Annotated in this window: 112 protein-coding genes and 1 tRNA gene (2 of these 113 cut by a window edge); 80 read left to right on the top strand and 33 right to left on the bottom strand. The window is 39.5% G+C overall.

Annotation, left to right across the window (positions count from 1 at the left end):
* On the top strand, nt 1-333 hold the 3' end of the coding sequence (gene glmS, locus DIZ80_05860; protein RDH84988.1) for a glutamine--fructose-6-phosphate transaminase (isomerizing). Its footprint begins 1,497 nt before the window's first position; 333 of the gene's 1,830 nt are visible here — the last part of the coding sequence; its start codon lies off the left edge, out of view; it ends in the stop codon at nt 331-333.
* A gap of 646 nt (nt 334-979) precedes the next feature.
* On the opposite strand, the gene DIZ80_05855 is transcribed toward glmS, so the two are convergent.
* The 3 genes from DIZ80_05855 to DIZ80_05845 are packed head-to-tail and all read right to left on the bottom strand — an operon-like array spanning nt 980 to nt 3,743.
* Complete coding sequence (locus tag DIZ80_05855; GenBank protein ID RDH84987.1) at nt 980-1,453, bottom strand: activity regulator of membrane protease YbbK; 474 nt, start codon at nt 1,451-1,453, stop codon at nt 980-982.
* A 2-nt stretch (nt 1,454-1,455) separates the two neighbouring features.
* Nucleotides 1,456-2,409 (bottom strand): paraslipin, encoded by a 954-nt coding sequence (locus DIZ80_05850; GenBank protein RDH84986.1) that lies wholly within the window; start codon nt 2,407-2,409, stop codon nt 1,456-1,458.
* A 56-nt stretch (nt 2,410-2,465) separates the two neighbouring features.
* Complete coding sequence (locus DIZ80_05845; protein ID RDH84985.1) at nt 2,466-3,743, bottom strand: adenosylmethionine--8-amino-7-oxononanoate transaminase; 1,278 nt, start codon at nt 3,741-3,743, stop codon at nt 2,466-2,468.
* A gap of 160 nt (nt 3,744-3,903) precedes the next feature.
* Here DIZ80_05845 and DIZ80_05840 point away from each other — a divergent pair, with 160 nt between their 5' ends.
* The 3 genes from DIZ80_05840 (at nt 3,904) to DIZ80_05830 (ending at nt 6,109) form a co-directional block, all read left to right on the top strand.
* Entirely contained in the window at nt 3,904-4,638 is a 735-nt protein-coding gene (locus DIZ80_05840; protein ID RDH84984.1) for a hypothetical protein, read from the top strand.
* Between the two features lie 82 nt (nt 4,639-4,720).
* Complete coding sequence (locus tag DIZ80_05835) at nt 4,721-5,275, top strand: hypothetical protein (GenBank protein ID RDH84983.1); 555 nt, start codon at nt 4,721-4,723, stop codon at nt 5,273-5,275.
* 21 nt (nt 5,276-5,296) lie between these two features.
* Nucleotides 5,297-6,109 (top strand): hypothetical protein, encoded by an 813-nt coding sequence (locus tag DIZ80_05830; GenBank protein RDH84982.1) that lies wholly within the window; start codon nt 5,297-5,299, stop codon nt 6,107-6,109.
* A 226-nt stretch (nt 6,110-6,335) separates the two neighbouring features.
* On the opposite strand, the gene DIZ80_05825 is transcribed toward DIZ80_05830, so the two are convergent.
* Both DIZ80_05825 and DIZ80_05820 read right to left on the bottom strand, forming a co-directional pair.
* Entirely contained in the window at nt 6,336-7,058 is a 723-nt protein-coding gene (locus tag DIZ80_05825) for a hypothetical protein (GenBank protein ID RDH84981.1), read from the bottom strand.
* A 113-nt stretch (nt 7,059-7,171) separates the two neighbouring features.
* The gene (locus DIZ80_05820) at nt 7,172-7,540 is read right to left on the bottom strand and encodes a hypothetical protein (protein ID RDH84980.1); all 369 of its coding nucleotides are present in this window, start codon (nt 7,538-7,540) and stop codon (nt 7,172-7,174) included.
* Nucleotides 7,541-7,793: 253 nt separating this feature from the next.
* Here DIZ80_05820 and DIZ80_05815 point away from each other — a divergent pair, with 253 nt between their 5' ends.
* The 3 genes from DIZ80_05815 to DIZ80_05805 all read left to right on the top strand — a co-directional run bounded on the left by DIZ80_05815 (nt 7,794) and on the right by DIZ80_05805 (nt 10,822).
* Nucleotides 7,794-8,717: a D-hexose-6-phosphate mutarotase gene (locus DIZ80_05815; GenBank protein ID RDH84979.1), complete on the top strand. Its 924-nt coding sequence runs from the start codon at nt 7,794-7,796 to the stop codon at nt 8,715-8,717.
* A 162-nt stretch (nt 8,718-8,879) separates the two neighbouring features.
* Nucleotides 8,880-10,280: a sodium:dicarboxylate symporter gene (locus DIZ80_05810; GenBank protein ID RDH84978.1), complete on the top strand. Its 1,401-nt coding sequence runs from the start codon at nt 8,880-8,882 to the stop codon at nt 10,278-10,280.
* Nucleotides 10,281-10,525: 245 nt separating this feature from the next.
* Nucleotides 10,526-10,822, top strand: a complete 297-nt coding sequence (locus DIZ80_05805; protein RDH85050.1) for a spore coat protein — start codon at nt 10,526-10,528, stop codon at nt 10,820-10,822.
* 40 nt (nt 10,823-10,862) lie between these two features.
* Here DIZ80_05805 and DIZ80_05800 read toward each other — a convergent pair whose 3' ends face one another.
* The 3 genes from DIZ80_05800 to DIZ80_05790 form a co-directional block, all read right to left on the bottom strand.
* Nucleotides 10,863-12,236 (bottom strand): ATP-dependent RNA helicase DbpA, encoded by a 1,374-nt coding sequence (locus DIZ80_05800; GenBank protein RDH84977.1) that lies wholly within the window; start codon nt 12,234-12,236, stop codon nt 10,863-10,865.
* Nucleotides 12,237-12,394: 158 nt separating this feature from the next.
* A complete protein-coding gene (locus DIZ80_05795) occupies nt 12,395-14,002 on the bottom strand; it encodes an ABC-F family ATPase (GenBank protein RDH84976.1) in 1,608 nt (535 codons plus the stop codon).
* Nucleotides 14,003-14,077: 75 nt separating this feature from the next.
* Nucleotides 14,078-15,358, bottom strand: coding sequence for an ATP-dependent RNA helicase RhlE (locus DIZ80_05790; GenBank protein ID RDH84975.1), 1,281 nt, complete (start codon nt 15,356-15,358; stop codon nt 14,078-14,080).
* A gap of 238 nt (nt 15,359-15,596) precedes the next feature.
* Between DIZ80_05790 and DIZ80_05785 the strand changes: the two genes are divergently transcribed.
* Nucleotides 15,597-16,124, top strand: a complete 528-nt coding sequence (locus DIZ80_05785) for a disulfide bond formation protein B (protein ID RDH84974.1) — start codon at nt 15,597-15,599, stop codon at nt 16,122-16,124.
* Between the two features lie 5 nt (nt 16,125-16,129).
* Here DIZ80_05785 and DIZ80_05780 read toward each other — a convergent pair whose 3' ends face one another.
* Nucleotides 16,130-16,384, bottom strand: a complete 255-nt coding sequence (locus DIZ80_05780) for a TIGR02647 family protein (protein RDH84973.1) — start codon at nt 16,382-16,384, stop codon at nt 16,130-16,132.
* A 97-nt stretch (nt 16,385-16,481) separates the two neighbouring features.
* Here DIZ80_05780 and DIZ80_05775 point away from each other — a divergent pair, with 97 nt between their 5' ends.
* The 3 genes from DIZ80_05775 to DIZ80_05765 all read left to right on the top strand — a co-directional run bounded on the left by DIZ80_05775 (nt 16,482) and on the right by DIZ80_05765 (nt 18,390).
* A complete protein-coding gene (locus DIZ80_05775) occupies nt 16,482-17,294 on the top strand; it encodes a hypothetical protein (protein RDH84972.1) in 813 nt (270 codons plus the stop codon).
* Between the two features lie 79 nt (nt 17,295-17,373).
* Nucleotides 17,374-17,958: a hypothetical protein gene (locus tag DIZ80_05770; protein RDH84971.1), complete on the top strand. Its 585-nt coding sequence runs from the start codon at nt 17,374-17,376 to the stop codon at nt 17,956-17,958.
* Between the two features lie 15 nt (nt 17,959-17,973).
* On the top strand, nt 17,974-18,390 hold the full coding sequence (locus DIZ80_05765; GenBank protein RDH84970.1) for an aminoacyl-tRNA hydrolase: 417 nt from the start codon (nt 17,974-17,976) through the stop codon (nt 18,388-18,390).
* Between the two features lie 97 nt (nt 18,391-18,487).
* Here the strand turns inward: DIZ80_05765 and DIZ80_05760 are convergent, their stop codons facing one another.
* The 4 genes from DIZ80_05760 to DIZ80_05745 all read right to left on the bottom strand — a co-directional run bounded on the left by DIZ80_05760 (nt 18,488) and on the right by DIZ80_05745 (nt 21,024).
* Entirely contained in the window at nt 18,488-18,961 is a 474-nt protein-coding gene (locus DIZ80_05760) for a nuclease (protein ID RDH84969.1), read from the bottom strand.
* A gap of 248 nt (nt 18,962-19,209) precedes the next feature.
* The gene (locus tag DIZ80_05755) at nt 19,210-19,536 is read right to left on the bottom strand and encodes a conjugal transfer protein TraR (protein ID RDH84968.1); all 327 of its coding nucleotides are present in this window, start codon (nt 19,534-19,536) and stop codon (nt 19,210-19,212) included.
* A gap of 15 nt (nt 19,537-19,551) precedes the next feature.
* On the bottom strand, nt 19,552-19,791 hold the full coding sequence (locus tag DIZ80_05750) for a GTP-binding protein (protein RDH84967.1): 240 nt from the start codon (nt 19,789-19,791) through the stop codon (nt 19,552-19,554).
* 90 nt (nt 19,792-19,881) lie between these two features.
* Nucleotides 19,882-21,024 carry an acyl-CoA desaturase gene (locus tag DIZ80_05745; GenBank protein ID RDH84966.1) on the bottom strand — a complete coding sequence of 381 codons (1,143 nt, stop codon included), beginning with the start codon at nt 21,022-21,024 and terminating at the stop codon, nt 19,882-19,884.
* A gap of 189 nt (nt 21,025-21,213) precedes the next feature.
* Here DIZ80_05745 and DIZ80_05740 point away from each other — a divergent pair, with 189 nt between their 5' ends.
* From DIZ80_05740 to DIZ80_05710, 7 genes are all read left to right on the top strand, one after another.
* Complete coding sequence (locus tag DIZ80_05740; protein RDH84965.1) at nt 21,214-21,816, top strand: HTH-type transcriptional repressor FabR; 603 nt, start codon at nt 21,214-21,216, stop codon at nt 21,814-21,816.
* Between the two features lie 136 nt (nt 21,817-21,952).
* Nucleotides 21,953-23,311 (top strand): tRNA (N6-isopentenyl adenosine(37)-C2)-methylthiotransferase MiaB, encoded by a 1,359-nt coding sequence (locus DIZ80_05735; protein RDH84964.1) that lies wholly within the window; start codon nt 21,953-21,955, stop codon nt 23,309-23,311.
* Nucleotides 23,312-23,342: 31 nt separating this feature from the next.
* Entirely contained in the window at nt 23,343-24,347 is a 1,005-nt protein-coding gene (locus DIZ80_05730; protein RDH84963.1) for a phosphate starvation-inducible protein PhoH, read from the top strand.
* Complete coding sequence (locus DIZ80_05725) at nt 24,347-24,868, top strand: rRNA maturation RNase YbeY (GenBank protein RDH84962.1); 522 nt, start codon at nt 24,347-24,349, stop codon at nt 24,866-24,868. Before DIZ80_05730 ends, DIZ80_05725 begins: the two co-directional genes overlap by 1 nt.
* Nucleotides 24,865-25,716: a magnesium/cobalt efflux protein gene (locus DIZ80_05720; protein ID RDH84961.1), complete on the top strand. Its 852-nt coding sequence runs from the start codon at nt 24,865-24,867 to the stop codon at nt 25,714-25,716. Before DIZ80_05725 ends, DIZ80_05720 begins: the two co-directional genes overlap by 4 nt.
* 82 nt (nt 25,717-25,798) lie before the next feature.
* The gene (locus DIZ80_05715; GenBank protein ID RDH84960.1) at nt 25,799-27,292 is read left to right on the top strand and encodes an apolipoprotein N-acyltransferase; all 1,494 of its coding nucleotides are present in this window, start codon (nt 25,799-25,801) and stop codon (nt 27,290-27,292) included.
* A gap of 54 nt (nt 27,293-27,346) precedes the next feature.
* A complete protein-coding gene (locus DIZ80_05710; GenBank protein ID RDH84959.1) occupies nt 27,347-28,414 on the top strand; it encodes a metal-dependent hydrolase in 1,068 nt (355 codons plus the stop codon).
* A gap of 77 nt (nt 28,415-28,491) precedes the next feature.
* Here the strand turns inward: DIZ80_05710 and DIZ80_05705 are convergent, their stop codons facing one another.
* On the bottom strand, nt 28,492-29,514 hold the full coding sequence (locus DIZ80_05705; protein ID RDH84958.1) for a cytochrome-c peroxidase: 1,023 nt from the start codon (nt 29,512-29,514) through the stop codon (nt 28,492-28,494).
* Nucleotides 29,515-29,722: 208 nt separating this feature from the next.
* Here DIZ80_05705 and DIZ80_05700 point away from each other — a divergent pair, with 208 nt between their 5' ends.
* Together DIZ80_05700 and DIZ80_05695 are read left to right on the top strand one after the other, a co-directional pair.
* Nucleotides 29,723-30,349, top strand: coding sequence for a hypothetical protein (locus tag DIZ80_05700; GenBank protein RDH84957.1), 627 nt, complete (start codon nt 29,723-29,725; stop codon nt 30,347-30,349).
* Nucleotides 30,350-30,414: 65 nt separating this feature from the next.
* A complete protein-coding gene (locus DIZ80_05695) occupies nt 30,415-30,963 on the top strand; it encodes a hypothetical protein (protein RDH84956.1) in 549 nt (182 codons plus the stop codon).
* Nucleotides 30,964-31,073: 110 nt separating this feature from the next.
* Here the strand turns inward: DIZ80_05695 and DIZ80_05690 are convergent, their stop codons facing one another.
* The gene (locus tag DIZ80_05690; protein RDH84955.1) at nt 31,074-31,610 is read right to left on the bottom strand and encodes a hypothetical protein; all 537 of its coding nucleotides are present in this window, start codon (nt 31,608-31,610) and stop codon (nt 31,074-31,076) included.
* A gap of 125 nt (nt 31,611-31,735) precedes the next feature.
* Here DIZ80_05690 and DIZ80_05685 point away from each other — a divergent pair, with 125 nt between their 5' ends.
* From DIZ80_05685 to DIZ80_05595, 19 genes are all read left to right on the top strand, one after another.
* A complete protein-coding gene (locus DIZ80_05685) occupies nt 31,736-34,189 on the top strand; it encodes a leucine--tRNA ligase (protein RDH84954.1) in 2,454 nt (817 codons plus the stop codon).
* On the top strand, nt 34,189-34,740 hold the full coding sequence (locus DIZ80_05680; GenBank protein RDH84953.1) for a hypothetical protein: 552 nt from the start codon (nt 34,189-34,191) through the stop codon (nt 34,738-34,740). Before DIZ80_05685 ends, DIZ80_05680 begins: the two co-directional genes overlap by 1 nt.
* 5 nt (nt 34,741-34,745) lie before the next feature.
* The gene (locus DIZ80_05675) at nt 34,746-35,738 is read left to right on the top strand and encodes a DNA polymerase III subunit delta (GenBank protein ID RDH84952.1); all 993 of its coding nucleotides are present in this window, start codon (nt 34,746-34,748) and stop codon (nt 35,736-35,738) included.
* A 51-nt stretch (nt 35,739-35,789) separates the two neighbouring features.
* Nucleotides 35,790-36,782 (top strand): adenosine kinase, encoded by a 993-nt coding sequence (locus tag DIZ80_05670; GenBank protein ID RDH84951.1) that lies wholly within the window; start codon nt 35,790-35,792, stop codon nt 36,780-36,782.
* A 71-nt stretch (nt 36,783-36,853) separates the two neighbouring features.
* Nucleotides 36,854-37,219: a hypothetical protein gene (locus DIZ80_05665; protein ID RDH84950.1), complete on the top strand. Its 366-nt coding sequence runs from the start codon at nt 36,854-36,856 to the stop codon at nt 37,217-37,219.
* A gap of 176 nt (nt 37,220-37,395) precedes the next feature.
* On the top strand, nt 37,396-37,692 hold the full coding sequence (locus DIZ80_05660) for a hypothetical protein (protein RDH84949.1): 297 nt from the start codon (nt 37,396-37,398) through the stop codon (nt 37,690-37,692).
* A gap of 99 nt (nt 37,693-37,791) precedes the next feature.
* Complete coding sequence (locus tag DIZ80_05655; GenBank protein ID RDH84948.1) at nt 37,792-40,290, top strand: hypothetical protein; 2,499 nt, start codon at nt 37,792-37,794, stop codon at nt 40,288-40,290.
* A 155-nt stretch (nt 40,291-40,445) separates the two neighbouring features.
* Nucleotides 40,446-41,207 carry a hypothetical protein gene (locus tag DIZ80_05650; GenBank protein RDH84947.1) on the top strand — a complete coding sequence of 254 codons (762 nt, stop codon included), beginning with the start codon at nt 40,446-40,448 and terminating at the stop codon, nt 41,205-41,207.
* A gap of 234 nt (nt 41,208-41,441) precedes the next feature.
* Nucleotides 41,442-42,677 (top strand): glutamate-5-semialdehyde dehydrogenase, encoded by a 1,236-nt coding sequence (locus DIZ80_05645; protein ID RDH85049.1) that lies wholly within the window; start codon nt 41,442-41,444, stop codon nt 42,675-42,677.
* Nucleotides 42,678-42,926: 249 nt separating this feature from the next.
* Nucleotides 42,927-43,556 carry a nicotinic acid mononucleotide adenylyltransferase gene (locus DIZ80_05640; GenBank protein ID RDH84946.1) on the top strand — a complete coding sequence of 210 codons (630 nt, stop codon included), beginning with the start codon at nt 42,927-42,929 and terminating at the stop codon, nt 43,554-43,556.
* Nucleotides 43,546-43,917, top strand: coding sequence for a ribosome silencing factor (gene rsfS / locus DIZ80_05635; GenBank protein RDH84945.1), 372 nt, complete (start codon nt 43,546-43,548; stop codon nt 43,915-43,917). The genes DIZ80_05640 and rsfS overlap by 11 nt, the downstream gene beginning before the upstream one ends.
* A 7-nt stretch (nt 43,918-43,924) precedes the next feature.
* Nucleotides 43,925-44,395: a 23S rRNA (pseudouridine(1915)-N(3))-methyltransferase RlmH gene (locus DIZ80_05630; protein RDH84944.1), complete on the top strand. Its 471-nt coding sequence runs from the start codon at nt 43,925-43,927 to the stop codon at nt 44,393-44,395.
* A 46-nt stretch (nt 44,396-44,441) separates the two neighbouring features.
* Nucleotides 44,442-45,038, top strand: a complete 597-nt coding sequence (locus tag DIZ80_05625) for a septum formation inhibitor Maf (GenBank protein RDH84943.1) — start codon at nt 44,442-44,444, stop codon at nt 45,036-45,038.
* A 77-nt stretch (nt 45,039-45,115) separates the two neighbouring features.
* Nucleotides 45,116-46,567, top strand: a complete 1,452-nt coding sequence (locus DIZ80_05620; protein RDH84942.1) for a ribonuclease G — start codon at nt 45,116-45,118, stop codon at nt 46,565-46,567.
* Nucleotides 46,568-46,587: 20 nt separating this feature from the next.
* The gene (locus DIZ80_05615; GenBank protein RDH84941.1) at nt 46,588-50,328 is read left to right on the top strand and encodes a hypothetical protein; all 3,741 of its coding nucleotides are present in this window, start codon (nt 46,588-46,590) and stop codon (nt 50,326-50,328) included.
* Nucleotides 50,318-50,668, top strand: a complete 351-nt coding sequence (locus DIZ80_05610) for a hypothetical protein (GenBank protein ID RDH84940.1) — start codon at nt 50,318-50,320, stop codon at nt 50,666-50,668. Before DIZ80_05615 ends, DIZ80_05610 begins: the two co-directional genes overlap by 11 nt.
* A gap of 7 nt (nt 50,669-50,675) precedes the next feature.
* Entirely contained in the window at nt 50,676-51,500 is an 825-nt protein-coding gene (locus DIZ80_05605) for an acyltransferase (protein ID RDH84939.1), read from the top strand.
* 392 nt (nt 51,501-51,892) lie between these two features.
* The gene (locus tag DIZ80_05600) at nt 51,893-52,882 is read left to right on the top strand and encodes a hypothetical protein (GenBank protein ID RDH84938.1); all 990 of its coding nucleotides are present in this window, start codon (nt 51,893-51,895) and stop codon (nt 52,880-52,882) included.
* Entirely contained in the window at nt 52,872-55,169 is a 2,298-nt protein-coding gene (locus tag DIZ80_05595) for a hypothetical protein (protein ID RDH84937.1), read from the top strand. The genes DIZ80_05600 and DIZ80_05595 overlap by 11 nt, the downstream gene beginning before the upstream one ends.
* A gap of 185 nt (nt 55,170-55,354) precedes the next feature.
* Here the strand turns inward: DIZ80_05595 and DIZ80_05590 are convergent, their stop codons facing one another.
* The gene (locus DIZ80_05590) at nt 55,355-56,203 is read right to left on the bottom strand and encodes a short-chain dehydrogenase (GenBank protein RDH84936.1); all 849 of its coding nucleotides are present in this window, start codon (nt 56,201-56,203) and stop codon (nt 55,355-55,357) included.
* Nucleotides 56,204-56,347: 144 nt separating this feature from the next.
* Between DIZ80_05590 and DIZ80_05585 the strand changes: the two genes are divergently transcribed.
* The 18 genes from DIZ80_05585 to DIZ80_05500 all read left to right on the top strand — a co-directional run bounded on the left by DIZ80_05585 (nt 56,348) and on the right by DIZ80_05500 (nt 70,808).
* Nucleotides 56,348-58,123, top strand: a complete 1,776-nt coding sequence (locus DIZ80_05585) for an aspartate--tRNA ligase (GenBank protein RDH84935.1) — start codon at nt 56,348-56,350, stop codon at nt 58,121-58,123.
* Between the two features lie 194 nt (nt 58,124-58,317).
* A complete protein-coding gene (locus DIZ80_05580) occupies nt 58,318-59,412 on the top strand; it encodes a quinolinate synthase (GenBank protein ID RDH84934.1) in 1,095 nt (364 codons plus the stop codon).
* A gap of 254 nt (nt 59,413-59,666) precedes the next feature.
* A complete protein-coding gene (locus tag DIZ80_05575) occupies nt 59,667-60,278 on the top strand; it encodes an acetyltransferase/hydrolase (protein RDH84933.1) in 612 nt (203 codons plus the stop codon).
* Nucleotides 60,279-60,302: 24 nt separating this feature from the next.
* On the top strand, nt 60,303-61,004 hold the full coding sequence (locus tag DIZ80_05570) for a hypothetical protein (protein RDH84932.1): 702 nt from the start codon (nt 60,303-60,305) through the stop codon (nt 61,002-61,004).
* Between the two features lie 11 nt (nt 61,005-61,015).
* Complete coding sequence (locus DIZ80_05565; protein ID RDH85048.1) at nt 61,016-61,558, top strand: crossover junction endodeoxyribonuclease RuvC; 543 nt, start codon at nt 61,016-61,018, stop codon at nt 61,556-61,558.
* Between the two features lie 19 nt (nt 61,559-61,577).
* On the top strand, nt 61,578-62,189 hold the full coding sequence (locus DIZ80_05560; protein ID RDH84931.1) for a Holliday junction branch migration protein RuvA: 612 nt from the start codon (nt 61,578-61,580) through the stop codon (nt 62,187-62,189).
* Between the two features lie 3 nt (nt 62,190-62,192).
* The gene (locus tag DIZ80_05555) at nt 62,193-63,227 is read left to right on the top strand and encodes a Holliday junction branch migration DNA helicase RuvB (protein RDH84930.1); all 1,035 of its coding nucleotides are present in this window, start codon (nt 62,193-62,195) and stop codon (nt 63,225-63,227) included.
* A 116-nt stretch (nt 63,228-63,343) separates the two neighbouring features.
* Nucleotides 63,344-63,751: a tol-pal system-associated acyl-CoA thioesterase gene (ybgC, locus tag DIZ80_05550; protein ID RDH84929.1), complete on the top strand. Its 408-nt coding sequence runs from the start codon at nt 63,344-63,346 to the stop codon at nt 63,749-63,751.
* Nucleotides 63,741-64,475, top strand: coding sequence for a protein TolQ (tolQ, locus tag DIZ80_05545; GenBank protein ID RDH84928.1), 735 nt, complete (start codon nt 63,741-63,743; stop codon nt 64,473-64,475). The genes ybgC and tolQ overlap by 11 nt, the downstream gene beginning before the upstream one ends.
* 2 nt (nt 64,476-64,477) lie before the next feature.
* Nucleotides 64,478-64,897, top strand: coding sequence for a protein TolR (tolR, locus tag DIZ80_05540; protein RDH84927.1), 420 nt, complete (start codon nt 64,478-64,480; stop codon nt 64,895-64,897).
* Nucleotide 64,898: 1 nt separating this feature from the next.
* The gene (tolA, locus tag DIZ80_05535; protein RDH84926.1) at nt 64,899-65,825 is read left to right on the top strand and encodes a cell envelope integrity protein TolA; all 927 of its coding nucleotides are present in this window, start codon (nt 64,899-64,901) and stop codon (nt 65,823-65,825) included.
* Nucleotides 65,822-67,120 (top strand): Tol-Pal system protein TolB, encoded by a 1,299-nt coding sequence (locus tag DIZ80_05530; protein ID RDH84925.1) that lies wholly within the window; start codon nt 65,822-65,824, stop codon nt 67,118-67,120. The genes tolA and DIZ80_05530 overlap by 4 nt, the downstream gene beginning before the upstream one ends.
* 74 nt (nt 67,121-67,194) lie before the next feature.
* Nucleotides 67,195-67,770 (top strand): peptidoglycan-associated lipoprotein Pal, encoded by a 576-nt coding sequence (gene pal / locus DIZ80_05525; GenBank protein RDH84924.1) that lies wholly within the window; start codon nt 67,195-67,197, stop codon nt 67,768-67,770.
* Nucleotides 67,771-67,936: 166 nt separating this feature from the next.
* On the top strand, nt 67,937-68,770 hold the full coding sequence (gene ygbF, locus DIZ80_05520) for a tol-pal system protein YbgF (GenBank protein RDH84923.1): 834 nt from the start codon (nt 67,937-67,939) through the stop codon (nt 68,768-68,770).
* Between the two features lie 29 nt (nt 68,771-68,799).
* Nucleotides 68,800-69,465, top strand: coding sequence for a 7-carboxy-7-deazaguanine synthase QueE (locus DIZ80_05515; GenBank protein ID RDH84922.1), 666 nt, complete (start codon nt 68,800-68,802; stop codon nt 69,463-69,465).
* Nucleotides 69,466-69,472: 7 nt separating this feature from the next.
* Nucleotides 69,473-70,162: a 7-cyano-7-deazaguanine synthase QueC gene (gene queC, locus DIZ80_05510; protein RDH84921.1), complete on the top strand. Its 690-nt coding sequence runs from the start codon at nt 69,473-69,475 to the stop codon at nt 70,160-70,162.
* A 111-nt stretch (nt 70,163-70,273) separates the two neighbouring features.
* Nucleotides 70,274-70,349, top strand: a tRNA-Lys gene (locus DIZ80_05505).
* A 255-nt stretch (nt 70,350-70,604) separates the two neighbouring features.
* Complete coding sequence (locus DIZ80_05500) at nt 70,605-70,808, top strand: hypothetical protein (protein ID RDH84920.1); 204 nt, start codon at nt 70,605-70,607, stop codon at nt 70,806-70,808.
* 258 nt (nt 70,809-71,066) lie between these two features.
* Here DIZ80_05500 and soxA read toward each other — a convergent pair whose 3' ends face one another.
* The 6 genes from soxA to DIZ80_05470 form a co-directional block, all read right to left on the bottom strand.
* Nucleotides 71,067-71,924, bottom strand: a complete 858-nt coding sequence (gene soxA / locus DIZ80_05495; GenBank protein RDH84919.1) for a sulfur oxidation c-type cytochrome SoxA — start codon at nt 71,922-71,924, stop codon at nt 71,067-71,069.
* Nucleotides 71,925-71,982: 58 nt separating this feature from the next.
* Nucleotides 71,983-72,297: a thiosulfate oxidation carrier complex protein SoxZ gene (gene soxZ / locus DIZ80_05490; GenBank protein ID RDH84918.1), complete on the bottom strand. Its 315-nt coding sequence runs from the start codon at nt 72,295-72,297 to the stop codon at nt 71,983-71,985.
* 32 nt (nt 72,298-72,329) lie between these two features.
* Nucleotides 72,330-72,800, bottom strand: coding sequence for a thiosulfate oxidation carrier protein SoxY (soxY, locus tag DIZ80_05485; GenBank protein RDH84917.1), 471 nt, complete (start codon nt 72,798-72,800; stop codon nt 72,330-72,332).
* A 17-nt stretch (nt 72,801-72,817) separates the two neighbouring features.
* The gene (gene soxX, locus DIZ80_05480; protein ID RDH84916.1) at nt 72,818-73,204 is read right to left on the bottom strand and encodes a sulfur oxidation c-type cytochrome SoxX; all 387 of its coding nucleotides are present in this window, start codon (nt 73,202-73,204) and stop codon (nt 72,818-72,820) included.
* A 261-nt stretch (nt 73,205-73,465) separates the two neighbouring features.
* Nucleotides 73,466-74,899, bottom strand: a complete 1,434-nt coding sequence (locus DIZ80_05475) for a hypothetical protein (GenBank protein ID RDH84915.1) — start codon at nt 74,897-74,899, stop codon at nt 73,466-73,468.
* Between the two features lie 205 nt (nt 74,900-75,104).
* Nucleotides 75,105-75,617 (bottom strand): peroxiredoxin family protein, encoded by a 513-nt coding sequence (locus DIZ80_05470; protein ID RDH84914.1) that lies wholly within the window; start codon nt 75,615-75,617, stop codon nt 75,105-75,107.
* 452 nt (nt 75,618-76,069) lie between these two features.
* Between DIZ80_05470 and DIZ80_05465 the strand changes: the two genes are divergently transcribed.
* The 13 genes from DIZ80_05465 (at nt 76,070) to DIZ80_05405 (ending at nt 91,770) form a co-directional block, all read left to right on the top strand.
* Nucleotides 76,070-76,390, top strand: a complete 321-nt coding sequence (locus tag DIZ80_05465; GenBank protein RDH84913.1) for a sulfurtransferase — start codon at nt 76,070-76,072, stop codon at nt 76,388-76,390.
* A 406-nt stretch (nt 76,391-76,796) separates the two neighbouring features.
* The gene (locus DIZ80_05460) at nt 76,797-78,179 is read left to right on the top strand and encodes a hypothetical protein (GenBank protein ID RDH84912.1); all 1,383 of its coding nucleotides are present in this window, start codon (nt 76,797-76,799) and stop codon (nt 78,177-78,179) included.
* A gap of 244 nt (nt 78,180-78,423) precedes the next feature.
* Nucleotides 78,424-79,350, top strand: a complete 927-nt coding sequence (locus tag DIZ80_05455) for a hypothetical protein (protein RDH84911.1) — start codon at nt 78,424-78,426, stop codon at nt 79,348-79,350.
* A 335-nt stretch (nt 79,351-79,685) separates the two neighbouring features.
* The gene (locus tag DIZ80_05450; protein RDH84910.1) at nt 79,686-81,377 is read left to right on the top strand and encodes an acetolactate synthase 3 large subunit; all 1,692 of its coding nucleotides are present in this window, start codon (nt 79,686-79,688) and stop codon (nt 81,375-81,377) included.
* Between the two features lie 17 nt (nt 81,378-81,394).
* A complete protein-coding gene (locus tag DIZ80_05445) occupies nt 81,395-81,889 on the top strand; it encodes an acetolactate synthase small subunit (protein RDH85047.1) in 495 nt (164 codons plus the stop codon).
* 36 nt (nt 81,890-81,925) lie between these two features.
* Complete coding sequence (locus DIZ80_05440) at nt 81,926-82,948, top strand: ketol-acid reductoisomerase (protein RDH84909.1); 1,023 nt, start codon at nt 81,926-81,928, stop codon at nt 82,946-82,948.
* A 265-nt stretch (nt 82,949-83,213) separates the two neighbouring features.
* Nucleotides 83,214-83,978, top strand: a complete 765-nt coding sequence (gene pssA, locus DIZ80_05435) for a CDP-diacylglycerol--serine O-phosphatidyltransferase (protein ID RDH84908.1) — start codon at nt 83,214-83,216, stop codon at nt 83,976-83,978.
* Nucleotides 83,979-84,310: 332 nt separating this feature from the next.
* Nucleotides 84,311-85,864: a 2-isopropylmalate synthase gene (locus DIZ80_05430; protein RDH84907.1), complete on the top strand. Its 1,554-nt coding sequence runs from the start codon at nt 84,311-84,313 to the stop codon at nt 85,862-85,864.
* A 104-nt stretch (nt 85,865-85,968) separates the two neighbouring features.
* Nucleotides 85,969-86,793: a hypothetical protein gene (locus DIZ80_05425; protein RDH84906.1), complete on the top strand. Its 825-nt coding sequence runs from the start codon at nt 85,969-85,971 to the stop codon at nt 86,791-86,793.
* A gap of 209 nt (nt 86,794-87,002) precedes the next feature.
* A complete protein-coding gene (gene rimI, locus DIZ80_05420) occupies nt 87,003-87,443 on the top strand; it encodes a ribosomal-protein-alanine N-acetyltransferase (GenBank protein RDH85046.1) in 441 nt (146 codons plus the stop codon).
* The gene (locus DIZ80_05415; GenBank protein ID RDH84905.1) at nt 87,443-88,543 is read left to right on the top strand and encodes a hypothetical protein; all 1,101 of its coding nucleotides are present in this window, start codon (nt 87,443-87,445) and stop codon (nt 88,541-88,543) included. The genes rimI and DIZ80_05415 overlap by 1 nt, the downstream gene beginning before the upstream one ends.
* Nucleotides 88,544-88,691: 148 nt before the next feature.
* Nucleotides 88,692-89,990, top strand: a complete 1,299-nt coding sequence (locus DIZ80_05410) for an aromatic hydrocarbon degradation protein (GenBank protein ID RDH84904.1) — start codon at nt 88,692-88,694, stop codon at nt 89,988-89,990.
* Nucleotides 89,991-90,174: 184 nt separating this feature from the next.
* A complete protein-coding gene (locus tag DIZ80_05405; protein ID RDH84903.1) occupies nt 90,175-91,770 on the top strand; it encodes a peptide chain release factor 3 in 1,596 nt (531 codons plus the stop codon).
* 121 nt (nt 91,771-91,891) lie between these two features.
* On the opposite strand, the gene DIZ80_05400 is transcribed toward DIZ80_05405, so the two are convergent.
* Nucleotides 91,892-92,515, bottom strand: coding sequence for a hypothetical protein (locus DIZ80_05400; protein ID RDH84902.1), 624 nt, complete (start codon nt 92,513-92,515; stop codon nt 91,892-91,894).
* 500 nt (nt 92,516-93,015) lie between these two features.
* Between DIZ80_05400 and DIZ80_05395 the strand changes: the two genes are divergently transcribed.
* From DIZ80_05395 to DIZ80_05380, 4 genes are all read left to right on the top strand, one after another.
* Nucleotides 93,016-94,203, top strand: coding sequence for a hypothetical protein (locus DIZ80_05395; protein ID RDH84901.1), 1,188 nt, complete (start codon nt 93,016-93,018; stop codon nt 94,201-94,203).
* 73 nt (nt 94,204-94,276) lie between these two features.
* Nucleotides 94,277-95,509, top strand: a complete 1,233-nt coding sequence (locus tag DIZ80_05390; GenBank protein ID RDH84900.1) for an MFS transporter — start codon at nt 94,277-94,279, stop codon at nt 95,507-95,509.
* A 26-nt stretch (nt 95,510-95,535) separates the two neighbouring features.
* Entirely contained in the window at nt 95,536-96,282 is a 747-nt protein-coding gene (locus tag DIZ80_05385) for a hypothetical protein (GenBank protein ID RDH84899.1), read from the top strand.
* Nucleotides 96,272-98,968 carry a hypothetical protein gene (locus tag DIZ80_05380; GenBank protein ID RDH84898.1) on the top strand — a complete coding sequence of 899 codons (2,697 nt, stop codon included), beginning with the start codon at nt 96,272-96,274 and terminating at the stop codon, nt 98,966-98,968. The genes DIZ80_05385 and DIZ80_05380 overlap by 11 nt, the downstream gene beginning before the upstream one ends.
* Nucleotides 98,969-99,062: 94 nt before the next feature.
* Here the strand turns inward: DIZ80_05380 and DIZ80_05375 are convergent, their stop codons facing one another.
* The 6 genes from DIZ80_05375 to DIZ80_05350 form a co-directional block, all read right to left on the bottom strand.
* Complete coding sequence (locus DIZ80_05375) at nt 99,063-99,617, bottom strand: hypothetical protein (protein RDH84897.1); 555 nt, start codon at nt 99,615-99,617, stop codon at nt 99,063-99,065.
* 64 nt (nt 99,618-99,681) lie between these two features.
* Nucleotides 99,682-102,453, bottom strand: coding sequence for a valine--tRNA ligase (locus DIZ80_05370; protein ID RDH84896.1), 2,772 nt, complete (start codon nt 102,451-102,453; stop codon nt 99,682-99,684).
* Nucleotides 102,454-102,711: 258 nt separating this feature from the next.
* A complete protein-coding gene (locus DIZ80_05365; GenBank protein RDH84895.1) occupies nt 102,712-103,245 on the bottom strand; it encodes a hypothetical protein in 534 nt (177 codons plus the stop codon).
* A gap of 128 nt (nt 103,246-103,373) precedes the next feature.
* On the bottom strand, nt 103,374-103,772 hold the full coding sequence (locus DIZ80_05360; GenBank protein RDH84894.1) for a hypothetical protein: 399 nt from the start codon (nt 103,770-103,772) through the stop codon (nt 103,374-103,376).
* Entirely contained in the window at nt 103,765-104,211 is a 447-nt protein-coding gene (locus DIZ80_05355; GenBank protein RDH84893.1) for a hypothetical protein, read from the bottom strand. Before DIZ80_05355 ends, DIZ80_05360 begins: the two co-directional genes overlap by 8 nt.
* On the bottom strand, nt 104,208-105,707 hold the full coding sequence (locus DIZ80_05350) for a leucyl aminopeptidase (GenBank protein RDH84892.1): 1,500 nt from the start codon (nt 105,705-105,707) through the stop codon (nt 104,208-104,210). Before DIZ80_05350 ends, DIZ80_05355 begins: the two co-directional genes overlap by 4 nt.
* Before the next feature lie 309 nt (nt 105,708-106,016).
* On the opposite strand from DIZ80_05350, the gene lptF reads away from it, so the two are divergent.
* Complete coding sequence (lptF, locus tag DIZ80_05345; protein RDH84891.1) at nt 106,017-107,165, top strand: LPS export ABC transporter permease LptF; 1,149 nt, start codon at nt 106,017-106,019, stop codon at nt 107,163-107,165.
* The gene (gene lptG / locus DIZ80_05340) at nt 107,162-108,226 is read left to right on the top strand and encodes an LPS export ABC transporter permease LptG (GenBank protein ID RDH84890.1); all 1,065 of its coding nucleotides are present in this window, start codon (nt 107,162-107,164) and stop codon (nt 108,224-108,226) included. Before lptF ends, lptG begins: the two co-directional genes overlap by 4 nt.
* Nucleotides 108,227-108,287: 61 nt before the next feature.
* Here lptG and DIZ80_05335 read toward each other — a convergent pair whose 3' ends face one another.
* On the bottom strand, nt 108,288-108,755 hold the full coding sequence (locus DIZ80_05335; protein ID RDH84889.1) for an RDD family protein: 468 nt from the start codon (nt 108,753-108,755) through the stop codon (nt 108,288-108,290).
* A 160-nt stretch (nt 108,756-108,915) separates the two neighbouring features.
* Between DIZ80_05335 and DIZ80_05330 the strand changes: the two genes are divergently transcribed.
* Nucleotides 108,916-110,043 (top strand): hypothetical protein, encoded by a 1,128-nt coding sequence (locus DIZ80_05330; protein RDH84888.1) that lies wholly within the window; start codon nt 108,916-108,918, stop codon nt 110,041-110,043.
* A gap of 313 nt (nt 110,044-110,356) precedes the next feature.
* Nucleotides 110,357-110,860: a hypothetical protein gene (locus tag DIZ80_05325; protein RDH84887.1), complete on the top strand. Its 504-nt coding sequence runs from the start codon at nt 110,357-110,359 to the stop codon at nt 110,858-110,860.
* A gap of 114 nt (nt 110,861-110,974) precedes the next feature.
* Here DIZ80_05325 and DIZ80_05320 read toward each other — a convergent pair whose 3' ends face one another.
* The 3 genes from DIZ80_05320 to mobA all read right to left on the bottom strand — a co-directional run bounded on the left by DIZ80_05320 (nt 110,975) and on the right by mobA (nt 113,438).
* Complete coding sequence (locus DIZ80_05320; protein RDH84886.1) at nt 110,975-112,231, bottom strand: molybdopterin molybdotransferase; 1,257 nt, start codon at nt 112,229-112,231, stop codon at nt 110,975-110,977.
* Nucleotides 112,232-112,296: 65 nt separating this feature from the next.
* Nucleotides 112,297-112,845 (bottom strand): molybdopterin-guanine dinucleotide biosynthesis protein B, encoded by a 549-nt coding sequence (mobB, locus tag DIZ80_05315; protein ID RDH84885.1) that lies wholly within the window; start codon nt 112,843-112,845, stop codon nt 112,297-112,299.
* Complete coding sequence (gene mobA / locus DIZ80_05310) at nt 112,845-113,438, bottom strand: molybdenum cofactor guanylyltransferase (protein ID RDH84884.1); 594 nt, start codon at nt 113,436-113,438, stop codon at nt 112,845-112,847. The genes mobB and mobA overlap by 1 nt, the downstream gene beginning before the upstream one ends.
* Nucleotides 113,439-113,725: 287 nt before the next feature.
* Here mobA and xerD point away from each other — a divergent pair, with 287 nt between their 5' ends.
* The gene (gene xerD, locus DIZ80_05305) at nt 113,726-114,646 is read left to right on the top strand and encodes a site-specific tyrosine recombinase XerD (protein ID RDH84883.1); all 921 of its coding nucleotides are present in this window, start codon (nt 113,726-113,728) and stop codon (nt 114,644-114,646) included.
* Nucleotides 114,647-114,706: 60 nt separating this feature from the next.
* Nucleotides 114,707-115,343, top strand: partial view of a disulfide bond formation protein DsbC gene (locus DIZ80_05300; protein RDH84882.1) — the 5' portion only. It continues 185 nt past the right edge of the window; the window shows 637 of its 822 coding nt (coding positions 1-637); the start codon lies at nt 114,707-114,709; its stop codon lies off the right edge, out of view.

The following is a 115,343-nucleotide window of genomic DNA, read 5'->3' as shown; positions in this document are numbered from 1 at the left end:
GGTGAATTAAAACATGGGCCACTGGCGTTGGTTGATCCTGAAATGCCAATTATTGCTGTAGCACCAAAAGATGGTATGGAAGATAAATTGAAATCAAATCTGATGGAAGTTATTGCCCGTAGTGGAGAGGTTTATCTGTTCGCAGACGAAAGACTTGATATGAGTGATATGGGTGATATGTGTCATGTAATGACGGTGCCAGCAGTGGAGCCGGAAGTTGCACCTATTTTGTACGCAATACCCATGCAATTATTTTCTTATTATGTTGCTGTGCGTAAGGGTACCGACGTGGATCAACCAAGAAATCTGGCTAAATCGGTTACTGTTGAGTAATTGTAATGAGGTTGTTACCGTGGTCTTCGAAACAAATATAGTCCAAAATCAATAAATGAAATACCACTATCGGCACGTATAGTTGCGGCAGCAGATGTGTTTGATGCGTTAACATCAAAAAGGCCCTATAAAGATGCCTGGTCTATTGAAAAGGCCCTGCTGGTCATGAGAGAAGACTCTGGTAAGCACTTTGACCCACATGTCATTAATGCACTCGAAGAGGCTATGCCAAGAGTAATGGATGTATATAACGAGCATAAACACACCTGAATCATCTGTTATCTCTGTAGTTAGTTATTATTGCTAATAACCCTGCGTAATTTAGGTTGAATCTATATTAGGAATCAATTAAATTTCACGCGCCGTAAGGCACCCCCCCCCAATATTATAAATAGAGAGAGATTTAATATGTTAGATGCAACTGCAATTCTGGCGATTTTTGGCGTGATTGGTTCAGTGATGGTATTTGGTGTTCTTGGTTTTAGAATCACCCGATTAATGAAGAGCTGTAACTCTGAAGAGTTATAAAATTGTTTATTGGATGGGAAGTGTGAAATTCATTCAGTAATATACCAGCTATACAAATGTCGTTATCCCCGCATACTTCTAGCGGGGATCCAGTGACTTTTAAATACAGGCTTTCGACTTAAACAGGCTTTACCCGAAATTTTCCAACATCGACAGAACAAACAGTGACTCTTGTTGCGGCGCTGATTTCTTCCACCCCCGCATCTTTATGAATTTCAACTTTCCAGTTAATACCCGAGTACTGAACACTGCCAGGTGTTAGTAAATTTATGTCCTGCTGTAACACAAATTCATACCCCACCAGGTCGCTGCTATTATCTTTTTCGGGTACATCTGCGTTCTGCATTTTCTTTAATGGTTTCCATAGTAAAAATGTAATGATAGCGGCACAAATTGCACTGCTTGCGATACCAATTTGCCATGTTTCATTGAGTAAACCCGCCAGCATTAACAGACCGGTAATAATGGCGCCAATGCCACCAAATAATAAAATACCCGTTACAAGCCCCGTGCTCACCTCAATGACTAACATTAAAAAGCCAAGCATAATCCAGAACTCAGCCTGATGGGTGTAGATGTACTCAGCAATCATAATTATGACTCGGTTGATTTTTTATTTAATGTATTAATAATCGTCATGGCTTCCGCCACAATACTCGAAGCGTTTGTCTGATTTTCTGGCAATAATACAACAGACGATTCTTTCGCAATCGCCTGTTTAGCTTCTATCGCCTGTGCTGCAAGATCAAGCTGAATTGCTTTCTGGCCTTCATGGGTATCTGCAACTTTACCAATTGTTTCAATGGCTTTGGCTTTCGCATCAGCAACCGCAATAATTGCCTGTGCTTCACCTTCAGCTCGTAAAATCTGTTCAGCTCGATCTGCTTCGGCGTTTAATACAGCAGAGCGTTTCTGACCTTCAGCAACATTAATGGCAGACTGGCGCTCACCTTCCGACTCTAAAATAGACGCTCGTTTATCACGCTCGGCTTTCATCTGGCGTTCCATGGCTTCTAACACGGAGCGAGGTGGCTCAATGTCTTTAATTTCATAACGTAAAACCTGCACACCCCAGGGTTCAGCAGCCATATTGATGCTATTAACAATATTAATATTTAAGCTATCTCGTTCTTCAAAGGTTTTATCCAGATCAATTTTACCAATTTCAGAACGCATGGTGGTTTGTGCTAACTGGGTAACAGCATAAGCGTAATGGTCTACACCGTAAGAAGCCTTGTAAGGGTCGAGAACTTTTAAATAAAGCACACCATCTACAATCAGTGAAATATTATCTTTAGTGATTGCACCCTGGCTGGGTACATCAGCTGCCTGCTCTTTTAATGAGCGGTCGTAAGAAACTTTATCAATAAAAGGAATCATAAAGTTCAAACCCGCTTCCATGGTCTGATTGTATTTACCAAATCGTTCAACAATGAAAGCCCTGTTTTGAGGAACAAACTGAATTGATTTTTTTAGTAAAATAAAAATAAGGATAGCCAGGCCAACCCAGAAATTTAAAATTAAACCTAATATATCTTCAATAATCATTCGAAATTTTCCTTATTCATTATAAATAAATGTCAGTTTTAATAACTTTTTTCTTTTTATTTCAGTACTTCAAAAATGGTATTACACAGTTTTTCTATATCTCGTTTCTCGATAATAAACGGTGGCATCAAATAGACCAGTTTACCAAATGGCCTGATCCAGACACCTTTATTAACAAATGCAGTTTGAATTGTTTTCATATCTACAGGCTGATTACATTCAACCACAGCAATGGCCCCTAGTACACGCACTTCTTTAACTTTGTCGAGTGAGATGCATTTTTCCAGGGAGGCTGATAACCATGATTCAATTTGATTTATTTTATTCTGCCAGTCAGTCTGTTGCAAAAGTTTAATGCTGGCATTGGCGACCGAGCAGGCTAGCGGGTTAGCCATAAAAGTCGGGCCATGCATAAAAACGCCTGGCTCACCATTAGATATGGTTTGAGCAACTTGGGTGCTGGTAAGTGTTGCAGCAAGTGTCATGTACCCACCGGTGAGTGCTTTACCAATACACATTATATCAGGCTGTATCTGGCTAAACTCGCAGGCAAACAGTTTGCCGGTGCGCCCAAAGCCGGTCGCTATTTCATCAAATATCAGCAGTATATTAAATTCATCACAAAGTGCCCGTGCTTTATTAAGGTAGTCAGATGAATAAAAACGCATACCACCGGCACCCTGCACAACGGGTTCAACAATAAAGGCAGCTAATTGTGAGTGATTTTTTTCAAGAGCCGTTCTTAATACTTCTATATCGGTATCATTACATTCTTCACCAAATGGGCTTGACGGTGAATCAATAAAAATTTGCTTCATTAATGACTGGTTAAATAAACTATGCATACCGGTAACCGGGTCACAGACTGACATAGCGCCAAAGGTATCACCATGATAACCACCACGAATAGTTAGAAACTTATGTTTGTCTGGCATGTGTTTGTCGTGCCAGTATTGAATTGCCATTTTCATAGCAACCTCAACCGAAACAGATCCTGAGTCGCTAAAAAAAACAGAGCTGAGTGAGTCAGGTGTTATATCAATCAGTGTGTTTGCCAGTTCAACCGCTGGTGGGTGCGTCAGGCCACCAAACATTACATGGCTCATGTTTTTCAACTGTTTCTCTACAGCCTGATTTAGTTCAGGGTGGTTATAACCGTGAATAGCGCTCCACCAGGAAGACATACCATCAATTAGTTCTTTACCATCTGCAAGTTTCAGGCGTACACCAGTGGCAGATACCACTGGAAACACAGGCAAATCACTACCCAGTGCTGAATATGGATGCCATATAGTTTGCCTGTCCTGCTGAATTAACTGCGAGTATAAGTCCATATTACTTAATGTTGTTCCGGGTGGTATTTAAACAGATTATTACCTTACCTTATGCTTATGGTAAGGTCGAGATAGCATGGTGAATTTGTCACCTTCAAATGACGATTTATTATTAAGCAGGGCAGTAATAGCTGGCATGATTAATTAACGATGTGTATCAATGAATAAAGAGTTATATCGTACAGAAGATGAATACGGCCCGATTATTGTGCTGGAACAGGGTGATAAAAGAACATTAAGTTTTGGTTCTGATTTGCAACAAACCAGTCTGCTGATGCACAAACCTCAATATCTGGTACATGAGTACACCCAGATCATGCTATTAGGCCTGGTTTTTACTGATATAAGGCAGATTACTATTTTAGGTCTTGGTGGAGGTGGGCTTGCGCATTGTTTGAATTATTATTATCCACAAATTGTTACACGGGTGGTTGAAATAAGGCAGTCAGTAATTGATATTGCCTATCAATGGTTTAACTTACCACAGAAGGCAAATTTAAAAGTATATAATCGTGATGCCCGTGAGTATATAAAACGAGTCAAAGCGCAAAGTATCGATTTGCTGTTAAGTGATTTATATGAAGCTCAGGGGATGAATGAGTTACAGGCACAAACTGAATTCATAGAGCAGAGTAATAAAGCATTATCTGATAGTGGCTGGATGGTTATTAATTTTCATCAAATGCCGGATAAAAATTCAGCGGTTATGAAAACAATATATCAAAATTTTTCTGACGTAAGAGTCTGTGATGTGTTTATAGGTAACTGGATTCTGTTTTGCGGAAAAAAAGAATCTGCTTTCGATAAAAATGAAATAAACGAACGCGTTAGAAAATTAGCCAAAAAGCTTGGTTTACCTTTAATGTATTATTTCAAAAATTTACGAAAAATATAAAATAAATAGAGCCTAATTTGCAGGTGATCCTTCAGGTTCACATAAAACAGAAATATAAAAAATAACAGGTAGTAGAATAAAAATGCATAGCTTTAAAATAATAACCATCTTCATTGCGATCATATCAGCAGTGTCCTGCACAAAAAAAACAGCAAACTTTGTTGAATTTTCACCCGTAAAAGAATCAGAGTCGGTACTGTATATCTATCGCCCGTATTCCATGTCAAATATAGTGATAACACCGGATGTTTTAATTGATGGGAAAAAACAGGCTGAAATAGAAAATAATAAATATATATATCTAAATTTACCGCAGGGTGAACATAATATCGAATTAGACCTGACTGAGCGATACGCAGGGCAACAGTCATTGATATTAAATATAGAAGAAGGGAAAGTCATCTACCTGAGAGTGAATACCTCAATGAAGTTTCAGATGAATAAACCTTATGATCGCAGTTTTAGTATTGAAGAGATTAATAAAGAAACAGCTCGCTTGGAAATTCAAGATACAGTCTATGCAGGAAAAAAATCCAAAAAGAAAAAAGAAAATAAAGTGGGTGACTCTGAAAAACAGGAAGAAGTAAAAGAAGATCAGTTTTCAATAGATAAAACCAGGAATCCGTTCGGGAAATAACCAATATTTACAGGAAAAATAATGCCAGACCAAGATAAAAAGAAAATGATACAACAGGGTTTTGATACGGTAGCAGAAGGTTACGATCACTCTTCATTGGCCTTTTTTCCTCAAACTGCAAAAAGCATGATGGATTTTCTGGCTTTGCAGCCGGATCATAAGTTGCTTGATGTCTGTACAGGTACCGGCGTAGTTGCTCTGGCTGCAGCTGAGTTACTGACCGAAGGCAGGGTTACGGGTATTGATCTTTCAAGCGGGATGCTACAACAGGCTAAAAATAAAGCCGCGGATAAAGAACTAAATAACATTGAATTTAAACAGATGGATTTAGATGAGCTGGAATTTTCTAAAGAAAGCTTTGATGTTGCCTGTAGTAGTTTTGGTCTGTTTTTCCTGGAAGATATGACCCGTGCTTTACAAAATATAACTTCGGTTGTTAAACCCGGTGGAAAAATTTCTATTAGCACTTTTACCGGTGAAGCCTTTTCTCCTATGTCTGACCTTTTTTTAGAGTGTTATGAATCATTTGGGAAAGAAGTGCCCGCCTTATCCTGGAAACGTTTATCTACAAAAGAATTAATCAACGCACAGTTTGATGCGGTAGGTATAAGTAATGTCACTGTGCATCATGTGCCCCTGGGTTATCATATGACCGATTCTCAGATGTGGTGGGACGTGGTGTGGAATGCCGGTTATCGTGCATTGTTAAATCAGTTAACTGAAGAGCAGAAAGTTGAATTTAAGCAAAAACACATGGCTCAAATTAATCAGCTAATAGGAAAGAATGGTGTCTGGTTTAACACTGAAGTATTAATAGCTGTAGCCGAGAAATAAAAAAGGGCCATCACAAAGTGATTGCCCTTTAGTACCATGAGAAGGTGGGTGACCAGCCCCAGCTAGCCACCCTAGCAGCGCATGACTTCTGCTAAACCGATAGAATTATCTTTTATCATTTCTATCGTAATTGCAGAGTATTTACTAAACAATCACGCCTTTTTTCTGGTCAGAACACTTACCGTTTACCAGTAAGTGTTCTGACCAGTTCTCCTAGAGAAAGTTCCTAGCTTCTAGTAGTGCGAGCCTGATTCATTTCTTTAATGAACTTCTGACGACGCTCTTCCATCATCTTCATTACTTCAGCACGGTGTGCTTCCATAACTTCTACCATTGGGTCTTGCTTAGCTGCAGGCTGTTGAAAAGATGCAGTCTGGATCTCTTGCGCTTTACGTGCAGATTCCATCATTGCCTGACGTTGTTTGTCAGATTTTTCAAATGATGCCTTCATCATTTCTCTTTGCTTTTGCAGGTTTTTTGTAACCGTTTCACGCTGCTGGTTTCTCATTTCCTGAAAAGTAGGCTGCTTTTGCATTGCAAAGTTATTAACTGGTGCAGGTGTTGCAACTGAAGTGAATGACTGTTCAATTGTTTCAACAGGTGTTACTGCTGCTGTTTCAATTGCAATTTCTTCTTCAGTTAGCAAGTTAGCTGTGTCTATTTCGCTAACTTCCATCTCAGCAGTGTCAGTAATTACTGATGATTCTTCGTCGCTGTCTATAGCAGCCATAATGTCATCAGAGTTATTTGACCAGATTGAACCAAGAATAAGGGCAGCAACACCAACAAACATTGCCATTGCGCCAACTCTCAGGTACACACCTTTATCGTTTGCTGTTTTCTCTTCTGTTACTTCGGCTGTATCTGTAGTTTCTACTTCTGTTTCTGTTGCAATTTTTGCTTCTTCTTCAGTTGTTACAACGTCTTTCTTTTCTGTTTTTTTTGTCATGACTTTTGCCTCTAAAAAGATTTTAACAAAAAAGAGCCGGACACTTATGTGACCAGCTCTCTCTTTAGCTAAGTGCCTTTAATTTAAACTAAAGGACATATTTCATAATATGATTACTTAGCAGGAGTAGCTGGTGCAACAGGAGCAGCAGGTGCTACAGGAGCATAACCGTAAGGAGCATAACCGTTGTAACCGTTATAGCCATTTTGACCACGGTACTGGTTTTGACCGTTATATGCATTAGAACCGTTGCCATAACCCTGACCATTGCCACGTGCATTAGCATTCATGTTGAAGCCGAAGTTGCCATCGCCCATCATGTCGCCCATGCCGTTACCGAAACCGTTGTTGTTCATGTTGTTCATGCCGTTATAACCGTTGTTGTTATAACCATTGTTATTGAAAGGACCCCACCATGCGCTAGCAGTAGAAGTAACAACAGTAAGTGCTGCGATAGCAGCTAATTTAGTTAAAGTTTTCATATTTCATTTCCTAATTTGTTTAAGCATTAATATTCATGCGCTTGTGACCTTAATTGGCCAGTGAGATAACTATATAAGATAACCATTATATTAGCAATATGTTATATATTCCGTTGGTCGGTTTCTGATCAGATGGCCAGGAAGGGCGTTTTATGGTCTTTGAAAGGCTTTTGGGGGGGTGTTGTGCATTATGTGTATAACGTCAGGGCGGCTGTAGTGTTATATTCTATGGCATTAAAACCGGGTTAAATTAATGAATGCACTATATATAGAAGAATTAAATCAGCGATTTGGTCAGTCTGATGATAAAGGTCAGATTCGTTTTAAAATGGGCAAGGGTGATATCCCTGTAGTAGAAATAGAGAATGAGCAGGCCAGCGCGTTAATTAGTTGTCAGGGCGCGCATGTCTTAAGCTGGAGGCCTGATGGGCAGGAGGAGGTTATCTGGGTGTCCAGAGAGGCCCGGTATGCCAAAGGGCAATCTGTTCGGGGAGGTATCCCCATATGCTGGCCCTGGTTTGGGGCTCATTCAGAGAATACATCTTTTCCAGCACACGGTTTTGCCCGTACTGTTTTATGGGAAATTACTGAAGCCTGTCAATTAGACAGTGGGGAAACTCAGATCAGCTTTATTCTGAATACGAGTCAGCTGGATGACACTACCCGGAAAACCTGGCCAGAATCAACAAGCGCTTTATATGTGCTGACAATAGGACACTCTTTGAAACTTGAGCTGATAACACAGAATAACGGTGTTAAAGCTATCTGCGTTGGAGAAGCATTACATACCTATTTTAATGTGGGTGATGTGAGTAAGACATCTGTTACGGGCCTGCATGGAAAAGACTATCTGGATAAACCCGATGGTTTTAAGCGTAAAAAACAGAGCGGTGATATTGGTATTGATGCAGAAGTAGATCGTGTTTACCTGAATACGACAGACGAACTTTCGATCACAGGCCCGCAGAGAAAAATAGTTATTTCAAAACAGGGGAGTCATTCAACCATTGTATGGAATCCCTGGAAACAAGTTGCTGAAAAAATGGGTGACCTGGGTGAAGGGGGGTATTTAAATATGCTTTGTGTTGAATCGGGTAACGCGGCGGATGATGTTGTTACGATAAAGCCGGGTGAGAGTCATACCTTGCAGGTGGTATATAGAGTTGAAAATAATTAACTATTAAAGTTATTTTTATCTTATCTATTTTCGTGCAAAGGTTTCTACAGACACTGGATCTGCGACACAAGCATTCGTGGATGATGAAATTTATCTTCTGGCTTAACTGATAGAATGTCGCACTATCTTAAAATTATGTAACAAAAATTAGAAATTAAAAATATGAATAAAATGAATGTTAAATCGGTAGCATTATTTGCCGGTCCAATAAGTGCACTGCTTATATATTTTTTAATCGTTAATAATATGACACCGCATGGTGGTATTGATACTACAGCACTTGCTATTACCGCAGCCGTTGCAATTATCTGTGTGGTCTGGTGGGTGTTTGAGCCTGTGCCCATTCCTGTTACTTCGTTACTGCCGCTAGCCGTGTTTCAAATTTCCGGCGTTTTAACAAAGAATGAAATTGGTCAGTCATACGGAAGCCCGTTAATTTTATTATTACTGGGTGGCTTTATATTATCCAAGTCGATGGAAAAAAGTGGTGCGCATCGTCGGCTTGCTCTGTTTATGGTTAATTTATTTGGTAATAGAAGTAGCAAACAGCTGGTGCTGGGTTTTATGGTAACGGCAGCTGCTTTAAGTATGTGGATTTCAAATACGGCAACGACATTAATGTTATTGCCAGTTGCACTTGCGGTTGCTAATCAGGCAAAAGATAAAGAACTGGTTGTGCCTTTAATGTTGAGTATTGCATTTGCTGCCAGTATAGGTGGTATTGGAACACCTATTGGTACGCCTCCAAATCTTGTATTTATGCAGGTATATGAGCAGGCGTTTAATAAAAATATTGGATTCATAGAGTGGATGAGCTGGGCGATGCCTATTGTGTTGGTGATGATTCCAGTGACCTGGTTATGGTTAACAAGAAAACTGACTTATACCGGTGGTTTTGACATGCCCGCTGTGGGTAACTGGAGTGTGACTGAAAAAAGGGTGATGATAATTTTTTTAATAACAGCGCTTGCCTGGATTACAAGAAAAGAACCATTTGGTGGTTGGAGTCACTGGCTGGGTTTTCCGTCAGCGAATGATGCATCGGTTGCATTACTGGCGGTTATTTTAATGTTTGTTGTACCGGATGGAAAAGGTAAGCAGTTATTAGACTGGAAAACGGCTGAATCTATTCCCTGGGGTGTGCTGTTATTGTTTGGAGGTGGTATTACTTTAGCTAAGGCGTTTGGCGTGTCTGGCTTAAGTGATGTATTAGCTGAAAATTTGTCGACACTGTCTACTTTACCTGTCTGGTTAATGATATTTGCAATTTGTCTCGGGGTAACCTTTTTAACAGAAACAACGAGTAATACGGCTAGTACGGTATTGTTAATGCCGGTATTGGCAGCAACGGCTCTAGGATCGGATATTGATCCAAAATTATTAATGATTCCTGCGGCGATAAGCGCCAGTTGTGCTTTTATGATGCCAGTTGCTACGGCACCTAATAGTATTGTTTACGCCAGTGGTTTTTTTACAACAAAAAAAATGGCTGGTGAAGGCATTGTCTTGAATGTAACTGGCGCGCTTGTGATTTCTGTATTGTGTTATTTGATATTGGCGTAACTATTAACTATATATTGCTTATAACTGATGCTTTATGGCTCGACCGTAATCGGTTTGAAAATAAAAGATGACATAGGTCAATACTTAAAGCGTGATCTATTCTAGTATCAATGGTAAGTAAAAATTTGATTAGTGGGGCGGTGTTCCCTGATGTTTAAATACAATAAATGAAAACAAGGAGTCAGAATATGAAAAAAATACAAAAAATTCTAGCGGTATCAGCTGTAGCTACAGCTGCCGTGTTTATGCTTTCGCCAGCTAATGCGTTCTGGAGTCCGTTTAATTTTTCAAATGGGCCTGGTTGGGGAGGTTACCCCGGTGGTTATAACAGTCCGTGGGGTGGCGGTTATCCCGGCGGTTATAGTCCATGGGGTGGATATCCCGCATACGGAGGTTATCCCGGTGGTTTGAGTCGTTATCCTGGTTACGGTGGAGCTTATCCTGCGTATGGTGGCGGTGGATATCCGGGTTATGGTTATGGAGGTTACCCTGCTTATGGCGCACCTTATGGTGGTGGCCCAATGCTGGTTCCTGCAAACTAGATATAAAAAAGCGAAGAGGTATATCCTCTTCGCTTTTTTATTAAATTTTTCTTACTCTATATTTACGACCCTTAATTTTTCCTTCTGAAAGAATCTGTAATGCCTGTTTAGCAACGGCCTGTTCAACGGCAACATATGCCACAATATCAAAAATATCTATTTTACCAATGTGCTTGCCCGGTAGTTTTGTATTTTTAGTTAAGGCGCCTAATATATCACCTGCGCGAACTTTATTTTTACGTCCGGCATTAATACACAGCGTGCTCATCAGTGGTTTTATTTTAGTGTTTTGCTTAGGTTTTAAAGTTGAAGTGCTTTCAATTTTTACCGGTCTTTTCTGGTAATCTTCTATGGCGTTTACTTTGGGGGCTTCCGATGCTGTAAACAAACTTAATGCAAGTCCTTCATTACCTGCACGTCCCGTACGGCCAATTCGATGAATATGAATTTCCGGGTCGGGTGATAGCTCGAAATTTATAACCGCGCGTAAATCTTTAATATCCAGACCACGTGCGGCAACATCGGTGGCAATCAAAATTGAGCTGCTTTTATTTGCAAACTGCACCAGTTTTTGGTCACGATCTTTCTGGTCAAGGTCACCATGTAGAGCAACTGCATGAAACCCCTGACTCCAGAGTTCTTCAGCAAGGTCTTTGCACTGCTGTTTTCTGTTACAGAAAATTACGCTGGATTCGGGTTGATAGTGTTGTAGCAATGAAATTAATGTGCTGGTTCTTGCCTGTCTATCAATCTCATAAAAAAACTGCTTTATATTTGAATCGTCATGAATAGTTTCAACACGAATTTCTACAGGATTTTTTTGTATTGACTGACTTATCTTTTTTATCTGGTCGGGGAATGTGGCAGAAAATAATAAAGTTTGTCGTTGTTCAGGGGTTTTATTGATGATGAGTTTGATGTCATCGGAAAATCCCATATCTAACATGCGGTCTGCTTCATCAAGAACCAGAGAGGTTAAGTTATCCAGTTTCAATGTGCCTTTCTGACAATGTTTTAAAACACGACCAGGTGTTCCTACAACAATATGTGGATGATGTTCCAGTGAGGCATATTGTGGAACTATAGGTGTTCCACCACATAAGGTTGTAATTTTTGTGTTTGGAATAGGGCGAGCAAGTTTGCGCATTTCCTTACTGACCTGGTCGGCAAGTTCACGCGTAGGGCAAAGAATTAACGACTGAGTAAGATAACTTTTAGAATCAAGTTGATTCAGTAAGCCGATGCCAAATGCTGCGGTTTTTCCACTACCGGTTTTTGCCTGTGCCCGTACATCTTTTTCCTCTAATACCAGAGGAATACTTTTTTGTTGTATCGGTGTCATCTCTTTGTAACCGAGAGAATCAAGATTGGTTAAGAAGTCTTTTGACAGGTTTAGAGATGAGAAAGATTTCATGGGTGTTCCGATAATATTTAAGAAGTGTCATTGCCGAATGCCTGTGTCGGGAATATAATGACATTGTTATGCCTGAGGACGCTGGGTCCCCGACACAGGCATTCGGGGACGACAGTTTAAATGGTGTTAAAAAACACCGTGTCCAGATTGTTTACAGATTAAGCACGCTTCTTGACTTTACTTGTATCCTGGCTAGCAAGATAATCTTCATAAGTACCACGGAAATCGATAATGCCGTCTTCCGTTATTTCAAGAATTCGTGTCGCTAATGATGAAACAAACTCACGGTCATGGCTGACAAATACCAGTGTTCCAGGGTAGTTTTCCAGTGCCAGATTAAGAGACTCAATTGACTCCATGTCCATGTGGTTGGTTGGCTCGTCTAATAAAAGAATATTATCACGCTGTAGCATCAACTTACCAAACAGCATACGACCCTGTTCACCACCAGATAAAACTTTTACTGATTTATCAATGTCGTCCTGAGAAAATAATAAACGACCTAGCGTGCCACGAATAACCTGTTCGTCATCTTTTTCCTGGCCCCATTCACTCATCCAGTCGATCAGCGTTTTGTCTTTTTCAAAATCAGCTGAGTGGTCCTGTGCGTAATAACCTAGCTGAGAATTTTCAGACCACTTTACCGTGCCGGCTGTAGGTTCAACGTCACCATACAGGCATCTTAATAAGGTGGTTTTGCCAATGCCGTTAGGTCCGATAATGGCAATACGTTCACCCACCTCTGTCATGAAGTTAAAGTCTTTAAATACTTCTTTGTCATAGGTTTTACCCAGACCTTCAATCTCCAGAGCTAAACGGTGTAATTTTTTATCTTCTCCAAACTGAATAAATGGATTTTTACGACTTGAAGGTTTTACTTCGTCGAGAGAAATCTTATCGAGTTTTTTGGCACGAGATGTCGCCTGTTTTGATTTGGAAGCATTGGCTGAGAAACGACTAACGAATGCTTTAAGTTCAGCAATCTCAGCAGATTTTTTTGCATTGTTCGAGAGTAGTTGTTCCTGTACCTGAGTTGATGCAGTCATATACTCATCATAGTTGCCAGGGTACATACGCACTTCACCGTAATCTAAATCAGCCATATGTGTGCATACACTGTTAAGGAAGTGACGATCGTGGGAAATGATAATCATGGTGCAATTACGAGAGTTTAAAATGCCTTCTAACCAGCTGATGGTTTTAATGTCCAGATGGTTGGTCGGTTCGTCGAGTAGCATAATGTCTGGTTCAGAAAACAAAACCTGTGCCAGTAATACTCGTAATTTCCAACCAGCGGCAACATTAGACATAGGGCCATAATGTTGTTCAACCGGAATGCCCACACCAATTAATAATTCACCAGCGCGAGCTTCAGCTGTGTAGCCATCCATTTCTGCAAACTCACCTTCAAGGTCACCGGCGCGTATGCCATCTTCTTCGGTCATTTCCGGGTTGGCATAAATGGCATCTTTTTCAGACTTAACTTTCCATAAGTCTTCATGGCCCATTAATACCGTATCAATAACGCTATATTCTTCGTAAGCAAACTGGTCCTGTTTTAATTTACCTATACGTTGGTCAGGGTCTTTAGATACGTTACCTGCTGTTGGTTCAAGGTCGCTACCAAGAATTTTCATAAAGGTTGATTTTCCACAACCATTGGCGCCAATCAGTCCGTAACGATTACCGTCGGTGAATTTAACCGAAACGTTTTCAAAAAGTGGCTTTGAGCCAAATTGCATAGTGATATTTGCAGTAGTTAACAATGTCTTATTCCTGAAATTAATTTGTATGAAAATGAAACCTTTAACTAGTAAAAGGTTTCAGCTCTATCTCTCAATTTATGCCGCTTCTTTCGATTTACGGCGACGCTGTTTATTCTGGTTGCCATTACGACCATTGCCTGAACGTTGTTTGTTTCCAGCAGGGCGTCTTTTTTGTTGCTGCCTGTTGCGACCATTTTGAATTGGTTCAGCTTTAATCGAAGGGTCAGGTGTATAACCTTCTATAATGACCTGAGGTATATCTTTTTTCATTAAACGTTCGATGTCTTTTAATAATTTGTGCTCATCAACGCAAACCAGAGACATGGCTTCACCTTCATTGCCTGCGCGACCTGTACGACCAATACGGTGTACGTAATCTTCTGCAACATTAGGTAGTTCATAATTGACAACATGGGGTAGCTGGTCAATATCGATGCCACGTGCGGCAATGTCAGTTGCAACTAACACTCGAATTTTGCCAGATTTAAAATCAGCCAATGCTTTTGTGCGAGCACTTTGACTTTTATTACCATGAATAGCTGCTGAAGCAATACCGTCGTTTGTTAATTGTTCTGCCAGGCGGTTTGCACCATGTTTGGTTCTATTAAAAACCAGTACCTGTTGCCAGTTGTTTGAACCAATTAAGAAAGATAGTAATTCGCGTTTACGACTTTTATCTACCGGATGTACTACTTGAGTAACAGTATCCGTTGCTGCATTTTGTCTGGCAACTTCAATTAGTGTTGGTGAGTTAAGCAGACCCGTGGCGAGTTTTTTAATTTCATTAGAAAAAGTTGCCGAGAACAATAGTGTCTGTTTCTTTTTTGGCACAAGTGCCAGAACTTTGCGAATATCGTGAATGAACCCCATATCTAACATACGGTCAGCTTCATCCAGTACGAGTATTTCAAGTTGAGACAGATCGATAGTCTTTTGACTAACATGATCAAGTAAGCGCCCCGGTGTTGCCACTAAAACATCAATACCATTTTTTAGTTTTTTAATTTGCGGGTTAATGCTTACACCGCCAAAGATAACAGTCGATTTAATTGGTAAGTGTTTACTGTATTCTTCTACGTTTTGTGCAACCTGAGCAGCTAATTCACGAGTAGGTGTAAGTACCAGCGCGCGTATGGTCCTGCCTTTCTGGTTTTTACCAGAAGACATCAGATTATTTAACAGGGGCAGGGTAAACCCAGCTGTTTTTCCCGTACCAGTTTGTGCTGCGCCCATAATATCCTTGCCTTCAAGAATAGGTGGAATAGCCTGTAGCTGGATTGGTGAGGGGGTGTTGTAGCCTTTTTCGGATACAGCACGGAGTAATTCGGCCCGTAAGCCAAGGTTATCAAATGACATATATTGTATGTTCTCCAGAACACAGATTTTGGAATCTGCCCATCCATACAGCCTGAGGCGTGTTATGGGACGGTCTAGGCGGAAACAGTTAGTTTGTTTCGAGCTGAATAAAGCATGAATACAGGCGCAGACCGAGGTGCGCCAGAAATTGAGCACGAATTGTACACGAAAATCCAATATAAGGCTATTCTGATTTAGTTCGCTTGATTTTTACCGATTAATAAATAGATAATGCTCTATGAAAATAATTAAAATATTGCAAGATGTTTCACATAGTCACTGGTACTGGCTGGCATATATATCAGGTGGGCTCTCATTATTAGCCGCGGCTCTGTTTTATCAATATCAGCTGGAAGAGTTGCCCTGTGTCGTCTGTATTCAGGTGCGTCTCTGGATATCTCTGATTGTAATTGTGTCAATAGCGGGTTTGTTATTTAGAAAAATGGCATGGTTAAATGCAGGTTTACAAATAATTATATTATTGAGCGTTATAGGGCTTGCAGAGCGAAGTTATCTGTTATTAGGTACCGAGCGGGGATTTATATTTGGAGATTGTGGCTTTGATGCCGGCTTGCCGGCATGGTTTGCAATAGAGCAGTGGTTGCCCTGGATGTATCAGGTAGAGACTTCGTGTGGTTACACCCCTGAAATTATCTTCGGTGTAACCATGGCGGAAGCATTGATGTTGTTATCAGCTGGACTTACTCTTTTCAGTTTAAGTATTGTGCTGGTAACCATTAAAGAAATAATAAGCAATAAAACCTGAGGTTTTTAACTAGCGATGTTTTCGTAGTGTGGTGCCAGCATAAGAATAAGGGCTTGAGCATGCTCAGCGGCTTTTCTACCTAGATCAGTTAAATAACCACCATCTATTGCGCTAACAAGTCCCTTGTCAAATAAACGTTCAACTGCATTTATCTTTTCTTCGCTTGCGCTTGAGTGAATTTTCAAACCTTGTTGGGTCGAATCCAGGCTGTATTGAATTAATATATCAAGCTCAGCCAGATGATCTTTTGAGTAATGCATTTTTTCGCCTTTGTACCGTTATTAATGTGGACACACAGCAATATATCATATTATTGTGTGAATACATCTTGTTGAAATCAATAAAAATGAAGTAAATATGAAGTTATATATCAATACAAAAGCCCATGGTGCGAGACTTTTACAGATTATTCTATTGTCCTGTCTAATGATACTCAGTTTAACCGGACATGCAAAAAAACAGGATATATCTAAGGGGAATTTACAGAAAATATTCAATGATGAATTGAGCTTCATCAAAGATAGTGAACATCTCGCAGTTGATGAGTTGTGGGCATTAAAAAATATCAGTGAACTAACGAATGATAATAAGCTGAAAAAGCTTATTAAAGAACGAGCAGAGGCTGTTTCAGGTGATCCGTTTTTATTGTTGCTGGATCCTGAAGCATCAAGAATATCCCTGTCCAGTGATATGGGTATTGGTGGGCAAAAATTATTTAACTTTATGTCCGCGCCCTTTGGTGAGCCAGAAAAAAGAGCAATTTCATATGTGAACCAGTTTATGGAATATAAAGCGACAGGATATATACTTACGCATCAGTTTTTTGTGCTGGAATGGGCAATACAAACAGGTTTAATTTCTGCTGATAATTATAGTTTAAAAAAACTAGAGTTATTAACGCGTATTTATGATGAGCAGACAAAGGATAATTTTTTTTCAGACCTTTATGCAGAGCGCGTAACCATATTATTTAAATATGCAGATGTGGATTTTGAAGATCAGAAAAAATGGATGTCGATGATTGTTCAGATGCGAAAATCATCAGGTGGTTGGGGGTTGTTTGAACGGCGTGAAACTTTTGATGGGCAGGATGCGGTTATTAAACCTGGCGATGTTCATACAAGGGTGCTGATTATCTGGGCAATTCAAATGTACATGGATATGCTTTAGTTTTAGCAGTGATCTATTGCTGTAGAATTAAAAGTATCTGTGCATCAAAATTTTATATTTTTAAATAACAGGATTAATTATGTTGAAATCTATCAGTAAAACCCTGCTTACGGGTTTTATTACAGTTGTGCCTGTCGTGCTTACTATTTATCTGTTGTACTGGTTAGCAATAACATCTGAAAATATGATGGTGATAGCGCTTCACTGGTTTGTATCAGATGAAATATATTTTCCAGGTATGGGAATGATCGCAGGCCTGGTGGTTGTTTTTGTTGCTGGTTTGTTAATGAAAGCCATTTTTGTAAGGCAGATTTTTTCTTTTGGTGAAAAAATACTCTATAGAGTGCCGTTGATAAAAACGGTATATCGTTCGATACGAGATTTGTTTGAGTTTTTCTCACCTAAAAAAGAAGGGTTCGGCAAGGTGGTTTCAGTTAATATTAATGGTATGTTAATGATTGGTTTTGTTACGCAGGATGATACAAGTAGTTTGCCTGCCTTTGCGCAACAACGTGATAGCGTACTGGTCTATCTTCCCATGAGTTATATGATCGGGGGATTTACACTGTTAATCCCCAAAAAAGACATTCACCCGTGTGATATGGGAATGGATGAAGCGATGCGTTTTGTTTTAACGGCCGGTATTACCGGTAAGAGTGATTGATGTGTAAATGTCATTATGTTGAAAATATCTAATAATGTTTCAATAGCTGATAGCGAAATAGAACTGAGTGCGATACGCGCTCAGGGTGCGGGAGGTCAGAATGTAAATAAGGTTTCCAGTGCGATTCATTTACGTTTTGATGTTTTTGCATCATCCCTGCCCGATTTTTATAAAGAGCGTTTATTTAATTTAAAAGATAAGCGAATCACAAAAGAGGGTGTGATTATTATTAAAGCTCAGCGTTTTAGAACGCAGGAGAAGAACAGGGATGATGCGCTAGAGCGTTTGTGTGAATTAATTAAGAGTGTGGCGGTTATTAATCGTCGGCGTATTGCGACTAAACCGGGTAGGGCGGCTAAAGCAAAAAGGGTTGATAATAAAACTCGTCGAGGGAAAGCTAAGCAGTTGAGGGGGAAGGTTCGAGATTTTTGATGTTGGGCTACTGGATATTTACTCGCTCTTGTCTTCACGTTCCCATAAAGGCCTAGCGTGCAAAGAAACTAACAGTCCGAGACCGAAAAACGTTAATTCACATCAATAACTCTTCATCAATAGCATGAAAAATACTAGAAGAATCAATTAATGACCTAGCGGTCAATGAAGGAACCCCATAAACCTCTGCAGAAACCCCATAATCATCTTTAATTTTATCAAGCAACAAATCAAAGTCTCCATCACCCGAAAGTAAAATCACCGTTTCAACATCTTTTGCCTGTTCCATAATGTCAATTGTAATGCCCACATCCCAGTCACCTTTGGCTGAACCATCGCTACGTTGGATGAAGGGCTTAAGCTTAACGGTGAAGCCAATATGCCTGAGAGCATCCTGAAATTTTATCTGACCATCATCGGCACGATGCGTGGCGTAAGCATAGGCAGAAACAATTTCACCTTGTGAGCTTATATGGTTCCAGAACTTTCGGTAATTAAACTGACGGCCATATGCGTCACGAGTGGTGTAGTAGATGTTTTGAACATCAACAAACAGTGCGATTTTTTTCACTTATCTCAGCTTTATGTAATCTGGTTATTATTGGTTGATTATATCCATTAAATACCTGCGATCAAATTTCCGGTATTGGGCCTCATTCGAAGCTAAATGCAGTAATTCGTTGTATTGTCATTCTGATAGGAGTTATAACAGAAGGTGAAGTGCAAAAGAAGAGTTTTTTATCTAACAGGAATAAGGGGCACAGTGAAGATATGGCGACTAACTTTGTTCACCATATCTTCACCGTGCATGATATTTGTTTACTCAGCGCACTTAATGCAAAACTCTGCATAAGGTACAGCATCAAGCCTTTGTTTGTTTATTTCGATTCCGCATTCTCCGCATAGTCCAAAACGGCCATCATTGATTCGAAGTAGGGCTTTATCAATTTGCATTACGGTCGCTTTAGCTTCATCATTTAGTGAGTTAAGAACCTCTTCGTTTTCAAGCTGAGTTGCCTGCTCGGCGAAGTCTTTTTCAATGGCCTCGTTTTCATGGTGTAGATCTTTGTCAATAGCATTCACGCGCTGAGTTAAATCTGCGCGTAAAGCTACTAACTGTGTTTTATATTCTGTAGATTCGACCATTATATTCCCCGTTGTTTACGCGGTTTTAATCATCCCAAACAGTTCATCTTTTAATTGTAGTCGTTCTTTCTTCAGTTCTTCAGAATAACTATCTTCAGGTGTTTCTATGCCCTCTTCTATACGTCTGATCTGGTGATCCAGATCGTGGTATTTATCAAATAACTTTTCAAAATGTTTGTTGCTCATTTTAAGCGTGCGTATCTGATCTTTATATTCTGGTAGTTCATGAATTAAATCGTGCTTTTCACCTAACATTGCTTGCCTCCCATTGGTTTCAACTTAAGATTAATCTATACGTTGAAAGTGTTCTTGATTTCAAACAATAACAGGTGCGATATGTATTGTTTAAGCGGGTACTATTCGGGCGTTAAAATTTAGCCAGTTTTTTTTCTGTTGAAGCAAGTTTTCTTTAAGAACTTCTACTCTTTCTTTTAAAATATCAATGTCATAACTTTCTACCATCGAATTTTTACGCGCCTCCATCCACTGTCTTTTCGCCTGAGTGAAAGCATTAATGTTTTTTATTAACGTGTCATATTCTTCCTGTAAACGTAGCGTTAGCGCTTCAGAGTTAAAACGATGTGATAATTTTAAAGTGGTGTTTTTTAATAACATCTGTGCACGTTCGATTTCGATGTATTCAAGAGGCGTCCGATAAAGGCCTTTTGCCAGTCCAACTATGCTCAGGCTTCGAATTAACCATTTGGTCGGGTCATATTGCCACCAGCGAATGGCGTTTCTATAGTCTCGTTGAAAGCTATGATGGTAGTTGTGATAACCCTCTCCAAAAGTAAGTAAAGCAATGACCGGATTATCTCTGGATGTGTTTTTATCGGAATAGGGTTGGCTGCCCCAGACATGTGCCAGAGAGTTAATGAAAAAAGTAAGGTGGTGTGAAATCGTTAATCGAGCAACACCAGCAAGTAACATCATACCAATGAGGTCGCCATGCCATAGGCCTAGTAAAATCGGTATACCAAAATTAAGGCCTAATACCAGAGGTAAATAGTGCTTGTGCTGAAACATGACAATAGGGTCTTTCTTCAGATCTTTGCAGTTTTCAAAATTTTTATTGGGATTTAAATTGTATTCACGAATCATCCAGCCCATATGCGAATACCAGAAACCACGTTTTGCCGAGTAGGGGTCTTTTTCGTTGTTGTCTACGTGCGTATGGTGAATTCGGTGATCAGAAGACCAGTGCAAAATGGTGTTTTGCACTGCGTATGTGCCGCCAATGGCAAAAAACAGGCGAACCAGCCAGTGTGCTTCATAAGCCCGATGAGACCATAACCGGTGGTATCCAGCTGTTATTGATATTTCACAAAAAAAGATACCGATTAACATGGCGGCTATCTGCCATCCGTCAAAACCGTGTGTTAATGCGTAGTAGGGTATGAAAAACAGGGTAATGATGGCGCTAATGCTGAAGACACTAATAGGTAGCCAGTTTAAGGGAGGTTTAGTAGGGGTGTTTTTTTGCTGCATAATATAATCCGATACTTCATGGTTATTGCGTACAAGTGTACGCTGAATTATAAGTGATGTATAGATATTTGCCTTTGGGGCTGATTAAAGCCCAAACAATTGTTAGTCTAATTGTTGATTTGTGGAAGTATTCAATTCAAACTTATATCAGGGTTATATATTAAGGGTTGTATTTATGAAGGATGCGAGATGAGTGGTAATCGGGCGCAACAAAAAGAGAAAACACGGCGCACTATTATTGATGCTGCATTTCGTTTGTTGAGTCAGGAGCGCAGTTATTCCAGTTTGAGTTTACGTGAGGTGACACGAGAGGCCGGTATAGCACCGACTTCGTTTTATCGTCATTTTGAAGATATGGAAGAACTGGGTCTGACTTTAGTGGATGAAGGCGGTGTTGCACTGCGACAGTTGATGCGAAAAGCCAGACAGCGCATAGGCGACAGAGGGCTTGTTATCGCCACTTCTGTTGAAACGTTTATGGAATTCATTCATAACAGCCCACATGTTTTCAGGCTTTTATTGAGGGAGCGCTCAGGCACATCCAGGGCTTTTCGTAAGGCAGTTTCTCGTGAGCTGCAATATTTTGTTGTGGAATTAGCAGATTATATTCAGCACACACAGGACTATCCTGCAGAGGCGGCAAAAATACAGGCAGAAGCAATGGTTGTTCTGGTGTTTAATGCGGGTGGAGAGGCGCTGGACAGTAATTCTGCTGAACGTAAGTTATTAACTGAAAAAGCTATTACCCAGTTACGTTTTGTCGCTAAAGGTGCTGATGAGTTATTGAAATGATTCTACTTTGGCTCGAACGGGCTCTTTCTAATTTATATCCTTAACATCAGTACAGGGTGATTCGTTCGTTACTTTAGTCTTTTTCCATAGAAAGTGGTAAAATAGCCGGTTCCTTTGTTAGAAAAATACAGGCTTTATGGCACGCAAACTTTATATTAAAACCTTCGGTTGTCAGATGAATGAGTATGACTCGATTAAAATGCGTGATGTGCTGGCCGATTCAGAAGAAATCATAGAAGTAGATACCCCTGAAGATGCGGATATTCTGTTATTGAATACCTGTTCTATTCGTGAAAAAGCTCAGGAAAAAGTATTTTCTTTATTGGGTAAATGGAAACACTGGAAGCAGGATAATCCTGATTTAGTTATTGGTGTTGGTGGCTGTGTGGCTTCGCAGGAAGGTGCGGCTATTCGTAAACGCGCGCCTCATGTTGATATGGTTTTTGGTCCACAAACATTACACCGTCTACCGGATATGGTGAATGGGGTCGATGTAAGTCATAAACCGATAGTCGATATCTCTTTTCCTGAAATAGAAAAATTCGATAATTTGCCTGATCCAAAAGCGGAAGGCCCCAGTGCTTTTGTCTCTATTATGGAAGGCTGCAGTAAATATTGTACCTTCTGTGTGGTGCCTTACACCCGTGGTGAAGAAATCTCCCGCCCTTTTGATGATGTTTTAACTGAAATTGCTCAGCTTGCACAGCAGGGTGTGCGTGAAATTAATCTGCTGGGTCAGAATGTGAATTCTTATCGTGGTGAAATGCATGATGGTGAAGTTGCTGATCTGGCGTTATTAATACATTACGTGGCTGCCGTGGAAGGTATTGATCGAATTCGTTTTACAACTTCTCACCCGGTTGAATTTTCTGATTCATTAATTCAGGCTTATGCGGAAGTGCCGGAACTGGTGACGTTTGTGCATCTGCCGGTTCAAAGTGGTTCAGATCGTGTGTTGGCTGCAATGAAACGTGGGCATATGGCGGTGGAATATAAGTCAAAGATTCGTAAACTGCGAGAGCTTCGTCCGGGGTTAACGGTATCTTCAGATTTTATTATTGGTTTTCCAGGTGAAACCGATGATGATTTTGAGCAGACAATGCAATTGATTGAGGATGTTGGTTTTGATACATCTTACAGTTTTGTTTATTCGGCTCGCCCGGGTACGCCTGCCGCATCTCTTGATGATGATGTGTTAATGGAAACAAAGAAAGCGCGATTGGCGCGTTTGCAAAAACGTATTAATGAAATGGCAATGGGAATTTCAACTTCAATGGAAGGAACGGTGCAAAGAGTTCTTGTTGAACGTACATCTAGAAAAGATTCAAAACAAATGGCTGGCCGTACTGAAAACAACAGGGTGGTTAACTTTGATGGGGCTGAACGATTAATTGGTCACTTTGTGGATGTGAAGATCACAAAAGCACTGGTGAACTCACTGCAGGGTGAGTTTGTTGAAATTGCGGATATAGATCATGCGCGACTATCAGTCTAAATATCACATATTAAAGCACTATAATTAAATTATGGCAGAAAGTCTGGATATAGAATTTGAGCCCGCAGATAACCAACGTCTGGCGAACTTGTGTGGCCCAATGAATGAGCATTTACAACAGATAGAAAGACGTCTGGGTGTAGAAATAAATAACCGTAATCACCATTTTCAACTAATTGGTGATTCGGGTGATGTGAAGATCGGTGCAGATATTCTTAAAGATCTGTATCTGTTTACCAAAGATCAACAGCTTACGGCAAACCATGTTCATCTCCAGTTGCAGGAATCTGGTTTTCAGGAAATGGATGAAGAATTGATGCTGGATGCGAATCAATGGAATATTCGCTTACGCAAAGAGCAGATACGGGGGCGTGGTTTAAATCAGGTTGCCTATTTAAAAAGCATTCAGACGCATGATTTAAGTTTTGGTATAGGGCCAGCAGGTACTGGAAAAACCTATCTGGCCGTAGCCTGTGCAGTTGCTGCGTTAGAGTCAGAAACTGTGCAACGTTTATTACTGGTTCGTCCGGCCGTTGAAGCAGGAGAGCGACTGGGTTTTTTACCTGGTGATCTGGCGCAAAAAATTGATCCTTATTTGCGCCCTATGTATGACGCTCTGTATGAAATGATGGGTTTTGAGCGAGTGGCTAAATTAATTGAGCGCAATATTATAGAGATAGCACCGTTGGCTTATATGCGCGGACGAACATTAAATGATGCGTTTATTATTTTAGATGAAGCGCAAAATACAACACGCGAACAAATGAAAATGTTTTTAACTCGAATCGGTTTTGGTTCAACAGCGGTTATTACCGGTGATGTTACCCAGATTGATTTACCTAGAGGTACTTACTCAGGTTTACGCCATGCGATAGATGTATTAAACGGCATAGATGATATTTCGATGACGTTTTTTAAAGCACGAGATGTTGTACGTCACCCCATGGTGAAGCGAATAGTTAAAGCTTATGATGCGCATGAAGCCAGAGTTCAGGATGAAAACAACTCCATAAAACAAAATCAGGAACGTAAGTAATGGCAATACAAATGGATGTTCAGTTTGCTGAAGATTTGCCTGAAACAATAGAAGAACCTCCGTCGAGAAGTTTATTGTGTAGCTGGGCTCAAGCTGCCTGGCAGGGCGATGAATCTGCAGAGCCCGTACTAAGTTTGCGTATTGTAAATCTGTCTGAAAGTCAGCAGCTCAATAATGACTATCGAAACAAAAATAAACCCACTAATGTGCTGTCCTTTCCAATGCAAATGGAGTCGGGTTTTGACGAGTCATTAATGCTGAGCACTATGTTAGGTGATCTGGCAATTTGCGCAGAAATTGTTGAAAAAGAAGCTGATGAGCAAAAGAAAACGCTGCAGGAGCACTGGGCGCATATGGTTGTGCATGGCATGTTGCACTTGCAGGGCTTTGACCATATCGAAGATGAAGGAGCATTGCAGATGGAATCTCTTGAAACGCAAATAATGCAGCAGTTAGGTTTTTCAGACCCATATCTTTTTAATAACCCTGAAAAAACGTCAGTGACGGAATTAAAATCATGAACGACCGATTAAATGAAGAAAGATTAAGCCTGGTTGAGAAGCTAAGTCGTATTTTTCTTGAAACACCACAGAATAATCAGGAGCTGATAGAAGTATTACAGGCCTCGGAAAAACGAGACCTGTTAGATATGGAAGCGCTTAATATGATTGAAGGTGTGCTGCAGGTATCTGAGATTCAGGTTCGGGACATTATGGTTCCGCGTTCGCATATGGTTGTGCTTGAAGAAGATACGGCATATGAAAGTATGTTGCCTGTTGTTAATGAATCAGGTCACTCTCGATTTCCGGTGATTGGAGAAAATAGAGATGAAATTGAAGGCGTATTGTTAGCAAAAGATTTATTACGATATGTAGACCAGGAAAGTAGAAGTGATTTTGATATTAAAGACGTATTAAGAAAAGCGGTGTTTGTGCCTGAGAGTAAGCGTTTGAATGTTTTGTTAAAAGAGTTCAGGGCCAGTAGAAATCATATGGCTATGGTAGTTGATGAGTACGGTGGTGTAGCGGGTCTTGTTACTATAGAGGATGTGCTAGAACAGATTGTGGGTGAAATTGATGATGAGCATGATGTTGAAGAAGTTGGCAATATCCGTCGTATGGGGGTTAATCGTTATTCAGTTAAAGCGTTAACGCCAATAGAGGAGTTTAATGAGTTTTTTGAAGGTGCATTTAGTGAAGAAGACTCAGATACTTTAGCCGGTATGTTAATGAAAAAGCTGGGGCATATGCCAAAACGTGGTGAGGTGATTACCGTTGATCATTATTTATTTAAAATTATGAGTGCTGATAGCCGTCGAATTAAACATGTTCAATTAACGCTTTTGCCCTCAATAGAAAAAACAACGTAAATATAATGCCGTTTTACTAAACTGGTTTATGATCGCCTTTAGATAGACAATATGAAGTAAAAAATTAGTGTAAAAATATAAAATGATAGAGTTACAACGCGTTAGACAAAACCCCTTTTATATTCTTGAAATACTGGCTTTAATCTGTGGTGCACTATTACCTCTTAGTTTCGCTCCTTATGGGTATTTCTGGTTACAGTTTCCTCTTATTGCATACATTTTTCTTGTTTGTCTTGATCAAAAACCCATTACTGCATTTCGTCGAGCTTACTTTTTTGGGTTTGGCTGGTTTGTACACGGTATTTACTGGCTGTTTTATAGTTTGTATTTTCATGGGGGTATGCCTGCCCCGGTTGCAGTGATTACGATCGTTTTATTGTCGGCTTATATGGCGTTATTTCCTGCTCTGGCATTTTATTTATCTAACAGGTTAATAAAAACCTCCAGTTTTAAAATGCTGGTTTTAATTTATCCGATTAGCTGGATGTTATTTGACTGGCTTCGTGGATATTTTTTAACAGGCTTTCCATGGGTGCAAATTGGTATAGCTCATATAGATACCTATTTGTCAGGTTATGCGCCTCTTGTAGGTGGATTGGGTATTGGTTTATTGGTGACGGTTGTCTCGGGTTTAATGGCTGCCAGCCCATTCAATGCAAAATATAAAATAACTGTTCCATCGATTCTGGTGATTTATATTTCGGGTTATTTGTTGAGCCAAATAGAGTGGACTGAAGCGATTGATGAGCCAATTAAAGTGAGCATGATACAGGGTAATATTGCTCAGGCTGATAAATGGAAACCGGAAAACTACCGTCCAACGTTACAGATGTATAAAGAGCTAACGCAACAGCACTGGGATAGTGATTTAATAATCTGGCCAGAAACGGCTATACCGGGTTTTCGTTATCGAGTTCCGTTTTATCTGAAATCCTTAGCCAAAGAAGCTGAAGAAACACAGACAGATGTAATGCTAGGTGTGTTTGTAAGGGATGCGGAGTCAAAGCGTTATTATAACTCTATGATTACGTTGGATAACCAGAAGTATTTAAAACGTCACCTGGTGCCGCTAGGAGAGTATTTTCCACTGAGACCCTTACTGGGTTTTTTTGCACAATGGGTTAATATTCCTATGTCGGATATAGATAGCGGCAAAGATGAGCAGCCATTAATTGAAGTGGCGGGTCAGCCTGTTGGTTTAAGTATATGTTTTGAAGATGCGTTTGATAGAAGTGTGTTGCTTGATTTGCCGGAAGCAACACTGTTAATTAATGTGAGTAATGATGCCTGGTTCGAAGATTCGGTGCAGCCGTGGCAGCATCATCAAATAGCGAGAATGAGAGCTGCAGAAAGTGCGAGGATGCTGGTGCGTGTTACGAATACTGGAGTGTCATCTGTTATTGATCGTAATGGTGATGTGCTGCATCAGGCTGAACAGTTCAGGCGAGAAGTTATTACAGCGGATATACAGGCTTATAAGGGTGCAACGCCTTATGTGTTATGGGCTAATTATCTCTTAATGATTTCAGGTGTTATTACGCTGCTCTGGTTTAAACTAAAAAGGAAAAATGATTAATATGGAAATTTGGCAACAGTTTCAGGTATTGAATAAAATGCCTAGAAGGGTGATATATGCTGTAGTGGCATTGATGATTTATGGGTTAATCGAGTTTATATTACTACCGCTGAGTTTAAAGGCGAAATAGTGGATCCTGTTTCCCAGGCGTTTTTAGGAGGTAGTCTTTCTCAGTCTTCTGCGAGTAATAAATCACAACAGGTATCTGCGCTGATTATTGGTGCACTTGCGGGGATGGCACCTGATCTGGATGTGTTAATTAGATCAGCAGCTGATCCGTTACTGTTTTTAGAGTTTCATCGGCAGTTTACACATTCACTTATATTTATCCCCTTTGGTTCATTTATTTGTGCTTTGCTTTTTTATCCGTTTTTTAAGTCGAAACTTTCCTTTAAGCAGATATACCTATTTTCATTTTTAGGTTTTGCAACGCATGGGTTATTAGATGCCTGTACCTCATATGGAACACAGTTGTACTGGCCGTTTTCGAATGAACGTGTGGCATGGAATACTGTTTCAATTATTGATCCTTTGTTTACATTTCCATTAGTTATATTTTCATTGTTAGCTGCTTTTCGAAAAAAAGTAGTGTTTGCGCGGATTGCTTTCTTGTATGCAGTGCTGTTTTTAAGTCTTGGCCTGGTGCAAAAATATCGAGCAGAGGATTCTCTTAAAACACTGGCTTTGCAAAGAGGGCATCTAATTGAGCGCAGTAATGTGAAACCCAGTTTTGCCAACAGACATGTATGGAAAACAATGTATGAATATGATGGGCGATATTATATCGATGCAGTAAAACTTTTATGGGCTAAAGACATTATTTCAGGTGTATCTGTTCAGAAATTAAATATAGAGAGAGATCTTCCCTGGCTTGATATAAATACTCAGCAAGCGCGTGATATTGAGCGATTTCGCTGGTTCTCAAATGATTATCTGGCGATGAGCAATGAGGGGGGTGATTATATTATAGATGTGCGTTATTCCTTTTTACCGAATCGTATTGAGTCTATGTGGGGGATTCTATTGAGTGATAATAAGGATAATACTCAACATGTAGGTTATAAAATGAAGAGCCGTCCTGATAAAGAAACAGTGGACCGATTTCTGGAAATGTTGTTCTAAAAGAAAATATTTGAAGTTAAGGTGCAGAGATTATTTTTAATATTAAATAATCTCTGCGTCAGTTTCAGAGCCCTGCCTTAATCGGCAATAATGCTGGTGCCAGATGTTGCTGGCAGTCTAGGCATAGTGATTTCCGGGTACTCTCCAGTTAGTGCACCAAGGAAAGCAACAATATCATTTACATCTTTTTCAGCCAGCGTACTGTTAAGTTGTGTTTTTGCCATTACTCGAACAGCTTCAGCTAAATCATTTACAGAACCATTATGGAAGTAAGGTGCGGTATCTGTGATATTGCGTAAAGTTGGTATGCGGAACATTCCGCGATCTGTTGCTTTACCCGTTGCTTCTTCACGCCCCTTGTCTTCATCTAATTTATATTTACTTACATATTTGTTATCAAAGGTTGGGAACATCACGTAAAAGCCTTCACCCAGTTTTTGTTCTGGTCCATTAAAGGCCGCGCCAGAATGACAGGATGTGCAGCCAGCTTCAGCAAATTTATTCATGCCTTGAACCTGTTGTTTGTTCATTGCAGTTTTATTGCCTTTTACATATTTGTCATAAGGGCTATTTGGTGTGATTAAAGTACGCTCAAAAGCAGCAACTGCTTTTGCTGCATTTTCAACAGTCATACTATCTTTTCCAAATGCCTTATCAAAAACTGTTTTATACCCTGGTATCGTTTTAACTCTTTCCATTGCAGTTTCAACGTCTTTCATACCCATTTCAATCGGGTTAGCAACAGGGCCTTTAGCCTGGTCTTCAAGTAATGGTGCGCGGCCATCCCAGAATTGAACTGAGTGGAATGCTGAGTTCCATACAGTCGGTGCATTACGTCCACCTGTTTTACCATGAACGCCCATTGAAACACTACGGCTGTCATCACCACCTTCCATTACGTTATGGCATGAATTACAGGATACAGTGCCGGTGGAAGAGAAGCGCGGGTCCATAAATAGCATTTTTCCCAGTTCAACTTTTTCCGCTGTAGTTGGGTTGTCTGCAGGTGCAGGCGCGCTGTCTGGTAAAGCTTTCCAGTCAGTTGCCTGCGCCTGAAAGGAGATTAGGGATACAAGTAAAAGGGGTGTTAAATGTTTCATAGTTGTTCCAGCGTAAATTTTAGTTGGTGCATTTTGACGAAATAACAGTTATTTAGCTATTTTCTAATATCTATCATATTGATAGATAATTTCTATAACCAGTAAAGTGCTGGATAATCGAGTGAACCGGTTATCTCTAGAAACCTTTGTTTTATGTGTTCAGGCGTATTATTCTGGAGTTGTTATCAAAGTGGTCTGAGAGTGTGTTATGGCGTTAATAGGCTTAATCAGTGATGTGCATGCAAGTCCGGAACCTGTGGAAGAAGCGATTAATATATTTATGGGTAAAGGCGTTGATCAGATTTTATGTGCAGGTGATATTGCGGGTTATATGGATCAGCTTGATCAAACGGTATCTCTGTTGAAAAGAAGTAATTGTCAGACAGTTGTGGGTAACCATGATCAGTCATATCTTAAACGGCACGGCGAAGAGGCGGATGCTGCTTCTATACAGTTTCTTAAAGAGTTACCGGCCACTTATGAAATGGAAATGTCTGGTAAAAGGCTGTATATGGTTCACGCTCAACCTCCGGATGAGAGTCATGGTGGAATCAAGTTGTTAAATAAAGATGGGGAAGTCGAACCGGGTAAACGAGAGTACTGGTCTCAAAAACTGGAAACATTTGATTATGATGTGTTGGTAGTTGGGCATACTCATCAGGTGTTTGCTGAATATATGGGGGGAGTGCTGGTGGTGAATCCAGGAAGTTCTGTTTTTAATCATTCATGTGCGATTTTAAATCTGCAGAATATGCTGGTTGAGATGATTCCTTTATCCGGGGAAAAGATAGAAAAAACCTGGAATTGGGGTGAACATATGATTTATGCAAAGTAAGGTCCAATTGTTCGTGATTTTATTCTGTTAACGTTGGTGTAAGTTTTGTAAAAAAGGATCTAAAAATGAAAAAAGTATTGTTGTTCATAATTGTTTCTCAGTTGATAGCGTGTTCTTCTGATTATTCACCGAATGAAAAGATGCTGGCGTTTAAAAAAGAGATGACAGTAGATCAGGCGAAAGAAATTCTTCAAAAAAGAGTATGGGCCGGGAAAGAGTCGCAGGGTATTTGTGGCTCTCGTGGTTTCTGGTATGACGAAAATTCAGATATGCTCGTTCATGATGACAAAATATACATGCTTGCACACGAGCGTGGGCGGCAACTGAAGAAACAGATCCAGAATTTTGATGACATTGTTGTATTTGAAAAACAGTATTATGAATATGATTTCAAATTTAATTCAATATCTAATGTTTTTATATATGATGATCCTTTGTTGTTACCGTATTTTCCGGGTTGCAATAAAAAAGAATTGAATAAAGGATATTTTATTATCGACTTATTTAAAGATAAATTGACTAACCTTAAGTTTATTACAAGGTCGGGTGACTTTGATAAAACCATGGCGGCACTAGCGATTTTAATGCCTGAAAAAAAGGTGGTTCTTAAATAATATCAGGTGATTTTAACGGGATTAAACTCTAGAAATCAGTAGCTTGTTACTGAGGTCATATGTCTTATCAGGAAAGGGATTAAGTGAGGTTAATTAATCCCTGTTAGTAATCATACATCAGCGCGTTTAAAGTACTGTCCACCACACTGGTTACAGTCGGGTATGGTGCTGGTGGTATTAAATTGAATCATGTTTTTGCAATTGGCACAGATGAGTGATCCCGGGCCTGTAATTTCTCCGCTTTTATATTCACTGATTTTATCGGCTTTAATTTCATTGCAGGCTGCATGTGAGAGTTGTTCTAGCTCTAACCGTGTTTTATCTGCAACGGACAGAAATAATTCCAGAACTTTCTGTTCAATAATATCTATATCCAGCATCAGCCATTCACTAAATTCGTGGCTGGTCTCCATTAGATATTCGGCAGCGTCATTAATATCGCGTTTTATATAGTTTCCGATTTCTTCTGCATCTTCCAGACTTACTTCACCCAGGTGGATAGCCTGATCTTTAGCCTGCTCAATGGCTTTTTGCAGTGTCGGCATCGCATGAGCCTCTGCATTATCAATGCTGTCCCTGACACGAGCCATCATCTGGTTATAAGCTTCTACCAGTGATGTTTCATTCTGTTTATCCGGTGTAGACATAGACCTACCTCTTTAACGTAAATATCAGAGTTTCCTAACTCATTGGTCTGATGTATCCTTCACTTCTTTATATAGCCCATATTCATAACAAGTTTGTGATAACCCACTCAATTGAAGACAGATTAATGCAAGAAAACTATGATGCACAAAAAATAGAACAGGATGTTCAGGAATTTTGGCAGGAAAATCAAGTATTTAAAGTAACAGAGGATGCCAGTAAAGAAAAATTTTATTGTCTATCTATGTTCCCTTACCCAAGTGGTCGGTTACATATGGGGCATGTGCGGAACTATTCTATCGGTGATGTGATTTCCAGATACCAGCGGATGCAGGGTAAAAACGTGCTGCAGCCCATGGGATGGGATGCATTTGGCCTGCCAGCAGAAAATGCTGCGCACAAAAATAACTCACATCCAGCTAAATGGACATATTCCAATATTGATTATATGCGCGGCCAGTTAAAACGACTGGGCTTTGGATATGACTGGGATCGTGAAATTGCGACCTGTACGCCGGAATACTATCGTTGGGAGCAGTGGTTATTTACCAAATTGTATGAAAAAGGCCTGGTATATAAACGAAATGCAGTTGTTAACTGGGATCCGGTTGATCAAACCGTACTGGCAAATGAACAGGTGGTTGATGGTTGTGGCTGGCGTTCTGGTGTACCTGTTGAGCGCAGAGAAATTCCCCAGTGGTTTATGAAAATCACCGATTATGCGGATGAGTTATTAACTGATGTGGATAAGCTGGAAGGCTGGCCTGAGCAGGTGCGCACCATGCAGCGCAACTGGATTGGTCGTTCAGAGGGTGTGGAGCTGCAATTTGCTGTAGATGGCGAAGAACCTCTAACGGTTTATACGACTCGCCCTGATACATTAATGGGTGTGACTTATGTAGCGGTTGCAGCTGAGCATTCATTGTCGCATAAAGCGGCTGAATCAAATGCAGAGTTACAGGCTTTTATAACTGAATGTAAAACAACAAAAGTTGCCGAAGCTGATATGGCTACCATGGAGAAGAAGGGAATCGATACAGGCTTTAAAGCGAAACACCCGGTAACCGGTGAGGAAGTACCCGTTTATGCTGCGAATTTCGTGCTTGCGGATTATGGTTCAGGGGCGGTTATGTCGGTGCCGGCTCATGATCAGCGTGATTATGAGTTTGCTAAAAAATATGGTTTAAATATTAAACAGGTTATATATCCGGCTAATGATGAAGCCTGTGATATAGAAAAAGCGGCTTTTACCGAAAAAGGTGTATTACAGAATTCAGGTCAGTTTGACGGTAAAACTTCTGCGCAAGCAGTTGATGCAATTGCAGAGTTTTTAAGTTCAGAAGGCAAAGGCGAAAAGCAGGTTAACTTTCGTTTAAGAGACTGGGGTGTTTCTCGTCAGCGTTACTGGGGTACGCCTATACCGATTGTTAACTGTGATAAATGTGGTGCGGTTGCCGTACCAGAAGATCAGTTACCGGTGATATTGCCAGAAGATGCTGCTTTTGGTGATGATGTGGGTTCACCGATTAAAAAAATGCCCGAGTTTTATGAAACCACCTGCCCAACCTGCGGTGGTGACGCAATACGTGAAACGGATACCTTTGATACTTTCTTTGAATCGTCGTGGTACTACGCACGTTATACCTGCCCGGATGCGGATAGTATGTTAGATGAAAGAGCTAATTACTGGTTACCAGCAGATCAATATGTAGGTGGGATTGAACACGCGGTATTACATTTATTGTATGCACGTTTTTTCCATAAACTGATGCGTGATGTGGGTTTGATTAAAGGCAGTGATGAGCCGTTTAAGCAGTTATTAACCCAGGGCATGGTGTTGAAAGATGGCACTAAAATGTCCAAGTCAAAAGGCAATACAGTGGACCCGCAGGGTTTAATTGAAACCTATGGCGCAGATACAGTGCGTTTATTTACCATGTTTGCCGCGCCTCCGGAGCAATCACTTGAATGGTCTGATGAAGGTGTAGATGGTGCAGCGCGTTTTCTTAAGCGTTTATACCGTTTGATTTTTAATCATGTTAGTGGCGGTAATGCTAAAGCATTAGATATAGGTGGCTTAACGGACAATCAAAAAGCATTACGTTTAAAGCTGCACCAGACAATTGAAAAAGTGGGTGATGATATTGGTCGCCGTTATACTTTCAATACGGCCATTGCTGCGGTAATGGAGCTAAGTAATGAGTTATCCAGGTTTAAGGATGATTCAGATAATGGACGTGCAGTTGTTCAGGAGGCATTAGATGCAATGGTGTTGATGATGTCACCTATCGTGCCGCATTTTAGTCATGCTATGTGGAAAGAGTTAGGGCATGAGAGTGTTGTCATCGATGAAAGCTGGCCAGTAGCAGATGAAACTGCGATGGTTCAGGATAGCATTGAGCTGATGGTACAGGTCAATGGTAAGTTACGTAGTAAGATAAAAATTGCTGCGGATGCGGATAAAGAAAGCATAGAAGTGCTGGCTCAGGATGATGAGCATGTAAAAGCACATACAGAAGGTAAAACTGTGCGTAAAATTATTGTTGTGCCTGGCCGACTTGTAAATATTGTGGCTACTTAATGGGCCTTTATTCCTCTATATCTATTGGTAGGTCTTTAGCTTCACATGAGTACCTTGGGGCTTTCCTGCAGCGTAGCATTATTTTTTTTATTACGCTGGTTTTATTAGCAGGTTGTGGTTTTAAATTACGGGGTGTATACCAGCTACCCGATGCAATGAAAACAACGTATGTTGATTCAGCTGAAAAAAAATCGACCTTAAATCGTGCGTTAATAAGAAGTCTGGAAGCAAGTAATATAAAAATTGTAAATGGAGCTGCTGACAATGTTGCTGTTTTAACATTATCAAAAGAATTACGAAGCAAGCGTATTATATCGGTTGATGCGAATGGTCGTGCACGAGAATATACGCTTACTTATGTTATTAGTTTTAATATTAAAAAGCTGGATGAAGGATTTGAAATAGAAAATCAGGATATTCGTATAGAGCGTGATTTTGTATTTGATACAGAAGATGTATTAGGTAATAGTCGTGAAGAATCTAAACTATATGAAGAAATGCAGCAGGATATTATCAGGCTGATTTTATTGCGTTTACAGAGTAAAACTTAAAGAATATGAAGGTTCGCCCTGACCAGCTCGGCCGACATTTAAACAGTGACCTTGCGGCAATATACTTTATCTGTGGTGATGAACCGCTACAGGTGATGGAGTCTGCCGATCGTATTCGTGCAGAAGCGCGAAAGCGTGATTATACAGAGCGAGAAGTCATGGATGTAGATGCTCAGTTTGACTGGAATCAGTTACTGGACTCGGCGAATAGTTTGTCTTTATTTGCGGAAAAAAGAATTCTCGAATTACGATTACCTACGGGTAAACCCGGTAAAGTTGGTTCAAAAATTTTGCAGGAGTATGCTCAGCGTCCGGCTGATGATGTAATACTTATTATTAGCAGTGGCAAACTGGAAGGGAGTTCTAAAAACACTAAATGGTTTAAAACTCTCGATCAGCAAGGAGTGGTTATCCAGTGTTGGCCGATTAACGCAGACCAGTTGCCCGGCTGGATTAATCAACGTTTACAGTCAAAAGGAATAGCAGCTGACAGAGAAGCAATTCAGTTATTGTCAGATCGGGTTGAAGGAAATTTACTGGCCGCTGCTCAGGAAGTGGATAAACTGTTTTTATTATACGGTGCTGGAAAATTAAATTTTGATCAAACGGCATCTGCTGTGTCAGATAGCTCCCGGTATAATATATATGATCTGGTTGATACGGCGCTTGCCGGAGACGTCGCGCGTACATCACGTATAATTGGTGGATTAAAAAATGAGGGTGTTGAGCCCGTGTTAATGCTATGGGCATTAAGTCGTGAAGTGCGTATGATTGCCAAAATTTCAGAAGCGAATATTTCTGCTGATGCAGCAATGGTAAAACAGCGAGTATGGGATAACCGCAAAGCGCTTATTCGAAAAGCACTGTCACGACATCATGCAACCAGATGGAAGCTTTTTTTAAAACGCTGCGCGAAAATAGATAAAGTAATTAAAGGTGTTGAACCGGGAAAAGCCTGGGATGAACTTTTAATGTTAAGTACACAAATAGCTCAATAAAAATCTTTAGCGCAGAGCTCTCTGCGCCAAAGATTCTAAAGGTAAAAACAGATGAAAAAATATCACGTATATGGTGTTGGTAATGCATTGGTCGATATGGAGTTTGAAGTTGAAGATAGTTTCTTTCAATCCAATGGTATTGATAAAGGTGTAATGACGTTAGTTGATGAAGATCGTCAGCATGAATTAATGGGGCACCTTGATGCTTTTGATGGTAAAAAAGCTTCGGGTGGATCTGCTGCTAACACTATCATTGCAACCAGCTATTTTGGTGGTAAATCTTTTTATTCGTGTAAAGTTGCTAATGATGAATTGGGTGATTTTTATGTGAATGACCTTCAGGAAGCTGGTGTTGATAGTAATGTGGGTGACGGGCGTAAAGACGGAATAACGGGTAAATGTCTGGTCATGATTACGCCGGATGCTGAGCGCACGATGAACACCTATCTGGGGATCACAGCAAATTTTTCAGTTGATGAGCTGCATTTATCTGCAATAAAAGATTCAGAGTATTTATATATCGAAGGATATCTGGTTTCTTCAGAAACTGGACGTCATGCGGCAATAGAGGCACGAAAAGTTGCCGAAGAAAATGGTGTTAAAACAGCATTAACATTTTCAGACCCTGCAATGGTGCAGTTTTTTAAAGATGGTCTGAAAGAAATGATTGGTAATAAAGTTGATTTGCTTTTTTGTAATGAAGCTGAAGCTATGAGCTGGTCAGATACGGATAACCTGGAATCAGCAGTCGAGTCATTAAAGCAAATTGCTTCTACCTTCGCTATTACTCAGGGCTCTGAGGGTGCAACATTGTTTGATGGTAAAAATATGATTGAAATATCACCTCATGATGTTAAAGCAGTTGATTCAAATGGCGCTGGAGATATGTTTGCAGGTGCATTTTTGTATGGTATTACTCATGGACATTCCTTTTACGAGGCGGGTAATATAGCGAGTCTGGCTGCAGCAAAAGTTGTGAGTCAATTTGGTCCAAGGCTGGCGGCATCAGAGCATAAAGAAATATTGGACATTGTTCAGGGTTAATTTCCAGAGTTCGTATACAGGTGCTAATATAAGCCAGTGTTTAGTAATTATAAAAATAACAGGATTAAACAATGATTAAAGCAGTCACACTTTGGGGAGCATTATTACTCTCATTGTCTGCACAAAATGCATATTCAGCAGATAAAAATGGCCGTTACTGGATATATGGCGTCGGGCGTCAGGTATGTGAAACATATCTTGAAGCACGTAATAACGGTGGGTTTTCTGAAATATCCTATAAAAACTGGATTTCAGGGTATCTTACGGCCAGTAATCGTTCATCAGGTGATACCTATAATCTTTTGGGAGATACTGATTTTCAGGGGGCTTTGAGCTGGATTGATATGTATTGCAGGAAAAACCCCAAAAATACTATTTATATGGCAATGGCCAATTTAAATGCAGTTTACTATCCAAACCGAAAAAAATTGAAATAATTCATGTAGTTATATTAAGTTACCGGTGACTGAAAATACTATATGGATAAAAAATAATCAGTCATTTGATGGGAAAAAATTAAATACCGACTATTATTTAGTCAAAGCAGACTTAAGTTAATTTGCGCATAAATAAAAATGTAATTAAGCAGATGTATGGATAAGGTGAGCATCAGGTGAGTAAGGAACTTCGAAAACACCCACGACAAGAGATTCATCTTGAAGTCGAACTGGGGTTTCCTTCAGGGGAAAAGAAAACGGTCAGAACTCTGGATATCAGTGATGGGGGCGTATTTCTAGTTGTTGATAAATTACGCCGTCCGATAATAGGCGAAGTAGTTGAAGTCAAAATTATTAATGATGAAAAAGAGACCGGAGTGGAGTTTCCCAGTAATGATGCTGTCGTTGTACGTCAGGACGAAAGAGGCATCGGTCTTGCCTTTATAGAGCTGGACTTTGCTAGTGATTTATAAACTCGCTCAGCTAATGTCAGGTAAGAAGTATTAGACAGGTGTTTGATCTAAATGAAAGTTGTTGTCTGGTGGATATATGGAATATGAGGGAAGCTTCAGGTGAGTGATACTGATACTGAAAATCAGAGTGTCGAAGAGCAGCCAAGGTATTATACCGAGCTGGTTGATGAAATTATTTCTCAATTAGAAACATTTTTTGTTTCTCATCTGGATGATTTGTTTAAACAGGCGGATGACTATCTGTTTAAAGCTGCTGATGAGGCGACAAGCACCGCCGAACAAAATGGTTTGTTTGAATGTATGAATTCGGTTCGTGCGGATAAACAGATAATTCAACAGGGGTTTGTTGATGAATTAAGTTTTTATTTTCAGCCCATGAGTGAGCTTGATGAGTTACCTGAAAAAAAGCAGGTGAAAAAAGCGGTTGAGCTGGGTCTGGTAGAACAAAATGAAATGGATGAGATGGTGACCTTGACGACCATCAGCAGCAAATCCGCAATGGACAACGCTGAATCTATAAATAATCTTATCGCACGCTTTAAAGAATTAGGTAAATATAATGATGATATCTTTCATGGTGAAGCGCTTGAACCCAAGCGAATGTGTGATGCCATGCATGAGGCTGTGTCTAAAACAGATTTAATTGATGGTAACCGACTGGTTGTTTACCGTTTTTTTAACCAGGCATTGATAAAAGATGTTGGTTCACTGTATGAGTCCCTGAATAATTTATTAATTGAGCAGGGAATATTGCCAGAAATAGATTTCAGTGGCGCGATACCGCACTATGAGGCACCTGATTATCAGGAAGAGCCAGAGATTGAAGAGGCTCCCCCTCAGGGGGCTGCGCCTCAACCACGACCGGGTGCTCGACGAGCATTTGGCAGTGGTATGCAGGGTTATTCTGGTAGTGCTCCGCCACCACCACCCATGAACTCAGGTGCGCCCGGTGCACCACCACCAATGCCTCCGCAGGGTTATCAGCCACCTCCACCGCAGGGTGGATTTGCTCCAGCTGCCCCAAGAAGGGCTTTTGGCAGTGGTATGCAAGGTTACTCTCAGGGTGCAGCACCTCAAACAGGGCCTTCTGGTCAGGAGTATTCAGCGGGTGTTCCCGTTGGGCAGGTCAGATCCAGCATAGAAAATTATGTGGGTGGTAGTCAGGGTGATGTTGCTCCTGCTGGTGGTGCGGGTTATTACTCTCAACAACAGGTCATGACTGCATTAACTGATTTGCAGGCACCTGCAACTGATCTTAGTCAGACACCGCTTGTATTCGATGCAAATCAGATTAAAAAAGCCGTACTCTCAAGTATTGGTGAAACAGAAGGCGGAGCAGTTACTAAAGCTGTTCATCAGGTTTCTGAAAAAACCATCGATTTTATTAAGCTGATTTTTGATGCAATTATTGATGAAGATAGCATCACAGATGAAATCAAAACCCTGTTATTGAGTTTACAGATCCCAGTCATTAAAGCGGCTATGCTGGATGCAGATTTTTTTGTTGATGACCAGCATCCAGCTCGTCAGTTGTTAGATAAAATAGCAGAAGCGGGCGTAGGTGTTTCCGAACATAAAGATCCCGTATATATTGAAATTGAACAAATCGTGCGTAAATTATTAAGTGATTATAACGATGATGTTATTGCATTTAAAATAGCGCTGGATGAGCTAAACGAATTAACCGAAGATATTTATAGTAAAGCCAGAGACAATGAAGCGGAATCTCAGAAAACTATAAAAATGGCGCACGCCAAAAGCATGGTTCTTCAGGAAATTCGTAAAATTACAATTGGTAAAGAGTTGCCAGAAGGTATACGTACTCTAGTATTAAAAATCTGGCCCAGCATGATGTTTAACCATTTTTTAAAAAATGGTAAAGCAAATGATGAATGGGTTGAGTTGTTAATGATTTTGCAAAAAATCATTGAAAGTGTACAACCTATAAATTCAAGGGAAGAGTTAGAAGAGCTTGGATTAACTAATCACGATATCGTTGAAGCAACTAGAAGCAAGTTGGCCAACTGTAAAAAAGGCAAAAAGGTTGTTGATGCAGTAATAGTTGATCTTGAGTCGACATATGAAGCTTTAATAGCTAATACAGACATTCCTGAAAAACCTGATGAGCCAGAAGTTGATACAGATCTGGTTGATCAGGTTGATCAGGTTGATCAGGTTGATCAGGTTGATGAGGAGAAGCCTGAATCTAAAGATGCTCCTGTAAGTGAAGAATCTGATACAGAAGAAGATCTGGTGCTGGATCAGGAAGAGGCTCAGGTAGAAGCTGAGCCAGAACCTGAGGAAACCCCGGAGGATGTTGCCAGAGAAAAAATTTCAAGGCTTCCTGATGGGGTTGCCCCTGGTGCCTGGTTTATTGTTTATAACGGAGAGGACAAACCGGTAAGAAGACTTAAACTTGCCGTAATACTGGTGCATGATGCTTCAATGGTATTTGTTGATCACCTTGGTAATGTAGTTATTGAAAAAGAAGCTGATATATTTGCGAATGAAATTGAGAAAGGTCTATCTGGTATTATCATGCAGCATTCTGTGTTTGATCATGCGTTAAGTAGCGCGCTGGAAACAATAGAGCATTAGTTTTTTTAATTTTCATTGCGGGTGTTTTGTTTTCAATTATCAAAAACTTTTAGTTCATTATTATGTCTAGTTTTAAATCTATTTGTATCAAACAGGGGTAGAGCTGTAAGAGCAGAATCTGCTTCGACTAAAAACACTGCTTTGGATAAGTTTTTATGCTAAAAATTTTTCAGTCTGTTTTCTTTTTTTGTTCTTTATTCTTTGCTCTCTCATCGCATGCGTGTTGGAATTTAAAAGAAAGAAGTAATATTGACGGTTTTGCTGAGCTTGACGATGTGCTTATTCTGTCTCTCAAAGATGCTATTAACTGTAAACCTCTGGTAGATGTAAATGTAAAGCTGGGTGCTCTGGAATATAAAACAGATGCACTGGGTTATATTCGGTTACCAATGCAGCCCTTTGCGTCGCAAATGGATGCTCGAATGTTATTAACTGCGGGTAAGTCGGGTTATATTACGCTGGCAACTGAGTTAGTTGTTGAGGCGGGAACAGTATTAAATCGGCGACTGGTTTTAAGTCCCGTTTTACCACCAGGGAAAACACGTTTTGTGTTGCAATGGGCTGATGAGCCAGAAGATTTAGATTTGCATTTAAAAGGTCCGGATTTTCATATTTCATATCGTAATATGAAGAGTGCAGAAAACCGTGCCAGACTGGATATTGATGAACTTGAAGGTTATGGGCCGGAAACCATTACGCTTGATAAGGTAGACACAAGGCATAGTTATGAGCTTTGGGTGTATAACTATTCTAATAACGCAGATTACAAAGGCGTAGAGCTCATATACATATATTCAGGTGACCGTTTAATAAAAGAAATTCGTTTGTCTGCCAGTCAGAAACGCAGCGTGAAAGTGCTGCAAATTCAAAATGGAAACTTTGAGTATTTCAATGTACCAACAAACCTGAAGCCTTGAAGAGATAGTTATAAGTCGTAAGTCATAAGTTAAAAGAAAAAACGTCATTATACTGAGTGATAGAGATGCTTCTGTTGTAGTAAAGCCATGGTGTATGGTGAATAAATGTCCCGCAACATCACAAAAAAACAGCTCAAAAGCCTTAAGACTTACGACTTAAGGTTTACGACTATCTTTGTAATATGTAAAAATACCCCTTTGCTTAATTATCCCTGAAAATCTATGAAAGAATACATGCAACAATTAGGTCAGAACGCCCGTGCTGCGGCAACTGAAATGTCCCGTGCCGAGTCATCAGTTAAAAATCAGGCATTAGTGGCTATCGCTAATGCAATTGATAACGCGGCTGAAACTTTAAAACTGGAAAATCAGAAAGATTTACAGGCGGGTAAAGATAATGGTCTGGATGCAGCGATGCTGGATCGACTGGAGTTAAATGATGAGCGTATCTCTGGTATGTCTGAGGGTTTAAGGCAAATAGCTGCATTGCAGGATCCTGTTGGCGAAATAACAGATATGGCTTATCGCCCGTCGGGAATTCAGATTGGTAAGATGCGCGTACCTTTAGGTGTTATCGGTATTATTTATGAATCACGCCCTAATGTTACGGCCGATGCTGCCGGGCTTTGTTTGAAATCAGGTAATGCCACTATTTTACGTGGTGGTTCCGAGGCGATTAACTCCAATAAAGCGGTTGCCAAATGTATTCAGCAGGGGTTAACCGAAACGGGTTTGCCCGCCGATGCTGTGCAAGTTGTGGAAACAACAGATCGAGCGGCTGTAGGTGAGCTAATTACCTCAAGTGAAACAGTCGATGTGATTATACCTCGTGGTGGTAAAAGTCTGATTGAGCGCATTAGCAAAGAGGCAACAGTGCCTGTCATCAAGCATCTTGATGGTATTTGCCATGTTTATATTGATGCACATGCAGATTTGAGAAAAGCCAGTGATATTGCTTTTAATTCCAAAACACATCGATATGGCGTGTGTAATGCAATGGAAACACTTCTGGTGCATGAATCAATCGCTGCGGCGTGTTTGCCTGAGCTCGCAAAGCGTTATTCTGAAAAAGGGGTTGAGTTAAGAGGGTGTGAGTTAACCGCAAAAATAATTGATTGTGAAAAAGTGACAGAAGAAGACTGGGATACGGAATACCTTGCGGCTATTTTGTCGATTAAAGTTGTCTCTGATATAGATCAGGCCATGGTACATATCAATAAACATGGCTCACATCATACCGATACCATTGTTTCTGAGGATTACACATTAGCACGCCGATTCTTAAGAGAAGTGGATTCCAGCTCGGTAATGGTTAATGCATCCACTCGATTTGCTGATGGTTTTGAATATGGTCTGGGTGCAGAAATTGGTATTAGTACTGATAAGTTACATGCACGTGGGCCGGTTGGTCTTGAGGGCCTGACTTCATTGAAATATATCGTGCTGGGTGATGGTCAGATTCGTGAGTGATGGAACAGTTTGTCACTGGCCTCGTTCAATTGAGCTGTATGGTGAGGGTGTGCACTGTTTAGGTTTATCTTCATCGGGGAAAGGTCACGGTTTTTGCGCCCTGTCCCCTTATTGATGCCATCAAGAGTTTTACGGAGTCGGCTATCTACACTGTCAGTTTTCGGTGGTATGGGTTAAGGGGACAGGGTGCCAAAAAGCGGCATCCTGTCCCCGACGTAGATGTTCAAGTGCAGGCCTTAATAAAATATTATGAATAAACTAATCGGCATACTTGGAGGAACATTCGACCCAATTCACTATGGTCACCTGCGCCCGGCACTCGATATCATGCAGCAGGTGGGCCTTTCTGAAGTTCGTTTTACCCCTAATCGCATACCGCCCCATAGAGAAACTCCAAAACTGAGTGATCTACAAAGGTCGGAGTTGGTTGAGCTGGCAATATCTGATACGCCGGGGTTTGTTCTGGATGGCAGAGAGCTTCAGCGTGACGGCCCATCTTATATGGTTGATACCCTGCAAAGTCTTAAAGACGACTTTCCAGAAGATGCACTTTGCCTGATGATGGGTATGGATGCATTCAATGGATTACAGCAATGGCATCGCTGGAACTCTTTACTTGAGTTAAGCCATATTATTGTAACAACGCGTCCTGAAGTAGAAATGGCTGAATTTGCGATGCAAGATCCCATTTCGTCTGTTTTAACTGACGATCCGCAGCGCCTGTTGCAGAGACCTGCAGGCCAAATTCTGTTACAATCCGTAACTCAGCTGGATATTTCAGCCAGTCAGATACGTAGCTACCTGTCCGCAGGGCGGAGCACGCAATACCTGTTACCCGAAACTGTTAGAGAAAAACTTGAACAAGCCTATGCCGAATAAAGCAAAATTATCTATTGAAGATTTAAGAAAACTTATCTTAACCGCTCTTGAAGACCTGAAAGCGGTTGATGTCGTTGAACTGGATGTAAAGGGAAAAACCAGCGTTACAGACCTGTTAATTATTGCAAGTGGCACATCGAGCCGCCATGTAAAGTCCATTGCATCCAATGTGGCGGTTGAAGTTAAAAAACAGGGCAGTAAAGCATTGGGCGTTGAGGGTGAAGATCAGGGCGAATGGGTGCTGGTCGATCTGGGTGATATTGTTGTTCATGTTATGCAGCCTCATGTCCGTCAGTTTTATGATCTGGAAAAACTCTGGAGTTTTAATGACTCTGATGAGACTTCGGCTGAGTCTAATTAAATAATCGATGCGCATACTTTTATTAGCCGTAGGCCAGAAAATGCCTGCCTGGGTTGAGCAGGGTTATAAAGAGTATGCCCACCGAATGCCCGCAGAAGCAAAGCTGGAACTGAAAGAAATTAGTCCCGGGAAACGGGGTAAAAACGCAGATATAAAACGCATTGTAGAAGAAGAAGGGAGACGTCTTAAAGCGGCTATCCCCAAATCGGCCCATGTAGTGGTGTTAGATGTAAGAGGCAAATCACATAGCACTGAGCAGTTGGCTGAGCGAATGGATGGCTGGATGCACAGTGGTCAGGATATCTGTTTATTAGTTGGTGGCCCTGAAGGCCTGTCTGATGAGTGTCGTTCTCTAGCAAACGAAAAATGGTCATTATCATCTTTGACCTTTCCCCATCCTCTGGTACGTGTCATATTAGCTGAGCAGTTATACCGTGCCTGGTCTGTATTGCGTAATCACCCATATCACCGAGCTTAAGTGAGATCAGGTTTAATAATTTAATATAAGACCTTAAATAGACTAAATGACAAATACAGGTGTTTCAGATAAACCACAGATAACACTGGCATCTTCTTCTCCAAGAAGGCGTGAACTCCTGGATCAAATTCAGGTCAGCTATAATGTGCTTCCTGTTGATATTGATGAATCGTATGTACCGGGAGAAACAGCCGAGCAATTTGTAACACGGCTGGCGCTGGAAAAAGCGCGCTCAGGTTATAAAACGTCTCCTTTAATGCCTGCACTGGGTTCAGATACTATCGTTCTTTTTGATCACCAAATATTAGGTAAACCCAAAAATCGACAGGATGCGTTGAATATGTTGCAAATGTTGTCGGGAAAAAATCATCAGGTGATGACGGCAGTGGCTATCTGTAATGGTGAAACAGAGCACTGTGTAATAAGTGCTAGTGAAGTAGAATTTGCACAAATAGATGATCAACAGGCAGAAGCATACTGGGAAACGGGCGAACCGGTAGATAAGGCAGGTGGTTACGGGATACAGGGTATTGCGGCACAGTTTATAAAAAATATAAAAGGTAGTTATTCCGGTATCATGGGGCTACCACTATATGAAACGGTAGAGTTATTAAAACGAGTGGGTATAAAAAATTTAAAATAAGAGATGTAAGTGTCTATTATTTAAGGCACTGGTACCTGCTGGTCAGGTAATTATAATTTAATGGAATTGAAGCATACATGAGTAAAGAAATCTTAATCAATGTAACACCGCAGGAGACGCGAGTCGCTATTCTTGAGAATGGGGTTTTGCAGGAAGTTTATATTGAGCGTAGCCGAAATAAAGGGCTTGTTGGAAATATTTATAAAGGCCGGGTATGTCGGGTTTTACCCGGCATGGAAGCGGCATTTGTAGAAGTAGGCATGGATCGAGCTGCTTTTTTACATGTATCAGATATTGCGCCTCATGGTGATAATGCTAATAAGCCCACAATTTCACATTTATTATCTGAAGGTCAGGATGTACTGGTTCAGGTTATAAAAGATCCGATGGGTACTAAAGGCGCAAGGTTAACAGCGCATATTACAATACCATCAAGATATCTCGTGTTTATGCCTAACTCGACTAATGTGGGAGTATCTTCAAGAATTGAAGATGAGTCTGAACGAGAACGCCTGAAAACTATGTTGTTAGATCAGAAAGATCTGTTAGGCGAATCGGGTTATATCATACGAACAGCAGCAGAAACCGCAACGCCTGAATCGATGGTGCAGGATATCTTGTTCCTGAATAAGCTGTGGGGATCAATAAGTGAAAAGTCACGGGCAGAAAAAGCCGGTAATGTTATTCATGAAGATCTGTCTCTGCCTATGCGTGTTTTACGAGATATGATAGATGATGACCTGGAAAGGATTCGTGTAGACTCTCGTGAAACCAGTCGTAAGATGCAGCATTTTGCTGAAAAATTAATGATAGAAGCACACAGTAAAATTGAGCATTATCCGGGCGAACGACCTATTTTTGATCTGTACGGTGTTGAAGATGAAATACAAAAAGGACTGGGTAGAAAAACACATCTAAAGTCAGGAGGTTATTTAATTATTGATCAAACTGAAGCTATGACGACTATTGATGTAAATACAGGTGCTTTTGTTGGTCATAGGAATTTAGAAGAAACAATTTTCAAAACAAATCTTGAAGCAGCGCAGGCCATAGCCAGACAATTACGTCTGAGAAATCTGGGTGGCATAATTATAATTGATTTTATTGATATGGTAGAGGAAGACCACCGTGCTCAGGTATTACGGGCGCTGGAAAAAGCACTAGATAAAGATCATGCACGGACACAGGTTTGTGAGGTTTCATCGCTAGGGCTTGTTGAAATGACCAGAAAACGAACGCGTGAAAGTCTTGAGCATGTTTTATGTGAAACCTGCCCAACCTGTGAAGGTAAGGGATATATTAAAAGCGCAGAGACTGCATGTTATGAAGTGTTTAGAGAAATATTACGAGAGGCACGCCAGTTTGATGCAAAACAGTTGTTGGTATTAGCTGCCCAGGAAGTTATAGACTTACTGGTTGATGAGGAATCTAACAGTCTGGCGGAGTTAGAAGATTTTATTGGTGTTCCCATTAAATTGCAGGTTGAGTCGCTTTATACTCAAGAGCAGTTTGATGTGGTTATTATGTGATTAGATTTAATGAGTTTTAAATGCCTGGTCATTCATCAAAAAAAATAAGAAAAAAGAAAAAGATTAGCTTAAGGCGATTAAAAAACTGGCTGTTAAGTATTGTCGGGTTAATTGTTATTATTCTTGCTATCAGTTTCACGTTGATTCGAGTCGCTATAAAATCAATTCCAGATTATTCAGCTGCGATACAACAAGCTGTTTCCGAACAAATGGATATGACTCTGGAAGTAGGGTTTCTTGATGCAGAAATTTACTGGCTAGTTCCAAGATTAAATCTTATTGATGTCAACGTGTCAGATAAAACCGGTAAACATCATTTATTGCACCTTGATGAAATAGACTTAAGCCTGGACTGGGCAGAATCTATAAAAAATATGATGCCGGTTATTGGAGAGATAACGCTTACCGGTTTAAATGTTCAGTTAGGCATTAATAAAAAATCACAATTATTAATACAGAATTATGTTATTGATGAAAACATAGATAAAACGCTGAATATTTCTAGTCATGAAAATGTTCAAAACGAAATTGAGATAAGTGATACTGTAAAAAATAATTTAAATAACCTGAATTTTAAAATTCTAAATAGTCAGGTTAGAATTTATGATGATAGAAATGAAAGTCGTAGTACAACATTAACGAGCTTTAATCTTCAGCTAATCAATGCAGGTGACTCTCATACGTTTGAGGTGAAAGCGAATTTGCCACTGAACTATGGTGAGTATATTCATTTTATTGTTGATACCGAAGGTGATTTATTTGATTACAGAAATTTAGATGGAAATTTGTATCTTGCATTGGAAGGTATTAATGCAGCATCGTGGCTGGATGACTACTGGAGCGAATTAAAAGTTACAGCAAATGCAAATTTACATGGTGAAGTCTGGCTTCAATGGAGTGGGCAGGAAATAACAGAAGTAAATAGCCGGGTGAATATATCAGACCTGGCAGTGTTGTATCTTGATGAGTCAGTTAATTCCTGGAATATCAATCAGCTGGATGCATTGATGCATTGGAAAAAGATAAATAATGACTGGCAATTAGACGTTAGAAATCTTGTTGTAGATCGAGATGGTATTACTTTTTTAAAACCAGCGGCTGCAACGCTTGAAATGGATGATGAGAGTCAGGAAATTAGATTAAGAGCAGATTTTTTACGTATCGATGGTTTTGTGTATCTGGCAGGTATGATTAATAGTGTCGCTGAATATAATATAACCTGGCTTGATCTACTAGATAAATACAAGCCATCTGGTGATCTAACGAATATTGATGTGCAGTTGCCCGTTAATAACCTGCAGAAAATAAAGATAAATACAGAATTTAGTCAAATTGGTTTTTCCTTGCCCGATGCAGAGCCAGTTAAAATTGAGAATTTACAGGGAAAAATTGATTATTTAGATAATAAAACATGGCTGACACTGGATTCAAACGATACAGTTATTAAATTCAATGAGTTATTCAGAAATTCAATTGATTTAAAGGTTTTAAAAGGCACGCTTGAATTGTCGCATCAAAATCAATTGTGGGAAGTTTCAACGCAATCATTAATAATTAATACACCGCATATAGAGACAGAATTAAGGCTTAATTTTAATATGCCTGATAACGGTAATGCTTTTCTTGATTTAACTACTCAATTTAAAAATGGTGATGCAAAGGCTGTTGATAAATATTTGCCTGCGGGCATTATGGGTAAGAATGCAGTAGCATGGTTGGATGCCGCTTTGCTTGATGGGAATATTGTTAATGGAGGTTATCAATTTTATGGCTATTTGAATGATGCTCCATTTCGAGAACATCAGGGCATCTCGCTTGCAGATTTTAATGTTACGGGTGTCGATCTTACCTATTTGAAAAACTGGCCAGAAGTTAATGATATATCGGCTAACATACGTTTTGAAAATGACACAATGTTTATAGATGCCAGTAAAGGTCGTTTGTTTGATTCGAAAATAATAGGCACAACGGTATATATCGATAATTTTATATCACCGACACTGGATGTGAAGGCTAGAGTAAATGTTGATTTGCCCGACATCAAAAAGTATGTAAATGGAAGTGGTTTACGTGAAGATGTAACAGATTATATTGATAATATGCAGCTTGCAGGCAAAGGTAAGTTGGATCTTGAATTGTTTTTACCTTTATATGGAGATTACTATACAGAAGTCGGTGGAAAATTGGCTATTGAAAAAGGTAAATTACATTTAGTGCAGGAAAATTATAAATTAAATAATATAAATGGTTTAATTCGTTTTGCAGGAAATACAGTAGAGTCATCTGATTTGACAGCTGAAATGACTGGTAATCTGCCAGACCAGTTACTTGATATTGATATTAAAACCAAAAGATTTTCAGAAGGGCTTTCATATCATATAGGTGTGAATGGAAGTATTTTAGCTTCTTCGTTATTCGTGCCTCTTCCTGGTATCCAGGCCTATTTTGATGGCAGTGCCGACTGGAACATTGGTATTGATATAGCGAATGATAAGACAAAGAAAAATATGGCGGTGAAAGTTAACGTGGCTTCCGATTTAGATGGAGTTACTAGTAGCTTGCCAGGGCCATTGTCTAAAATATCTGAAGCTGCCTCACCTATAATAGTTGATATTGGTGTTGTATCGAAGTCTGAAATTAATTATGAATTAAGTTTAAATAATGGTGACAGACTGAAGTTAAAGCAGTTTCAGGATAAATTATTGATATCTGCTGACATGGAAAGTCTTAAAGGTGATGCGGTTATAAACAGACTGGATGATATAGATGAACCGGTTAATATCAAACTGGAATATCTGGACTTAAATAAGTTTTTTAAATCGGCAGAGGGCGACCCTGATAAAACGGTTGTTAATGAAGCTTTATCTGAAAAGTCAGCTTTACAAAAACTATCATCAGATGTTATATCTTCGCAATCTTTTTCTCCTCGCGATTTACCTTCGTTCGACTTTTATGCAAAAAAATTAATATGGAAAAAATCTATATACGAAGAAAGTGAATTAAAGGTACAGGAAAGCAAGTTAGGTGCAGTAATAAAAGGCTTTGAGCTATCGGGTGCTAACCATATGGTATCCGGAAAGGGCAGCTGGTTTACAGGTAAAAATAATGTCAGTACAACCAAATTAGATATTTATATAAATGTTAACGATTTGGGTAAGGTATTTAAAAATCTGGAAATCTCGGATAATCTGTATGAAACTTCGGGAAATATTAATTTGCGCTGGCAGTGGGACGATACACCCTATAATTTTAACTGGGAAAAAATAAAGGGCGATGGATCGCTTAAACTGGATGACGGAGTATTAAAGCAGCTTGATGCCGGTGCTGGTCGCTTGCTAGGTCTGTTTAATTTTAAGACATTATTTTCTCTGGATTTTGGTAACCAGATGAAAGATGGATTTAAGTTCGATAAAGTTAGAGGAAGTTTCTCGTTTTCAGACAGTTATATTTATACAGATGATTTTGAGATAGAAAGTAAAGTTGCTGATATGCATATGAAAGGACAGTTAAGCCTGGCAAATAACACAATAAAACAGATTGTCACAGTTAGGCCCCACGTGGGAGCTAGTGTTACTCTGGGAACGGCTGTTGTTGCTGGTCCGGCGGCTGGAGGTCTTGTGTATTTATTTCAGAAAATTTTTAATACTGATCGTTTGTCAGAATATCAGTATTCTGTTGAAGGTAATATTGATGAACCGGTTGTCGAGTTGATTCGCGCGCCAGAAACAGCCGCAGAGCAGGAAGAAGACAGTGATTTTTAGGTGTCAAATTAAGATATTTATATTAATTATAAATTTGCTAATATCAATTAATGTTTTCGCGCAGGATGTTAATATAGAGCTGCGAGCAGAAACGTGGGATATCCCTCGTCACGGTGAAGCTCTGTTAGAAGTGCCTGAGTTGTCTTCTGCAATGCAAAAATGGATGGCAGATCCTCAGCAAAAAATTGAATTACGTTACCCAGGCGGGGAGGAAGGTGAGCTCTGGGTGGAAGAATTAAGGGACTGGTTCGTGACTCTTGGAGTACCTTCAGGTGTAATTCAGATATCTCCCGGAAGTAATGCAGAAGATGTTATTAATATAGTTTTATTTAAACGGTAAAGTAAAGATGAGTAAGATAGCAGCAATTCAAATGTCCTCAGGACCTAATATTCAGCCTAATTTAGATGAGGCAGCCAAGTTAATAGAGCAGGCGGCATCTCAGGGCGCTGAACTAATTGTGTTACCAGAGAATTTCTCCCAAATGCCGATGAACGACGAAGAGCGCGTTGCTAATGCAGAAACCATAGGTGATGGAAAGGTGCAGACTTTTCTAAGTGTTCAGGCTAAAAAAAATAATGCCTGGATTGTTGGTGGAACAATACCGATAAAGAGTGATGAAGCAGGCAGGGCTTACTCAAGTAGCATGTTATATAATAATCAGGGAGAACAGGTTGCGCGGTATGACAAAATTCATATGTTTGATGTTTTGATTGAGGCGAATAACGAAACCTATAATGAATCTGCAACAACGGTTGCAGGTGAAAAGGTAGTTGTTGTTGATACGCCTTTAGGAAAATTGGGTTTAAGCGTTTGTTATGATCTTAGGTTCCCTGAGTTATATCGTACTATGGTTGATCAGGGAATGGAGATTTGCGCTATTCCATCAGCATTTACTGCCTTTACCGGCCAGTCTCACTGGGAACCATTGATACGAGCCAGAGCCATTGAAAATCAATGCTATGTGATTGCATCGGCACAGGGTGGTTATCACGTTAATAATCGTCAAACTTACGGTCATAGTATGATTGTAAATCCGTGGGGTAATGTTCTGGGCAGTGTTGGTACAGGGCCTGGTGTAGTGATTACTGAACTCGATCGCAGTGTGCTGGAAACGACACGTAGTAAGTTTCAGGTGTTGAATCACAGAAAGTTGAATTGTCGAATTAACTGATTTGAATTAATGCTGGGTAATACAGCTTTTCTCCTGGTTTAGAATTAGTGAATGATGCATGAGTTTGTGGACTAATTGGCTAAATGAGTTACCTGAGACTGTTAAGCTCCATTTTGTAATCTGAAGAGCCAATAGAGATAAAGCAGGTTTTTAGTATTAAACCTGTCATTGTATAACTTTGTGAAGAATAGCCATTGATGAGCTGTTATTCTTTAGTCTGTGCGTCGGAAATAATTATAAGAATATAGAGAGTCCCTGCTACATGGATAACTCTAAAAATTAGTAATATTATTTATATGCGTGTTTAATCTGGTTTTACAGATTATGAAATAAGTGGGAGAAATTTGAGGGAGTCTCAGTTTCTTCAAAATACAAATCGCGACTGAATAATCATGATAAAACAAAATTTACGAATTACCCTTTTATTTTTAATAATTAGTCTGTTGTACGCCTGTGCGCCACCGGTAAAAGAAGAGCCTGTCGTATTAGAGCCTGAGCCTGTTGTAATACCTGTTGTGGTTGAAGAGCCTGAACAGGAAGTGTTATTACCAGTACAACAGGATGTGCTGATTTTATTAAGCAGTTCTGCCAAAGCATATCAAAAAATAGCCAATCACCTTACTGAAGCATTGGGTGAACACTCTGTTCAAATTACACTTTCCGGTCTGCCTGCACAGGATAAAGCTGTCATAAAAGATATTAAGGCATCCAGTACGGTTCAGATTATAGCCATTGGCCTGAAAGCAGTTGAGGCTGTTAAGGGCTTTAAAAATAAACAAATTATTTATACACAAGTTATCAGGCATAAAAATTTAATTGCAGATAATGTAAAAGGCGTTAGCTCATTACCTTCACCTGAAAAGTTATTTAAAGACTGGAAACAGTTGTCTCCGAGGTTGTCAAAAGTTGCAATTATTGCAGGCAAAAATCTTGAGCTGTATCTGGCGAGGGCAAAAAAAGCAGCTAAAGCCCAGAAAATTGAGTTGATAATTGAACAGGTTAACTCTGATAAAGGGTTTATATATAAAAGTAAAAAACTTAAATCAGATGTAGGTGGTCAGTGGATTTTGCCGGATAACCAGATATTGAGCGGAAAAGCACTTAAAGAGGTGATGGCTTATGCGTCAAGGCGTGGCAGAGAAATTGTTGTGTTCAGCCCTAAATTATTACCCTTTGGCGGTTTTTTCTATATAAATCCCGATTTGAAAGCAGTTGCAGATGGAATATTGCAACGTTTGTCAGAATCTGCAGGTAAAACCACCGTTTCAGGTGATAGCGTTTTACCCGTTATGAGCCATACTATGGGAATAAATCAGAATATTGCACGTCAATTTAATCTGATAATACCTCAGGAATACCGGAAATATATAAATGGAAAGTAGAGCTGAACAGGATGAGAAGACTCTGGATCTGGGCTGGAAAAATGCTCAAACTATACGAAGTAATCTGAAATCCGGTGTAAGAGATGATGATAAAGTTCACCATTCGAAACCGCCAGTTAAAAGTTTTCTACGCCGAACCCCCCTTTTTTCACGTCGTAAAAATACAAGTCTGGTTAACCGCATTATCTGGTTATTATTAATCTGGAGTGTGGTGGTTTATATTTTAGGTGTTGCGGGTTTGTGGTGGAGTTCTAATAAAGTTATCGAAGATAACTTTTCACAACAGGCAACAGACTGGGTTGCCAAACTTGATGAGTTAGGAACACCACTGTATGCAGCAAATGATGAGTTTCTTTTTCAATCTATTGAAGAGCAAATTCATCGTTTTCCAGAAGTTTCCTATCTCAGATATTATGAATCTGAAAATAATTCAATTATTGCTCAATATGCATCAGAAAAATTAGGTGATATTAAAGTTCCTGAATTAAGTTCCGCAATTATAGAAAAATTACGAATCAATATCGACTCTAATCAGCCTGTGTTTATTCAGTCTGCGGAAGAAAGCCTGTCTTTGTTTCAGGTTGCAGCACCCATAGTTACAAGATCTATTCGATCAGACAGTATGATGGATTTTGATCTTGATGAAGACGCAAAAGAAACATATAAAATAATAGGTTATCTGGAGCTGGGTCTGGATTTTAGTGATTATAAAAACAAGCTGAAAAAGAATATTTTTATTGGCAGTGTGGCGGTTGCTATTTTGTTTTTGGTAGCAGCGTTTTTTGGACGTATTTTAATAAAACGTTCACTCCGTCCTTTAACCAAGATGAAGAAACCGCTGGAGCAGTTGGCAAGGGGTGAAATTGATGTGCATGTTGACGGTGAAGGGGATGAAGAAATTGTTGCTATTGCCAACGCTCTAAACACAACAATTGAAGCGTTAAAAAGTCGTGATGAAGAATTACGTAAAATGGCTAATTACGACTCATTAACAGGCTTGCTTAATAAGCATAATTTCAACATCCAGTTAAAGAGAGAAGTGCAACGTACGATTGATGAAAACGATAGTAGTGCTTTGTTGTTTATTGATCTGGACCAGTTTAAGCATGTTAATGACAATCTTGGACATGCAGCAGGTGACAGGTTATTAAAACAGGTTGCTGATTTACTTAAAAATCGTATTCGATCAGAAGATGTGATATCACGCTTTGGTGGTGATGAGTTTACTATTATAGCGAAATCTATAAATGAACCTGATGCTCGTATGATTGCAGAGTCCATTTTAAAAGCAATGCAGGAGTTTGTGTTTATTGAGGGTGGGCAGGCATTTAATATTTATTGTTCAATTGGCGTGGTGTTAATTGGCAGTGAAGATTTTACCGCAGAAGAGGTTTTCTCTCAGGCAGACATGTCATGTTTTCATGCGAAATCAGAAGGCCGTAATCGCTATCATATGTTTGATTTGCCAGAGCAGGAAGAGTTGCGTAAAAGTGCAGATATTAGCTGGTCAAAAAGAATTAGTGATGCAATTCAGAATGATTACTTTACGTTATTTTATCAACCTATTGTGAGCCTGCATGGGGATACAAGTGAGCATTATGAAGTCCTGCTGAGAATGGTAATGGAAAATGATGATGTTATTCATCCAAATGCCTTTTTGCCTGCAGCTGAGCGTCTCGGAGTAGCAATAGATATTGATTACTGGGTAGTGCGTAATGCATTGAGAAAAATTTCAGAGTTTAAGGCGGATGGTCGTGATGTGTATTTGTCTATTAATTTATCAGCTAGAATTTTTGAGGCCAAAGATTTAATAGAAAAAATTCAGCGGTATATATCGCAGTATAATGTAGACACTGATCGCATTGTTTTTGAAATTACAGAACAGACTGCTGTTCGACATATAGAAAAAGCCAGTAAAACGATTAGTGAATTATCTGCACTGGGATGTCAGTTTGCGTTGGACGATTTTGGTGTCGGGTTTAGCTCGTTTAATTATTTAAAACGTTTACCGGTTGATATTTTAAAAATAGACGGTGAATTTATTACTGACATGGTAAAAGACCCTGTTGATCAGTCGATGGTTCAGGCGATGATTAAAATAGCTAAAACATTAAATAAAAAAACCACAGCTGAATATGTTCAGGATGCGGCAACATTAGAAATGCTTAAACGTTTTGGTGCTGATTATGCTCAGGGTTATTATCTGGGAAAACCAGTGAGAGATACTACGCGACAAAATTATGAAGATGCACTTGGGCATATAGATACCAATATTCTGCCTTTTTGATTGTGTGAGAAAAAATCATATCGTGCCTGTTTTTACGCTTTAGTTTTTTTTAGATTCATAAACTGGTGAAGTTGTGGGCTGTTCAAGATCATCTCCATCCCCGATGGAGATGTTTCATGGCAGTGCGCACTTCTATCAGTTAATTAATCTGAATGATGTTTATTTCTGGTAAAAAACATAAACCATCATCGCTTACCGCCACCGCCTGCTTTAATTAAAAACTTATCCATCATTCGTGAACTTAATATGCGTTTTAAATAACCCATAATGTATGTTGGTTTTGTTACGTAATATCGTGCACGGGGTCGTTTTGCTTCCATGGCATGAATAACTTTTTCACATACTGCTTCTGGTCCAAGTGTAAAGGGTGCAGCCGGACCTTCTTTTTCCAGGCGCTCAAGCATCGATTCGTATTGCTCTTTATGCTGGCTGTTTTCTTTATCTATATAATTATTAAATGCTTTCAATGCGTTTTTTCTAAAGTCACTCACAATCGGCCCGGGTTCAATCAGGCTCACATGAATATCAGTGTCGTTTAATTCCTGACGTAACGTATCGCTTATGCCTTCGAGAGCGAACTTGCTGCAGTTATAGGCTCCTCTGTATGGCATGGCTGCAAACCCTAATACAGAGCTATTTTGAATGATCCGGCCATAACCTTGTTTTCTCATTACGGGCAATACCAGATTGGTTAACTCCATAGTGCCGAAAAGATTGGTTTCAAATTGTGCGCGCATTGCGTCACGGCTTAAGTCTTCTACTGCGCCAGCCAACCCATAAGCTCCGTTGTTAAACAGTGCGAAGAGTTTGCCCTGCGTTTGATCGAGTATCTTTATCAGTGCATTTTTAATGGAAAGGGAGTCATTAAGATCCAGTTGCAGAGCATTTAGTCCTAATTGCTTTAAATGTTCAACATCATCTGCCTTTCTTGCACTGGCAAAAACCTGATAACCCAGTTTCTGTAGGTGTTGAGCGGTAAAAAATCCGATACCCGTTGAGCAACCGGTGATTAAAATAGATTTTTGTGGCTTCAAAATAGTCCTTTTGGTCAAATATTATCACTAAACCCCCTGGTTAATTTGGCAGCGGGGCGCTGGCGCATTATAATAGCGGGCTTTTCGCCTTGCCGATATATTAATTGGGCAGGGATTTGATGATCTTACAAACTGGAATACATTATGCGCAGTCATTACTGTGGTCAGGTAGACGAAAGCCTGGTCGATCAGGAAATAGAATTATGTGGATGGGTTAACCGTCGTCGTGACCATGGGGGCGTGATCTTTGTTGATTTACGTGATCGTGAGGGTCTGGTACAGGTGGTTTTTGACCCTGACAAACCTGAAATTTTTGCTCTTGCAGAACGTGTACGTAATGAATATGTATTAAAAGTTAAAGGCAAAGTGCGTTTACGTGATGAAGCAGTGATTAATGCGAATTTAAAATCAGGCAAAATCGAACTGCTTGGTCTTGAGCTTGAAGTTTTGAATGCAGCAGAAACGCCTCCATTTCAGTTAGATGATCAGGGTGTTCATGAAGATAATCGCCTGAAATATCGTTATATTGACCTGCGTCGAGATGAAATGCAGCAACGCATGCGTATGCGTTCGCAGGTATCCGGCTTTATTCGTCGATACATGGAAGACAATGGTTTTCTTGATATAGAAACACCTATGTTAACAAAAGCTACACCTGAGGGGGCGCGTGACTATTTAGTACCAAGTCGTACGCATCAGGGCGAGTTCTTTGCGTTGCCTCAGTCACCACAGATTTTCAAACAGTTATTAATGATGTCCGGTATGGATCGTTATTATCAGATCGTACGCTGCTTCCGTGATGAAGATTTACGTGCTGATCGCCAACCTGAATTTACCCAGATTGATATTGAAACTTCATTTATGAATGAAGATCAGGTGATGGAAATAACCGAAACCATGATACGTGATCTTTTTGCCTACGTACTTGAAGTGGCATTACCAAACCCATTCCCTCGCATGACCTATGCAGAAGCAATGGATCGTTTTGGTTCTGACAAGCCTGATTTACGTATTGATATGGAGCTGGTTGATATCGGCGATCTAATGGAAGACGTAGAGTTTAAGGTTTTTTCTGGCCCGGCTAAAGATCCTAAGGGTCGTCTAATTGTGTTACGTGTTCCTCAGGGTGCAAAACTCAGCCGTAAAGAAATTGATGGTTATACAGAATTTGTCGGCCGTTATGGTGCGAAAGGTCTGGCATGGATTAAAGTAAATGATGTGGATGCTGGTCGTGAAGGTCTACAGTCACCGATTGTTAAGTTCCTGCCGGATGAGGCGTTAGATGAAATTATTAAACGCAGTGGTACGCAAACTGGAGATCTTTTATTCTTTGGTGCGGGTAATGCAAATGTGGTTAATGAATCTATGGGCGCATTACGTGTTCAGTTAGGCCATGATCTGGATCTGGTTTCGCGTGAATGGAAGCCATTATGGGTTGTAGACTTCCCGATGTTTGAATGGAATGAGCGTGATGAGCGTTGGAATGCATTGCACCATCCATTTACTGCACCTTCAGGTAGTCTGGAAGAATTAGAAGCAAACCCGGGTGAAAGTTTATCTCGTGCTTACGACATGGTGTTGAATGGTTGTGAGTTAGGTGGTGGTTCAGTGCGTATTCATGATACGGCTATGCAGCATAAGGTGTTTGAAATACTTGGCATCAGTGATGAGGAAGCGAATGAGAAATTTGGTTTCTTATTAGAAGCACTGAAATATGGTTGTCCACCGCATGCAGGTTTAGCATTTGGTTTAGATCGTATGGTGATGCTGATGACAGGTGCCAGTTCAATTCGTGATGTAATGGCATTCCCTAAAACGCAAACTGCGGCATGTTTATTAACGGATGCGCCATCAGAGGTGTCAGCAGCACAATTGAAAGAATTGAATATTCGTATTCGTAAACCTGTCACAGAAGCGTAAAAAGATAGTCGTAAGTCAGAAGCACTAATCCTAAAGCGATGCTCTACTCAGGAGAGCATCGCTTTAGAGCAGTCTTATTGTTTCTGATTTAGGATCTACGGCTATTTTGTTTTCTGTCTCCAAAGAGATAGTTGAAATAAACCCTTAAGCCCTTATAGTCTGTAGTAATCCATTTGTTTCTAGAGAAGATAAAAATGAGTGCAGTAGCCATACAGCCCTATGCAATATTAGATGATGAAGAGTGCGAACAGCGTATTCTGGCAGCAAAAGAAAAATTAGGAGATCGACTGGTTATTCTGGGGCATCATTATCAGCGTGATGAAGTGTTTCAGCATTCTGATTTTACCGGTGATTCTCTTAAACTATCTCGTGCAGCGGCTGAATCTAAAGCGGAATTCATTGTGTTTTGCGGTGTGCATTTTATGGCAGAAGTTGCCGATATCCTGTCTCGACCAGATCAGGTTTCTGTTATTCCAGATATGGCAGCGGGTTGTTCTATGGCAGATATGGCTAATCTGGCAAAGGTAGAAAAAGCCTGGGCTGAGTTATCCAGCGTGATTGAGCCAGACGAGTGTGTAACACCCGTTACTTATATTAATTCTGCGGCAGATTTGAAAGCATTCTGTGGCAGTCATGGTGGTATTGTCTGCACTTCAACGAATGCACGAAATGTGCTTGAGTGGTCATTTGAGCAGCGTGAAAAAATTCTATTTTTTCCTGATCAGCATCTGGGTCGAAATACTGCAGCCAGTATGGGGCTGGCCATGGATGAAATGGTGGTGTGGGACTATGACAGGGAAATGGGCGGCCTGACGGTTGAGCAAATTAAAAAAGCCAAAATGATTCTGTGGAAAGGTTTCTGCTCTGTGCACCAGATGTTTACCCCTGAGCAAATTGATAACTTTAAGGAAAAATATCCGGAAACTAAAATCATTTCACATCCGGAAAGCTCATATGAGGTTTGTCAAAAATCTGATTATGTAGGCTCGACTGAATATATTATTAATACAATTCGTGATGCAGAGCCTGATACCCGTTGGCTGGTTGCAACAGAATTGAATCTGGTTAACAGGCTGAAAGATCAGTTTGCCGCAGAGGGTAAAAAAGTACACTTTATGTCACCCACTGTGTGTATGTGTTCGACTATGTTTCGTATAGATCCACAGCATTTGGCGTGGACACTGGAAAATCTGGTAGATGGGCATGTGGTTAATCAGATTAGTGTGCCAGAGGATGTGGCTACAAATGCCAGGTTAGCGCTTGACAGGATGTTAGAAGTCTCACCTTAGTTTCTACATTCTGTACCTTAAAAAGTGAAAAAAACGTTATCCGATAGTATGGCTGTAAATTGATACAGTATATTTTAAGACGTGTGACTAACGACGAAAATATTACTACAAGCATCCGTATACTCTCCGGTTAATGGCTTTTGACTTTATATGCCAAAGAATCACTTAAAAAGCTTTAAACTTCTGTTTCTTTTAGGTATTTTGTACCCATGAAAGAAGCAGTCATACTCGTACACGGTATCTGGATGAATGGGATGGAAATGTTCCGCTTGCGTCAGCGTTTAACTGACGCCGGATATGAGTGTTATCAGTTTCGATACTCATCTTTAAAGTGCTCCCCCCAGGAGAATGCTGAGCAGTTACATAAACTAACCCATTCAATCAATGCACAAGTAGTGCATTTTGTTTGCCATTCACTGGGTGGTCTGGTTATGTTGCATCTATTTGATAAGCACATTGTTGAAAAGAAAGGCAGGGTCGTTTTTTTAGGTGTGCCGGTAAATGGCAGTCAAGTGGCCCGACGTTTGTCCAGTACAGTTATGACCAGATGGACAGTGGGTAAAAGCATTGATCACGGTTTACTGGGTGATCGACCCGTATGGAAAAAATGGCGTGATCTGGGTGTGATATCCGGCAATCTTCCACTGGGTGTAGGGCTTATTGTTGGAGGGCCTCCATTACCCCACGATGGAACCGTTTCGGTAGAAGAGACTTATCTGGGTGGAGCCACAGATTATATTACAATGCCCATAACCCATTTTGGTCTGTTGTATTCAGAGTCTGTTGCGATGCAGGTCGTTACTTTTTTACGCGCTGGAAAATTTGGTGATGAAGCAACCACTTTATTATTTGATGCGACAGGATAGTCTGCTTTATTTTGATGCGTAGACGTGGCTTTAAATAACCTTAAATATATGAAATTGATGATGAAAGCTTTTCTAAGTGTTTTACTAATTAGTCTTTGTTTGTGTTTGCCGGTGCAGGCAAATACAAAATACTATCAATATAATGGTGATATGCCGTTTATTGAAATGATGCTCAATATGATGTCGACAATGGGCATGATAGATAAAGTGCCTCCTTATCTGCTTGCTTATGGGCAATATTACAATAACCCGTACCCAGATTCTGGTTTGTATATGAATAATGCACATGCAAATCAACTACCCATGCAGCAGGCTAACTCTTCTCCTTTAATGGTGCAGGATGCAAATCCGAATTTAAAACAGGAGATAAAGCAGGAAATAATGGAAGAGATGATGCAAGGGCAGTCTCATCCAGATACAAATCAACAAGTCTGTTTAAATGGAGGATGTCAGAGTTTTAACCCAGTGCAGTTAAATGGTGTCTGGATGTCACGTCAGGGTGAAATGTTAGGTATAAAAAATCAGCAGTTTCTGTGGAGTGATGGACAATCACGTTATTTAACGGGTTTGATAAAAATTCAGCAAAATGCGTTTGCACTTAAGGTAAATGGTAATGGTTTGATAATGAGTTATCAATATCGGTTTAATAATAATCGCCTGCAAACACGAGATTCAAAGGGAATTGTAAGAGATTTTATTCGAGTTCCTGTGAATCAGAGATATTAAGTCGAGTGACTATTCGTATACTGGGGATTGACCCGGGCTCCCGACAAACCGGTTATGGCATTATTGATTCTGATAAAAATAATTCAGTGCATGTGGACAGCGGCTGTATCTATGTTAAAGGTGACAGTTTTCCAGATCGACTGGGATATATTTTTCAGCAGGTAAGTGAGATTATTGCCGAATATCAGCCGGTTGAATTATCAATTGAGCAGGTCTTTGTGAGTAAAAATGTCGATTCGGCATTAAAGCTCGGGCAGGCAAGGGCTGCCGCTATTTGTGCAGCGGTTAATGCGGGATTAAAAGTGAGCGAATATACCCCTAAAGCAATTAAAAGTGCGGTAGTCGGCACGGGTAATGCGACTAAGGAGCAGGTGCAGCACATGATGTCGATGTTATTAAAGCTGGAAAAAGGACTGCAGGCTGACCAGGCAGATGCGCTGGGAATTGCATTATGTCATGCACATAACCGGCTTTTAGCAAATAAAATACCACTACCTGGTCGTAAACGCACATCCGGACGATGGACAAGCCTGCCGAAAAATTACAATAACTAATGAATTATAAAGAAACAATATGATAGGCAGAATCTGCGGAAAAATACTTGAGAAACAACCCCCGGCATTACTGGTTGATGTGCAGGGTGTGGGTTATGAAATCAGTTCACCCATGTCGACTTTTTATCAGTTACCTAACCTGGGTGAAGTCGTTACATTACACACTCATATGGTCGTACGTGAAGATGCGCAGTTGTTATATGGTTTTGCGTCTCTTTCAGAGCGTAGTCTATTTCGTATTTTAATAAAAATAAGTGGTGTAGGTCCAAAACTTGCGTTAACCATTTTATCGGGTATGAATGCAGATGAGTTTATTATTTGCGTGCAGGATAATGATGCTGCTGCACTGGTACGTTTGCCCGGTGTTGGTAAAAAGACAGCAGAGCGTTTGATTATTGAATTACGAGATAAACTAAAAGACCAGCCAGTCAATGTGAGTAGCCCTGTGAGTACGGGTTCAGCATCAACTATTGCGTCTGCCTCATCTCCTGTATCAGACGCAATAAGTGCATTGATAGCTCTTGGATATAAAGCGCCTGAGGCAAGTCGTATGGTTCGAGTTGTAGACACAAACGATCTGGGTACAGAGGAAATTATTCGTTTGAGTTTACAGGCGGCGGTGAATAAATAAATTATGAATGATCGAATAATTACAGCTGAGATAGCAAATGATGATGAAGGCGTTGATCATGCGATACGCCCCAAGTTACTAAAAGATTATTCAGGCCAGCCAGCTGCATCTGAGCAACTGGATATATTTATTCCGGCTGCACGTAACCGGGGAGAAGCACTGGATCATTTGTTAATTTTCGGACCCCCCGGTTTAGGTAAAACAACACTGGCACATATTGTTGCAAATGAAATGGGCGTTAACCTCAGGCAAACGTCCGGCCCGGTTCTGGAAAAACCGGGGGATCTAGCTGCTCTGTTAACGAATCTGGAGCCCCATGATGTTCTGTTTATTGATGAAATTCACCGTTTAAGTCCTGTGGTAGAAGAAGTTCTTTATCCGGCAATGGAAGATTACCAGCTGGATATTATGATCGGTGAAGGTCCAGCAGCGCGATCTATTAAACTAGATTTACCACCCTTTACTCTGGTCGGTGCTACCACCCGGGCTGGTTCGTTAACCTCGCCATTGCGAGATCGTTTTGGCATCGTATTGCGTCTTGAATTCTATAATACCGATGATTTAAGCAGTATAGTGATGCGTTCTGCCCAGATATTAGGCGTAGAACTTGATGTTGAGGGTTCAGCTGAAATAGCTCGTCGTGCCCGTGGAACACCTCGAATTGCTAATCGTCTTTTACGCCGGGTGCGAGACTATGCAGAAGTAAAAGCAAATGGCGTAATTGATAAAACCATTGCTGCTAAAGCACTTGATATGTTGAAAGTGGATTCTTTTGGTTTTGATAATATGGATCGAAACCTGCTCACAACCATTATTGACAAATTCAGTGGTGGCCCTGTAGGGGTAGAAAATCTAGCTGCAGCGATAGGTGAAGAGCGGGATACAATCGAAGATGTCATTGAGCCTTATCTGATTCAGCAGGGCTTTTTAATGAGAACACCTCGCGGCAGAGTCGCAACACCAAATGCTTATCGACATCTGGGGTTAAAGCCACCCGTGAATTCAAGCGACTTATTTGTTGATGAAGAAAATAATTAGAAGGATTTAACCCCTTTTACACCGTTGTAACGTTTATATGAAATAAGCTACCTGTATCACAACAGAAAACGATAAATTTATTACAATGTGCAATCACTTTCAAAGTGGGAACAAAAATGAACTTTAACTGGCCGGTACGCGTCTACTATGAGGATACGGATTCCGGTGGCGTTGTTTATTACGCTAATTATTTAAAATTTATGGAAAGGGCAAGAACAGAATTTTTACGTCATCTGGGGTTTGAGCAAGATCAATTAATTGATCGGGAAAATATTATTTTTGCAGTGCGCTCTGTACAATGTGATTACAAAAGTCCAGCTCGATTTAATGATGAATTAATTATAACGGCAGATTTAACTGAACTTAAAAAAGCCAGCATGTTATTTGAACAAAAAATATTTCGAAATAATCAGCAGGATAAAATTCTCTGTCAGGGGCAAGTTCGTATAGCCTGTTTACATGCAGACACATTTAAACCCTGCGCAATACCTGAATCTATAATGGAGGTCGCCGGTGTCGACTGATCTATCACTCGTTACGCTTATTTTAGACGCCAGTTTGCTGGTGCAGTTTGTGATGCTGCTTTTGTTATCAGCATCTGTGATTTCCTGGTTTATTATTTTTCAGAAAAATAAACTATTAAAAGTAGTTTCGTCAGAAGCCAGTCGATTTGAAGATCAGTTCTGGTCTGGTGGTGATCTGAGTGAGCTTTATACACAGTTAAGTCGACGACATCTAGACCGCGAAGGCATGGAAAAAGTTTTTGAAACGGGTTTTGCAGAATTTGCACGATCTTACAAAACAACGACGGATCCCGCGTTTATGATGGCGAGTATTCAGCGCAGCATGAAAGTAGTGTTATCTCGTGAAGAAGATAAGCTGGAATCAAACCTGACATTACTGGCAACCATCGGGTCAATCAGCCCTTATGTTGGTTTATTTGGTACTGTCTGGGGCATTATGAATTCATTTACCGCTTTGGGTGCAGTGCAGAATGCATCACTAAATATGGTGGCACCAGGCATTGCAGAGGCGTTAATTGCGACAGCAATGGGGCTTTTTGCGGCGATACCAGCGGTGGTGGCTTATAACCGTTATTCTGATCAGGTTGATCGTCTAGTTAGTCGTTATGAAAACTTTATGGAAGAATTTACAACGGTTCTACAAAGACAGTCACAGAAAAAAGTTAAACCGGCTAAAAGTCGGTCGACAGATGAAGTGGCAACCAGTACTGCAGAGGCAGAATAAATATGGGGTCTAAAAAAAGACGTCCCATTTCTGACATCAATGTAGTGCCCTATATTGATGTTATGTTGGTGTTATTGATTATTTTTATGATTACCGCACCTTTTGTTCAGCAGGGTGTGGAAGTTGATTTACCTCAGGCATCTGCAAAACCTATGTCTCCGGATGAAGCTGAGCCAGTTGTAGTTTCTATAGATAAAAAAGGTGATTTTTATCTGGATATTGGCGACGAACCAGACAAACCTATTGATGCGCAATTAATGGTTAATCGAGTTGCAGCAGTGCGACAACTTAAACCCGATGTGCCGGTTTTGGTGAGAGGTGATAGAAATGTGGGTTATGGACAGGTGGTTGATGCCATGGTGTTATTACAGAAAGCCGGTGTTGAAAAAGTTGGCCTGATGACCGATCAGCCGGAAAAATAAGATGCACAACAGTATAATTTCACAGATTAAAAACCATCCGATATTGTTTGTGCTTTCTGTCGGTTTGCATTTGCTGCTGGTTGTTATTCTTATTTTTAATATGGCTCCAAGTGTTCCAAAGATGCCTGCTGCTGAAAAAGTAGATACAGTTAAAGCAGTTATTATTGATGCCAGTGTTGTCGAAAAAGAAAAACAGAAATTAATACGCGCAGAGCAAAAAAAACAGGATAAACAGCTTGCACAGAAGAACAGGTTGGACCGTGATGCTAAAAAAGCCCGGGATAAACGTAAAAAAGAAGAAAAACGTCTGGCAAAGTTAAAGAATGATGAAAAAAAGCGTAAGCAAAAACTGGCCAGAAAAGAAAAAGCCGAGAAAGAAAAGAAAAAGAATGAACTTGCGAAATTAAAAAAACAGAAAGAAAAACTAAAGCAGGAACAAAAAGAGTTAGAGAAAAAACGCAGAGATGAACAGCAGAAGCTGGCAGCAATAGAATCAAAACGCAAAGCAGAAGAAGCTGCTGAACGTAAAAAACGATTAGATGAAAAACTGGCGGCAGAAGCTGAAGTAAGGCGTCAGGCTCAGGATGCAGAAATGCGCAGGCAGATGCTGGAAGAAGAAAGGCGACTGGCGAAACGCAGCGCTGAAAACCAGAAGTTATTAGCTCAGTATATTTATCAGATACAGAGAAAAGTAGAAATTAACTGGAATGCGCCAGCGAGCATGACCTCTGGTTGGTCATGTGAAATAATGGTGGAGCAGAATCGTTTTGGAGAAGTGCAAAACGTTCGAACTAAACAATGTTCAGGTAGTGATGCTTTTAAGAGTACGGTTGAACGTGCAGTACGTAAAGCGTCCCCTTTACCTGAAGCGCCCAATAATGATGTATTTGAGAAGAAACTGAATTTTATTTTCAGGCCGGATGTATGAAGAAAAACTTAACTAAAGTAATTTTAATAGCTCTATTTTTTATAATGCAAACTGCTAATGCAACTTTGCAGGTAGAAATCACTAAGGGCTCTGACAATGCTCTGCCAATTGCAGTGGTGCCGTTTGAACTCGTTGGACCGGCAGCAAGCCTGATCAGTGTTTCAGATCTTGTAGCATCTGATTTAAAACGCAGTGGTAAATTCAAACCGATTGATAAAAACAAACTCATTTCCACACCTAAAGATCTTGAAGAGGTTAACTATAAACTCTGGCGAGTAGCGGGCATAGATCATCTGGTGATTGGTAAACTAAATGTTATAAAACCAAATCAGTATGAAGTTAGTTTTCGATTGATAGATGTGTTTAAAGGCGTGCAGGTTTTAGGTTATCAGTTTTCAGCTAATGACCATAGTTTACGTGGGATTAGTCATCATATTAGTGATCTTATTTATGAAAAAATCACCGGTCAAAAAGGTGCGTTTGATACCAAAATTGCTTATGTGACTGTAGAGCGAAAACAGGGTGTGCAGCCTTCTTATAAATTACAGGTGGCTGATACGGATGGTTATAACTCACAAACCGTATTAAATTCTACTCAACCGGTTATGTCACCATCATGGTCACCTGATGGTAGTAAACTGGCCTATGTTAGTTTTGAAAAGCGTAAATCAGAAATTTATGTTCAAAATTTATTTAGTCAGCAACGTGAAAAAGTCGCAACTTTTAAAGGTATTAATGGAGCCCCGGTCTGGTCGCCAGATGGAAAGCAGCTCGCTCTAACACTTTCTAAAAGTGGTAATCCCGATATTTATGTATTGACAGTGGCAACTAAAAAACTAAAACAGATAACGAAACACTGGGGTATAGACACAGAGCCGACCTGGACACCGGATGGAAATGAAATAGTTTTCACTTCAAGTCGAAGCGGTAAACCGCAGATATACCGTGTATCTGTGAAAGGTGGTTCTGCAAAACGACTGACTTTTGAAGGCAAGTATAATGCAAGTCCTGAAGTATCTAGCGATGGAAGAACGTTAGTATTTGTTCAGGGTGAAGGAAATACATTTAAAATTTCTACAATGGATATGCAATCTGGATTTGTTCAGGTTTTAACTGAAGGTCCATTGGATGAATCACCAAGCTTTGCACCTAATGGCAGTATGATTTTATATGCATCGACAGATAAATTTAAAGGTGTATTAGCTGCAGTATCAACAGATGGTCGATTTAAACAGAAGTTAATTCTATCAGAAGGCGATGTGCGTGAACCCAGTTGGGGGCCATTCAGAAAATAACGAATTATAGTCATCCTTAGTTATCAGGGGTGGTGTTTTACAAAGAGATTTAATTAATTAAATATGGGGCAATTATGAAATTTACAAAATTAGTTTCAGCACTGATGTTAGCGGGTTTATTAGCAGCATGTACACCTGATAACGTAAAAGATGACGATTCATCAACTGATGGAAGTAATCAGGGTTCTAATCAGACAAATGCAGATGGGGCAAAGACAGGGGGGCTGAATGGTGACGGATCAGCGAATGGTACCGCTCTTAATGGCGCCACCGTTTCTTATGATAAAGCCGCGATTAATGATGCGAATAATGTGCTGGCGGAAAAGGTGATCTATTTTAATTATGACAGCGACCAGATCAGCCCTGATTATCAGGAGCTGATAACTCATCATGGTAAATACCTGGCATCTAACCCTGATATGAGTGTACGCCTTGAAGGCCATGCTGATGAAAGAGGAAGCCGTGAGTATAATGTGGCACTGGCAAATCGTCGTGCGCAGTCAGTACGCCGTCTGGTTTTATTTCAGGGTGTGAATGCTGATCAGGTCTCTGTTATTAGTTATGGTGAAGAAAAACCGGTTGCTTTAGGTCATGATGATGAAGCATGGCGCCTTAATAGACGAGTAGAACTCGTTTACGAAGCGCGATAAGATACAGCCAGAAAATGTATGATTGTGGCACCGTATTAGAGGCTAATCCTGCTGTTATAGACTGTTGTAACAATGGGGCTGGTTTATTTGTATGGTGTGGCGGTCAGTTGTTTATCATCAGATCGGTATATATTTAATACGGTTAATATGCCAGTAGGCTCTTTTTATGTCATCAAATACGGTAAGACACCTCGTAAAACCTCTGTTTATTTCTATCTTGTTAACAACTTCAGCTCCTGGTGTATTCGCTGAGAATGGTTTGAGTGTTGAGCAGCGACTGGGTCGTCTGGAAAACCTGCTGCAAAATCAGGTTCTTGTAGAGCAAACGCGACAAATGGAGCAGATTCAGCATGAGTTGACTGCTTTACGAGAGCTGCTTGAAGCTCAGGAACATCAATTAGGTCTGATTAAGCAACGTCAACGCAACTTATATCAGGATATGGATCGTCGCCTGAATGATCTGGAAATTAAGGGTGGAGGGGTCTCGGCTTCATCAGGGGCATCTTCGGGAGTTGCTCCGGCTGTTTCTGGCGCTTCTTCGGTTCCACCGCCTGGTTCAGCGACTGTTGTCAGTAATACACCTGCTGTGATTGCTGCGCCGGTAGTCGGAGATAAAAACGGTAAGTCAGCTTACACTCAGGCTTTTAATACGTTAAAAGAGGGTAAATATCAGCAGGCAATTATGGCGTTTAACAGCTTCCAGCAGACTTATCCTGAAAGTGTATACGGTGCTAATGCACAGTACTGGTTAGGCGAAGCTTATTCGGTTAGCCGTGATTACAAAACAGCTTTGAGTGAGTTTCAAAAAGTGGTTAGTCAGTATCCGCAAAGCAATAAAGCTGAAGGAGCCATGCTGAAAATAGGTTATACCTATTATGAAATGCAGGATTGGGCATCGGCTAAAACGGCTCTTGGGGCTGTTATTAATAAATATCCTGGTACTACGGTAACCCGTAAAGCCAAAGAACGTCTACAGCGAATGAAGCGTGAAGGTCATTAATAAGAAGACTCTGAGGTATTCTGATTAAAATGTCATCTGATACACAAGCTGTAGAGTCACGTTTACGCATTACTGAAATATTTTATTCCCTTCAGGGTGAGTCCTCATTTGTTGGCTTGCCAACGGTCTTTATACGCCTGACAGGCTGTCCTCTACGTTGTGGTTATTGTGATACTGCTTATGCCTTTAGTGGTGGTGAGTGGATGCAGATATCTGAAATTGTGCGGCAAATCAAACAGTATAAAACGACTACTGTTTGTGTAACCGGTGGAGAGCCATTAGCACAACGCTGTAGTGGTGATTTGCTTAAACAGTTGTGTGATGAGGGTTATCAGGTATCCATAGAAACATCAGGCTCTATAGATATATCATCGGTAGACTCCAGAGTCGTTAAGGTTATGGATATTAAAACACCGGGTTCAGGTGAAGAATCAAAAAACAGATATGAAAATATTCAGCACCTGACGCAAAAAGATGAAGTTAAGTTTGTATTGTGTGATCGAGAAGACTACGAATGGTCCAAAGAGGTTATAAATAAATATAAATTGTCTGAGAAAGCGCAGATTCTGTTTTCACCGGTACATGATGGCGTGGTACCGGCAGATCTTGCAGACTGGATAATAAGTGATCAGTTAAATGTGAGATTTCAGTTTCAATTGCATAAATTCCTTTGGGATAACGAACCAGGTAGATGAAGTCTTTATGAGTAAGGTAAAGAAAAAAGCAGTATTACTTGTATCCGGTGGTCTGGACTCGGCTACGGTATTGGCTATGGCTAAAGCGGATGGTTATGAGTGTTATGCCCTGAGTTTTGACTATGGGCAAAAACACCGGGCTGAACTTGAGGCCGCTAAAAAAATTGCGCAACTACTGGGTGCTGAGCAACAGCAAACGCTTCACCTTGATTTAAATGTTTTTGGGGGATCTGCACTAACTGATGATGATATCGATGTGCCAGCAGCTCAACAAGAGGGTGCCGAAGGTATTCCAGTAACTTATGTGCCGGCTAGAAATACAATTTTTTTATCAATGGCTTTAGCATGGGCAGAAGTTTTACAGGCAGACGATATATTCATTGGTGTAAATGCGGTTGATTATTCAGGTTATCCTGATTGTCGTCCCGAATTTATACAATCTTACGAAACAATGGCAAATCTGGCGACTAAAGTGGGTGTAGAAGGTCACCATCTTAAAATACATACCCCGTTAATTGATATGACAAAAGCTCAAATTATTCAGACGGGTATAAAGCTTCAGGTTGATTATTCGTTAACTGTTTCCTGTTATGCCGCTAATGAGCAGGGTAAAGCCTGTGGCGTATGCGATTCCTGTCAGTTGAGGCGTAAAGGGTTTGAGGATGCTGGAGTGGCTGATCCGACCTTATATTTATAATGCTGAAATAAATGCGTTTTTTTGACTTGTAATTTTGGGTGATTGAGGTAATATACGCGCCTTCCTGAAGAGGCAAATGCTTAACAGGATAGATAGTTGAATAAAGAATATGGGCCGTTAGCTCAGTTGGTAGAGCAGTGGACTTTTAATCCATTGGTCCCGCGTTCGAGTCGCGGACGGCCCACCATATAAAAACAAAGACCTGGCGATAGTCAGGTCTTTGTCGTTTTTAAAGATATAACTTATTTCTTTAATGACAAGGATAACATTATCAGTTATAACTTTAGATAGTGTTATAAATCCGGGACAGTTTCATAAACCTGTAACAATAACAGGATAGTCTACGGCATTATGACGCTTAGTTAAGTGTCTTCCCTGATATTTCAGGGGAATTAAGTATTACATTTTTGTAATCGTTGACACTTAAAGGTAGGTATTTTAAATGGAAAAGTTAAAGGAAGATCAAATGATAAACGTTATTGTAGCCAATGTAATTGCATTGTGTGTCTATGTGTTCGTATTAAATAATTTATGGGATGTTATGCCAGCTGATATTAGTTTATTAGGCAGGTTATTAAGTTTTAGCTTAATTCTGGTATCGCCTTTTATTGCTTATAAGTTGTATAAACGAAATTTAGATTATTAATATGTAACTACAGTTACACCCCCCTGAAAAAGAATATAAAAAAGCCCGTCTCTTATGGAGTCGGGCTTTTTTATGCACGTAATGCCATACGGTTAATGCAGTTCTTAATTGAGTATGACAGGGCTCTGTTTCCAAATTAAACAACTAAGTTGTATGGAGTTAATTGTTGTCTTATCAGTTGAATTAAAATTACTCCAGGCATAAAAAAACCCAACTCAAAAAGAGTCAGGCTTTTTTAAAGTTATACGAACTGAATAGTTATTTACGTATACTTGGTCCGTTTAGAGTTAAACCATTGCTCATGAAAGTATGGAAATACTCAAGAGAACGATACTCTTTGCTTTGCGCCTTAAATGGCTTAGCACGTACCTGCTTGTTACAGCCGCCATAACGGCGATGTAATGTACCCATGCCATCACCCGAAGCGCTTACTAGTGACCACTTGTTGCGATAAACAGGGAAGCCTGATGTGTGACCTAAAGCAGGGCTTAAAATGTCAGCACGAATCTTTTTGCCCGCATTGTAGTAATGACAGTCAGCACATGACATATTTAATTGACCACGTTTAGCATAAAAATGCTTCTTACCGCGTTCATATATTGCCATTGACTCTGGTGTATCAACAATTTTTACATTGCCTTTATTTCCACGTGACTGATAAGAAAGGTAAGCCGACAAGTGTGCCATTTTTCCTTTTTTATATTTCAGTGGCTTTTCACCATTCTTTTTACGACATTCGTTAATGGCTAGCTCGACTGTAATAATTTCACCACGTTTCTTATCGAAATATGGGTAGTTATGAGTCATACCTTTTTTAGCTTTTGGAAAACAGCTAGAGTAGGTTTTGCCATTTTTAAATGCTTTGTTGAAAACTTCTTCACCTTTATCAACAAAGATTTCGTATGCAGGGAAATCTTCAAAAGCTTCCCATTGTTCACGTGATGCTTTATCTACTGAATAAACACCATTAGTGAAGTCCTGTAATGGAACAGATGGAAATGTTTCAGTAAAGTGACTTCTGAAATCTTTCAGGTCCTGATCCGGATTTGCAGCTATACCAGCAAGAGGGGCAATTAGCATGCAAAGCGCAGAGACAATAACTGCAACTTTTTTCATAATTTTTACCTTATTGTTTTTTCTGAGGTTTAGATTCAAAATTAAATAGTTACAAAATCTATTTAATTTTAGCTTCTACTGAATCGCTTTCGCCTTTATTGTCCACCCAGCTCATTTTCAAAGTGTCGCCAGATTTAGCGCCTTCAAATTTGAATGACAGGTATGGGTTTTTAGAGATAGCAGTACCCCAGTCAGCAGACAGTACAGTGTTGCCATTGTGGCTACATGTAACTTCCTGAATGTAGTGAGCAGGAAATTTCTTTCCCGTTTTTTTGTTTTTACGTAAGCCGGTTTCCATAGCGTGACTGATCAGTGCTTTAACAACTGTTTGGCCATCTTTAACCTTAGCGCGTACTTTAATTGATTTTGCCATTATATTATTCCTCTAAGTATTCCCAACAGGGATTAGCCGCCGCAGCCGCCGATAGTAACTTTAACTTCTTTTTTAGCGCTATATAGTTTGCCGTTTGCTTTAACAACAACTATCAGATCAGATGTTTTACTCATTTTTACACGAGTTGAAACAAAACCTGTTGCACCTTTGCCCATTTTGAATGTGGCAGTTAAAGGAGTGGGGTTCTTAGAAATAAGCAGACTGATTGATTCAGTGCCTGCAATCTTGCTTGTTACAGTAATAGGTACTACTGCACCATTTTCTGCAATCTCAGGTGCCTTTAAAGCAATGTCCGAGCTTTCAGTTGTAGCGCTGCTACCGAGAGCATCTTTAATAGCGGCATCAACATCAGTTGCTGCAAATGCTGCTTTAGGCCATGCGGCCATAACAGCACGAGGAGTAATAAGACCTGCGCTTACAGCAACGCCAAATGCGCCTGCAGCTGCAGAGTTCTTTATAAAAGATCTACGTTTAGTGTTCATTGTTTCTACCTTAAATTTTATAGTGAGTATATAAACTCAACAACTTTGTCTATTTCTGAATCAGTCATAACTTCGTGAGCTCCGAAAGGAATCATAATAGTGTTGGGGTTCATAGTTCGTGCATCGTATATCTGTGCACGTAACTTGCTCTTATCAGGGAACCTGTCTTTCATTGCCACCCCAGGGATAGACAAAGCCGGACCGATGTTACCAGGTAGTTTGCCACCTTCTATAACGTGGCATGCAAGGCAATTACCTTTCTTTTTGTTGAAGGCAAGTTTCTTACCCTCAGCAATTACCGAAGCATCTTCCGCAATGGAAATGCTCGGCAATGAGAAAGCTAGAGTACCCAGCAATGCAGCAACAGATGTTGCTGTAGAAATGGTCTTAGCGGTGTACCGCATAATTCACTCCTCAGTGTTTTGATTAACGTGGAAAAAAGGATCCAGTCTATAGATAGCAGTCAGATTGTAATTATTCCATTATTTCTGAAGATTATTGATCAAAAAGTGAATTTTTTTATGAGTTCAACATTCATCAATATCTTTTGCTAACTTATTATTAGTATGAATTAGACTAGAACAGGTAGCTTACTGAAAACACCGTCGATAGCAAGAAAAATGTAGGTCTATCAATATGTTACGGATGTCTAATATAAGAGGTTTCTAATATTTGCCTTTTCTCTGCTTGCGTATTTTTAAACTCAATTCCTGCTTCCTTGACTCAAGCCTTTGAATGGTAAGATTATTTAATCCTGGTTGTTGTAATGCGTTATTGATTTGCTGTATAGCCAGATTTAAATAACCTTCTAGTTCGTACTCGTGACTCGTTGCTTCAAGTGCTAAAGAAGTTTGTCCTTTAGAGAAATAAGCCTTGGCTAATTCGTTATAAACGATTGCACGCTTTTGTGTGCGTAGTTGAAGATTAAGAGTAATGATAGCCTGTTCATTTAATTTGGCGTCAACCAGGCTTCTAGCGTATCGAATGGAAACGGGTAAATAGTCTGGTAATAATACATTCAGGTTTTTTAAGATTTTTAGTGCTGCTTTTTGATTGTTTGCTTCGAGGTAGGCGTCTGAAAGAGCGAGTTGAATCCATGGGTGAGATTGTTCTCGGCTTAATTTTTTTAACAGAGTAATGGCTTTATTTGCCTGCTTGTTTTCAGTGTATGCCAGGCCAAGGGTATATCGTGAGACGATATCTATATTATCTGTTCTAAGCCCTTCCAGTTGTTTGACGAGCTGTTTTTTTGACTTGCTCATTTCTACAAGAATACGTGCCCGCACGAATTGAAAATTGAGGCTATCGTCAGGTAGTTTTCTATCTTCAGGTGCAATACGGTTTCGTGCTTCAGCAATACGAGTTGTACTCAGTGGGTGAGTGCGTAAGTATTCCATTTTCGCAATAATGTTATTAGATTCAGACTGTTGTAATAGCGTTTCAAAAAATCCAGCCATTCCATCCGGGTTAATGCCCGCATCTCTTAATACGCCAATGCCAATTCGATCTGCTTCGTGTTCATTTGCTCGGGTAAAGTTTATCTGTGACTGCATCATAGCGGCAGAACCACCATAAATTATTGCAGCACCTGCTTCGGGGTTTTGCGAGGCAACCAGTATACCGGCAAGAATCGTAGCAAACATGGTTGCAGGGCTAACATTTGATTCAGTCATAGCGCGTGCGAGATGTCGTTGTGTTACATGTGAGATCTCGTGAGCCATAACACCCGCCAGTTCACTTTCATTCTGGGCTGAAATAATTAAACCAGTGTGAAACCCCATGTTTGCATCGGGGCCGGCAAACGCATTAATGTTCGCAACCTTGAGGACAAAAATACGTATTTTTTTATCTGGCTGGCTACTGTGAGAGATTAATTTTTGCCCCAGATTAGTCATGTAATCATTTACTTCAAGATCAGTAACAAAAGGTACGCTGGCTTTTATAGTGCGATAGAACTGTTCACCCATGAGGTGTTCACGATAAGGCGTGAATTCCTGCTGAGTGGGGTCACCTAAAACAGGTAACTCTGCTTTGCTGTGTGCAGAAAGGCTTAATAATAGAACTGAAATAAGAGAGCTTAGGGTTTTTCTCATGTACATTTGAGTATTATACAAATTAAAGTGAAATTATATGACCATTGTAAAGAGAATTAGTGCTGAATAGTTGTTCTAAATAAAAATATGTGATGAGCTTTTGTTTTTATCTGTATTTAAAAGCCGTAAATAAAAAAACCACTTACACGTTAGTATAAGTGGTTTTTTGAACGGTTCGTTAAAACGACCCGTTTTATTTATCTATTAATAACTAGATAAATAAAGATTGAGTCGCGTCTGAGGACTCTTCGAAGTACGTTGCAGCACCTACATAGTCAACGCCATCAATAAATACGCCTGTGTCGTAGCCAAATAATTCAACAGTCATCTGGCAAGCAAGGAATTTAACTTCTGCTTCCTGACATAACTCACGTAGTTCAGCAATAGATGCAACACCACAGTTAGAGATTGTTTTCTTCATTAGTGTAGTTGCAATGCTGTCCATAAAAGGAACATTCCACATAACATTAGGGATTTTAGGGCCAAAATCAATCTTACGTAACCATTTAGGACCCATAGGCATTTTCATTGGCATAGAAGGGTTGCCAGTTGGTGTAACTTTAAGAGAGCTAGTGTCTTTTAAAAGTAGGTTCAGGCCATAGAAAGTGTAAAAAACAGAAACTGTCATGCCCAGAGCAGCAGCAGTACTTGCTAGAATGAATGGAGGGTATGCCCAGTCTAGTGTGCCTTTTGTTGCGATGATAGTCAGCTTTGGATCGCTCATGTGAATTCTCTCCTCAATTTAAGATAGGTCATTATTGACCGGTATTGGCTGTGTTGCTGGGTATCGCTGATGCTATTGACGCCAGTTTGCTGCCGTGAAAGACCAAATTTATAAAAATTAGTCGATCGTATTAGTTTTCAAACTCTAACCTTACATTCGAATGTGAATAAAAGGCAAGTCTTACGATAAAGTTTTTTTAGTCAAGCAGATAGAAGGTTAATGTAGATATGCTATGGTTAAGTGTATTTTTATACGTAACTAGTTGATAATTATAGTTATATATGAAAAACAGAAAGAGATGTCGAATGTATAATCAGGCGTGGCTCTTTAAATTAGAAAACGCTTATACTGCATATGATTGATTTATTCAGGTTAACACTTGCTAACAGATGACAAAAAGTGAGAGAATGCTCATCTATATTAATATATTATAATATTAGGTTCGGTTAGTTATGTTTGGTGTTAAAGAGTTAGATGTTAATACGCTTCAGTCATATATCGATGAAGGCAAAAAAATTCGTCTTTTAGATGTACGTGGTGTTGCTGAAATGGCGCAAGGTATGATTCCAAGTGCTGAAAAATTACCCTTACATACTTTACCTGCCCGTTTGAATGAAATTGAAACGGATGAAATGACGATTCTATATTGCCGTAGTGGTGCTAGATCAGCGCAGGGTGTAGGGTATATGGCGCAGCAGGGTTTTGATAATGTGTATAACCTGCGCGGTGGCATTATTGCCTGGGCACAAAATGGAATGCCTTTAATGGCTTAATAATTATATTTTCAGAATGATTTTAAAGGGCGCTCCTTGTGAGCGCCTTTTTTATTGTCTGCTATTTATGATGTGTAGTTTCAAAAGTCGAAATTCTTAAGTTTGGAAGTTTTTAGAAAAATAAATTTTATTTAATATTTGTTTAAATAAGAATCATCAATCAGTATTTAATGAAATTATTATATATAAAAATATATCCCTCGTTTGTTTGATTAATTGCGATTCATCTACTAAAACACTTTAAAAGAAGGCGTTTTCTCTTTTATTTTATTGACTTTTAAGAAGTGTTTTGAGACTGTCTAGCTCAAGCAAGGGCACGCATAAATAAGTTGTCAGGACACAGCATCAAAATAATAAATATTTAAGCGCAGTAAAGCGCATAACTCTCAATTTGAGGATAATAATTATGTCACGTGGTATTAAGAAGTCCTTAATCGCCCTATCAGTTTCAGGTGTTTTATTTGCACCATCTGCATTTGCAACAAATGGATATTTTGCACACGGTTACAGTACAACGGAAAAAGGTTTAGCAGGCGCAGGTGTTGCGCACTCACAAGATGCTATGGCTATTGCTACAAACCCTGCAGGTATTGCTGGCATGGGTGAGCGTATGGATGTGGGTGCTGCTCTGTTTAGCCCTAAGCGTTCTTATACAACTTCAGGTGCACCTTCAGATCAATGTGGAGCATTTGGGTGTTCTTTTAGTCTTACAGAGGGTGAGGTTGATAGTAATCTTGAGTTATTCTTGATTCCGCATTTTGCTTATAACTGGGCATTAGATAGCGACACTTCCTTTGCTTTAGCGGCATACGGCAATGGGGGTATGAACTCTAACTATAAAACAGGGCAGGCAAGATTTTCTCCTGCACAAGATGGAAATTTCGCAACGTTTGATGGTACTTTTGGTGCCAATGTAGCAGGTGGATCAGGTACAACTGGTGTTGATTTAAAACAGTTATTTATTAATGCGTCATATGCAATAAAACTAAATCAAGAACATTCGGTCGGTGCAAGTCTCATTTTTGCGTACCAGACTTTTGAGGCTAAAGGTCTTGAGGCGTTTGCAGGGTTTTCTAGTGATCCAGCGAATTTAACAGGTAATGGTCCTGATTCGTCTACCGGTTTTGGTGTTAAGTTAGGTTGGCAGGGTAAAATTGCTCCTTCTGTAACATTGGGTGCATCTTATCAGTCAAAAATGTCAATGGGTGAGTTTGACGATTATGCAGGTCTTTTTGCTGAGGGCGGGGGGTTTGATATTCCAGCAACGGCAACTATAGGTCTTTCGTGGAAAACCAGCGATAAATCAACACTGGTTGTTGATATACAGTCAATTTACTACAGTGATGTAGCTTCGTTAAACAATAGTATACAGCAGATGCTTCCTAGTTCAGGGCTTGGTCTTTGTAATCCAGCAGCATCTCCAGCAGCAGGCCCTGGTTGTTTAGGTGGGGCATCTGGCGCAGGTTTTGGCTGGGATGATATGACTGTTATAAAATTAGGATATGAATGGATGTCTGGAGACATGACTTACCGTGTTGGTGTAAGTAACGGAAGTCAGCCAATACCTGATGGAGAGGTTATGTTTAACATTCTGGCTCCAGCGGTTATGGAAACTCATATTACTGGTGGTTTCACAATGCCGTTAGGTTCTAACTCAGAGCTGGCTTTTGCAGCTATGTACGCGCCAAGTAATTCTGTTTCTGGTGGCAATCCTCTGGATGGTGCGCAAACAATTGAAATTGAAATGGATCAAATTGAGTTACAGGCAACATACTCAATGATGTTTTAAGTTTATTAAATTGTTATAAAAAAGCCGCCATTGTGCGGCTTTTTTTTTGTTGTGAGAAAAAGTTCAGGTAGAAGTAAGCTAATAAAAAATATTCCGTTAGTTTTTAATTAAATACTTATATATTGACTTGAATCATTTTTACGTTGACAAGTATCAGGTCGGCCGTTATTTTGGCTCCACGTTGTTAATGCGTGATCCTAATATAAAACACACCTTATCGATATAAGGGGACGGAGTTATTAAAATGAAGATAAAATTACTAACAAAAATTGCACTAGCAATGTTAGTTGGCGTGGTTATTTCAACTGCTCAAGCAGCTCAGGCTTTATTGCCTTTTGCACTGGCATCAAATGATGCGGGAACTATTGCAGACAAGGTTGCGGGTACTAAAAGTGCATTGTCTGAAAATGGTTTTGAAATTGCAGGTGAATACACACCATATAAAGGTGCTCATGTAATTGTGGTTACAAACGGTGAGTTAAAGAAAGCAGCTGCATCTCAGGAACGTGGTGGTTATGTTGCTGCCCAGCGTATTTCACTAACAGAAATGAGTGGTAAGGTTCAGGTTTCTTACACAAACCCTATTTATATGTCATACGCATACCGTGTGAATAATAAATTGCCTCAGACTACTGCTTCACTGAAAAAAGCATTAGGCCATGTTCAGGATTTTGGTCCTGCTGAAGGCATTGAGAGTGATGACTTAAATGATTACCACTATACATTTGGTATGGAATATTTTGATGAGCCATTAGAATTAAATTCTAAAGGTAGCCATGATGAAATGGTTTCGGTTATTCAAAAGAATTTAAGTGCAAAAACAAGTGGTGCATCTCAGGTATATAAAATTGAAATCCCTGGTACTTCACAGACTTTATTCGGTGTAGCAATGAAAGCGCCAAACGAAGGCAAGAAGTATATGGATGAAGGTTTCATCATGAGTGAAATCGATTTCAAACCTTTACGTTCAACAGCGCATCTACCATATGAAATTCTGGAAAATGGCAAAGAAGCTGAAGCACTGCATGCACGTTTCCGTATTGCAATTAACTTCCCTGATCTTGCTATGATGGGTGACAATAGCTTCATGAATATCATGGCTTCGCCTGATGCAATTCGTGATGTACTATCTGCTGTAGCCGGTGGTGAAGTTGAAGATGAAGATTTCTAAGGAATAGAAACTTTAACTTTAGTATTAATGAAAAAGCCCGGTTTACCGGGCTTTTTCTGTTTATATCATCTTTAAATCTATTTTGAAGAACCCTTCTGATTTTATCTGATATTTCCGGATTGCCTTAAAATATTTCAAAATCTGGTCATTTAAGTCCATAAAGAAAGTGGCGTGACCTGAGTATTAATCTAGGTTAAACTACGCGGCTTGCATATTCTTTAGTAAATGCAAAAAGAATATTAATTTTAAGGTTTTTCAACTAGTTACAGGCTTTTTGATAGAAATAATTGAGTCTGTGGCTGTTTATTAATAATTTGGAGACATTTAAGGTGGAAATGACCGGCGCTGAAATCGTTGTTCAAAGCCTGATAGAAGAAGGTGTAGAACATCTGTTTGGTTATCCTGGTGGTGCTGTATTGCATATTTACGATGCAATACATCAGCAGGATGAGCTACAGCATATACTCGTTCGACATGAGCAGGCGGCAACGCATGCAGCGGACGGTTATGCGCGTAGTACAGGTAAGCCCGGTGTCGTCCTTGTTACGTCTGGCCCTGGTGCTACAAATGCCGTAACCGGTATTGCAACCGCCTATATGGACTCCATTCCAATGGTGGTTTTGACTGGTCAGGTGCCTCGTCCATTGATAGGTAATGATGCTTTTCAGGAAGTTGATTCTGTTGGTATTACGCGACCGGTAGTGAAGCATAATTTTCTTGTGGAGGATGTTAAAGATCTGGCTTCCACGATTAAAAAAGCGTTCTATGTTGCGACCACAGGTCGCCCTGGTCCAGTTGTGGTTGATATCCCAAAAGATATCACTGCGCATAAGACTGAATTTTCATATCCTCGTGAAATTAAAGTTCGTTCATACCATCCAACGGTTAAAGGGCACTCTGGGCAGATCAAAAAAGCGTATGAGTTAATTCTTGAAGCTAAAAAGCCCATGATTTATAGCGGTGGCGGGGTTATTTTGAGCAATGCCAGTGACGAGTTGATTAAGTTCACTCAACTACTGGGTTCGCCAATAACCAATACTTTAATGGGTTTAGGGGCTTACCCTGCTAATGAGAAGCAGTTTGTGGGTATGCTGGGAATGCATGGCACCTATGAAGCAAATATGAGTATGCATAATTGTGATGTTCTAATTGCAATAGGTGCGCGTTTTGATGATCGTGTGACTGGAAATCTTGAAAAATTCTGTCCAGATGCACGTATTGTTCATGTAGATATTGATCCAGCAACTATTTCGAAAAATGTAAAAGTTGATGTGCCGATTGTTGGTGACGTGAAAGAGGTTGTAAACAAGCTAATTGGTCTGATAGAAGCTTCCGATCAACGACTTGATAGTGCGGCTCTGACTTCCTGGTGGCAACAAATAGAAGAATGGCGAGCTCAGGATTGCCTTAAATTTAATCGTGATACTGGAACAATTAAACCGCAGTTCGTTGTTGAGCAGTTGCATCAGGTAACAGAAGGTAATGCTTTCGTTACTTCGGACGTTGGTCAGCATCAGATGTTTGCTGCTCAATATTATGGGTTTAATAAACCACGTCGCTGGATTAATTCTGGTGGCCTGGGAACAATGGGCTTTGGTTTGCCTGCCGCGATGGGGGTGCAGCTTGCACATCCTGGAGAACCGGTTGCCTGTATTACAGGTGAAGGCAGTATTCAAATGTGTATTCAGGAATTGGCCACCTGTACACAGTATGGCATGCCGGTAAAAATTATTAATCTCAATAATGGTTTTCTGGGTATGGTGCGTCAATGGCAGGAGTTCTTTTATGATCGCCGTTATGCCAGTTCGTATATGGAATCGTTACCTGATTTTGTGGCACTGGCTGAAGCTTACGGTCATGTTGGTATTAGAGTTACAAAACCTGAGGATGTGCGTCAGGCGATTGAAGATGCATTTGGTAAATATAAAGATCGTACGGTATTCATTGACTTCATTATTGATAGAGAAGAAAACGTATATCCAATGATTCCTGCCGGTGCAGGTTTAAACGAAATGATCCTGGTTTAATGGTTATGAATGCTGTTATGAATAAACATATTATTTCTTTATTGCTGGAAAACGAGTCAGGTGCCTTATCACGTGTGGCTGGTTTGTTTTCTGCGCGTGCTTACAATATCGAGTCATTATCTGTAGCACCAACTGATGATGCAACATTGTCACGTATGACCATTGTTACTACAGGTACTGATGAGATTGTCGAACAAATACAGAAGCAGCTGAATAAGTTGGTGGATGTTGTAAAACTGGTTGATTTAACTGAATCTGAACATATTGAGCGTGAGTTGATGCTGGCAAAAGTTGAAGCTATTGGTGATGCTCGAGATGAGGTAAAACGTCTGGTTGATATTTTTAACGGACGTGTAGTGGATGTAACTGATTCTACCTATACCGTAGAAATTACAGATACACGTGACAAGCTGGATTCATTTTTAACATCATTATCCAGTATCAAGATTCATGAAGTGGTGCGCTCCGGCGCAATTGGCATTTCGAGTGGCGATAAAATACTCGCCGTTTAATTATTTTAAATTATTTAATTTTTTGAGAGCAGAACTATGAGCTTAAATATCTATTACGATAAAGACTGTAACCTTTCTTTAATCAAAGACAAAAAAGTAACTATCGTTGGTTACGGTTCGCAAGGTCATGCGCACGCATTAAACCTTAAGGATTCTGGAGTTGATGTAACTGTAGCACTACGTGCGGGTTCAAGTTCTGCAGCTAAAGCTGAGAATGAAGGCCTAAAAGTTTCATCAGTAGCAGATGCTGTTAAATCAGCTGATGTAGTGATGATTTTGACACCTGATGAATTTCAATCTTCATTATATAAAGATGAAATTGAGCCAAACTTAAAGCAAGGTGCAACAATGGCATTTGCTCACGGTTTTGCGATTCACTATAACTCAATCGTTCCACGTAGTGATTTAGATGTAATTATGATTGCACCTAAAGCGCCTGGTCACACAGTACGAAGTGAATTTGTACGTGGTGGTGGTGTTCCTGATTTAATTGCGATTTACCAGGATGCTTCAGGTACTGCAAAAGATTTAGCGCTTTCATATGCATCAGGTGTAGGTGGTGGTCGTACTGCGATTATTGAAACTACGTTTAAAGATGAAACAGAAACTGATTTATTTGGTGAGCAAGCTGTATTATGTGGTGGTGCTGTTGAACTGGTTAAAATGGGTTTCGAAACATTAACAGAAGCCGGTTATGCTCCAGAAATGGCATACTTCGAATGTCTGCATGAATTAAAGCTAATTGTTGATTTAATGTTTGAAGGCGGTATCGCTAACATGAATTACTCTATCTCAAATAACGCTGAGTACGGTGAGTATGTAACGGGTGATAAAGTTATCAATGACGAGAGTCGTAAAGCGATGCGTCAGGCGCTTAAAAATATTCAAAATGGTGAATATGCTAAACGCTTCATTCTTGAAGGAATGAGTAACTACCCTGAAATGACTGCGCGTCGTCGTAATAATGCAGCTCACCCAATTGAAGTTGTGGGTGGCGAGTTACGTAAAATGATGCCGTGGATTCAAGCTAATCAGATAGTAGATAAAACTAAAAACTAAAATAACAATCGAGGTTGCACAGAAGCAACCTGAATAGTTATTTATTTTGTGGTATAAATAAAGGGGCTCTAAGCCCCTTTATTTATTGTAGTTATAAAATTACTACGTTGTTAACAGTAAATCATAATGTAATCAGTCATCCCCGAATGCTTGTGTCGGGGATCTAGCGTCTTTAAGTGCTGCCAGATCACTGGATTCCCGACACAGCTATTCGGGAATGACGACATTATTCAGGCATAAAATATAAATTTATATTACTAATAATATGCAAAATAAAAAGAAACCATCATTTCGCCGCAGAGGCATTTATCTGTTACCTAATATTTTCACTACAGGTGCAATGTTTGCCGGTTTTTATGCCGTAGTTGCATCAATGAACGGGCAATTTGAGAAAGCTGCTATCGCTATTTTTATAGCGATGATTCTTGATGGGGTCGATGGCCGTGTTGCGCGCATGACGAATACCCAGAGTGAGTTTGGCGCTGAGTATGACAGTCTTTCAGATATGGTGTCTTTTGGCGTGGCGCCGGCTCTGGTTATGTATCAATGGTCTTTTTCATCTATGGTTGATATGGGTTGGCAATGGGGTAAGTTAGGCTGGATGGCGGCTTTTATTTATACAGCTTCAGCTGCATTACGTCTGGCCCGATTTAATACGCAGGTTGGTATTGCTGATAAGCGTTATTTTCAGGGTTTACCAAGTCCTGCAGCCGCAGCAGTTATAGCAGCCCTTGTCTGGGTGGGGGTTGATAATAATATTGCAGGTGCCGATGTCGCGGTATTTATGGTTATTATAACTATTGCGATGGGTGTAATGATGGTGAGTAATATCCTGTTTTATAGTTTTAAGGAGGTTCATTTCAAAGGAAAAGTACCTTTTTATACGATAATTATCGTAGTCTTGGTCCTGGCGCTGGCATCACTGGATATATCAAAAGCACTTCTTCTGGTATTTGGTTTATATGCTTTGTCAGGACCTGTATTAAGTATACGTAAGTTACGAAAGTTGACTAAAAAGAAATCACTCTAACTATTGCTGTGGAGTGAGTAATCAGACGATTTAAAAACCTGTCACGTACTTTATTATGTTACGGGCAGGTGTTTAAATTAAACTGAAATTAAGTCTTGGCAAACCTATCTGAAATAGATATAGTTTTACCTGTATGAACAAAAACAGAGCTAACAACCCTTTATTAGTTGTATCTTGTGAGTCTTTTGCAAGTAACGCTCTGTCCTGCCTGTTCCTGCTTCCTTTATGTGCGCTCACAAAACTACTGCCGTAGGGCAGACAATAAGTTCTGGCGAGGCGAAATACGCACAAAAAACACCCCTATTTAAATTGATTTGCAGGACAGACAGATCATGAGTAATGAAAAAAAATTAATTATATTTGATACAACTTTACGCGACGGTGAGCAAAGCCCGGGCGCGTCTATGACTAAAGACGAAAAAGTGCAGATCGCTAAAGCGCTTGAACGTATGAATGTCGATATTATTGAAGCCGGCTTCCCTATTGCGTCTGAAGGTGATTTTGAGGCTGTAAAAGCGGTAGCAGAAACGGTAAAAGATAGCACCGTTTGTGGGCTGGCAAGAGCGTTGGCTAGAGATATTAGCCGTGCTGGTGAAGCATTAAAAAAAGCTAATTCCTCACGAATTCACACCTTTATAGCTACATCGCCTATCCATATGGAAATGAAGCTGCGTATGCAGCCGGATGATGTTTTAAAGCAGGCTGTAGATGCGGTTAAGCTTTCGCGTCAATTTACCGATAATGTTGAATTTTCACCAGAGGATGCGGGTCGTTCAGAGCTGGATTTTTTGTGTCGTATTATCGAAGCGGTCATTGATGCCGGTGCTACAACCATCAATATACCGGATACGGTCGGTTATAACTTACCCAATCAGTTTGGTAATTTGATTAAAAATTTAATTGAAAGAATCCCTAATTCTGATAAAGCAGTATTCTCTGTGCATTGTCATAATGATCTGGGTCTTGCGGTAGCTAATTCATTATCAGCCGTATTAAATGGGGCGCGTCAGGTAGAGTGTACTATTAATGGTTTGGGTGAGCGTGCTGGTAATGCATCATTAGAAGAAGTTGTGATGGCTGTGCGTACACGGCAGGATTTGTTTGATTGTGACTCCCGGTTAGATACTACGCAAATTATGTCCTGTTCAAAATTGATTTCAAGCGTAACAGGTTTTCCTGTGCAGCCGAATAAAGCGATTGTTGGTGCGAATGCTTTTGCGCATGAGTCGGGTATACATCAGGACGGTATTTTAAAAAGTCGTGAAACGTATGAAATTATGCGTGCTGAAGACGTGGGCTGGAATGAAACACAGATAGTGCTTGGTAAACACTCAGGACGTAATGCATTTAAAACTCGCTTAAATGAGCTTGATATAGAGCTGGATTCTGAAGAAGATTTAAATGCTGCATTTTCTCGTTTTAAAGCGCTTGCCGATAAAAAGCATGAAATATTTGATGAGGATTTGCGTGCATTAATGGCAGACTCTAACTGGAGTGCGACTAATGAGCAATTTAAATTAATTAGTTTGCAAGTGTGTTCTGAAACCGGTGAAACACCTCATGCAAATGTAGTGGTTCAAGTAGATGGAAAAGAATCATCTGCTAGTGAGTATGGTAGTGGTCCGGTTGATGCCGCATTTAAAGCGATTGAAAAAATTGCACACAGTAATGCAGAATTGAAACTGTATTCTGTAAATAATATTACCAGTGGTACTGATTCGCAGGGTGAAGTATCTGTTCGGCTCTCTAAAGATGATAAGGTTGTCAACGGGCAGGGCGCTGATACAGATATAGTTATTGCTTCAGCCAAAGCATATATCAATGCGTTGAATAGAATAATGGTGCCAGATGCTGATCGTGCACATCCACAAATGGGTGATGTTTAATAAGTAATGCATCTGTCATTCTGAGTGATACCGAAAAATGACAGATGCATTTTTATTTATATTGATCTGCTTTCTTAAAATACGAATAAAAAATACAGGTTTTAATGTTTGTGGATAATGTTGATAACATAGAAAACTCTTCTCCGGTTACAGGTGTGTTATCGGAAAGTTTACGTTGCCAGTATCTTAATTCTATGGGTATACAAACCTGGTTTGATCCATCACTTGTTGTCCCGCAAGCTGAAACGGTTATAAAACAGGATGAGCAGTCTGAAGTCATCCAGTCATTAAATCGGGTAGATGTTAATTCTGTTTCAGCTCCCCGGTCTGTTGATTCAACTCATGTTATAAACGAAACAAAACCACCCTCTGAGAAAACGAATAACGGCCTGGGTGTGGTTACATCTAGAATAGAAGCATGTGAAATGTGTGAATTACATACCGTGCGCAAACAGGCAATTACAGGACAAGGGAATGTTAATGCGGAACTGTTTATTGTTATAGATGCACCGGTGAAAGATATTAATGATGAAAATGCATTATTAAATATTGAAAATAAAAAAATGCTTCAGGCAATGTTACAAACTATTGGTTACTCCCTGTCTTCAATTTACATCACTAGTTTAGTTAAATGTCGTCCACCTGAGCAGCGGGTGCCTCAGACATCTGAGATGATTTGCTGTGATGATCATCTGTCAGCTCAGATTAAGCTTGTCCAGCCAGATGTAATTATGATTTTAGGAGAGCTGGCGAGTCAGCAGTTATTGGTGAGTCAAAAGTCACTTACTGATTTACGTTTACGTCACCATAAGCATTTAGGTGTGCCTGTCTACGCTTCATATCATCCGCAAGAGCTGTTTAATTCGTCGGAAAACAAGCGCAAAGTGTGGGCAGATCTGCTACAAATAAGTAAGCATCTTAATAACTGAGCAGTTCAATCTTGTATGACTATTTTATATCCATGATAGAAGGTGTGCTGGAATCTGTAAAATCATATGTTTTATTCTGACCAGGTAATGCGAGGTTATAGTCAGAGTGTTCATACTATAAATTAAGAATATAATATAATTATAAATTCAAAAAATAAATAAATATGGCAGTAAACCCTGAAATAGATCTGGTGAATGGTTTTCGAGAAATGATGGCGGATGATATACCTGCGATTATGGAAATAGAAAATAAGGTTTATACGCATCCCTGGACTGTGGGTATATTTAATGACTGTATGCGAGTAGGTTATAACTGCTGGGTTTATTATGAGGATGATGAATTATTAGCATATGGCCTGGTATCGGTAGCCGTAAATGAAGCGCACATTTTAAATTTATGCGTATCACCTGATGCTCAGGGTAAAGGACTGGGTAAGCGAATGTTGTATAAATTAATGCAATTAGCAGCAGAAAGGCAGGGTAATTCCATATTTCTGGAAGTGAGAGAGTCTAATCTGATTGCTCAAAAATTATATGATCAGGAAGGTTTTAATCGAATCGGTTTAAGAAAAAACTATTACCCTTCTGAGGATGGTAGGGAGGATGCTCTGGTGTACGCTAAAGAGCTAAATCTGGATGAGGAGCCCTGATGAAAATTGCCCAACAGAAAATGCTGTATACAGGAGTGGCTTTAGTTTTAGTCATGGCGGCATATTTCGGTTGGTTGCGTGTAACTAATTATTTTTATTATCAGGAAGTGCCGGAACACTGGCAGGTTATGCCCTTGCCTGAATTGCAATCGCCAACAGTTTTGCGAGCAGTGTATGTGGAGAATCCCCGTTTTAAATCATTGACAGACTCACAGATAAATAAAATTCTCGATAGAACAACTGAGTTGGTGTCGCAGCATTTATTTGCTGAAGTTAAATTCGAGCGTAAAGCTGATTTAAGTGTTCAGACGTTATTTGATGTTTTGCCATATGTAGCAAAAAAAAATCAGTCAGAAAAAATAATTTTTATTGATGATAAAAAGAATGAGCTGGATTCATTTAATAAAATTAGGAATTCAATATCATTACAAATACAGAATAGTGCCAGTTCTGAGCAATCGCAAATTGATTATGCAGGCCCTTATTTAATAGAGAAAAAAGAAATTAAAAACCTTGATGGGTTAACAGCTGAATTATCAAAAACATTAATACATCGACATCAGTTCTGGATGCAGCAACTGGCAAATGATGGAAAGCCAGTTTTAGATGGTTCTTCATATAATCAATGGATTTACTGGGATGCCCTGGGTTATGGGAAATTACCTTATGATGTGATTATTACTAATCAGTTGGTTGCTAGTATTGAAGAAAACGGGATGCCTGTGCATACCTGTTTACGTGGTGGTATAAATGGAGGAAATACAACATACAGTAAACTGGGGTTATTAGGTGGTTTTGTTTTTGTTAGTGCATTTCAAATGATGAATAATAATGAGCTTCTGGCTATGTTGCGTGAAGATGAAACATATTCTGAACAGCAGATAATTGACTATACAGCGGCAACCGTAACCCACGAATTAGGGCATTTACTATTTCACTATGCCCACCCGTTTAATGCGCAAAGCTGCATCATGAATCCAACCCCGTTATTACATTATCGGCAATGGTATGAGCAGTTGGATGTGGGGGCCTGTCAATTGCTTAATTCCCCAATGCAGCAGCCGGGGGCGGCTAGAATTACCTACAATACGAAATGGTAAAAAGCATTTCCTTTTCTTTTATTGTCCTGTTTATTGTATAATCACGCTTCTACGTTAGTCTGAGTTAATTCACACTCGATATTGAATTACTCGAGTAAATGCTGTGATGTAGCATTTATATCCCTTATAAAATTTCTGGTAAATACTTATGAATAATAAAATATTAGCTGCTTGTACGGTTGTGACAACTGTCTTTTCGAATAATGTTGTTGCAACGAATGGTGACTCTCTTATTGGTCTTGGTGCCATTTCTCGTGCTATGGGAGGCACAGGGATTGCGCATTTTGCAGGAGCTGAATCAGCATTGAAAAACCCTGCAATTCTGGCAAAACAGGAAGGCCTGGAAGTTATGTTTGGAGGAACTTTTTTTGCACCGGATGTTGAAGTTACAAAAAATGGAAGCCCTCAGGACATGACTGCAGTCAGTGATGCTAAAGAGAATATGATTCCTGAAGTTGCGATTGCTCATACACTCGGTGATGGCTGGGTTATTGGGGTTGGCATGTTTGGTTCGGCAGGTATGGGTACCGACTGGCGTGACAGTGCGCCAATGCTAGACCCTACAACAGGTCAGGTAGGTCTTTATGGAATGCGTTCAAATTTGTTATTGTTAAAGTTTGCTGTTCCTGTTGCTTATGGGCAGGATAACTGGTCTATCGGTTTTGCTCCGGTGATGCAGTATGGTGCGCTGGATCTGGCATTTACTACGTCAAATACGGATCAGTTCGGGGCTTTTAATACACCAAATACCAAACAGGTTGGTCAGGGGTCGTCATATGATTTTGGTATGGGTTATGATCTGGGTTTTGCATATGAAATACCGGATGCGGGCATAACGCTGGGTCTGGTTTATGAGTCGGCTATTGGTATGACGTATGACCATCAGATTAGTAATGCTGCGAGTGCTTTTGGTTACGGCACGCCAGGGGCATTACCTAATTTTTCTGATGATCTTGAACAACCAGCTCATATTGGTTTCGGTATTGACTGGAATAGCAATGATCTGATGTCTGTCACTTTTGATGTTAAAAGCATTAAATGGGGAGAGGCTGAAGGTTACAAAGATTTTGGCTGGGAGAATCAAACAGTATATGCGTTAGGTGTAGAGTATATAATTGACAGGCTGGCCCTCAGATTTGGTTATAACTACGGTAAAAATCCGATTGAAAATAGTGTAGATACAACGCCTGTCTTTGCCGCACCGTCTGCACCTACAAATGGTGATGTATTGAACACCTTTAATCACATAATGTTTCCTGCAATTACAGAGCAACATTTTACGGCCGGATTTGGTTATACATTCTCAAAACATGTATTACTCGATATGGCTTTCACTTTTGCCACGAGTCAGGATGTGACAGTCTCAGCAACAACGACTGGTCTGGGAGATCTGACTGTAACGAATGACCAGATTGCAATAACAGCAGGCATTAAATATCAGTTCTAAGTTGATTGTTTGATATGGATATCGGGTAAAAACAGTTAGCCCGATATTCATGTTTTTCTGAAGTATGAAGACCAGAGGTATTTTAGTACGGTGCGGATTTCATAACGATTTTAGCGTTTTCTCTTATGCTCTCAAATATTGTATAATCTCATTCCCTAATTTATAGCCTTAACTGACACCGTCTATGTCTGAATTACTCGAACAAATGCAGCGCCGTCGTACCTTTGCGATTGTTTCTCACCCAGATGCGGGTAAAACAACTTTAACCGAAAAATTACTACTATTTAGTGGTGCAATACAGACTGCGGGTACGGTTAAAGGTCGCAAGGCCGCGCGTCATGCAACATCTGACTGGATGGAGCTTGAGAAACAAAGGGGTATTTCGGTTACTTCATCAGTTATGCAGTTTCCATATAATGATTGCATAATTAATCTGTTAGATACGCCTGGACATGCTGACTTCTCTGAAGACACCTATCGAACCCTTACTGCTGTTGATTCAGCGTTAATGGTAATTGATGCGGCTAAAGGGGTTGAGGAACGTACGATTAAGTTAATGGATGTATGTCGATTGAGAGATACACCTATATTGACGTTTGTAAATAAAATGGACCGAGAGGCGCGTGACCCGATTGATCTGCTTGATGATGTAGAGAATATATTAGATATTAAATGCGCACCGATGACCTGGCCAATTGGTATGGGGAAAGGTTTTAAAGGTGTATTTCATTTATACAATGATTGTGTTCATTTATTTAGTGCTACTCATGGCGGTAAAATTCTGGAAGGTGAGACAATACAGGGTCTGGATAACCCGGAGCTGGATGAAAAATTAGGAGAACTTGCGGCAGAGTTGCGTGATGAGATTGAGCTGGTTAAAGGCGCGAGTCACGAGTTTGATCTGGGTGCGTATCGTGAAGGTAAATTAACACCGGTGTTTTTTGGGTCTGCGATTAATAATTTTGGTATAAAAGAGTTACTTGATTCACTTGATGAGTTTGCACCACAACCAAGAGGTCGTGATGCAGGTGCACGATTTATCGAGTCAACTGAAGAGAAATTTACCGGTTTTGTATTTAAAATTCAGGCTAATATGGATCCACAGCATCGGGACCGTATTGCTTTTATGCGTGTCTGTTCTGGTAAGTTTGAAAAAGGTATGAAGACGAAACATGTCCGTATACAAAAAGATATAAAGCTGAATGATGCGATGACGTTTATGGCCTCCGATCGAGGTCATACAGATGTAGCCTATGCAGGGGATATAATAGGGATACATAATCATGGCACGATACGAATAGGTGATACATTTACAAATGGTGAAGATTTGCAGTTTGCAGGCATTCCAAATTTCGCCCCCGAATTATTTCGTCGTGCACAATTACGTGATCCGTTAAAAATGAAAGCATTGCAAAAAGGCTTAATACAGCTTTGTGAAGAAGGTGCAACTCAGCTTTATCGGCCTTTAAATAATAATGACCTGATTCTCGGTGCGGTAGGTATATTACAGTTTGATGTGGTTGCTCACAGACTGCAGCATGAATATAACGTTGATTGTACCTTTGAGCATGTCAATGTAACGACGGCACGATGGGTTGTTTGTGAAGATGAAAAAATCATGACTAAATTCAAAGATAAAGCAGCTTCAAATTTGGCATTAGATCATGCAGGTGATCTGGTATACATAGCTCCAACACGTGTAAATTTAGATATGACGCAAGAGCGATATCCGGAAGTTAAATTTCTGGCTACTCGTGAACACGGTGTGTATGAGATATAAAACACTGGTGATAAATAATGGAAAATTTGTTGGGTTATTAATTAATGGTTCAGTTAAAACTGTAAGTTAATCTTTTTGCAGTATCATTTTGTGTAGAACCAGAGTGCATTAAAATGATTGTTTATTTTAGAGGCGCATACACAAAACGATCGAGCTTATTCTTGTATATGTGAATATGCAGTCCCATCTCGGGATAAATCCAGAGTTGCGCATCTTCATCTAACGGCTTTTCTTCAGTTGCCATGCCAAAATTCTGGCGTATGGTGTCTAGCCCATAATCGACTGAGGGAATATAAGTAATAGTTGAAATTGCAGTGTTTAAATAGCGCATTTCAGTTTTATTATCAATTGGGTGAAACTGAATTCTCTGAGTATTCGAGATATTTTTAACTGAATTAGCTATTTCTTCGAGTTCGTCCTGATTAAGCTGGTAAGTTAAGGTTATTTTAGTGATCAACCCGCCAATGATTAATTCATTGTAGTTTGCGATTAATTGATAAGTTTTATAATCGTTAGAATCTGTAGTGATTTGAAGTCGAGTTTCTGCAAAACTGGCAAATATCTGATTGGCATCCTGAATACTGGTCTTACCGAGTGTTATGCCAAATACGCGTAATGAGCCATTCTTAAGCTTATCTACTTCCCAGGGCATTGTGTCCAGTTGAGCTGTGGGCTCATGCTGTCCAATAACGGCAATCATCATTGCCGTGCCTATCATTAGAAAAATTAAAAAAGTTCTATTCATTTTTGCAGTAAATTTCTTTAGAAACCTTATTTATATACTATATTTAACAGTTATACAGAATTATTTGTTATGACGCCATCTGGGATGTGAATATTTGGCAGTTTTGGCTCTAAAATACTCATTTATGTGAAATATGAATGTGTTATTGCTATTGTTGATTAGCATGAGATTATCAGTGGTTTATATCAATTGATCATGCTGTCACTGTAAAACCAGTGCCTATTAAGAGAAGTGTCATAGCGTTGAGATGAGGTGAAATATTATGGATTATTGTGTAAATAATAGTTTCTCTGAAGTCACAGTTAGCGAATGTCGAGAGATTAAAAGTTTCGCAATATAGTGCCTGCAAGGGTAGGTATTAAAAAAGGGAAACTAATTTTCTATTTTGATGGGCGATCATTAGAATGTTTTTGTGTTGAAATGTAGCCAGGATGAGAACGTTAGGTTGATAGAAAGGATGTGTTGTAATTATAGATAAATTTTTAACAGGTTAATAAAAAATGAATAATAAGATAATAAAGTTATTAAGTATGAATAGTTTTATTACCGGTATAGGTGTTTTTAGCTTATTACTAATAATTTTTATGTTGAATATTGTTGCGACTAAACTTTCAGTGTCACAGTTAATGTTAGTTGCATTGATAGCATCCATAGCTGTTTTATTACCTTTTTTAACAGTCATTATAGTTAGTCGTGCTAAGGATAGTGTGTTTGTTCAAGCAACTAATATTTTAGAAAAATATACACATATGGAAATTGATGAAACAGAATTAATTACACCTTTAAGTAGTAAAGCTATTGTTGTGTTTGTAAATGATTTTAATGTAAAGCTGACTCAGCTAAATCATCAACAGAAAATAGTTAATGATCTGGTTGTACAGTTAACAGAAAATACTCAGGAAATGAATCGAGTTTCAAATATAATTGTTGATGGAATGCAGCAACAAACCTCTAATACTTCTCAGGTACAAAATACTATAGAAAATCTGTTGTCAGCTATATCGCAGGCGAGGGAGGCTGCAGTTAATACTTTTGACATCGCAAATAAGTCAGAAAAAGAAGGTGAAAGCGGTAAAGAAGTTATGACTCAGGCAATTACAGGGGTAATGATGCTTGCAGAGTCAGTTAATGAAGCGGGTGAAATTATTAAAAAACTCGGTGAGGATAGTAAATCAATAGGCAGTATTATCGATGTAATCACGGGTGTTGCAGAACAAACAAATTTACTGGCATTAAACGCAGCGATAGAAGCTGCTCGAGCTGGTGAGCAAGGTCGTGGCTTTGCTGTTGTTGCTGATGAAGTACGATCATTAGCAAGCCAGACACAGTCATCAGCACAAAAGATAAATGAGATTATTAATATATTATTGAGACATGTAGAAGATGCAATCAAGGTTATTAATACGAGTGTTGAGCAGGCTGATAATTCAGATGGTTTAATGGAAGGCGTTACAATTTCATATTCAGATCTTGTGGGTTATCTTAAAGAAGTGTCTGCAATTTCAAATGGTCTGGAAAACTCATCTCAAAATACAGAAGATTCAGCTGAGTTAGCAAATAACAGTCTCGCCGTTATTCAGGCAACTTCACAGGTTGCAACGGCTCAAATGGAAACGCTGCAGGAGAAAAGTAATAACCTGAGTGAAATGGCTGATCAACTGAATTCTATGATGAACGCGACTAGTTAATACTGGCTGTGTATAGTTAATTCCGTGTGTTTTAATGTAAGTCTTTTTAAGGTTCAGGGAATTAACGTTATCAATGTATAAAAATAAATCTATTCTTAGCTGGGCACTTTACGACTGGGCAAATTCTGTATTTGCAACAGTTGTTATTGCTGGTTTTTTTCCAGTTGTATTTAAATCATTCTGGGCATCAGACCTAAGTGATTCTGAAAATACATTCTGGTTAGGAATTGGTAATGCGACTGCAAGTTTGATTGTCGTTATACTAGCACCCATTCTTGGTATTGTTGGTGATAAATTCAGATTAAGAAAGTCATTGTTAATTGGCTTTATGGTGCTAGGAGCTGTTTCTACCAGTATGTTTTATATAGGCCAGCAGGGTGACTGGATTCTGGCATTACTTCTTTATGTTATTGCAACAGTCGGGTTTATGTCGGCAAATATATTTTATGACGCGTTATTAGTACCAGTGTGCGCAGAAGCTCAGATTGATAAAGTGTCTGGCTTTGGATATGGCATGGGATATCTTGGTGGTGGCTTGTCCTTAGCAATATGTATTGTATTTAGTCAACAGCCAGAGTTGCTGGGTTATGACAATGCTGTAGATGCAGTGTTGTTATGTTTTATCCTGGTTGCGCTATGGTGGCTGATATTTAGCTTGCCGTTAGCTATATGGACGCAGGATGTGTACCCTCAAAAAAAACCTGAAGCAAAACCTTTAACATCACAAACCATTCAGTTGTTTAAAACAGTTTTTAGCAACAGGCAAACTCGTCTGTTTTTAATAGCATACTGGATCTACATAGATGGAGTAGATACGATTATCCGTATGGCTGTTGATTATGGTATGGCACTAGGTTTTGAAACGGGTGACCTCATACAGGCACTATTAATAACTCAGTTTGTTGGTTTTCCTGCCGCTATACTATATGGATATATTGGTAATCGCGTAGGTGTTAAAAATGCATTGATGGCAGGAATTGGGGTATATGGCATTATAACGTGGCTGGGTTATAACATGAACACAGCTGCTGATTTCTATATGCTTGCTGTATTAATAGGGCTTGTACAGGGAGGTGTTCAGGCCATGAGCCGTTCATATTTTGCGAGGATGATTCCAGATGGGCAGACAGCTGAATATTTTGGTATCTATAATATGTTAGGAAAGTCTGCTGCAATTATAGGTCCTGTTATGATGGGTGGCGTTGCTTTAATAACGGATAATCATCGGTATTCGATACTATCAGTCTTATTGCTCTTTGTTGTTGGTGCAGTCATATTGTCTCGAGTGAAATCGCCAGATAGTTAATATGTGTCTATGCAGGAATCAGGTTTATGATTTTAATTGTTGATTCAGATAAATCTTCTGAAACTAAAACAAAACAATTTTTTAGTGAATCAGGTTTTGATTCTGTTGTAGTAGCAAATTCAGCTAATTCGGCGCGTGAAATTATTAAATCAGACGATATTAAGCAGGAAATCACACTTATTATTATTGATCATGAACTGGAGGATGCGAACGGTTTTGAGTTTTGTCGTGAGATAAGTAAAACAACAACAGGTAAAAATGCATATATTATGATGTTGGTGAGTAGTGCTGAGAACAAAACAGCAATTGAGAAAGCCAGGCATAGTGGGGCATCAGGCTATTCTGTAAAACCAGTTAACTCAGCTGAATTTTTAAAACATTTTTTTAAATTTGTAATATCTAAAGTTGTATTACTCATAGAAGATGATCCTGTTATTCGAATGATGGTTAAAAAAATTATATCAAATAGTCGCATTGAAATAATAGAATTTGATGATGGAATTAAAGCGCATAATTTACTAAATAAGATATTACCTGCCAGATTAGTATTAATGGATATCGGTTTGCCTAATAAAAGTGGTATTCAGCTGGTTGAACAAATCAGGAGTAAGGTGAGCTGGCGAAAAACAACCGTTGTTATGTTAACGGCAAGTTCTGATGTTTCAGATGTTAAAAAATGTTTATCAGCAGGAGCAAATGATTATCTGACTAAGCCTATTGTCCCAGAAGTTTTTAAAGAAAGATTAGGTCGATATTTACCTGATGAAAATTAAAAATACAATACAGGTTGCAGATGCCAGGCAAGCATATTTACGATGGAATTCATCCAGATATAAGCAGCTTCCTGAGATTGTTGGTGGTGATATATATAAATATATCCAGCTAATCCCTCTATTTTTACAATTAAATAATAAGCTTTTACCCGGTTATGCTGATCCGGACGCACCTGCTGGAGTTTTTTCATATAAACCAGATAAGAATTCTATTGTCGATGCGAAATTATTGAATAATAAATTTCGTTATCAACAAGAAGGAGTTATTAATAACTATGCTATTGAATCTGTATGTTTTCATCAAAAGTTAATAGATAAAAAAAATAGTTGCTGGATATTTTATAGATCATCATTAAATATAAAGCAGTTAACATTATTAAAAGAAAAAATAAATAAATTATCTCAATGGTTTTCAGCTAGAGGAGAATGTATAGATTTCAACTGTCTATCAGTGGATGACTTTGTCAGTAATAAGATAGAAAATATAAATGATGAAAACAAGTCATTATATCTTGATAGATTTTATAGTGAAATGATTTTATTGGCAGGTAAATATCCAGTCTGGTGGTTGGTTCCGCCAGAAAAAGAAAAAGAATATACAGCTTTTGTTGAGCATATTAAACAAGCACGTTTTGTTGATGTTGAAGAGTTCATTGATCTGGGTGGTGTGGCAGAGTTGGCTCGTAGTGATGTCATAAAAAAAGCTATTGATCTGGTTCAAAAAATAAAACAGTCACCTGAAACATGTCTTGCTGAATTGTTAATAATAGATCAGAAAAACACATCATGGCCAGTGCTTGATGGAATATCTCATCGGTTAAAATATTTTATTTATACGGGTAAGGTTGAACGAAACCCTGTTGATATAATGGCTAAGATGATGCATGAGGCAATGTCTCATTACCCGGAGACCGAGCATATATTATCTCCAGTGAGACTTTTTTCGCGTTTAAGAAATATGCCAGGTCAACTCAATCATAAACTAGTTGATGCCTTTCTGGCGGATGATTATGTCTATGAATCAGCTTCGACCGGGCTTGAAAATATTATTTCATACCTTAATTTTTTTAAAGCGATATCACATGAAGTGCGCCAGATATTTTCAAATATAGTAAAGCAGTATAACGCAGAGAACAGTGTTTCTGAGCAGGATAAAATTTTAGCGTCAGTTGCTAGCAATATGATGGCGTTCTTATCTGATGGAGATGACAGTGTTCCACTGTATAATAATAAAAATACAACAGATATTATTTTAGATCGAATTCATCTTAAGCAGGAGATAACGCAGGGCTCTGGTCGCTGGAGTCTGGTTTTAGAAGTATCTGAAGGTAATGAAAAAACAATAGGAGGGTTTAATAGTTTACTTGGTTTATTGGCCTGGTGCTGGTTGAATCGAGTTGTGAATCACTCGACACAGGTGTCAATTGAAAGCCCCGGTCAGCAAGTTAAGCAAATTGAAGCCTACTATGTTTTAGAGGTTTTAATACAGCAATTAAAACCAGATCTCATATCAAATATTCCAGCTGTCGCTTTCGAAAATCCTGTAAGGCCATTACAGTCTCTTCTATTTGTTAATTTTATGGCGCTTAATAAAAATGAAAATATTCGTGTTACTGCGACAGACGATCCTCTGAGTTTTGGTAATCTGTCAGAAAACCTGGTGACACATTGTGAGCAGCTAATCATAAATAGCTGGGGCGATGTTTACACAAAACAGTATTCAGGAAATACAGGCATATTAAACTGTTTATGTGAATGGACACATCATGCACCGTTAGATGAATTATCTAAACCACAAAAACTAAGTGTTTTTGGTCATGGGGCAGGTGATAGCACTTATATGGCTCAACGCGTAGAACAGGTCTATGATGAAATGCAGTCATTTTTTTATAATACTAGAAATGAAATGGGTCGATTTATATTAAGAATGGGTTCGGAGTATCATGTAGTCAAAGTCGAAGACTCTCTTTTAAAGCCTGTCAGAATAGGTAAGAAAAAAGCATTAATGGGATACCTGGAGGCAGCTTCCAGCTCATTTCATGATACAGCTCTGGAACGACTGGCATATACAGATTATCCATTGAGAGAAATTTATCAAAATAATAAACCGCATGTTCTGCAAGTGTTTTTTCAATTAATCAACAGAGCTTTTTATACCTGGGTTGTTGATGAGAACGGCTCGTTATGGGCTGATGTTTCAACAATATACAATCGTGAAAGTTATATTACTCACTGGTTGTATTTTTTTAGAAACATCTCGAATAGATTGAAAAAAATTAATTATCAGGAACGAGAATTGCCTGGCCTGGAAATTAACCAGATTAGTATTAATCAGTTAGGAGGCATAGAGTTTTATGCTATAGGTGCTGATGCGGTATCCGGATCGAAAAATTATATAGATATACAGGTTAGTATTAATGGTCACGTGGATGGTGATCAGCTGAGTCTGGTGTGTGATGGTCGACGATTCACTTATGGTGATTTTAAACAGAATGCTTTAATAGAGTGCGTTCAATATATGTCAGCCAGAATGACAGGTGAGGGGAGGCTGCCAGTTTATGTGACTGATATAGACGTACCCTTAAGAATTTTTAATGTGATTGAACGCGATGATATTCAAATAAGCCATATATTGAAATTTAAGCGAAATTTTGAACATAAAATTAATAAATTGCTGGACAGTTAAGGTCAGGGGAATTAGAAGGTGTATCTATAAAAAATATGGGTGTAATTATTTTTTATACAGGAGTCAGCACAAGCTAACTCCTACAGATTCTTATTTAGTGTAAATCTAATTTACTTAATTCTTCAAGAATAGCCTTTATCAAAGATTCACCAGTGGGTCCTATCTTATCGCAAAGTTTGTCTATATCTCTTTCACCATCGACTAACGGTTTTATTAGTGTGCTGAATCGGGCAAGGTCACCCTGTGTTGTCGACATTTGTTCTGCCATTTGACCTAACATGCTTAATGCATTTGTATCACCTTTGCTGGCACCACTGATTAATTGTGCAAGCATGGGTGCTGCCATGGAAGGATCTGCTTCCTGATTTGGATCAGGCATAGTGGCAGGGTTCTGAATGCCTTTTAAAATAGCATCTATGATAATCTGGTCTTCTTCATCGAGGCCTTTTAATATGCTACTGTCACGTTGACCTTTTAGTACTTTACGAATAGCACCTACAAGATTTTCCCAGCCATTTTCAGCTGATGCTTTTAGCACCTGCTCTAGCCCGGGGCGTAATGATGTGTCACTAAGTGAATTAACTACATTCACAATAAGTGGTGCGTGAAAATTTGCAATCTGTTGCTGTTTCTCTGGTGCGAAAGCCATAGCTGATTCTCTTTTAAAGTTTTATATTTTCTTTAATCCTCCCCTTTAATAAAAGAGGGGAGATTTAAAGTGCTGAGATTTTTGCCAGCTGTTCTTTTAATTTTGTTATCGCAGATTCCATTTCCGCTACACGTTCTTTTTCTTTATTAACAACTGCTTCAGGTGCTTTATCTACAAAACCGGGATTACCCAGTTTGGCATTGCTTTTTTCGCAGTTAGCTTCAAGCTTGCCAATCTCTTTATTGAGTCGGGCAAGCTCTGCATCTTTATCGATTAATCCAGCTAATGGTATAAGAATTTTCATCTCACCCACAAGAGCGATAGACGACTCAGGTGCAGACTCATCTTCGCTTATAAATTGAACAGATTCAAGTTTAGCCAGAGTCATTACAAATGCTTCATTATCGTAAAAGCGTTTAGTGTCTGCTTCACTCGCATTCTGTAATATGACGGGTAAAGGTTTACCCGGTGCAATATCACTCTCTGAGCGAATACTGCGTATACCCATAATGAAGTGTTTTACCCATTCCAGTTCTTCCTCAGCCTGTTTATCGACTAATGCTTCTGATGATTCAGGGTAAGCCTGATTCATAATTGTATCAGCATTAATGCCAGCCAAAGGAGCCACTTTTTGCCATAACTCTTCCGTGATAAACGGCATAACTGGATGGTTTAAACGTAGAATCGTTTCCAGTACGGTTACTAATGTTTGACGTGTTCCTCGTTTTTCTGCTTCACTGAAATGATCTTTTAATAATACTGGTTTAGATAATTCCAGATACCAGTCACAGTAGTCTTCCCATACAAATGCGTATAGATCCTGTGCGGCCAGATCAAAACGGTAGGTGTTAAAATGGCGATGTACATTATCTTCAACTGCCTGTAAGCGCGAGCGAATCCAGCGATCAGCTAGTGAATATTCACAATCTGTATTCTCAACTCCATTATCCTGACCTTCCGTATTCATTAATACATAACGGGTGGCATTCCATATTTTATTACAGAAGTTTCTGTTGCCCGAAATACGGTCGGTTGATAATACAACATCGCGTCCGGTTGTTGCCTGCGAAGCAAAAGTAAAACGCAACGCATCTGTACCTAAAGAAGGGATACCGTCCGGGAACTGTTTGCGTGTTGCTTTTTCAATTTTCTTCGCCATTTTTGGCTGCATTAAACCACTGGTGCGTTTGGTTACCAGTGACTCTAAATCTATACCATCAATAATATCAATGGGGTCAAGAACATTACCTTTTGACTTGGACATCTTCTGCCCGTCTGCATCACGTACTAATCCGTGAATGTAAATTTCTTTAAAAGGCACTTCACCCTGAAACTTCAGGCCGAACATAATCATGCGCGCAACCCAGAAGAAAATAATATCAAAACCGGTTACTAAAACGCTTGTAGGGTAAAACTGTTTTAAACGGTCTGTGTTTTCAGGCCAGCCTAAAGTAGAGAAGGGCCAGAGCGCAGATGAGAACCAGGTATCGAGAACATCGTCATCCTGTTTTAAATTTACATCATCTGCCAGTTTATATTTTGTACGTACTTCTGCTTCAGAGTCTGCAACATAAACTTTACCGTTATCGTCATACCATGCTGGAATACGGTGGCCCCACCAGATTTGACGTGAGATACACCAGTCCTGAATGTTGTTCATCCACTCGTAGTAAGTTTTGTTCCAGTTTTCAGGTACAAACTTAATGTCACCATTCTTAACAGCATCAATAGCTGGTTCAGCAAGCGGTGCAATTTTTACATACCACTGATCTGTTAAATAAGGTTCAACAACTGAGCCTGAACGGTCACCTCGAGGTACCATTAATTTATGGTCATCAATTTTTTCCAGAAGACCGAGTGCTTCCAGATCAGTGATAATCATCTTACGAGCTTTGTAACGTTCTAATCCCTGATATTTTTCTGGGCACTCATCATTTATGCATGCATCAACAGTGAAAATATTATGCATAGGAAGGGCGTGGCGCTGACCCATTTCGTAGTCATTGAAATCATGAGCAGGAGTGATTTTTACGCAGCCACTACCAAATTCCATATCAACATAATCATCACCAATAATTGGAATTTCACGGCCTACTAAAGGCAAGGTGATAGTGCTACCAATTAAATGTTTAAAACGCTCATCTTCCGGATGTACCGCAACTGCTGAATCGCCCAGCATGGTTTCAGGTCGTGTTGTTGCCACAACCAGATGACCTGAGCCATCGGTGAGCGGATAACGCATGTGCCATAAGTGTCCTGACTCTTCTTCTGAGAGTACTTCCAGATCAGATAACGCTGTGTGTAGAACAGGATCCCAGTTAACAAGACGTTTGCCACGATAAATCAGGCCTTCATCATATAATTGAATAAATACTTTGTGCACGGCTTCAGACATGCCGTCATCCATGGTGAAACGTTCATGCTCCCAGTCAAGGGAGCCACCCATACGACGCAACTGTTGAGTAATCGCACCGCCTGATTGTTCTTTCCAGTCCCATACTTTTTCAATAAATTTATCTCGTCCTAAATCATGACGAGACTGATCATCTGCAGCAAGCTGACGCTCTACAACCATTTGAGTAGCAATACCTGCGTGATCGGTGCCGGGCTGCCATAACGTATTATCACCTTTCATACGGTGATAACGTGTCAGGGCATCCATTATGGTGTCCTGAAAAGCATGACCCATATGTAATGTGCCGGTGACATTAGGCGGTGGAATCATAATGCAGTAATTATCTGCATCAGCCTTGGTCTGAGGGGTGAAATAACCCTTTTCTTCCCAGGTTTTATACCAGTTTTGCTCTATAGATTGCGGATTGTAAGTTGTTTCCATGGATATCTTGGTTTTACTTGTAAAAAGAAGCGGAATTATAGCCTAAGTCGGGGATTATCCCGAGTTTTTCATTAATCAGATGGTTGAATAGTTACAGATATCTAATTTTATTATTAGAAGGCACTGGAGACTAGATGATGTCTAACTGCATAGTAATGCGAAATTGATGAGTAAGTTTGTATCATCAATTTACACTTACCCAGAGTTCGCCTGTTTATAAGAGGCGAGCTCTGGGTGAAAAAGTAGAAAAACAGGGAGTTAAAATCTAAGAGAAAGACTTAATGAGCTTGATACTGAAGCGGCATCAGCACCTAAAAAATCTTCATAATCACTCGTTTCTCTAATGCCTAACATGAAATCAAGTGATACTGCATCCCAGTTATATCCAATACCGCCATTTAGTTGAAGGCCGCTGAAACTTTCTGTGGCGCCTAAAGCCTTCCAGTCCTCATTAAAAATACCGCCACCTAAATATGCCTTAAATCCCAGATTCTCAAGGCCGGACCCAAATAGCATTGCGATATCAACACCATCAACATCCAATGATGAAAAATCATCATGTGTCATAGAATATAAATTTCCACGTATGGCGATATTATTTGAAATTGCATATGATGCGTTAAATGAGCTGCCGATGAAATCATCATCAATAAAAAAAGAGTCGGTGTAGGCAATCGTCATCGCATAAGTGCCAATGCCGATATTGAATTTTTTTGGTGCTTCTTCAGCCTGTAGATTAAAAACTGTAAAGCAGGCGAATAAAGAAAGTAAGAATGAAATACCGGTACGCATAAATAAAATCCTTTAAATAATTAATACAGCATTAGAAATTATATAAATTACTTTCAGAATTTATTTATTCAAAAAACAATTATCAATTCCTTTTAATTGTGCGCATTTTACCGATATAAAATATATAATCAAATATTAAACTGTTTATAGAGTTGTTCTTTCAACTGTAAAGTTATGCCAGGTATAGCATTGTTTATTGCCTGATCAATTTTTTCTTTTAAGTCATTACTATCAAGTTCATTCTCAATTGCTTTATTTGCAATTGACTGCATTGCTTCTGAGAAATCCTGTGAGTCCATATCGGTTGTGTTTTCATCATCTATTTTTATAGATGGAATATCATCAATAACTGTATTTTCAGGTTCGCTTTTATTCTCAGACTCACTGGCATTTTCAAGTGTAAATAATGATTCTGTTTCTTCTGGTTGTTCATCAAATTGATGTGCATCAAAATGATTTAACATATCGTCATTGCCCGGATGTGAAATGTCTGTCAGTGTCGGGATGTTATTTTCTAAATCAGTCATCAATGCTCTCCAGTGTATGATGCTCTAGCGTATAACCTGATTCTCTATATGTTTTGTAATTTTGTCGCCCCGACTGCTTGCGTTGTTCATTCTGATTGAGTATTTCTTCAATGCTCAATTCGTTTTCTTTTGTTAAATCTGCGGGGCGAGAAGATAAATTTATAATAGACTGGAAATTCTGATCATTTATTTTCTGATGTGAAATTAGAATAGGTTGTTGCTGGTCTGAGGGTTCTAACGTTGCGATACCATGCGGAATAAAACTGTCATTACGAATACTCCACAAAAGAGTATCGACTGATTTGCTTTCATCAACCGAGTCCGTTTGAATTAACACACGTTTACCCGACTGCCAGTGGCTTTCTGCCAGTTTACAGGCATATTTCTGTAAGCTGTCAGATTGGTCGTCGGGTAAAATGTAAAAATCAACAGAGATCATTTAGTCTCAGCTATACGGTCAAATACATATTGCATTAATAAAGGTAAAGGTCGGCCGGTAGCACCTTTATTCTTACCTGAATTCCACGCGACACCGGCAATATCTAAATGCGCCCAATGATATTTCTTAGTAAAGCGCGAAAGGAAACAGGCGGCTGTAATTGTGCCAGCTTCTTTACCACCAATATTCGCGATGTCGGCAAAATTACTGTCCAGCTGTTGCTGGTAGTCATCAAATAAAGGTAGCTCCCAACAACGGTCACCCGCATCACGACCCGCATTTAACAGATCATTAATGAGAGGGTTATGATTACCTAAAAGACCCGCAGTATGACTCCCGAGTGCAACTATGCAGGCACCGGTTAATGTTGCAATATCAATAACCACATCCGGATCAAATTTTTGAGCATAGGTTAATGCATCACATAATATTAAACGGCCTTCTGCATCGGTATTAAGAACTTCAACCGTTAAGCCCGACATGCTGGTAACGATGTCACCGGGTTTTGTTGCCAGACCATCAGGCATGTTTTCTGTAGCCGGGATAATGCCAATAATATTGTATGGAAGTTGCAAATCAGCACAGGCACTCATCACACCCATTACACTTGCTGCCCCACACATGTCATATTTCATCTCATCCATAGCCCCGCCGGGTTTGAGGCTTATGCCGCCCGAATCAAATGTAACGCCTTTACCAACAAATACGATGGGTTTCTGATTTTTATCCCCACCCATGTGTTGCATGCTAATGAGTTTTGCTGGCTGTCGTGAGCCTCGTGAAACAGATAAAAATGAGCCCATGCCCAGTTTTTCCATATCATCTTCTTCAAGTATTTCTGTTTTAAAGCCGCGATGGGTTATTTCCAGATTTTTTGCAACTTCTGCAAGATATGTAGGAGTACATATGTTACCCGGCAGGTTAGACAGATCGCGGGTTAGTTTTATACCTGATGAAATAGCCATGCCTTCACGTACGGCCTGTTCACCATCGGGTAATTCCCGGCGACTAGGTACACTGAATATAACTTTGCGTAATGGGCGACGAGTATTTTCCTTTTTACTTTTTAACTGGTTAAAAGTATAAAGTGAGTCTTCAGTTGCCTGTACTGCATGGCTAACTTTCCAGGCAGAATTACGGTTTTTTACATTGAGTTCGGTGATGCATGAGAATACTTCGGTTGCACCCCGGTCATCCAGAAATGTTGAGACAACATGATTGGCTTTTTGAAATGCTTTAATATCAAAATGCTTTTCACGGCCACAACCAATCAGTAAAATTCGGTCACATAAAGTGTTTGGTACATTATGCAGTAATAATGTCTGGCCTAATTTGCCTTCGCATTCACCGCGACGAATTAAATTGGATATAAATCCATCGCTGGAATCGTCTAATATCTGTGCTGAAAGTGAAAGTTTACGGGAGTCAAAAACCCCTACTGCAACACATGAAATGCGCTGCTTTTCAGGGCTGCCGCTCTTAACCGAAAATTCCATAATTACTCCATAGTAGTCGTGTTCAGATAACAGGCTTTGTATGTTATATAACGGCCTGCGGATATTATAGGACACAGTTAATAGATAAAGGTGCCCTACAAAATATGTATAAAGGGGAGGTGGATTTTATGCAATTTTTGGCAGTTTATACAGAGCTAAATACTAAAAAAGTGTACTTTATTTTAAAAAGTGTGATTTTGTTGTTATATGGCAAGATAACTATAGCTAATTATGCATCATAAATTAAAACTATACTTAGGGTAGAATACCCCTCATCTACAAAATTATGGATAAAGACTCTAAAAACCGATGTTAAATCGTTATTTCACTATAATCGACCGTTATATATCAAGGGAATTATTATTAACCTGGTTGGCGGTGACTCTGGTTCTTATGCTCATTTTACTGAGTGGTACTCTGGCCAGATTACTGGGAAAAGCAGCAGAAGGTGTTATTCCGGGTGATGCGGTATGGGCTCTATTATTGTTTACCGGTGCTCGTTATCTTATTTTACTTATTCCTTTGAGTCTTTATCTAGGGGTATTACTCAGTTTTAGTCGTCTTTATAAAGATAACGAAATGGCGGCTCTGGGCGCTTGCGGTGTAGGCTTGATGCGTTTATATCGACCATTACTCATGGTTGTTCTACCGGTCACCGGCGTTATGTTATACCTCACTCTGTTTATGATGCCCTGGGTTTCTCAGCAGGCTGAACTGTTAAAGTCAGAAATTGAAAACCGCTCAGAACTGACGGGTTTAACTGCCGGGCGGTTTAATGCAGCGAAAAAAAGTGATGCAATTATGTTTTTGCAGCGCCAGTCTGACGACGGAACCGAAATGTTTAATGTGTTTTTGCATCAGACGAATAAAAACACTAAAAATAAGCTGCTAGATAATATTGAATCAGCTGATGTAGCCAGGCGTTATAAAGATGAGGAAGGGCGATCCTTTATTATGTTTGAAAATGGTCAGACCTATGAGGGGGAGCCCGGAACATCTGATTTTCGAATTACTCAATATGAAAAAAAAGGAATATACCTGCCTGAACAACAGTTAGTGCGAAAAGTAAGTCGTAAAAAAGCAGTTTCAACGGGTGATTTGTGGAGTTCAAACAGGGTTGATTATCGCGCTGAATTACATTGGCGTTTGTCTTTACCTATAGGCGCTTTTTTACTTGCTATTTTAGCCCTGCCTTTAAGTTATACCACGCCACGTAAAGGTCGTTATTCCAAACTGGCTCTGGCCATTTTAATTTATCTAATTTATTCCAATCTATTAGGTATTGGACAAAGCTGGGTAGAAAAACAGAAAGTGCCAGAATGGCTGGGTTTATGGTGGGTGCATGGCTTCGCCATATCGTTAATTATTTACTGGTGGTTAAAACGAGCTGGTGGCATAAAACAATTTCTATCTCAGTTAAAACCTCGTCAGCTTAATTCTGTGGTTAAAACATCATGAGAATTTTGGATAACTATATAGCTAGAGCGGTTATTAGTGGCACATTAATGGTATTACTCGTGCTTGGTGCATTACTTGCCTTTGTCGATTTTGTTTCTGAAATGGATGATGTTGGGAAAGGGCAATACAGCATGCTGGAAGCGGCTCTGTTTGTATTATTAAGTTTGCCAAAACGTTTATATGAAATATTTCCAACAGCGGTATTAATCGGAAGTTTATTAAGTCTGGGTACACTAGCCGGTAATAGTGAATTTACAGTTATGCGGGCAGCCGGTGTGTCTATTATGCGTATTGTGTTTTCGGTATTAAGAGCCGGTTTTATTTTACTGGTTTTTATCGCATTCATTGGTGAGCTGGTTGTACCTGTCAGTGAGCGACAGGCTCAAACACTTAGAGCTGAAGGTTTACAGCAAACAATCAGGCTTGCAGGTAAAGGGGGCTTCTGGGCACGTGATGGGCAGCGTTTTCTGCATGTAAGTCATGTGTTACCGGGCATGAATCTGGGGCAGGTAAATATATATGAGTTATCCAAAGATAATAAATTAATAAAAGTGACACATGCAAAATCTGCACATTATATAAATGGTCAATGGAGGCTGGATGGTATTCAGCAGACAGACTTTAGTCACGATCAGGTAGAAAGTAAAACAGTTGACTCGGAAGTGTGGAAAAAACTGTTAAACCCTGACTTATTTAATGTGGTTAGTGTTGAGCCGGATAATATGTCTGCAATCGATTTATATAAATACAGCAGTTATCTAAAAAATAATGATCTGGATTCAAGTCATTATGAACTGGCATTCTGGATAAAGGTTTTTACTCCGGTTTCCAGTCTGGTGATGCTGTTAATTGCATTACCGTTTATTTTTGGCTCACAGCGCAGTGGCGGAGCTGGAAATCGTATGTTGGTGGGTTTATTGCTGGGTATCGGTTTTTATTTACTAAATCGTACGGTAAATCATCTCGGTCAGGTTAATCATGTTTATCCGTTTATCAGCGCATCAGCACCGATACTGTTTGCTGCAATGGTGAGTCTTTATGCGTTACGTAAGGTGAAGTAGTACAGGGAGTACACAGAGAAATAGATTTTTTAGTCAAAATCATATCTAAATAAATTTAAAATTATTTTTTTTCTAATTGCACCAGATGTGAAGATGACAGAATGTCATGCCAGGTGCGATTTTTTGAATCAATTAAGCTCCATAAAAAACCCAGGCCAAATACACTCCAGGATAAAACAGCACTCAATGAACGAATTGTGGCCTGTTTCCTGTCAATATTGCTTCCATCATCCGATATTAGTAATAACATCCATGTTTTCATACCCAGTGTTTGCCCGCCACGAGACCAGAAGTAGATATAAAAAAACAAACCGGTAATAAATATGGTGCTTAGAATAATAATCTGATGCAATAGATATAGAGGGTGTTCATCTGTAATGGCATTGCCGCCATTCATAATAAATGTGTTTACGATACTAATCGTACCGGCTACCAGCATACATAAACCAATTATCAGGAATGAATCATAAATAATAGCCATCAGGCGTCTAAACAAAGAAACCGGGGCAGCTGAGTTTGAATCGGGCATTTTTATCCAGTTGAATAATACAAAGTAGGCAAAATTGTAACGGATTGCTCAAAATCATGCATTAATCATTATTTTAATACCCTCTGGTAGGCGTTTTCCTGCTTTTTCTTTTTTTTGATATAAACTATGTACAAACAATATTTATTTGCTGGAGATTATTATGATGAAAAGAAGTCTGCTTACTGCAGGTTTAATTGCTGCCTCACTGTCAAACGTACATGCCTTGCCTTATGGTTTTTTTGATGCCAGATCAGTTGCTATGGGTAATGTCAGTGTTGCAACCGGTGGTATAACAACTGCGGCTCTTTCAAATCCGGGAATGTTATCAGTAAATGAAAATGATGATAGCTATGCACTATTATTACCAGCATTAGGCGTACAGGCTATTGATGATGGTAATGTGATTGATCTGGTTGATGAGTTTCAGGCGATTGGTACACCTACTACTCCAGAAGAACTTGATAGACAGATAGCAATATTGAATGATCTTGATGGTGCCAGTGTTATTGGTGCGGTTATACCTAATGTAGCATTTGTATCATCCGGTGAAAATTTTACCTGGGGTATTACTGCTCGTGCGGATGTGGTTGTTTCTGCTGGAATAAGAGAAGGGAGTGTTATTATCCCAACTCCGACTAATCTAGTAGAACCTGATGCAGTTGTTGATGCTTTAGGTGTTGCAATTACCGAAATTGGTCTACCAATGGGTACAGATTTATCTTTTGCGGGTATGCAGTTGTCTGTTGGTGTTACACCTCGATTTGTACAGGTTGATTCTATTGAATATTCATCACCTCTTTCTACAGCCGATATTGAAGATATAAAAGATCTGGATACAGAAGACCTTGGCAGTTTTACAACGGTTGATGCCGGTGTTGTTTTAAGTGTTATTGATACTTTTAGAGTCGGTCTGGTTGCAAAAAATCTAATTGAAGATACAAAAACCACAAGTTCAGGTATTGATGTAGATTTTGATACTCATTTACGCGCAGGTGCCGCATTTGATTTTGGTTTTATGACACTTGCTGCAGATATGGATTTAACTGAGCGTGATCCAATTGCATTTGAAAACCCATCTAAATCATTAGCTGTGGGTGCAGAAATTGATGCGTTTAGTGTTGTGCAATTACGTGTAGGTTATCAATCTAATTTAGCCAGTGGTGCAACAGACCCTGATTTATATTCTGTTGGTCTTGGTTTCTGGTTAGGATTTAATCTTGATGTTGCTTTAGTTGCTGGTGATGATTCTTCATATGGCGCATTTGTGCAAACAGGATTTCATTTTTAAAAATGTAAATCGAATAATTTAAGAATGATCTTTGAGGTGAAAAAGTGTAAAAAACTTCGACTATCTGTTTTTTAATTTAACGGGTTTAAGTGTAAAAATATAAGTTTCAAACAAAAATAAATGAGTTTTTTTTGTTTGAAACTTAAAAACCAAAAAAATTAAAAAATACTAAAAATTAGTAAAAAAATTAAACCTGAACCCTGTTTCAGGTTTTTTTTGCAAAAAAACTAAGTTTTTTTAAAAAAAGAGCACTTTAAATGCTTGATTTATTTGTAAAATAGAAAATACGAATTATAATCTGTGCATCAACCCGATGAATAGGAATAATAAAATGGCCCGTAAAAAGAAAAAAGCAGTAAAAAAAGTAGTTGCTAAAAAAGCAGTAGCTAAGAAAAAACCAGTAGCTAAGAAAAAACCTGCAGCAGCAGCGGCTAAGAAAAAAGCAGCAGCAGCTAAAAAGAAAGCAGCAGCAGCTAAGAAAAAAGCAGCAGCAGCTAAAAAGAAAGCAGCAGCAGCTAAACGCAAAATAGCAGCAGCTAAGAAAAAAGAAGCAGCAGCTAAGAAAAAAGCAGCAGCACAAAAAGCTGCAGAAGCTAAGAAAGCAATAAAAGCTCAAATCAGCGCTGTTCAGGCAGATCTGAAAGCAGCACGTGAAGAGCTGCAAACAGCTGCAAAACGTGAAGCGGCACTGATTAAGATGGCTGGTAACAAAGAAGCAGCTATTGCTAAGTTTGTTGCAAAGTGGACTAAGCAGCAGCTTTCTAAGATGGAAAAATCTCTAAAGCCTAAAAAACGCAAAGCAAAAAAGCGTAAATAAGCTTTATGAGCTCATAGGTTAGCAATAATCTATAAAAAAAAGCCACATCCGAAAGGATGTGGCTTTTTTTATGGGTAATATTTTATAAGTTTTGAGTAATATCAGGTAAAAATATTAAATTAATTCATTAAACGGCTGCACTTCAACTGTTTCTCCTGGCTCAACATCACCTGCATCACGTTTTAAAACAATAAAACAGTTCGCTTTTGCCATTGAACTCAGCATATGTGAACCCTGTATACCGGTTGTATCAACAACTAATTGTCCGTTTTCATCGCTGGACATAATTCCGCGTTGAAAATCAGTTCGTCCCGGACGTTTTTTTAGTTTAGAAATACATCTCGCCTGTAATTTTACCGGTGCAGTAATGGATTCACCTTCCAGTAAACGTAAACTGGGTTGTACAAACTGATAAAATGTCGCCATTGCGGAAACCGGGTTGCCGGGTAAACCAAAGAAAATAGTATCGTTTATATGACCAAATGCTAAAGGTTTGCCTGGTTTCATGGCTATTTTCCAGAAACCCACCTCACCAATCTCATCTAATATTATTTTAATGAAATCGGCTTCACCAACTGATGCTCCACCGGATGTGATAACCAGATCAGCAATATTTGCCGCTTCTTTTAAAGTCAGTTCAATTTCTTCTTTAATATCGGCGACGACACCCATATCGATACATTCAACACCCATTTTTTGTAACATACCAAATAAAATATATCGATTACTATCATAGATATCACCGGGCTCAAGATTTTGACCGACGCCTTTTAATTCATCACCGGTTGAAAAGAAGGCCACTACCGGTTTTCTGATGACTTTAAACTCGGTTACACCAACGGATGCAAGTAACCCAAGTTTTGCGGGTGATAAACGTTCACCTGCTTTAATTATCGTATCACCTGTGAAGAAGTCATCACCGGGGTTACGCACATTCTGTTTTGCTTTGTGCTCTGAACCAATTTTAATATTGTCTCCGTTTACTTCAGCATGTTCTTGCATAATGACGGTATCGGCACCATCGGGAACAACTGCTCCTGTCATAATACGAATAGTTTCCCCCGATTTAATGCTGCCGTTAAAGGGTGCACCGGCAAATGATTTTCCAGTTACTTTAAGTTCGGCATCACCTGATTGGGGGATGTCTGATGCATTAATAGCGTAACCATCCATGGCAGAGTTAACAAAAGGAGGCACATCTAAAGGTGAAGTAACATCTTCAGCGAGAATGTGCCCCGCTGCTTCACGAATAGTGACATTTTTTTTGCCTTTAATTGCTTGTATGCTTTGTTGAATTTTTTCTAATGCCTGTTCAAAGCTAAGTGAATTAGGGTCGAACTCATCATTACATGAGGCTTGTTTCTTAATCATGATAGTGTCTTCTTTATATTTATAGGCAAATTATTAAAATTTCGTTTAGTTATGCTGCACTCAGGCTACGATCCGTGCTGTTGATGGTACTGAATAACAAAATCGGCTATTGCATTAACATTATTAATATCAAGTTGGGGTAAGTTGGTATCTTTCAATGGTGTCTTATCATCGTGTGCAATCGCAATAATTTTGTCATCATCCGGATACATTAATGGTTTTCCTGTGCTTTCCCGGTGCAGTTCAATTTTGTCGAATGGCCATTTTTTAAAACCTTCGACTAATATCATATCGATAGAATCTGCAGGAATATGCGTTAACATTTGTTGTAATGTCGGGTCTGCTTCAGTTTCATTCTCTATTGTAATAACCGTACGTTTACTGGAGCAAATTAACATAGGGACTGCACCGGCTTTACGCAATTCATAACTATCTTTGCCCGGCGTATCCATATCAAAATTATGGTGAGCATGTTTTATAACCGCAATGCGTAAACCCCGTTGTTTGAGTTCGGGTATGAGCTTAAGTAATAAAGTGGTTTTTCCAGTGCCACTAAAGGCTGCAAAACCTAATAATGGCTTTTCGTAGGATATTTTTTCTCTTTGATTAGACATTAGTTCATATCATCCGGACGATTGAAATTATTAAAGTGATTTCTCTGTGATGAAAAATCACAGATTGCTGGGTCTATTAATGAAAAAAAATCATGCACTTTACGTCGCCCCTGTAGCAAAAACTCTCTTAACAGGTGTTTGTGCTCACAGTTTAATAATGAAAATAAGGGCTGTAACCTTTCTCCGTCATGACACAGAGCAGATTTTTTATTCTGTTCATGAATGCAATGGCAGAGGTTTTTTAAAAGGTTGTCAGGGGGCACAGGTGAGTCGCAGGGTAAACAGAGCAGGTAAGGAGTTGTGCAAACCTGCATGGCACTTAAAATACCTGCTAGTGGCCCCTGGTAGTCTCCATCAATGTCACAGGCATCATCTTGAATAACTTTTTCTGCGTAATTTTCATAAATGTCTAAATTTCGATTTGCACTGATAATTATTTTGTCTGGTGGAATTCCAATATATTGAGTTATGTGCTCAATCATGGGTTTGCCCTGCCATAACATTAAACCTTTATCGACACCGTGCATTCTTTGTCCACGACCACCGGCGAGAATAAGGTAAGTAACCTGACTTTGTGGGTTTATATTTTCCATGGATTGAATGCTTACTTTTAAATTGTATCTACTGTATTTAACGTTGGTTCAGTGTAAGTTATTATCAGAGCAGCATTTTATCATAAATCAATTTAAGACCTTCGCTCGATACAGACGCGAAAGAAAAATGAGTTAAAATTTTTCTGATTAAGGTAGAAAACGCAGTTAATAACTTGTTATTGATAGGTTTTCTAACGAAAAACAGGGGGATTTTAGCTATTTTTATTTGTGAATGTATCGAGCAAAGATCTCAACTTATATAAATTCCAGAGGTATGTGCGTTAAAAATGGCAATAGTCGATCAATTACCCTCAGGTGAACAGGCACTATTAGAGCGTTTTCTGGATGCTTTATGGATGGAGCACGGTCTCAGCCAGAATACCCTGTCTGCATATAAAAACGATTTGTCGAATCTGGCATTATGGCTATTTGAAAATAAGCGCAATTTACTCAAAGCTGAGCAGGTAGATTTACAGGCATTTCTTGCTCACCGATTTGAAATAGGCAGTAAAAACCGCAGTGCCGCAAGATTATTGTCTTCAATGAGGCGTTTTTACGCCTGGTTGTTGCGTGAGAGAAAGATACAGATTGATCCAGTGGCGTTAATTGAGGCGCCTAAGCCAGAACAGCCATTACCTAAAACACTGACAGAACAGCAGATTGAAGATCTTTTAAATGCACCAGACTTAAATGATGATCTGGGAATCAGAGATAAAGCCATGCTGGAAACCATTTATGCCACGGGGTTAAGGGTAAGTGAGTTAGTTGGGCTGGAGTTTTCACAGGTTTCGTTAGATCCGGGTGTGGTACGTGTAATGGGGAAGGGTGGGAAAGAGCGGTTAGTGCCACTGGGTGAAGAAGCCATCGATTATTTGTTGTCTTATATAAAGTGCGCCAGAGTTAGTTTGATGGCGCAACATCAACCCTGTAATGCACTTTTTGTAACCCGTCGGGGTAAGGGAATGACCCGACAGGCCTTCTGGTACTTACTTAAACGTTATGCAACACTGGCCAATATAGATGCAGGAATACTGTCACCTCATACATTAAGGCATGCCTTTGCGACTCATTTATTGAATCATGGCGCTGATTTGCGCGTTGTGCAGATGTTGTTGGGTCATAGCGATATTTCCACGACTCAAATTTATACCCATGTGGCAAATCAGCGATTACAGGAAATTTATCAGCAGCATCATCCCCGTGCCTGATAGCGCTTTCTGGTGCAATTAGCCGCTTTTTGACAAAAAATAATAGAAAACGAGTTATTTATGTCTGGAATTAATTATAATCTGTCCTGTCTACCTATACAGAATACTAAAATATTGAGAATTAAGTTTATGAAATTATTATTAAAACCCGGCCTGATGGTATTGGCGCTGGTGTCTGCATTAACATCTGGTCTTGTCTCTTCGGTATATGCCGATGAAGCTGGTATTAAGCAATTAAAAGAAACTCTGGCAAAACGTTTGCCTCCCGGTGCGCAAGTATCTGTAAAAGAAACACCAATTGCGGGTTTCTATGAGGTAGTCTCGGGTAAAGAGATCATGTACATGACAAAAGACATTGGATATTTTTTTGATGGCGATCTAATTGATATGAAAACGCGGGAGAACCTTACAGACACTGCTCGTGATGTTATTCACCTTGATTTATTAAATAATCTGGGTGAAAAAAATATGCTTGTTTATACGCCAAAAGATGAAGTGAAGCACACTATCACTGTCTTTACAGATGTTGATTGTTATTATTGTCAGAAGTTACACAAAGAAATGGCTGATTACATGAATAACGGTGTGAAAGTACGTTATATCTTTGTGCCATTCAAGGGGCAGAAGAGCATGGCAACATCGGTATCAGTCTGGTGTGCTAAAGATAGAACCAAAGCGATGGATATAGCTAAAAGTG

This window comes from endosymbiont of Galathealinum brachiosum (assembly GCA_003349885.1).
GTDB lineage: Bacteria > Pseudomonadota > Gammaproteobacteria > SZUA-229 > SZUA-229 > SZUA-229.
The sequence above is the reverse complement of the archived record's forward strand: the minus strand, read 5'-3'. Positions and strand labels throughout refer to the sequence as shown.

Bases quoted from the DNA above. Each gene is read 5' to 3' on its own strand.
- DIZ80_05770 (RDH84971.1), top strand. From the start codon at position 17,374: ATGTTGAAATCTATCAGTAAAACCCTGCTTACGGGTTTTATTACAGTT.
- DIZ80_05845 (RDH84985.1), bottom strand. From the start codon at position 3,743: ATGGACTTATACTCGCAGTTAATTCAGCAGGACAGGCAAACTATATGG.
- DIZ80_05600 (RDH84938.1), top strand. From the start codon at position 51,893: ATGATAAAACAAAATTTACGAATTACCCTTTTATTTTTAATAATTAGT.
- mobA (RDH84884.1), bottom strand. From the start codon at position 113,438: ATGGAAAATATAAACCCACAAAGTCAGGTTACTTACCTTATTCTCGCC.
- pssA (RDH84908.1), top strand. From the start codon at position 83,214: ATGCAAAATAAAAAGAAACCATCATTTCGCCGCAGAGGCATTTATCTG.
- DIZ80_05765 (RDH84970.1), top strand. From the start codon at position 17,974: ATGTTGAAAATATCTAATAATGTTTCAATAGCTGATAGCGAAATAGAA.
- DIZ80_05670 (RDH84951.1), top strand. From the start codon at position 35,790: ATGAAAAAATATCACGTATATGGTGTTGGTAATGCATTGGTCGATATG.
- DIZ80_05585 (RDH84935.1), top strand. From the start codon at position 56,348: ATGCGCAGTCATTACTGTGGTCAGGTAGACGAAAGCCTGGTCGATCAG.
- DIZ80_05360 (RDH84894.1), bottom strand. From the start codon at position 103,772: ATGACTGATTTAGAAAATAACATCCCGACACTGACAGACATTTCACAT.
- ybgC (RDH84929.1), top strand. From the start codon at position 63,344: ATGAACTTTAACTGGCCGGTACGCGTCTACTATGAGGATACGGATTCC.
- tolA (RDH84926.1), top strand. From the start codon at position 64,899: ATGCACAACAGTATAATTTCACAGATTAAAAACCATCCGATATTGTTT.
- DIZ80_05685 (RDH84954.1), top strand. From the start codon at position 31,736: ATGCAAGAAAACTATGATGCACAAAAAATAGAACAGGATGTTCAGGAA.
- DIZ80_05730 (RDH84963.1), top strand. From the start codon at position 23,343: ATGGCAGAAAGTCTGGATATAGAATTTGAGCCCGCAGATAACCAACGT.
- DIZ80_05725 (RDH84962.1), top strand. From the start codon at position 24,347: ATGGCAATACAAATGGATGTTCAGTTTGCTGAAGATTTGCCTGAAACA.
- DIZ80_05640 (RDH84946.1), top strand. From the start codon at position 42,927: ATGAATAAACTAATCGGCATACTTGGAGGAACATTCGACCCAATTCAC.
- pal (RDH84924.1), top strand. From the start codon at position 67,195: ATGAAATTTACAAAATTAGTTTCAGCACTGATGTTAGCGGGTTTATTA.
- DIZ80_05515 (RDH84922.1), top strand. From the start codon at position 68,800: ATGTCATCTGATACACAAGCTGTAGAGTCACGTTTACGCATTACTGAA.
- DIZ80_05675 (RDH84952.1), top strand. From the start codon at position 34,746: ATGAAGGTTCGCCCTGACCAGCTCGGCCGACATTTAAACAGTGACCTT.
- queC (RDH84921.1), top strand. From the start codon at position 69,473: ATGAGTAAGGTAAAGAAAAAAGCAGTATTACTTGTATCCGGTGGTCTG.
- DIZ80_05385 (RDH84899.1), top strand. From the start codon at position 95,536: ATGATTTTAATTGTTGATTCAGATAAATCTTCTGAAACTAAAACAAAA.
- DIZ80_05500 (RDH84920.1), top strand. From the start codon at position 70,605: ATGGAAAAGTTAAAGGAAGATCAAATGATAAACGTTATTGTAGCCAAT.
- DIZ80_05835 (RDH84983.1), top strand. From the start codon at position 4,721: ATGCATAGCTTTAAAATAATAACCATCTTCATTGCGATCATATCAGCA.
- soxZ (RDH84918.1), bottom strand. From the start codon at position 72,297: ATGGCAAAATCAATTAAAGTACGCGCTAAGGTTAAAGATGGCCAAACA.
- DIZ80_05700 (RDH84957.1), top strand. From the start codon at position 29,723: ATGGCGTTAATAGGCTTAATCAGTGATGTGCATGCAAGTCCGGAACCT.
- DIZ80_05595 (RDH84937.1), top strand. From the start codon at position 52,872: ATGGAAAGTAGAGCTGAACAGGATGAGAAGACTCTGGATCTGGGCTGG.
- DIZ80_05370 (RDH84896.1), bottom strand. From the start codon at position 102,453: ATGGAAACAACTTACAATCCGCAATCTATAGAGCAAAACTGGTATAAA.
- DIZ80_05325 (RDH84887.1), top strand. From the start codon at position 110,357: ATGAATAGGAATAATAAAATGGCCCGTAAAAAGAAAAAAGCAGTAAAA.
- DIZ80_05815 (RDH84979.1), top strand. From the start codon at position 7,794: ATGAATGCACTATATATAGAAGAATTAAATCAGCGATTTGGTCAGTCT.
- DIZ80_05400 (RDH84902.1), bottom strand. From the start codon at position 92,515: ATGAATAGAACTTTTTTAATTTTTCTAATGATAGGCACGGCAATGATG.
- DIZ80_05755 (RDH84968.1), bottom strand. From the start codon at position 19,536: ATGGTCGAATCTACAGAATATAAAACACAGTTAGTAGCTTTACGCGCA.
- DIZ80_05445 (RDH85047.1), top strand. From the start codon at position 81,395: ATGAATAAACATATTATTTCTTTATTGCTGGAAAACGAGTCAGGTGCC.
- DIZ80_05450 (RDH84910.1), top strand. From the start codon at position 79,686: ATGACCGGCGCTGAAATCGTTGTTCAAAGCCTGATAGAAGAAGGTGTA.
- DIZ80_05470 (RDH84914.1), bottom strand. From the start codon at position 75,617: ATGAGCGATCCAAAGCTGACTATCATCGCAACAAAAGGCACACTAGAC.
- DIZ80_05555 (RDH84930.1), top strand. From the start codon at position 62,193: ATGAATGATCGAATAATTACAGCTGAGATAGCAAATGATGATGAAGGC.
- DIZ80_05705 (RDH84958.1), bottom strand. From the start codon at position 29,514: ATGAAACATTTAACACCCCTTTTACTTGTATCCCTAATCTCCTTTCAG.
- DIZ80_05425 (RDH84906.1), top strand. From the start codon at position 85,969: ATGTTTGTGGATAATGTTGATAACATAGAAAACTCTTCTCCGGTTACA.
- lptF (RDH84891.1), top strand. From the start codon at position 106,017: ATGTTAAATCGTTATTTCACTATAATCGACCGTTATATATCAAGGGAA.
- DIZ80_05805 (RDH85050.1), top strand. From the start codon at position 10,526: ATGCTTTCGCCAGCTAATGCGTTCTGGAGTCCGTTTAATTTTTCAAAT.
- DIZ80_05690 (RDH84955.1), bottom strand. From the start codon at position 31,610: ATGTCTACACCGGATAAACAGAATGAAACATCACTGGTAGAAGCTTAT.
- DIZ80_05665 (RDH84950.1), top strand. From the start codon at position 36,854: ATGATTAAAGCAGTCACACTTTGGGGAGCATTATTACTCTCATTGTCT.
- DIZ80_05530 (RDH84925.1), top strand. From the start codon at position 65,822: ATGAAGAAAAACTTAACTAAAGTAATTTTAATAGCTCTATTTTTTATA.
- DIZ80_05745 (RDH84966.1), bottom strand. From the start codon at position 21,024: ATGCAGCAAAAAAACACCCCTACTAAACCTCCCTTAAACTGGCTACCT.
- DIZ80_05780 (RDH84973.1), bottom strand. From the start codon at position 16,384: ATGCATTACTCAAAAGATCATCTGGCTGAGCTTGATATATTAATTCAA.
- DIZ80_05455 (RDH84911.1), top strand. From the start codon at position 78,424: ATGAAGATAAAATTACTAACAAAAATTGCACTAGCAATGTTAGTTGGC.
- DIZ80_05825 (RDH84981.1), bottom strand. From the start codon at position 7,058: ATGACAAAAAAAACAGAAAAGAAAGACGTTGTAACAACTGAAGAAGAA.
- DIZ80_05605 (RDH84939.1), top strand. From the start codon at position 50,676: ATGAGTAAGATAGCAGCAATTCAAATGTCCTCAGGACCTAATATTCAG.
- DIZ80_05650 (RDH84947.1), top strand. From the start codon at position 40,446: ATGCTAAAAATTTTTCAGTCTGTTTTCTTTTTTTGTTCTTTATTCTTT.
- ygbF (RDH84923.1), top strand. From the start codon at position 67,937: ATGTCATCAAATACGGTAAGACACCTCGTAAAACCTCTGTTTATTTCT.
- DIZ80_05785 (RDH84974.1), top strand. From the start codon at position 15,597: ATGAAAATAATTAAAATATTGCAAGATGTTTCACATAGTCACTGGTAC.
- DIZ80_05350 (RDH84892.1), bottom strand. From the start codon at position 105,707: ATGGAATTTTCGGTTAAGAGCGGCAGCCCTGAAAAGCAGCGCATTTCA.
- DIZ80_05775 (RDH84972.1), top strand. From the start codon at position 16,482: ATGAAGTTATATATCAATACAAAAGCCCATGGTGCGAGACTTTTACAG.
- DIZ80_05840 (RDH84984.1), top strand. From the start codon at position 3,904: ATGAATAAAGAGTTATATCGTACAGAAGATGAATACGGCCCGATTATT.
- DIZ80_05645 (RDH85049.1), top strand. From the start codon at position 41,442: ATGCAACAATTAGGTCAGAACGCCCGTGCTGCGGCAACTGAAATGTCC.
- DIZ80_05335 (RDH84889.1), bottom strand. From the start codon at position 108,755: ATGCCCGATTCAAACTCAGCTGCCCCGGTTTCTTTGTTTAGACGCCTG.
- DIZ80_05475 (RDH84915.1), bottom strand. From the start codon at position 74,899: ATGTACATGAGAAAAACCCTAAGCTCTCTTATTTCAGTTCTATTATTA.
- tolR (RDH84927.1), top strand. From the start codon at position 64,478: ATGGGGTCTAAAAAAAGACGTCCCATTTCTGACATCAATGTAGTGCCC.
- DIZ80_05415 (RDH84905.1), top strand. From the start codon at position 87,443: ATGAAAATTGCCCAACAGAAAATGCTGTATACAGGAGTGGCTTTAGTT.
- mobB (RDH84885.1), bottom strand. From the start codon at position 112,845: ATGTCTAATCAAAGAGAAAAAATATCCTACGAAAAGCCATTATTAGGT.
- DIZ80_05620 (RDH84942.1), top strand. From the start codon at position 45,116: ATGAGTAAAGAAATCTTAATCAATGTAACACCGCAGGAGACGCGAGTC.
- xerD (RDH84883.1), top strand. From the start codon at position 113,726: ATGGCAATAGTCGATCAATTACCCTCAGGTGAACAGGCACTATTAGAG.
- DIZ80_05615 (RDH84941.1), top strand. From the start codon at position 46,588: ATGCCTGGTCATTCATCAAAAAAAATAAGAAAAAAGAAAAAGATTAGC.
- rsfS (RDH84945.1), top strand. From the start codon at position 43,546: ATGCCGAATAAAGCAAAATTATCTATTGAAGATTTAAGAAAACTTATC.
- DIZ80_05820 (RDH84980.1), bottom strand. From the start codon at position 7,540: ATGAAAACTTTAACTAAATTAGCTGCTATCGCAGCACTTACTGTTGTT.
- DIZ80_05380 (RDH84898.1), top strand. From the start codon at position 96,272: ATGAAAATTAAAAATACAATACAGGTTGCAGATGCCAGGCAAGCATAT.
- DIZ80_05410 (RDH84904.1), top strand. From the start codon at position 88,692: ATGAATAATAAAATATTAGCTGCTTGTACGGTTGTGACAACTGTCTTT.
- DIZ80_05465 (RDH84913.1), top strand. From the start codon at position 76,070: ATGTTTGGTGTTAAAGAGTTAGATGTTAATACGCTTCAGTCATATATC.
- DIZ80_05810 (RDH84978.1), top strand. From the start codon at position 8,880: ATGAATAAAATGAATGTTAAATCGGTAGCATTATTTGCCGGTCCAATA.
- DIZ80_05365 (RDH84895.1), bottom strand. From the start codon at position 103,245: ATGCGTACCGGTATTTCATTCTTACTTTCTTTATTCGCCTGCTTTACA.
- DIZ80_05560 (RDH84931.1), top strand. From the start codon at position 61,578: ATGATAGGCAGAATCTGCGGAAAAATACTTGAGAAACAACCCCCGGCA.
- DIZ80_05625 (RDH84943.1), top strand. From the start codon at position 44,442: ATGACAAATACAGGTGTTTCAGATAAACCACAGATAACACTGGCATCT.
- DIZ80_05800 (RDH84977.1), bottom strand. From the start codon at position 12,236: ATGAAATCTTTCTCATCTCTAAACCTGTCAAAAGACTTCTTAACCAAT.
- DIZ80_05405 (RDH84903.1), top strand. From the start codon at position 90,175: ATGTCTGAATTACTCGAACAAATGCAGCGCCGTCGTACCTTTGCGATT.
- rimI (RDH85046.1), top strand. From the start codon at position 87,003: ATGATGGCGGATGATATACCTGCGATTATGGAAATAGAAAATAAGGTT.
- DIZ80_05330 (RDH84888.1), top strand. From the start codon at position 108,916: ATGATGAAAAGAAGTCTGCTTACTGCAGGTTTAATTGCTGCCTCACTG.
- DIZ80_05720 (RDH84961.1), top strand. From the start codon at position 24,865: ATGAACGACCGATTAAATGAAGAAAGATTAAGCCTGGTTGAGAAGCTA.
- DIZ80_05630 (RDH84944.1), top strand. From the start codon at position 43,925: ATGCGCATACTTTTATTAGCCGTAGGCCAGAAAATGCCTGCCTGGGTT.
- DIZ80_05355 (RDH84893.1), bottom strand. From the start codon at position 104,211: ATGATCTCTGTTGATTTTTACATTTTACCCGACGACCAATCTGACAGC.
- DIZ80_05440 (RDH84909.1), top strand. From the start codon at position 81,926: ATGAGCTTAAATATCTATTACGATAAAGACTGTAACCTTTCTTTAATC.
- DIZ80_05390 (RDH84900.1), top strand. From the start codon at position 94,277: ATGTATAAAAATAAATCTATTCTTAGCTGGGCACTTTACGACTGGGCA.
- DIZ80_05830 (RDH84982.1), top strand. From the start codon at position 5,297: ATGCCAGACCAAGATAAAAAGAAAATGATACAACAGGGTTTTGATACG.
- DIZ80_05735 (RDH84964.1), top strand. From the start codon at position 21,953: ATGGCACGCAAACTTTATATTAAAACCTTCGGTTGTCAGATGAATGAG.
- DIZ80_05580 (RDH84934.1), top strand. From the start codon at position 58,318: ATGAGTGCAGTAGCCATACAGCCCTATGCAATATTAGATGATGAAGAG.
- DIZ80_05850 (RDH84986.1), bottom strand. From the start codon at position 2,409: ATGATTATTGAAGATATATTAGGTTTAATTTTAAATTTCTGGGTTGGC.
- DIZ80_05715 (RDH84960.1), top strand. From the start codon at position 25,799: ATGATAGAGTTACAACGCGTTAGACAAAACCCCTTTTATATTCTTGAA.
- DIZ80_05575 (RDH84933.1), top strand. From the start codon at position 59,667: ATGGAAATGTTCCGCTTGCGTCAGCGTTTAACTGACGCCGGATATGAG.
- DIZ80_05430 (RDH84907.1), top strand. From the start codon at position 84,311: ATGAGTAATGAAAAAAAATTAATTATATTTGATACAACTTTACGCGAC.
- DIZ80_05460 (RDH84912.1), top strand. From the start codon at position 76,797: ATGTCACGTGGTATTAAGAAGTCCTTAATCGCCCTATCAGTTTCAGGT.
- DIZ80_05740 (RDH84965.1), top strand. From the start codon at position 21,214: ATGAGTGGTAATCGGGCGCAACAAAAAGAGAAAACACGGCGCACTATT.
- DIZ80_05395 (RDH84901.1), top strand. From the start codon at position 93,016: ATGAATAATAAGATAATAAAGTTATTAAGTATGAATAGTTTTATTACC.
- DIZ80_05790 (RDH84975.1), bottom strand. From the start codon at position 15,358: ATGTCATTTGATAACCTTGGCTTACGGGCCGAATTACTCCGTGCTGTA.
- soxX (RDH84916.1), bottom strand. From the start codon at position 73,204: ATGCGGTACACCGCTAAGACCATTTCTACAGCAACATCTGTTGCTGCA.
- DIZ80_05855 (RDH84987.1), bottom strand. From the start codon at position 1,453: ATGATTGCTGAGTACATCTACACCCATCAGGCTGAGTTCTGGATTATG.
- DIZ80_05750 (RDH84967.1), bottom strand. From the start codon at position 19,791: ATGTTAGGTGAAAAGCACGATTTAATTCATGAACTACCAGAATATAAA.
- DIZ80_05320 (RDH84886.1), bottom strand. From the start codon at position 112,231: ATGATTAAGAAACAAGCCTCATGTAATGATGAGTTCGACCCTAATTCA.
- DIZ80_05375 (RDH84897.1), bottom strand. From the start codon at position 99,617: ATGGCTTTCGCACCAGAGAAACAGCAACAGATTGCAAATTTTCACGCA.
- DIZ80_05680 (RDH84953.1), top strand. From the start codon at position 34,189: ATGGGCCTTTATTCCTCTATATCTATTGGTAGGTCTTTAGCTTCACAT.
- lptG (RDH84890.1), top strand. From the start codon at position 107,162: ATGAGAATTTTGGATAACTATATAGCTAGAGCGGTTATTAGTGGCACA.
- soxY (RDH84917.1), bottom strand. From the start codon at position 72,800: ATGAACACTAAACGTAGATCTTTTATAAAGAACTCTGCAGCTGCAGGC.
- soxA (RDH84919.1), bottom strand. From the start codon at position 71,924: ATGAAAAAAGTTGCAGTTATTGTCTCTGCGCTTTGCATGCTAATTGCC.
- DIZ80_05695 (RDH84956.1), top strand. From the start codon at position 30,415: ATGAAAAAAGTATTGTTGTTCATAATTGTTTCTCAGTTGATAGCGTGT.